The 106,320-nt window shown below is 63.6% G+C and carries 116 protein-coding genes, 1 tRNA gene, 2 pseudogenes and 1 riboswitch; of the genes and pseudogenes, 61 read left to right on the top strand and 58 right to left on the bottom strand.

The annotated features are described in order from the left end of the window. Positions 1–32: 32 nt before the first annotated feature. The 3 genes from QQK95_RS30875 to QQK95_RS30865 all read right to left on the bottom strand — a co-directional run bounded on the left by QQK95_RS30875 (position 33) and on the right by QQK95_RS30865 (position 1,562). The gene (locus QQK95_RS30875) at positions 33–323 is read right to left on the bottom strand and encodes a hypothetical protein (protein WP_284278261.1); all 291 of its coding nucleotides are present in this window, start codon (positions 321–323) and stop codon (positions 33–35) included. A 171-nt stretch (positions 324–494) separates the two neighbouring features. Continuing rightward, a complete protein-coding gene (locus QQK95_RS30870) occupies positions 495–866 on the bottom strand; it encodes a hypothetical protein (RefSeq protein WP_284278260.1) in 372 nt (123 codons plus the stop codon). A gap of 489 nt (positions 867–1,355) precedes the next feature. Next, the gene (locus QQK95_RS30865) at positions 1,356–1,562 is read right to left on the bottom strand and encodes a hypothetical protein (RefSeq protein ID WP_284278259.1); all 207 of its coding nucleotides are present in this window, start codon (positions 1,560–1,562) and stop codon (positions 1,356–1,358) included. Positions 1,563–1,903: 341 nt separating this feature from the next. Between QQK95_RS30865 and QQK95_RS30860 the strand changes: the two genes are divergently transcribed. Next, positions 1,904–3,004, top strand: a complete 1,101-nt coding sequence (locus tag QQK95_RS30860; RefSeq protein WP_284278257.1) for a tyrosine-type recombinase/integrase — start codon at positions 1,904–1,906, stop codon at positions 3,002–3,004. Between the two features lie 3 nt (positions 3,005–3,007). Here the strand turns inward: QQK95_RS30860 and QQK95_RS30855 are convergent, their stop codons facing one another. From QQK95_RS30855 to QQK95_RS30820, 8 genes are all read right to left on the bottom strand, one after another. Then, positions 3,008–3,325 (bottom strand): hypothetical protein, encoded by a 318-nt coding sequence (locus QQK95_RS30855; RefSeq protein ID WP_284278255.1) that lies wholly within the window; start codon positions 3,323–3,325, stop codon positions 3,008–3,010. After that, positions 3,322–3,888, bottom strand: coding sequence for a hypothetical protein (locus tag QQK95_RS30850; protein ID WP_284278253.1), 567 nt, complete (start codon positions 3,886–3,888; stop codon positions 3,322–3,324). The genes QQK95_RS30855 and QQK95_RS30850 overlap by 4 nt, the downstream gene beginning before the upstream one ends. A 258-nt stretch (positions 3,889–4,146) precedes the next feature. Beyond that, on the bottom strand, positions 4,147–6,813 hold the full coding sequence (locus QQK95_RS30845; RefSeq protein ID WP_284278252.1) for an AAA family ATPase: 2,667 nt from the start codon (positions 6,811–6,813) through the stop codon (positions 4,147–4,149). Between the two features lie 73 nt (positions 6,814–6,886). Next, the gene (locus QQK95_RS30840) at positions 6,887–7,252 is read right to left on the bottom strand and encodes a hypothetical protein (RefSeq protein ID WP_284278250.1); all 366 of its coding nucleotides are present in this window, start codon (positions 7,250–7,252) and stop codon (positions 6,887–6,889) included. Between the two features lie 11 nt (positions 7,253–7,263). After that, positions 7,264–7,467, bottom strand: coding sequence for a helix-turn-helix domain-containing protein (locus QQK95_RS30835; protein ID WP_284278249.1), 204 nt, complete (start codon positions 7,465–7,467; stop codon positions 7,264–7,266). 314 nt (positions 7,468–7,781) lie between these two features. Then, positions 7,782–7,856 (bottom strand) — tRNA-Glu (locus tag QQK95_RS30830). A 90-nt stretch (positions 7,857–7,946) separates the two neighbouring features. Then, complete coding sequence (locus QQK95_RS30825; RefSeq protein ID WP_284278248.1) at positions 7,947–8,354, bottom strand: VOC family protein; 408 nt, start codon at positions 8,352–8,354, stop codon at positions 7,947–7,949. A gap of 52 nt (positions 8,355–8,406) precedes the next feature. Continuing rightward, positions 8,407–8,790 (bottom strand): fimbrial protein, encoded by a 384-nt coding sequence (locus QQK95_RS30820; protein ID WP_284278247.1) that lies wholly within the window; start codon positions 8,788–8,790, stop codon positions 8,407–8,409. 25 nt (positions 8,791–8,815) lie between these two features. Between QQK95_RS30820 and QQK95_RS30815 the strand changes: the two genes are divergently transcribed. Continuing rightward, positions 8,816–9,871 carry an RluA family pseudouridine synthase gene (locus QQK95_RS30815; protein WP_284278246.1) on the top strand — a complete coding sequence of 352 codons (1,056 nt, stop codon included), beginning with the start codon at positions 8,816–8,818 and terminating at the stop codon, positions 9,869–9,871. A 212-nt stretch (positions 9,872–10,083) separates the two neighbouring features. Next, complete coding sequence (rpoH, locus tag QQK95_RS30810) at positions 10,084–10,995, top strand: RNA polymerase sigma factor RpoH (RefSeq protein WP_010911914.1); 912 nt, start codon at positions 10,084–10,086, stop codon at positions 10,993–10,995. Between the two features lie 88 nt (positions 10,996–11,083). Here the strand turns inward: rpoH and QQK95_RS30805 are convergent, their stop codons facing one another. From QQK95_RS30805 to QQK95_RS30790, 4 genes are all read right to left on the bottom strand, one after another. Continuing rightward, positions 11,084–11,944, bottom strand: coding sequence for an MBL fold metallo-hydrolase (locus tag QQK95_RS30805; RefSeq protein ID WP_409371720.1), 861 nt, complete (start codon positions 11,942–11,944; stop codon positions 11,084–11,086). A 153-nt stretch (positions 11,945–12,097) separates the two neighbouring features. Then, on the bottom strand, positions 12,098–12,757 hold the full coding sequence (locus QQK95_RS30800; protein WP_019861622.1) for a peroxiredoxin: 660 nt from the start codon (positions 12,755–12,757) through the stop codon (positions 12,098–12,100). 163 nt (positions 12,758–12,920) lie between these two features. Continuing rightward, positions 12,921–13,283 (bottom strand): cell division protein ZapA, encoded by a 363-nt coding sequence (locus QQK95_RS30795; protein WP_010911917.1) that lies wholly within the window; start codon positions 13,281–13,283, stop codon positions 12,921–12,923. Positions 13,284–13,293: 10 nt separating this feature from the next. Continuing rightward, positions 13,294–13,566, bottom strand: coding sequence for a DUF4164 domain-containing protein (locus QQK95_RS30790; protein WP_006200774.1), 273 nt, complete (start codon positions 13,564–13,566; stop codon positions 13,294–13,296). Between the two features lie 262 nt (positions 13,567–13,828). Between QQK95_RS30790 and tkt the strand changes: the two genes are divergently transcribed. The 7 genes from tkt (at position 13,829) to QQK95_RS30755 (ending at position 23,445) form a co-directional block, all read left to right on the top strand. Then, positions 13,829–15,820, top strand: coding sequence for a transketolase (gene tkt / locus QQK95_RS30785; protein WP_284278234.1), 1,992 nt, complete (start codon positions 13,829–13,831; stop codon positions 15,818–15,820). Positions 15,821–16,031: 211 nt separating this feature from the next. Then, positions 16,032–17,042 (top strand): type I glyceraldehyde-3-phosphate dehydrogenase, encoded by a 1,011-nt coding sequence (gene gap, locus QQK95_RS30780; RefSeq protein WP_284278232.1) that lies wholly within the window; start codon positions 16,032–16,034, stop codon positions 17,040–17,042. Between the two features lie 196 nt (positions 17,043–17,238). Further along, on the top strand, positions 17,239–19,122 hold the full coding sequence (locus tag QQK95_RS30775) for a potassium/proton antiporter (protein WP_284278231.1): 1,884 nt from the start codon (positions 17,239–17,241) through the stop codon (positions 19,120–19,122). A gap of 158 nt (positions 19,123–19,280) precedes the next feature. Then, on the top strand, positions 19,281–20,477 hold the full coding sequence (locus QQK95_RS30770; RefSeq protein WP_284278229.1) for a phosphoglycerate kinase: 1,197 nt from the start codon (positions 19,281–19,283) through the stop codon (positions 20,475–20,477). Between the two features lie 243 nt (positions 20,478–20,720). After that, positions 20,721–21,746, top strand: a complete 1,026-nt coding sequence (locus QQK95_RS30765; protein ID WP_284278228.1) for a class I fructose-bisphosphate aldolase — start codon at positions 20,721–20,723, stop codon at positions 21,744–21,746. A gap of 164 nt (positions 21,747–21,910) precedes the next feature. After that, on the top strand, positions 21,911–22,648 hold the full coding sequence (locus QQK95_RS30760; RefSeq protein ID WP_284278227.1) for a DUF899 domain-containing protein: 738 nt from the start codon (positions 21,911–21,913) through the stop codon (positions 22,646–22,648). 83 nt (positions 22,649–22,731) lie between these two features. Then, complete coding sequence (locus tag QQK95_RS30755; protein WP_284278226.1) at positions 22,732–23,445, top strand: SGNH/GDSL hydrolase family protein; 714 nt, start codon at positions 22,732–22,734, stop codon at positions 23,443–23,445. A 21-nt stretch (positions 23,446–23,466) separates the two neighbouring features. Here the strand turns inward: QQK95_RS30755 and QQK95_RS30750 are convergent, their stop codons facing one another. Next, positions 23,467–23,628, bottom strand: a complete 162-nt coding sequence (locus QQK95_RS30750) for a hypothetical protein (RefSeq protein WP_080643995.1) — start codon at positions 23,626–23,628, stop codon at positions 23,467–23,469. Between the two features lie 102 nt (positions 23,629–23,730). After that, on the bottom strand, positions 23,731–24,684 hold the full coding sequence (locus tag QQK95_RS30745; RefSeq protein WP_284278223.1) for a ring-cleaving dioxygenase: 954 nt from the start codon (positions 24,682–24,684) through the stop codon (positions 23,731–23,733). A 287-nt stretch (positions 24,685–24,971) separates the two neighbouring features. On the opposite strand from QQK95_RS30745, the gene QQK95_RS30740 reads away from it, so the two are divergent. From QQK95_RS30740 to QQK95_RS30725, 4 genes are all read left to right on the top strand, one after another. After that, entirely contained in the window at positions 24,972–25,139 is a 168-nt protein-coding gene (locus QQK95_RS30740) for a hypothetical protein (RefSeq protein WP_284278222.1), read from the top strand. A gap of 84 nt (positions 25,140–25,223) precedes the next feature. Beyond that, a complete protein-coding gene (locus QQK95_RS30735) occupies positions 25,224–25,814 on the top strand; it encodes a DJ-1/PfpI family protein (RefSeq protein ID WP_284278221.1) in 591 nt (196 codons plus the stop codon). 66 nt (positions 25,815–25,880) lie between these two features. Next, positions 25,881–26,288 (top strand): hypothetical protein, encoded by a 408-nt coding sequence (locus QQK95_RS30730; protein WP_284278219.1) that lies wholly within the window; start codon positions 25,881–25,883, stop codon positions 26,286–26,288. A gap of 175 nt (positions 26,289–26,463) precedes the next feature. Then, positions 26,464–27,183 carry a helix-turn-helix transcriptional regulator gene (locus QQK95_RS30725; protein ID WP_095201249.1) on the top strand — a complete coding sequence of 240 codons (720 nt, stop codon included), beginning with the start codon at positions 26,464–26,466 and terminating at the stop codon, positions 27,181–27,183. Between the two features lie 62 nt (positions 27,184–27,245). On the opposite strand, the gene QQK95_RS30720 is transcribed toward QQK95_RS30725, so the two are convergent. The 3 genes from QQK95_RS30720 to QQK95_RS30710 form a co-directional block, all read right to left on the bottom strand. Next, the gene (locus QQK95_RS30720; protein ID WP_044548374.1) at positions 27,246–27,938 is read right to left on the bottom strand and encodes a DUF1013 domain-containing protein; all 693 of its coding nucleotides are present in this window, start codon (positions 27,936–27,938) and stop codon (positions 27,246–27,248) included. Positions 27,939–28,312: 374 nt separating this feature from the next. Then, positions 28,313–28,453 carry a DUF1127 domain-containing protein gene (locus tag QQK95_RS30715; protein ID WP_064987068.1) on the bottom strand — a complete coding sequence of 47 codons (141 nt, stop codon included), beginning with the start codon at positions 28,451–28,453 and terminating at the stop codon, positions 28,313–28,315. 345 nt (positions 28,454–28,798) lie between these two features. Beyond that, complete coding sequence (locus QQK95_RS30710; RefSeq protein WP_284278215.1) at positions 28,799–29,809, bottom strand: NAD(P)H-quinone oxidoreductase; 1,011 nt, start codon at positions 29,807–29,809, stop codon at positions 28,799–28,801. 122 nt (positions 29,810–29,931) lie between these two features. On the opposite strand from QQK95_RS30710, the gene QQK95_RS30705 reads away from it, so the two are divergent. The 3 genes and pseudogenes from QQK95_RS30705 (at position 29,932) to QQK95_RS30695 (ending at position 31,758) form a co-directional block, all read left to right on the top strand. Further along, on the top strand, positions 29,932–30,126 hold the full coding sequence (locus QQK95_RS30705) for a DUF1192 domain-containing protein (RefSeq protein WP_027047479.1): 195 nt from the start codon (positions 29,932–29,934) through the stop codon (positions 30,124–30,126). A 77-nt stretch (positions 30,127–30,203) separates the two neighbouring features. Next, positions 30,204–31,463: pseudogene (locus QQK95_RS30700) on the top strand (MFS transporter); the annotation flags it as partial. Between the two features lie 31 nt (positions 31,464–31,494). Beyond that, positions 31,495–31,758: an ArsR/SmtB family transcription factor gene (locus tag QQK95_RS30695; protein ID WP_010911936.1), complete on the top strand. Its 264-nt coding sequence runs from the start codon at positions 31,495–31,497 to the stop codon at positions 31,756–31,758. 30 nt (positions 31,759–31,788) lie between these two features. Here the strand turns inward: QQK95_RS30695 and QQK95_RS30690 are convergent, their stop codons facing one another. The 4 genes from QQK95_RS30690 to QQK95_RS30675 form a co-directional block, all read right to left on the bottom strand. Next, on the bottom strand, positions 31,789–32,253 hold the full coding sequence (locus tag QQK95_RS30690) for an SRPBCC family protein (RefSeq protein ID WP_284278212.1): 465 nt from the start codon (positions 32,251–32,253) through the stop codon (positions 31,789–31,791). A gap of 11 nt (positions 32,254–32,264) precedes the next feature. Then, the gene (locus QQK95_RS30685; protein ID WP_284278211.1) at positions 32,265–32,600 is read right to left on the bottom strand and encodes an ArsR/SmtB family transcription factor; all 336 of its coding nucleotides are present in this window, start codon (positions 32,598–32,600) and stop codon (positions 32,265–32,267) included. A 5-nt stretch (positions 32,601–32,605) separates the two neighbouring features. Further along, the gene (locus QQK95_RS30680) at positions 32,606–33,262 is read right to left on the bottom strand and encodes a glutathione S-transferase family protein (RefSeq protein ID WP_284278210.1); all 657 of its coding nucleotides are present in this window, start codon (positions 33,260–33,262) and stop codon (positions 32,606–32,608) included. Positions 33,263–33,368: 106 nt separating this feature from the next. Beyond that, on the bottom strand, positions 33,369–34,205 hold the full coding sequence (locus QQK95_RS30675; RefSeq protein ID WP_284278209.1) for an alpha/beta fold hydrolase: 837 nt from the start codon (positions 34,203–34,205) through the stop codon (positions 33,369–33,371). A gap of 94 nt (positions 34,206–34,299) precedes the next feature. On the opposite strand from QQK95_RS30675, the gene QQK95_RS30670 reads away from it, so the two are divergent. From QQK95_RS30670 to QQK95_RS30660, 3 genes are all read left to right on the top strand, one after another. Continuing rightward, positions 34,300–34,821, top strand: a complete 522-nt coding sequence (locus QQK95_RS30670) for a winged helix-turn-helix transcriptional regulator (RefSeq protein ID WP_284278208.1) — start codon at positions 34,300–34,302, stop codon at positions 34,819–34,821. Between the two features lie 77 nt (positions 34,822–34,898). Continuing rightward, positions 34,899–35,132: a hypothetical protein gene (locus tag QQK95_RS30665; protein ID WP_020629062.1), complete on the top strand. Its 234-nt coding sequence runs from the start codon at positions 34,899–34,901 to the stop codon at positions 35,130–35,132. 188 nt (positions 35,133–35,320) lie between these two features. Continuing rightward, positions 35,321–35,752, top strand: coding sequence for a GlcG/HbpS family heme-binding protein (locus QQK95_RS30660; RefSeq protein ID WP_284278205.1), 432 nt, complete (start codon positions 35,321–35,323; stop codon positions 35,750–35,752). A gap of 4 nt (positions 35,753–35,756) precedes the next feature. Here the strand turns inward: QQK95_RS30660 and QQK95_RS30655 are convergent, their stop codons facing one another. The 3 genes from QQK95_RS30655 to QQK95_RS30645 all read right to left on the bottom strand — a co-directional run bounded on the left by QQK95_RS30655 (position 35,757) and on the right by QQK95_RS30645 (position 37,673). Continuing rightward, positions 35,757–36,158 carry a hypothetical protein gene (locus tag QQK95_RS30655; protein ID WP_064981146.1) on the bottom strand — a complete coding sequence of 134 codons (402 nt, stop codon included), beginning with the start codon at positions 36,156–36,158 and terminating at the stop codon, positions 35,757–35,759. Between the two features lie 281 nt (positions 36,159–36,439). Beyond that, a complete protein-coding gene (gene rpmF, locus QQK95_RS30650) occupies positions 36,440–36,622 on the bottom strand; it encodes a 50S ribosomal protein L32 (RefSeq protein WP_008834724.1) in 183 nt (60 codons plus the stop codon). 289 nt (positions 36,623–36,911) lie between these two features. Further along, complete coding sequence (locus tag QQK95_RS30645) at positions 36,912–37,673, bottom strand: biosynthetic peptidoglycan transglycosylase (protein WP_284278197.1); 762 nt, start codon at positions 37,671–37,673, stop codon at positions 36,912–36,914. Between the two features lie 78 nt (positions 37,674–37,751). Here QQK95_RS30645 and QQK95_RS30640 point away from each other — a divergent pair, with 78 nt between their 5' ends. From QQK95_RS30640 to QQK95_RS30630, 3 genes are all read left to right on the top strand, one after another. Next, complete coding sequence (locus QQK95_RS30640) at positions 37,752–38,669, top strand: polyprenyl synthetase family protein (RefSeq protein WP_284278196.1); 918 nt, start codon at positions 37,752–37,754, stop codon at positions 38,667–38,669. Between the two features lie 53 nt (positions 38,670–38,722). Beyond that, the gene (locus QQK95_RS30635) at positions 38,723–39,478 is read left to right on the top strand and encodes an SDR family oxidoreductase (protein ID WP_284278195.1); all 756 of its coding nucleotides are present in this window, start codon (positions 38,723–38,725) and stop codon (positions 39,476–39,478) included. 113 nt (positions 39,479–39,591) lie between these two features. Then, the gene (locus tag QQK95_RS30630; protein WP_284278193.1) at positions 39,592–41,937 is read left to right on the top strand and encodes a response regulator; all 2,346 of its coding nucleotides are present in this window, start codon (positions 39,592–39,594) and stop codon (positions 41,935–41,937) included. Positions 41,938–41,962: 25 nt separating this feature from the next. Here QQK95_RS30630 and QQK95_RS30625 read toward each other — a convergent pair whose 3' ends face one another. The 6 genes from QQK95_RS30625 to QQK95_RS30600 all read right to left on the bottom strand — a co-directional run bounded on the left by QQK95_RS30625 (position 41,963) and on the right by QQK95_RS30600 (position 46,954). Further along, positions 41,963–42,703, bottom strand: coding sequence for a class I SAM-dependent methyltransferase (locus QQK95_RS30625; RefSeq protein ID WP_284278192.1), 741 nt, complete (start codon positions 42,701–42,703; stop codon positions 41,963–41,965). Positions 42,704–42,790: 87 nt separating this feature from the next. Next, positions 42,791–43,543: a Stf0 family sulfotransferase gene (locus QQK95_RS30620; RefSeq protein WP_284278191.1), complete on the bottom strand. Its 753-nt coding sequence runs from the start codon at positions 43,541–43,543 to the stop codon at positions 42,791–42,793. Positions 43,544–43,599: 56 nt separating this feature from the next. Then, on the bottom strand, positions 43,600–44,151 hold the full coding sequence (locus tag QQK95_RS30615; RefSeq protein ID WP_284278190.1) for a phosphotransferase-like protein: 552 nt from the start codon (positions 44,149–44,151) through the stop codon (positions 43,600–43,602). A gap of 45 nt (positions 44,152–44,196) precedes the next feature. Then, positions 44,197–45,051 carry a lytic transglycosylase domain-containing protein gene (locus QQK95_RS30610; RefSeq protein WP_284278263.1) on the bottom strand — a complete coding sequence of 285 codons (855 nt, stop codon included), beginning with the start codon at positions 45,049–45,051 and terminating at the stop codon, positions 44,197–44,199. A 148-nt stretch (positions 45,052–45,199) separates the two neighbouring features. Beyond that, on the bottom strand, positions 45,200–46,453 hold the full coding sequence (gene ispG / locus QQK95_RS30605) for a flavodoxin-dependent (E)-4-hydroxy-3-methylbut-2-enyl-diphosphate synthase (protein ID WP_284278189.1): 1,254 nt from the start codon (positions 46,451–46,453) through the stop codon (positions 45,200–45,202). Positions 46,454–46,774: 321 nt separating this feature from the next. Beyond that, complete coding sequence (locus tag QQK95_RS30600) at positions 46,775–46,954, bottom strand: YdcH family protein (RefSeq protein WP_010911953.1); 180 nt, start codon at positions 46,952–46,954, stop codon at positions 46,775–46,777. A gap of 238 nt (positions 46,955–47,192) precedes the next feature. Here QQK95_RS30600 and QQK95_RS30595 point away from each other — a divergent pair, with 238 nt between their 5' ends. Further along, complete coding sequence (locus tag QQK95_RS30595) at positions 47,193–47,396, top strand: YdcH family protein (protein WP_010911954.1); 204 nt, start codon at positions 47,193–47,195, stop codon at positions 47,394–47,396. Positions 47,397–47,406: 10 nt separating this feature from the next. Here the strand turns inward: QQK95_RS30595 and QQK95_RS30590 are convergent, their stop codons facing one another. Continuing rightward, positions 47,407–48,195 (bottom strand): IclR family transcriptional regulator, encoded by a 789-nt coding sequence (locus QQK95_RS30590; RefSeq protein WP_284278187.1) that lies wholly within the window; start codon positions 48,193–48,195, stop codon positions 47,407–47,409. A 170-nt stretch (positions 48,196–48,365) separates the two neighbouring features. On the opposite strand from QQK95_RS30590, the gene QQK95_RS30585 reads away from it, so the two are divergent. The 6 genes from QQK95_RS30585 (at position 48,366) to QQK95_RS30560 (ending at position 53,107) form a co-directional block, all read left to right on the top strand. Continuing rightward, positions 48,366–49,196, top strand: coding sequence for a transporter substrate-binding domain-containing protein (locus tag QQK95_RS30585; protein ID WP_284278262.1), 831 nt, complete (start codon positions 48,366–48,368; stop codon positions 49,194–49,196). 70 nt (positions 49,197–49,266) lie between these two features. Beyond that, positions 49,267–49,932: an amino acid ABC transporter permease gene (locus QQK95_RS30580; RefSeq protein ID WP_010911957.1), complete on the top strand. Its 666-nt coding sequence runs from the start codon at positions 49,267–49,269 to the stop codon at positions 49,930–49,932. Position 49,933: 1 nt separating this feature from the next. Continuing rightward, a complete protein-coding gene (locus QQK95_RS30575; protein WP_284278184.1) occupies positions 49,934–50,584 on the top strand; it encodes an amino acid ABC transporter permease in 651 nt (216 codons plus the stop codon). A 4-nt stretch (positions 50,585–50,588) separates the two neighbouring features. Next, positions 50,589–51,383, top strand: coding sequence for an amino acid ABC transporter ATP-binding protein (locus QQK95_RS30570; RefSeq protein ID WP_284278182.1), 795 nt, complete (start codon positions 50,589–50,591; stop codon positions 51,381–51,383). Positions 51,384–51,414: 31 nt separating this feature from the next. Next, complete coding sequence (locus QQK95_RS30565; RefSeq protein WP_284278181.1) at positions 51,415–51,876, top strand: RidA family protein; 462 nt, start codon at positions 51,415–51,417, stop codon at positions 51,874–51,876. 25 nt (positions 51,877–51,901) lie between these two features. Next, a complete protein-coding gene (locus tag QQK95_RS30560; protein ID WP_284278171.1) occupies positions 51,902–53,107 on the top strand; it encodes an aminotransferase class V-fold PLP-dependent enzyme in 1,206 nt (401 codons plus the stop codon). A 39-nt stretch (positions 53,108–53,146) separates the two neighbouring features. On the opposite strand, the gene QQK95_RS30555 is transcribed toward QQK95_RS30560, so the two are convergent. Then, on the bottom strand, positions 53,147–53,758 hold the full coding sequence (locus QQK95_RS30555; protein WP_284278170.1) for a DUF6680 family protein: 612 nt from the start codon (positions 53,756–53,758) through the stop codon (positions 53,147–53,149). A 103-nt stretch (positions 53,759–53,861) separates the two neighbouring features. Between QQK95_RS30555 and QQK95_RS30550 the strand changes: the two genes are divergently transcribed. The 5 genes from QQK95_RS30550 to QQK95_RS30530 all read left to right on the top strand — a co-directional run bounded on the left by QQK95_RS30550 (position 53,862) and on the right by QQK95_RS30530 (position 57,298). Next, a complete protein-coding gene (locus QQK95_RS30550; RefSeq protein WP_284278169.1) occupies positions 53,862–54,143 on the top strand; it encodes a hypothetical protein in 282 nt (93 codons plus the stop codon). A 37-nt stretch (positions 54,144–54,180) separates the two neighbouring features. After that, positions 54,181–54,720, top strand: a complete 540-nt coding sequence (locus tag QQK95_RS30545; protein ID WP_284278168.1) for a sigma-70 family RNA polymerase sigma factor — start codon at positions 54,181–54,183, stop codon at positions 54,718–54,720. Beyond that, on the top strand, positions 54,717–55,628 hold the full coding sequence (locus tag QQK95_RS30540) for an anti-sigma factor family protein (RefSeq protein WP_284278167.1): 912 nt from the start codon (positions 54,717–54,719) through the stop codon (positions 55,626–55,628). The genes QQK95_RS30545 and QQK95_RS30540 overlap by 4 nt, the downstream gene beginning before the upstream one ends. Positions 55,629–55,727: 99 nt before the next feature. After that, positions 55,728–56,225, top strand: a complete 498-nt coding sequence (purE, locus tag QQK95_RS30535) for a 5-(carboxyamino)imidazole ribonucleotide mutase (protein ID WP_284278166.1) — start codon at positions 55,728–55,730, stop codon at positions 56,223–56,225. Next, positions 56,222–57,298, top strand: coding sequence for a 5-(carboxyamino)imidazole ribonucleotide synthase (locus QQK95_RS30530; protein WP_284278164.1), 1,077 nt, complete (start codon positions 56,222–56,224; stop codon positions 57,296–57,298). The genes purE and QQK95_RS30530 overlap by 4 nt, the downstream gene beginning before the upstream one ends. 11 nt (positions 57,299–57,309) lie before the next feature. Here QQK95_RS30530 and QQK95_RS30525 read toward each other — a convergent pair whose 3' ends face one another. Continuing rightward, positions 57,310–57,729: a lysozyme inhibitor LprI family protein gene (locus QQK95_RS30525; RefSeq protein ID WP_284278163.1), complete on the bottom strand. Its 420-nt coding sequence runs from the start codon at positions 57,727–57,729 to the stop codon at positions 57,310–57,312. A 231-nt stretch (positions 57,730–57,960) separates the two neighbouring features. Here QQK95_RS30525 and ykgO point away from each other — a divergent pair, with 231 nt between their 5' ends. The 6 genes from ykgO (at position 57,961) to QQK95_RS30495 (ending at position 62,186) form a co-directional block, all read left to right on the top strand. Beyond that, positions 57,961–58,086 (top strand): type B 50S ribosomal protein L36, encoded by a 126-nt coding sequence (gene ykgO, locus QQK95_RS30520; RefSeq protein ID WP_006327841.1) that lies wholly within the window; start codon positions 57,961–57,963, stop codon positions 58,084–58,086. Between the two features lie 108 nt (positions 58,087–58,194). Then, positions 58,195–58,803, top strand: coding sequence for a tetratricopeptide repeat protein (locus tag QQK95_RS30515; RefSeq protein WP_284278156.1), 609 nt, complete (start codon positions 58,195–58,197; stop codon positions 58,801–58,803). 123 nt (positions 58,804–58,926) lie between these two features. Next, positions 58,927–59,994 (top strand): alpha/beta fold hydrolase, encoded by a 1,068-nt coding sequence (locus QQK95_RS30510; protein WP_284278155.1) that lies wholly within the window; start codon positions 58,927–58,929, stop codon positions 59,992–59,994. A gap of 1 nt (position 59,995) precedes the next feature. Then, on the top strand, positions 59,996–60,505 hold the full coding sequence (locus tag QQK95_RS30505; protein ID WP_284278154.1) for a hypothetical protein: 510 nt from the start codon (positions 59,996–59,998) through the stop codon (positions 60,503–60,505). 426 nt (positions 60,506–60,931) lie between these two features. After that, on the top strand, positions 60,932–61,882 hold the full coding sequence (locus tag QQK95_RS30500; RefSeq protein ID WP_284278153.1) for a M4 family metallopeptidase: 951 nt from the start codon (positions 60,932–60,934) through the stop codon (positions 61,880–61,882). 22 nt (positions 61,883–61,904) lie between these two features. Then, on the top strand, positions 61,905–62,186 hold the full coding sequence (locus QQK95_RS30495; protein WP_284278152.1) for a protealysin inhibitor emfourin: 282 nt from the start codon (positions 61,905–61,907) through the stop codon (positions 62,184–62,186). Between the two features lie 120 nt (positions 62,187–62,306). Here the strand turns inward: QQK95_RS30495 and QQK95_RS30490 are convergent, their stop codons facing one another. From QQK95_RS30490 to QQK95_RS30480, 3 genes are all read right to left on the bottom strand, one after another. After that, the gene (locus QQK95_RS30490) at positions 62,307–63,035 is read right to left on the bottom strand and encodes a L,D-transpeptidase (protein WP_284278151.1); all 729 of its coding nucleotides are present in this window, start codon (positions 63,033–63,035) and stop codon (positions 62,307–62,309) included. Positions 63,036–63,233: 198 nt separating this feature from the next. Beyond that, positions 63,234–64,670, bottom strand: a complete 1,437-nt coding sequence (gene pyk, locus QQK95_RS30485) for a pyruvate kinase (RefSeq protein ID WP_284278150.1) — start codon at positions 64,668–64,670, stop codon at positions 63,234–63,236. Then, positions 64,667–65,155: a DUF1036 domain-containing protein gene (locus QQK95_RS30480; protein ID WP_032920777.1), complete on the bottom strand. Its 489-nt coding sequence runs from the start codon at positions 65,153–65,155 to the stop codon at positions 64,667–64,669. The genes pyk and QQK95_RS30480 overlap by 4 nt, the downstream gene beginning before the upstream one ends. A 246-nt stretch (positions 65,156–65,401) precedes the next feature. Between QQK95_RS30480 and QQK95_RS30475 the strand changes: the two genes are divergently transcribed. The 3 genes from QQK95_RS30475 (at position 65,402) to QQK95_RS30465 (ending at position 68,096) form a co-directional block, all read left to right on the top strand. After that, on the top strand, positions 65,402–66,199 hold the full coding sequence (locus QQK95_RS30475) for an N-formylglutamate amidohydrolase (protein ID WP_284278149.1): 798 nt from the start codon (positions 65,402–65,404) through the stop codon (positions 66,197–66,199). Positions 66,200–66,210: 11 nt separating this feature from the next. Then, the gene (locus QQK95_RS30470) at positions 66,211–66,519 is read left to right on the top strand and encodes a DUF1244 domain-containing protein (protein ID WP_284278147.1); all 309 of its coding nucleotides are present in this window, start codon (positions 66,211–66,213) and stop codon (positions 66,517–66,519) included. Between the two features lie 401 nt (positions 66,520–66,920). Next, on the top strand, positions 66,921–68,096 hold the full coding sequence (locus tag QQK95_RS30465) for an MFS transporter (protein WP_284278146.1): 1,176 nt from the start codon (positions 66,921–66,923) through the stop codon (positions 68,094–68,096). Here QQK95_RS30465 and QQK95_RS30460 read toward each other — a convergent pair. Continuing rightward, a complete protein-coding gene (locus tag QQK95_RS30460; RefSeq protein WP_284278145.1) occupies positions 68,060–68,968 on the bottom strand; it encodes a LysR family transcriptional regulator in 909 nt (302 codons plus the stop codon). The two genes, QQK95_RS30465 and QQK95_RS30460, sit on opposite strands and share 37 nt — an antisense overlap. A gap of 116 nt (positions 68,969–69,084) precedes the next feature. On the opposite strand from QQK95_RS30460, the gene QQK95_RS30455 reads away from it, so the two are divergent. Continuing rightward, on the top strand, positions 69,085–69,288 hold the full coding sequence (locus tag QQK95_RS30455) for a DUF680 domain-containing protein (RefSeq protein WP_284278144.1): 204 nt from the start codon (positions 69,085–69,087) through the stop codon (positions 69,286–69,288). Positions 69,289–69,377: 89 nt separating this feature from the next. After that, a complete protein-coding gene (locus QQK95_RS30450; protein ID WP_284278143.1) occupies positions 69,378–70,334 on the top strand; it encodes an SDR family oxidoreductase in 957 nt (318 codons plus the stop codon). A gap of 43 nt (positions 70,335–70,377) precedes the next feature. On the opposite strand, the gene QQK95_RS30445 is transcribed toward QQK95_RS30450, so the two are convergent. The 6 genes from QQK95_RS30445 to QQK95_RS30420 all read right to left on the bottom strand — a co-directional run bounded on the left by QQK95_RS30445 (position 70,378) and on the right by QQK95_RS30420 (position 78,584). Beyond that, positions 70,378–70,536 (bottom strand): DUF3309 family protein, encoded by a 159-nt coding sequence (locus QQK95_RS30445; protein ID WP_284278142.1) that lies wholly within the window; start codon positions 70,534–70,536, stop codon positions 70,378–70,380. A gap of 120 nt (positions 70,537–70,656) precedes the next feature. Beyond that, entirely contained in the window at positions 70,657–73,833 is a 3,177-nt protein-coding gene (locus tag QQK95_RS30440; RefSeq protein WP_284278141.1) for an efflux RND transporter permease subunit, read from the bottom strand. Positions 73,834–73,908: 75 nt separating this feature from the next. Then, positions 73,909–75,084: an efflux RND transporter periplasmic adaptor subunit gene (locus QQK95_RS30435; protein WP_284278140.1), complete on the bottom strand. Its 1,176-nt coding sequence runs from the start codon at positions 75,082–75,084 to the stop codon at positions 73,909–73,911. Between the two features lie 160 nt (positions 75,085–75,244). Then, complete coding sequence (locus QQK95_RS30430) at positions 75,245–75,850, bottom strand: hypothetical protein (RefSeq protein ID WP_284278139.1); 606 nt, start codon at positions 75,848–75,850, stop codon at positions 75,245–75,247. After that, positions 75,847–78,120 (bottom strand): xanthine dehydrogenase family protein molybdopterin-binding subunit, encoded by a 2,274-nt coding sequence (locus QQK95_RS30425; RefSeq protein WP_284278138.1) that lies wholly within the window; start codon positions 78,118–78,120, stop codon positions 75,847–75,849. Before QQK95_RS30425 ends, QQK95_RS30430 begins: the two co-directional genes overlap by 4 nt. 2 nt (positions 78,121–78,122) lie before the next feature. After that, complete coding sequence (locus QQK95_RS30420; protein ID WP_284278137.1) at positions 78,123–78,584, bottom strand: (2Fe-2S)-binding protein; 462 nt, start codon at positions 78,582–78,584, stop codon at positions 78,123–78,125. 124 nt (positions 78,585–78,708) lie between these two features. Here QQK95_RS30420 and QQK95_RS30415 point away from each other — a divergent pair, with 124 nt between their 5' ends. Next, complete coding sequence (locus tag QQK95_RS30415; protein ID WP_284278136.1) at positions 78,709–79,308, top strand: TetR/AcrR family transcriptional regulator; 600 nt, start codon at positions 78,709–78,711, stop codon at positions 79,306–79,308. Between the two features lie 24 nt (positions 79,309–79,332). Here QQK95_RS30415 and QQK95_RS30410 read toward each other — a convergent pair whose 3' ends face one another. Then, positions 79,333–80,463 (bottom strand): patatin-like phospholipase family protein, encoded by a 1,131-nt coding sequence (locus tag QQK95_RS30410; protein ID WP_284278135.1) that lies wholly within the window; start codon positions 80,461–80,463, stop codon positions 79,333–79,335. Between the two features lie 204 nt (positions 80,464–80,667). Next, on the bottom strand, positions 80,668–81,756 hold the full coding sequence (locus QQK95_RS30405) for a citrate synthase/methylcitrate synthase (protein WP_284278133.1): 1,089 nt from the start codon (positions 81,754–81,756) through the stop codon (positions 80,668–80,670). A gap of 93 nt (positions 81,757–81,849) precedes the next feature. Here QQK95_RS30405 and QQK95_RS30400 point away from each other — a divergent pair, with 93 nt between their 5' ends. Further along, positions 81,850–82,992, top strand: a complete 1,143-nt coding sequence (locus tag QQK95_RS30400) for a citrate synthase (RefSeq protein WP_284278132.1) — start codon at positions 81,850–81,852, stop codon at positions 82,990–82,992. Between the two features lie 15 nt (positions 82,993–83,007). On the opposite strand, the gene ftrA is transcribed toward QQK95_RS30400, so the two are convergent. Beyond that, positions 83,008–83,991, bottom strand: coding sequence for a transcriptional regulator FtrA (gene ftrA, locus QQK95_RS30395; RefSeq protein WP_284278131.1), 984 nt, complete (start codon positions 83,989–83,991; stop codon positions 83,008–83,010). A 134-nt stretch (positions 83,992–84,125) separates the two neighbouring features. Here ftrA and QQK95_RS30390 point away from each other — a divergent pair, with 134 nt between their 5' ends. Beyond that, on the top strand, positions 84,126–84,545 hold the full coding sequence (locus QQK95_RS30390) for a rhodanese-like domain-containing protein (protein ID WP_284278130.1): 420 nt from the start codon (positions 84,126–84,128) through the stop codon (positions 84,543–84,545). Positions 84,546–84,568: 23 nt separating this feature from the next. On the opposite strand, the gene phaR is transcribed toward QQK95_RS30390, so the two are convergent. Then, positions 84,569–85,180: a polyhydroxyalkanoate synthesis repressor PhaR gene (phaR, locus tag QQK95_RS30385; protein WP_284278129.1), complete on the bottom strand. Its 612-nt coding sequence runs from the start codon at positions 85,178–85,180 to the stop codon at positions 84,569–84,571. A 141-nt stretch (positions 85,181–85,321) separates the two neighbouring features. Here phaR and QQK95_RS30380 point away from each other — a divergent pair, with 141 nt between their 5' ends. The 7 genes from QQK95_RS30380 (at position 85,322) to QQK95_RS30350 (ending at position 93,542) form a co-directional block, all read left to right on the top strand. After that, positions 85,322–85,459, top strand: a complete 138-nt coding sequence (locus QQK95_RS30380) for a hypothetical protein (RefSeq protein WP_284278128.1) — start codon at positions 85,322–85,324, stop codon at positions 85,457–85,459. Positions 85,460–85,482: 23 nt separating this feature from the next. Next, positions 85,483–86,667 carry an acetyl-CoA C-acetyltransferase gene (locus QQK95_RS30375; RefSeq protein WP_284278127.1) on the top strand — a complete coding sequence of 395 codons (1,185 nt, stop codon included), beginning with the start codon at positions 85,483–85,485 and terminating at the stop codon, positions 86,665–86,667. Positions 86,668–86,791: 124 nt separating this feature from the next. Next, the gene (gene phbB / locus QQK95_RS30370; RefSeq protein ID WP_284278126.1) at positions 86,792–87,517 is read left to right on the top strand and encodes an acetoacetyl-CoA reductase; all 726 of its coding nucleotides are present in this window, start codon (positions 86,792–86,794) and stop codon (positions 87,515–87,517) included. Positions 87,518–88,229: 712 nt separating this feature from the next. Next, the gene (locus QQK95_RS30365; protein ID WP_284278125.1) at positions 88,230–91,601 is read left to right on the top strand and encodes a helicase-related protein; all 3,372 of its coding nucleotides are present in this window, start codon (positions 88,230–88,232) and stop codon (positions 91,599–91,601) included. Positions 91,602–91,616: 15 nt separating this feature from the next. Beyond that, positions 91,617–92,003, top strand: a complete 387-nt coding sequence (locus QQK95_RS30360; RefSeq protein ID WP_202359277.1) for an RNA-binding S4 domain-containing protein — start codon at positions 91,617–91,619, stop codon at positions 92,001–92,003. Between the two features lie 249 nt (positions 92,004–92,252). After that, positions 92,253–92,591 (top strand): ferredoxin FdxA, encoded by a 339-nt coding sequence (gene fdxA, locus QQK95_RS30355; protein WP_008873823.1) that lies wholly within the window; start codon positions 92,253–92,255, stop codon positions 92,589–92,591. Positions 92,592–92,960: 369 nt separating this feature from the next. Next, positions 92,961–93,542 (top strand): CarD family transcriptional regulator, encoded by a 582-nt coding sequence (locus QQK95_RS30350; RefSeq protein ID WP_010911999.1) that lies wholly within the window; start codon positions 92,961–92,963, stop codon positions 93,540–93,542. 85 nt (positions 93,543–93,627) lie between these two features. Here QQK95_RS30350 and QQK95_RS30345 read toward each other — a convergent pair whose 3' ends face one another. From QQK95_RS30345 to QQK95_RS30335, 3 genes are all read right to left on the bottom strand, one after another. Continuing rightward, positions 93,628–94,401 (bottom strand): amino acid ABC transporter ATP-binding protein, encoded by a 774-nt coding sequence (locus QQK95_RS30345; protein ID WP_284278121.1) that lies wholly within the window; start codon positions 94,399–94,401, stop codon positions 93,628–93,630. Continuing rightward, positions 94,398–95,078, bottom strand: coding sequence for an amino acid ABC transporter permease (locus tag QQK95_RS30340; protein ID WP_284278119.1), 681 nt, complete (start codon positions 95,076–95,078; stop codon positions 94,398–94,400). The genes QQK95_RS30345 and QQK95_RS30340 overlap by 4 nt, the downstream gene beginning before the upstream one ends. A 138-nt stretch (positions 95,079–95,216) precedes the next feature. Further along, positions 95,217–95,990, bottom strand: coding sequence for an amino acid ABC transporter substrate-binding protein (locus tag QQK95_RS30335; protein WP_284278118.1), 774 nt, complete (start codon positions 95,988–95,990; stop codon positions 95,217–95,219). A gap of 327 nt (positions 95,991–96,317) precedes the next feature. Between QQK95_RS30335 and QQK95_RS30330 the strand changes: the two genes are divergently transcribed. Continuing rightward, positions 96,318–97,181 (top strand): RNA polymerase factor sigma-32, encoded by an 864-nt coding sequence (locus QQK95_RS30330; RefSeq protein ID WP_284278117.1) that lies wholly within the window; start codon positions 96,318–96,320, stop codon positions 97,179–97,181. 18 nt (positions 97,182–97,199) lie between these two features. Here the strand turns inward: QQK95_RS30330 and QQK95_RS30325 are convergent, their stop codons facing one another. The 4 genes from QQK95_RS30325 to thiB form a co-directional block, all read right to left on the bottom strand. After that, complete coding sequence (locus tag QQK95_RS30325) at positions 97,200–98,669, bottom strand: M48 family metalloprotease (RefSeq protein ID WP_284278116.1); 1,470 nt, start codon at positions 98,667–98,669, stop codon at positions 97,200–97,202. A gap of 259 nt (positions 98,670–98,928) precedes the next feature. Continuing rightward, positions 98,929–99,690: a thiamine ABC transporter ATP-binding protein gene (gene thiQ, locus QQK95_RS30320; RefSeq protein ID WP_284278115.1), complete on the bottom strand. Its 762-nt coding sequence runs from the start codon at positions 99,688–99,690 to the stop codon at positions 98,929–98,931. A gap of 7 nt (positions 99,691–99,697) precedes the next feature. Then, a complete protein-coding gene (thiP, locus tag QQK95_RS30315) occupies positions 99,698–101,305 on the bottom strand; it encodes a thiamine/thiamine pyrophosphate ABC transporter permease (RefSeq protein ID WP_284278114.1) in 1,608 nt (535 codons plus the stop codon). 26 nt (positions 101,306–101,331) lie between these two features. Continuing rightward, a complete protein-coding gene (gene thiB, locus QQK95_RS30310) occupies positions 101,332–102,330 on the bottom strand; it encodes a thiamine ABC transporter substrate binding subunit (RefSeq protein ID WP_284278113.1) in 999 nt (332 codons plus the stop codon). 43 nt (positions 102,331–102,373) lie between these two features. Continuing rightward, a riboswitch (TPP riboswitch) is annotated at positions 102,374–102,488 on the bottom strand. 88 nt (positions 102,489–102,576) lie between these two features. On the opposite strand from thiB, the gene QQK95_RS30305 reads away from it, so the two are divergent. Genes QQK95_RS30305 through QQK95_RS30290 form a run of 4 tightly spaced genes read left to right on the top strand, consistent with a single transcriptional unit; the run spans position 102,577 to position 105,658 of the window. Continuing rightward, positions 102,577–103,236 (top strand): thiamine diphosphokinase, encoded by a 660-nt coding sequence (locus QQK95_RS30305; protein WP_284278112.1) that lies wholly within the window; start codon positions 102,577–102,579, stop codon positions 103,234–103,236. 1 nt (position 103,237) lies between these two features. Next, positions 103,238–105,058, top strand: a complete 1,821-nt coding sequence (locus tag QQK95_RS30300; RefSeq protein ID WP_284278110.1) for an ABC-F family ATP-binding cassette domain-containing protein — start codon at positions 103,238–103,240, stop codon at positions 105,056–105,058. Between the two features lie 58 nt (positions 105,059–105,116). Continuing rightward, on the top strand, positions 105,117–105,359 hold the full coding sequence (locus QQK95_RS30295) for a type II toxin-antitoxin system CcdA family antitoxin (protein ID WP_284278109.1): 243 nt from the start codon (positions 105,117–105,119) through the stop codon (positions 105,357–105,359). Beyond that, the gene (locus tag QQK95_RS30290; protein WP_284278108.1) at positions 105,359–105,658 is read left to right on the top strand and encodes a CcdB family protein; all 300 of its coding nucleotides are present in this window, start codon (positions 105,359–105,361) and stop codon (positions 105,656–105,658) included. Before QQK95_RS30295 ends, QQK95_RS30290 begins: the two co-directional genes overlap by 1 nt. 31 nt (positions 105,659–105,689) lie before the next feature. Here the strand turns inward: QQK95_RS30290 and QQK95_RS30285 are convergent. Further along, positions 105,690–106,320 (bottom strand): annotated as a pseudogene (locus tag QQK95_RS30285) (hypothetical protein); the annotation flags it as partial.

The following is a 106,320-nucleotide window of genomic DNA, read 5'->3' as shown; positions in this document are numbered from 1 at the left end:
CGCGCCTAACATGCTGACTTAATGACATATTCTCACAGGCGGTGTTTAAGTCGGGTCATAGTCGGCGCGGCAGCCGGCGATGCGTCGGGAAAAGCTGACCACTTGTCGGCCGGCAATGCAGCGGGGGCGTCAGGAAATCCGGCCCATGGGTCTTTGCCGGCGGCGGCCGGCGGTGTGGGCACCGTCGCGGGCGGATCGAACTGATCGAAAACGTTCGCCACCGGCTGCTGTGCGACCCGAAAGCCGGGCGGAATGTCGGTCGACTGATACTTCGTCCAGGGTCCGGCAGCGGGCAGGCGATCTTGTTTCGCGTCGGCTGGCATGGGGGCGCTCCAGGCTTCAAGAACCACAGCGCCATGCAGGCGCGAAACAGAGGTTCGTTGAGAGGGGCCAAGCTAAGACTCGGCAGTGGAGCGGCTACCCGAGTTCCGCGATTTTTCCGGTGAATGTACTTTAGCGAAAAAGGCTGCGCGGAGCTAGGAAAAGATCATTGCTCAATTCGGATCTGGTGGCCAAGGCCGCACCGGCAGTTTGTCGATAAACTCGTTCACGGCGTGCACGATAGGAGACGATGGACCCTGCGTGCAATTATATAACACCGTTCCATAAATGACGTCTGCGTTTAGGTTGGCAACATCAATAAACTTCTTTTCACGAGTAATGAGCGAATTATTGATTCCTGATACATAGCCACCAACCCAAGCAATAATACTCTCTTTATACGTAATATCGTCCGGCTTAGCTACTAACTCAGAACACTGAACTATACCAACGCCGAGGATGTTGCCGGCGTGAGCGTTTCCGACGCCGATCACGACGCAAACGGTCAAAGCGAGAGGTTCCCATACATGCGGCCAACGCACCATCGCTTTGTCTTCCCCGGCCTATAGCACCCCGGCAAGATGGCTGGGTTGCGCTCAAACAATGTCATAGATACCTGCGAAACGGAACGACTGTGCCCAATCGAGCATGACTTGCCTTGTTTTGCTAAAAGTTCCACGCTCCGGCAAATTCCTAGCGACGTCCGCCGAGATCCCGGCCAAGCGAATTGAAGTGTCGGCAGGGGTGGGCCGGCCCAAGTTTGGCGGGGGCTGCGACCGATCTGGACGCGACCACCTAACCTGATGCTTCCAACCACGCTCCGGTCTAAGGGGCGCGCGTCCGCGGTGCCGGCGTGACCCAAAACCGGCGCCAACTGTGTTACTTACACTGTGCGCTCAGCAATAATTTCAGCCTCTTAGGCTTGGTCCTTGGTAGCGGTTGGGTAGCATAGCGCCAAAATCGGCCAAAAAAGGCCGTCCAGACGCGAAAAAGGGGCGCTCGGAGCGCCCCTTGGTCTTCTCCTGTTTTGCGCTTTAGCCGACTTGGCTACGCAATCTTCTTTCACCAAGAAGCGCCTTGGCCCGTGCCTTGACTGCCGGCTGCATTCCGTACCTGGCATGGTTCTCAATCGTCTGAGTCAGCGCCTCGATGCCCGCACTCCCCTCCCTTATTGCCTGGCGAAGTTTCGAGCTGGCGATCCAGAAGGCCTTAGCCTCCAGCAACCTAAATTCTTGAGTCATGTGCTGTCCTTCTGCCAGGTTTCAACTGGCGTCTGCGTCCGGGGGTGAAACGACCGACAGCTCGGCCTTCACGCACCTTTGGGCTCGCGCCTTGGACATGCGCGCGTGACCCCCGGACTATGACTATCTTTTGGAGATAGCTGTAAAGCGGTGTTTCAAACCGTCAGAACACATTACAGGCTTTGCGCAAGAAATCAAGCGTGTAAGTAGAAATTATTCGCCATCATAGGTCAGTAGACGTCGTTTGTCATTCTTTACTAGTACTCGGATATTTGAGTTAACATTGATAGAAATCCGCCGTTGTAGCAAGCTAAGCTACGCTATTAAACGCGATATCACTTATGGCCAAGTCAACACCCTACCTTAAGCGCGCCGACAACGGGATTTGGTACGTGCATTGGACCGAAGACCGGATTGGCAAACGCGTGACCACGCGCGAATACGACATAGCAAACGCGCGGAAGATTTTGGGCGCTTACCTCCTTGAAGGCGGACCGATAGCATCTCCCAGGCTGTCGAAGATTTGGGCGATCTACTGCGAAAAGCACGTCGACGTTAAAATGGCCACGCCGCAGTCCGCGCATCTCTCCTGGAAACAGCTCAGGCCTTATTTCGCCTCGCTGCGGGTGTCCGATCTGAACCAAGATGCCGTTGACGAATACGTCACAAAGCGGACCAGCGGGCGGCTAGGCCGGAAAGTTGCACCGCCAACTGTCTTACGCGAGCTGGTCTATTTACGCGCCGCGTTGCGGTTCTGCGCCGATCGGGGTTTCGTCTCGGCAAAATATGTACGCAAATTGCAATTGCCCGAACCCGGAGAACCTCGCCAACGCTGGTTACGGGACGACGAAATTGCCCGACTCAAAGAGGCCGCCAGGGCGCGCCGAAAACAGAAAGGCGGGCACCGCGCGCACCGGCTTTCTCGCGTTGAACGCTTTATCGCTCTCGCCCTAGAGACCGGAGCGCGACAGCAAGCGCTCCTTGACCTCACGTGGGAGCGGGTCGACTTCGAAATCGGGACGATCGAGCTTGACGTGCCCGGGCGGCGCAAAACCAAGAAAGGGCGTGCAACCGTGCCGATCTCGGACGCGCTGTTACCGGTTTTGGAGAGGGCGTATGCAGAGCGTATCTGCGACCTTGTACTCGACAACAATGGCGCCATCTGGCCGGGCCTCCAGCGCGTTGCTATCGACGCCGCACTGGTGGATGAGAGCAACAGATCAAAGAAGCGTCGGAACCCAAAGGCCACCGGCGTATCCGCGAATGTTTTTCGACACACCGCGGCGACCATCATGGCACGGCACGGCGCACCTATATTCAAGATCGCAAAGATACTCGGCAATTCGCCGCGGATGATTGAGCGCGTGTACGCAAAGCACCAGCCCGAAGACCTGCGGGAAGCGGTGAATTTGATATCGAACGACCCCAAAAAGCCGAAGTGATGTTTACTCGAAAACACCGTCGGCTTCGTCGCCGGCCCGACGGCCCGCGAGATCCCGACGAAGTCCCTCGAGTGCTTCTGTCAGCTCTTCCGGCGACATCTCAGCCGGCGACTTTTCGGCTCGAGCGGCATCCTTGCTGCTCGTCGAGATCATGCCGGCGGCACGTAGCAACGAGGTCCCCGCCGTCGCCCTGGCAGGGGGCGGCGCCTTCGCATCGGCCGCCACAGAGATCAATGAATCGACTGCGACCTCGATACCGATCGTCTTCAGCTTGTGGCTTACCCGCGCGAAGGCTTCGCGCTCCTCATCTTTTTTGCTCATGCGAAAACACCTCTCCTGAATTCCAGCTCGAACAGCTCGGCTTTCAATTCGTCGATTTCCGCCTGAAGGGCCTGGGCTTCTGGTGAAGCTGGCGGCGGCTCGGTCGACAGCAGCAAGCGTGTGGCCCTGCCCTGCCGGCGGTATTCGCGCTGGCGCTCGCGTTCAACAGCGCTGCCTGGCTTGTGGTCGCGTTGCCACTGCTCGTGTGCGGCGCGCTCTTCTGGGGTCATGCGTTTGAGCCGCTTCTCCCGCTTGGCCGCGGTTCGTTGCAGATCGTTCAGTTTTCGATTGAGCTTTACGTTGGCGCCCGGTGCGTCGCGATGAGGCCATGAGGGCTTGTGCCACCCGTCGCCCTTCGGCGTTTTGCCGCCGTGCTTGTGGCAGCGACCGTTGGCCATCGCGAGGTTTTGGCAGGGCTCATAGTCGCTTTTGCGAGCCGCGCCGCATTTCGGCTGAAGGTGGCGGGTGCGGTTCCATTTGATTATCGCGGCGCGGCCGATGGCAATCTGCGCCGCGCTACCGCGCCAACCACCGGGCACCTTGTGCGAGCCGGCGCCTCTCACGGCCGTTTCCCGAATAGGCGTTCGTGAGGTATCGATCTAACCCGGCCGTCTACGTTGGGGGTCGGGCTTGTCGGTCCGACAGCCCCTACGTAGTAGCGACAAGACCGACAAGCCGACAAGCATTGAAAACATTGAGTTTTTTTCGAGCTTGTCGCTTGTTTCCGACCGACAAGCCGACAAGCTCGGCCGACATACGATGCAAGTCGTTGATATTGTATCGTTTTATGCTTGTCGCCGACAAGCTGACCGACAAGACCGTCAAGCATTTTCGCCCCCACCGACCGACAAGTCGAATTCTCGCCTCAACATCCACGGAGCTGTTGCGTAGTCGCCTTTTTTGAACGCCCTTACGCGGACAGTTTGTCCGCCGCGCTCAAACGCAACACCGGCGCCAAGCAGGGCTGCCGACACCAAGCCGGTGATAGCCGGGCGGTGTTTGGCGGTTGTCAGATTGTCCTGCCGGAGCTTCTCTCCGACCGGATCCAGCAGGCCGGGCAGTTCGCACTCGTCAAAATCGCCCATCGCGATATCAACAATCCTGGCGATGTGGGCGGCCTTCGCTGTGTCCACCTCTCGTGCCGTTGCAGTCTTCATCCTGCTCTGAATGTCGACAAGCTCGAGCACAGGCGCGAAGTCCCCTTCAGCTTTCAGCCGTTCTGCCGGATCCTTATCGAACAGAGCGCTGGCAACGCCACGCGGGAGCCCGCTGCCGTTGTTCACCGGCACGGCGATGCGCTGCATGACGATCGGCGTCGTCGGCTTGCGGCTATGGCTGACCTTCGCATAGTCGAGCCGCAGCATATGGTCGGCCGGCGAGACGCCCCAATCCTTTTCATCGTCGGTTCCGGTGACGTTGCAGAGCGTGAACGCGCTGCGGACCTTGCCCACGGTTGCGAACGCGCCGCGGCCGGCGCCCATGTCGCCGCGCTGATCTCGGCTGGCCTTCGACGTGTGGTGGATGATCTCGATTGCCACCTTGTTGCGCGCAGCGATGTTGGCGATCTCCTGGAGAAGAGCGTTCATGTCGTCGTTGCTGTTTTCGACGCCGCCGGCCATCAGACTGATTTGCGGGTCCAGGACGACCAAAACCGGCCGGTATTGTTGAATGCGGCTTTCCAGAAGTTTTGCGCCCGGGGCGCGAACCAGCGGCTTCCGCGAGTCCGGCCGATGCATGATCGTGAGCGTTTCGTCATCGACCCCGGACCACAGGATGATTGCGTGCTTCATGTCCTGCGGTTCAAGCCGAAGATATTGCTGGTACGCGGCGAGGCGCCGCTGCATTTCGTCAAGCTTGTCCTCGGCATTGTAGATGATGACGGGTCCGGTCCGGTGAAGCTCTTCGAAACCGTGCCCGTTGGCGCCGCGCAGCAACTCGCGCCGGCCGGTCGCGATGATCAGAGCATCGCGGATTGCGAAAGTCGACTTGCTGATGCCGGGTTCACCCACGCATTGAGTGACGTCACCGATCGGCAATCGGGGCTCAATGAGCATTTCGCGGACGGGAAGAGACTTCGGATTTATAAGGCCGGTGACGATCTGTAGCCCGGTCGACACGATCGGCTCGTGATACTTCGCGGCAAAGTCTTCGATCAGTCGATAGTCCGCGCCGCCGTGTGCCTGGCTGGCGATGTGGGGGTACGCACCGTCGGTGTAGATGATCGCTTTGTTTCGGCCGCCGCCGTATTCGGGTTCGATCGGGTCAGCGCACGTCTTGCGATGAAACGCCGCCTTGTCTGCCAGGATCTCGTCAACAGTAACCCAGCGGCCATCGTCGAGCCGGATTTCAAACCCGCCTTTCAATTCGCCCCGCTCGACTGCAGCCGCCACGATGTCTTCGGCGTCGGCGTGGCTCCGTCCCTTCGCGGTATGCTTCGCAACCTCTGTATGCCGATATGCAGCGGAGATCGCGGCGGCCCTGTCGGCGCATGAAAGCTTGATAGCTTCGATACGGCCCGCCAACTGCTCGCGCTCGAGGTCGGAGAGCGGCGCGAGTTCGCGAGTATCGCAGAAGCCCCCGGTGGGGTTGATGATCCGCGGTTCTCGCGCACCCGACGAGTACGCTAGCCGCGCATCATCCAGGATGGCGTCGGCTTCATACCACAGCCGTTCCGGGCCTTTGGTAGCGATCTTGTCGATGAGCGTCCGCACTGACACCGCACCGCTCTTGGTGATGAAAGGAAAGCCATACCCAGCCAAGATAAGGCGATCGAAGAGCCTATCGGCAAAGGCCGCAATGTCGGAACCATCCAACACAAACGCATAGCGGTGCTGCCCTGAATTGGCACCCGTGGACTGGCCGCTGACGGTGTTGCGAACACCGGTAGAGGACGACGGCCGCAACACCATGCAGGCATTGGCGAAAGCAGGAAACACGCTGGCTAGAACGCCACTTATTTCGCCTGGCGCGCCGCGCACGCGTTGTTCGATATCGTCCGGCCAGTCTTTTACGTCGAAGTCGAGCCCGAGCACCGACGGCGCCGCCTGATGTGCGAAGAACGCCTTCCCGCGGCTGATCGCATCTGGAGCACCCTGCAGCATTGCTTCGGTGACGATGGTCGCCGATTCTTTGCCTTCGGGAGGCGGGACCAGAACGAGGGCCTCGCTTGATTTCAGCGACGTCAGGGCCTTTGAAAGAGCTGCGGCCATCTCCGGTGCGGTGCCGGCCAGACGAACGCGGCGCGCCGTTCCGGCTGCCATACCAGGGCTGCGGGAGCTTGCCGGTTTGCCCATGGCGTCGATGGTGAAGGATTTGGTGAGCGCCCCCGCGCTTTCCAAAACTGAGAAAGATATTTCACGCGTTTCGGGCGCGGTCGCCGTCCCAGGAAAAAGCTCCACAACCTTCGCCGTTTCGACGGATCTTGCGGTCGCCAAATACTGGTGGAACTTGTCAACATCGTCATGTGGTATTATGTTACCAGTACCCATATCTGACCTTCTCGCCGGTTCGCCCTTGCAGGGGCAGCCGGCGTTTCATTTTTCGTTGGAGGTCGATTGGTCGTCAGATGGACTGCGTGGCTACCCCGAACGCCGGTTCGCCTGCAGTCGGCAAGTACCAATAGTATTTGGCCATCAGATTTCGGAACTCCGACGCCTGCCGTAGCTTTTCAATCACTCGGCGGACGTTCGGCCCGGTGTTGGCGCGCTCGTGCGCAGGGAGCGCGAGCGCCAGTTCGAAGAACATCTCCCCGGGCAAGCCATCCTCACCAGAGCCCCGCGCCGTGAACATCACCATGCCGGGGGTCATCGTCTCGCCTGGGAGTAATTCGGCCACACTGAGTGGCCGCAGATCGCAGAAAACTGGTGGCCGGTCCAGCACGGTCATATGGCCGGTACGCATTGCCCGGCGACGTTCGGCACGCGACATTGAAGCGCCCATCACGCAACGAGACACTTTTCAAGAAAGGTTTCGGCATCGACCCGGCGGATAACGGTTCGGCCTGCGACTTTTGCGTGTTTGAGATCGCCGCTGCGCAATAGCTTGTAAAGCGTGCTTCGACACACCCGAAGATAATCCGCTGTTTCGTCGATTGTAAGCGCTCCAGACACAACGCTAGTCGTATTCGCTTTTGAGGACGCCATCTATGTCTCCTTTATTGTTTACTTACAATATAAGATGGACACGGGCGAGGCAAGATACGCGCAAAATCGGGTATTTCGACATACAACATTGAAAATGTATGTCGTTTCAACTCGACATACGATTCCGTTGCTTCTCCTTGCCGTGCGCGGCTTAGCGGTTCAGTGGCTTGACGGGGCGCGGCGTGCCGCAGCAACGGTTTCTCTCAACCGGCAAGGATTTCGATCACGGAAACGTGATCGATAAGTCCGACGCATCGAAGGTCAACGATTCCAGCAACGAAACCGGCGGACTTCTGCTAAGTGCTTGATTTCGTTGGTACGCCCAAGGGGAATCGAACCCCTGTTCCCGCCGTGAGAGGGCGGTGTCCTGACCGCTAGACGATGGGCGCGCTCAAGAACCGGCGATATAGGCTGACGGCTGGGAAAAAGCAACTGGGGTTCGGCGGCTTTACCGCATTGAACAAAAAGCCGCCCGGACGTTACCGCCTGGGTTCGATCAGGTCCCAGAGATTGCCGTGCAGATCGGCGAAAACCGCGACCGTGCCATAAGGCTCGAAACGCGGCGCCTCGCGGAATTCGACACCCTTTTCCAGCATCGCCGCATGGTCGCGGACAAAGTCGTCGGTTTCGAGGAACAGGAAGACCCGGCCGCCCGTCTGGTTGCCGATGCTTTGCCTCTGCGCCTCGTCGGACGCCTCAGCCAGCAGCAGCCTGGCACCCTGCCCGTTGGCCGGCGCGACCGTAACCCAGCGCTTGCCGCCGCCGAGATCGACGTCCTCGAGGAGCAGGAAACCCAGCCGTCCGACATACCAGGCGATCGCCTCGTCATAGTCCGCGACGACCAGCGCTACGGTCGCGACACGACGATGTCCGGCGAAGCCTGTCATGCCTGAAGCCTGTTCATTTCTGCGACAAACTTGTTTGTTGCATTGCTGCCGGTCATTTGTTGCGGATTGCGAACTGACCGATCAGGCGGCGCTCGGCGATATCATAGACGAATATCGCACGGCTGCCGTCGGCAAGCTCGGCATCGATCGAGATGCGATTGCCGGACAGCGACTGGTTGACCACTTTCGCCCCGACCGGAAGGACGATGTCGCCGCTCAGCGGCTCGCCGGCCGGCACCTGGATGTCGCCGGCCAGCGGCGGGGTTGCCGGCGGCGCCTTGCGGGCTTTGTAGACAATCGCCGCGATCACCACCATAAGAGCCAGCAACAGCAGGCCGAGATTGATGGCCATGAAGCGGACGAGCTTGCCACGCATCTTTTCGACCTCGGGGTCGAGCGGCTTTTCCTGATCTTCGTCGGCATCGGGCCGGGCCATGGCAAATATTCCGGAACGGTTTTCGATGAGCGCTCATAACGAAGAGGCCCCCGAATTGATAGAGGACCGATTCATGGCGGCCGAGCCGACGGTGCTGGTGGTGGGCGCGGATGCGGCCGGCCAGCGCCTCGACCAGTGGCTGGCGGCCAGCCTCGGCCCCGAGATGTCGCGCAGCCGCGTGCAGATGCTGATCAGGCAAGGCGCCGTGAGCATCGACGGCAAGCCGGCCGACGAGACCAAGCGCAAGATGATCGCAGGTGAAAGCGTCTCGGTCGCCATGCCGGAACCGGAGCCGGCCGCGCCGCAGGGCGAGGCCATCGCGCTCGATGTGCTCTATGAGGACGACGCGCTGATCGTGATCAACAAGCCGGCGGGACTTGTCGTGCATCCTGGTGCCGGCAACTGGACCGGCACGCTGGTCAACGCGTTGATCCATCATTGCGGCGACAGCCTGTCGGGCATTGGCGGGGTACGCCGGCCGGGCATTGTCCACCGCCTCGACAAGGAGACCAGCGGCGTCATGGTGGTGGCCAAGACCGACCGCGCCCATAAGGCACTGTCGGAAGCCTTCGCCGATCACGGCCGGACCGGCGATCTCGAACGCGCCTATCTGGCGTTGGTCTGGGGCATACCGCAGAGGCCGACCGGGACGGTCGATGCACCGCTTGGCCGCGCCGCCGACCGGGTGCGCCGCGCCGTGGTGCCGGAAGGCCGCGACGATGCCCGCCATGCCGTCACCCACTTTGCCGTTCAGGAGCGTTTTGGCGAAAAACAGCAGGAATTCGCCACCGCCAGCCTGGTCGAATGCCGGCTGGAAACCGGGCGCACCCACCAGATCCGTGTCCACATGGCGCATATCGGCCACCCGGTCATCGGCGACCCCGACTACGGCCAGGCGTTCCGCACCAAGGCAAACCGGCTGCCGGAGCCCCTGAAAAGTCAGGTCAAGGCATTTTCCCGGCAAGCTTTGCACGCCTGGCTCCTTGCATTTCGCCATCCCGATACCCATCTAACGATGAGGTTCGAGGCGCCGATACCGAGGGATATGGAGGAACTCGTCGGCGGCTTTCGCAATTTCTGAACCTGCCATCAACAAGCTCGAAACCGACCATCAAAAAACCTGACTGGCGTTGTTCACTTCAGCGTGACACACTGTTTCGTGTTGAACAAATGCCTGTCTTTTCTGGTTTTGTTCCTATATAAGACCTTATGTCGCGAGCGAGCCTTTTGGTGTTCGCGTCACATGCCCGCCGCGTTTCGGGGGCATCACTCCAATAGAGAGGGGGCGCTATCATGGCCCAGTCACTACCTAGTATTGTTTCCGGCGAAGGCGGCCTCAGCCGCTACCTGGAAGAAATCCGCCGCTTTCCCATGCTTCAGCCGCAGGAAGAGTACATGCTCGCAAAGCGTTATGCCGAGCATGAAGACACGTCCGCCGCGCACAAGCTCGTCACCAGCCATTTGCGGCTCGTCGCCAAGATCGCCATGGGCTATCGCGGCTACGGCCTGCCGATCGGCGAGGTGATCTCGGAAGGCAATGTCGGCCTGATGCAGGCCGTCAAGAAATTCGAACCAGAGCGCGGCTTCCGCCTCGCGACCTACGCCATGTGGTGGATCAAGGCCTCGATCCAGGAATACATCCTGCGCTCGTGGAGCCTGGTCAAGATGGGCACGACCGCCAACCAGAAGCGTCTGTTCTTCAACCTGCGCAAGGTGAAGGGCAAGATCCAGGCGCTGGACGACGGCGACCTCAAGCCCGACCAGATCGCCGAGATCGCCACGCGGCTGAACGTTACCGAGGCAGAGGTGGTGTCGATGAACCGCCGCCTGTCCGGCGATGCTTCGCTCAACGCGCCGATCCGGGCGACGGAAGGTGAGTCCGGCGAATGGCAGGACTGGCTGGTCGACGACCACGAAAGCCAGGAAGAGATGCTGATCGAGCAGGACGAGCTGGAGAACCGGCGCGGCATGCTGTCAGGCGCTCTTGCCGTGCTCAACGAGCGCGAGCGGCGCATCTTCGAGGCCCGTCGCCTCGCCGAGGAGCCGCTGACGCTGGAAGAGCTGTCGGCCGAGTTCGACATCAGCCGCGAGCGCGTGCGCCAGATCGAGGTGCGCGCCTTCGAGAAGGTGCAGGACGCGGTCAAGGCCGCCGCAAAGCGCCAGACCCAGGCGCTGCGCACCATCGAGGCACAGCCGGCGGCTTAACCCGGCTTCGGCGACAAAACATCAAGGCGGCGTCAGGAAACTGGCGCCGCCTTTTTCGTACGCGCGGCCGGGCGTCGCAGCTATCGGCTCAAAGCGCATCCAGCGGAAATTTCAGGTACCGCCTTCCATTGGCTTCCGGTTCCGGTAGCCGGCCGCCATTCATGTTGACCTGCAGCGCATGCAGGATGAGCCGCGGCATTGGCAATGTCTTGTCGCGAGCCTCGCGCAGCGCCACGAATTCGGCCTCGCTGCGCGCGGCAACGAGATGGATATTTTTGGCCTTCTGGAGGCCAACCGTGCTTTCCCACAAGGGCTCGCGGCCGCCGGCCTGATAGTCATGGCCGACGAAGACGCGCGTCTCATCGGGCAGTGCCAGTATCTCCTGGATCGAGCGCCACAGCCGCGCGGCGCTGCCGCCGGGGAAATCCGCCCGTGCCGTGCCGCTGTCGGGCATGAACAGCGTGTCGTGCACGAAGGCGGCGTCGCCGATCACATAGGTGATCGAGGCCAGCGTATGTCCCGGCGAGAACAGCACCTTGACCGGAAGGCTGCCGATCGCAAACATCTCGCCTTCCCTGAACAGCCTGTCCCACTGCGAGCCGTCGGCGGGAAAATACGGCCAGTTGTAGATCGTCTTCCACAGGGCCTGGACGTCGACGACCCTGGCGCCGATCGCCGTCTGCGCCCTGGTCTTCTGTTTCAAATAGTGCGCGGCCGAGAAATGGTCGGCATGCGGGTGGGTGTCGAGGATCCACTCGATCTCCAGCCCGTTGTCTCCGACGAAATCGAGCAGGGCGTCAGCGCTCTTCGTTCCCGTTGCACCGGATTTCTCATCGAAGTCGAGGATCGGATCGATGATGGCGCATCGCTTTGTCGCCGGATCGGCGACGACATACTGAATGGCTCCGGTCGGCTTGTCGTAAAAGCCCCTGACCTCAGGTCTTGCCAAGGCCAAGTCCAAACCGAACTCCCCAACCCAGCCGGCAGGAACGATTTTCTCCGCCAAGCTCCAACAAGAGCATGGTTGTCCACCCAGGCAGGCCAGTCAAGCATGACTTGGCCCGCTTGGGTGGAAAAGACAAAAACCGTTCCGATGCCCGTTTCAGGCGGACGGCTGTTTGGTCTTCCTGAGATAAGGCAGGATGGTCTCAAAGGCGCCAAAACGCTTGATCGCATCTTCGTTGGAAACGGCGGCGGTGATGATGACGTCCTCACCCTGCTTCCAGTTTGCCGGCGTCGCCACCTGATGCTTGGCGGTGAGCTGCATGGAATCGACCGCGCGCAGGATCTCGTCGAAGTTGCGGCCCGTGGTCATCGGATAGGTCAGCACCAGCTTGATCTTCTTGTCCGGCCCGATGACATAGACCGAGCGCACGGTGGCGTTGTCGGCCGGCGTGCGGCCTTCCGAGGTCTCGCCGGCGCCGGCGGGCAGCATGTCGTAGAGCTTGGCGACCTTGAGGTCCTTGTCGCCGATCAGCGGATAGTGCACCGTCTGGCCGGTCGCCGTCTTGATGTCGGCCTGCCATTTGTCATGGCTCGCAACCGGATCGACGGAGATGCCGATGATCTTGACGTTGCGTTTCTTGAACTCGCCTTCCAGACCGGCCATCGTGCCGAGTTCGGTCGTGCAGACAGGTGTGAAATTCTTCGGGTGGCTGAAGAGGATCGCCCAGCCGTCGCCGATCCAGTCGTGAAAGCTGATCGTCCCCTGCGTGGTCTCGGCGGTGAAATCCGGCGCGATGTCGTTGATACGAAGGCTCATGGTTCCTACCCCTGTGAATGCCGCCCGTTGGCGGTCTGCCACCCTTTTATCACTCCATCGGCGACGTTCAAAACGGTGAGGTCGCCGGCAGTGATGCAGGCCGCGAAAAATTTTCGCCATTTCTTGAGGAATATAGGAATTTCGCTGTCGGCGTCGCTAAAGTCTAGGATTTCACGGCCAGCGACGTGGCGAGATCTTCCATCCGCTGCGCCAGCGCGCCAAGCGCGTTGGTCAGCACGCTGTCGCTCTTGTCGGCCTTGGTCAGCGCCTCGTCGCGCGTCTTGCGCAAGGTCAGCACTTCGCTTTCCATGCCCTTGACGCGCTTCTGCAGTTCCGAGAGTTCGTCCATCACCATGATGCCGGCCATCACGGTCAGCCGCTGGTCGCCGATCTCGCCGAAAGAATCCTTCAGATGCGAGACGTAACGGTCGAAGCGTTCGGCGAGGTCGATCAGATGCTCTTCCTGGCCTTCGTCGCAGGCCATCCGATACTGTTTGCCGTCGATTGAAACCGTGACCTGTGCCATGGGCCAGCTCCTATCTGTCCAACACGGCGCGGATGGTTTCCATGGCGGTCACCAGCCGTCGTGATACTTCCTTGTTGGCGTCCTCCAGCCGTTCGGCGCGCGCTTCGGAATTGTCGAGTTCCTGCGCCAGCCGGGAGCGGTCGGCATTCATCCGCTGCACCTCGGCCTCGGCTTCCGAGTAGTCGCGTTCATGCTCGAGCTTGGCCGCGACGGCATTTTCCAGCCCCTCGATGGCCTTACCCAGCCTGGCGATGACTTCCTTGAGCGTGGTTTCCCCGGTCATGGCCTTCGTCCTGTGCCCTGCCCATCACCGAATCGTTCGCGTTCAGAACGCGTTATCCCTGAAACATTAGGCACCGGGTGAAGGCAACGTCAACAAAGCTCTCGCGACTGTCCCCCGCTAACGCTAATGTAGGCCCGCCGCCAGCATCACAAGGCCGGCAAATCTGCGCCCGATTTGTTGACTAAAAGCCCGCGCCTGCTATGTGTCGCGCACCTTTTCAAGGGCGCTCCCAAGCCCCCAAACCCCCACCTTTGGAGGAACCATGACGTCGCGTGAACAACATGACCGGATGGCCAATGCGATCCGCTTTCTCTCCATGGATGCCGTCGAGAAGGCCAATTCCGGCCATCCCGGCCTGCCCATGGGCTGCGCCGACATTGCAACGGTGCTGTTCACCCGCTTCCTGAAATTTGACGCCAAGGCGCCGCACTGGGCCGACCGTGACCGCTTCATCCTGTCGGCCGGCCATGGTTCGATGCTGCTCTACTCGCTGCTCTATCTGACCGGCTACGAGGACATGACCCTCGACCAGATCAAGAATTTCCGCCAGCTCGGCTCCAAGACGGCCGGCCATCCCGAATACGGCCATGCGGACGGCATCGAGACGACGACCGGCCCGCTCGGCCAGGGCCTCGCCAATTCGGTCGGCTTCGCGCTCGGCGAGCGCATCATGAACGCCGCCTTCGGCAACGACCTCGTCAGCCACTATACCTATGTGCTGGCCGGTGACGGCTGCTTGATGGAAGGTGTTTCCCAGGAAGCCATCGCGCTGGCCGGGCATCTCAAGCTCAACAAGCTGATCGTCTTCTGGGACAACAACAACATCTCGATCGACGGCCCGGTCTCGCTCGCCGACAACACCGACCAGGTTGCCCGCTTCCAGGCCTCAGGCTGGAATGCCAGCCATATCGACGGCACCGATCCGGAAGCCATCGCCTATGCCATCGAGGCCGCCCGCCATTCCGACAAGCCGACGATGATCGCCTGCAAGACGACCATCGGCTTCGGCGCTCCGACCAAGGCCGGCACCAACAAGGCGCACGGCTCGCCGCTCGGCGCCGAGGAAATCGCCGGTGCGCGCAAGTTCTTCAACTGGGAGTCGCCGCCCTTCGAGATCCCGGCCGACATCCTCGATGCCTGGCGCGCCGCCGGCAAGGCCGGCGCCAAGCCGCGCGCCGACTGGGAAGGCCGTCTCGCCAAGGCCGAGCCGAAGCTGAAGGCCGAGTTCGAGCGCCGCCTGGCCGGCAAGCTGCCGTCCAATTTCGACGCCGTCATCGCCGATTACAAGAAGAAGCTCTCGGCCGACAAGCCGAAGGTCGCCACCCGCAAGTCGTCGGAAATGGCGCTTGAGGTCATCAACGGCGCCGTGCCCGAAACCATCGGCGGCTCGGCCGACCTCACCGGCTCCAACAACACCAAGACCAGCCAGACCAAGAACATCACGCCGGACGATTACGGCCAGCGCTATGTCCACTATGGCATCCGCGAGCACGGCATGGCCGCGGCCATCAACGGCCTGACGCTGCATGGCGGCCTCATCGCCTATGGCGGCACCTTCATGTGCTTCTCCGACTATGCCCGCCCGTCGATGCGGCTTTCCTCGCTGATGGGCATCCGCTCGATCTTCGTCATGACCCATGATTCCATCGGTCTGGGCGAAGACGGCCCGACCCACCAGCCGGTCGAGCACCTGGCGGCCCTGCGCGCCATTCCCAACCACAATGTCTTCCGCCCGGCCGACGCTGTGGAAACCGCGGAATGCTGGCAGATCGCGCTCGAATCCGAAAAGACACCGTCGACGCTGGCGCTGACCCGCCAGAACCTGCCGACGGTACGCACCGAGCACTCGGCCAGGAACCTGAGCAGCCAGGGCGCCTACGAACTGGCCGCGGCCAGCGGCGAGGCGGCGGTGACGATCTTCGCCACCGGCTCCGAGGTCGAGATCGCGCTCGGCGCCCGCGACCTGCTCGAGAAGCACGGCCACCCGACCCGCGTCGTGTCGGTGCCTTGCTTCGAGCTTTTCGACAAGCAGAGCGACGACTATCGCAAGAAGACGATCGGCAACGCGCCGATCAAGATGGCGATCGAGGCAGGCATCCGTCAGGGCTGGGATCACCTCATCGGCTCGGACGGCATCTTCGTCGGCATGACCGGCTTCGGCGCCTCGGGCACGATCGAACAGCTCTACCCGCATTTCGGCATCACCGCCGAGGCAGCGGCCAAGGCGGCGGAAGCCCGCCTGCACGCCAAGTAAGGCTATGCATGCCGCCCAAAAGCGTGTCGCGTTTTGGGATAACGGGATGCACAAAACAATGATGCCCCGGCGGAACCGCGCAAAGCGATTTCGCCGGACTGGCCCAAGCTAATCGATTTAAATCTGTATCGCTTTGGCTGGATTCTTTGTCCGTCCGCCGCTATGAAGCTGCGGACCCATCGTCAGCCTTCCAGCTCCCAGGGAGAGAAAAATGACCGTCAGAGTTGCCATCAACGGATTCGGCCGCATCGGCCGCAACATCCTGCGCGCCATCCATGAATCCGGCCGCAACGACATCGACGTCGTCGCCGTCAACGATCTCGGCCCGGTCGAGACCAACGCCCACCTGCTGCGCTACGACAGCGTGCATGGCCGCTTCCCGCATGAAGTGTCGGTGTCCGGCGACCAGATCACCGTCGGCAAGGAAAAGTTCAAGGTCACCGCCATCAAGGACCCGACGCAGCTGCCATGGAAGGAGCTCGGCGTCGACATCGCGCTCGAATGCACCGGCATCTTCACCGCCCGCGACAAGGCCGCCGCGCACCTGACCGCCGGCGCCAAGCGCGTGCTGGTCTCGGCACCCGCCGACGGCGCCGACCTGACCGTTGTCTACGGCATCAACCACGACAAGCTGACCAAGGACCATATCGTCATCTCGAACGCGTCGTGCACCACCAACTGCCTGGCGCCGCTGGCCGCCGTGCTGCATGAGACGGTCGGCATCGAAAAGGGCATGATGACGACGATCCACTCCTACACCGGCGACCAGCCGACGCTGGACACCATGCACAAGGATCTCTACCGCGCCCGTGCAGCGGCCCTGTCGCAGATCCCGACCTCGACCGGTGCCGCAAAGGCGATCGGCCTCGTTCTCCCCGACCTCAAGGGCAAGCTCGACGGCATCTCGATCCGCGTGCCGACCCCGAACGTCTCGGTCGTCGACTTCAAGTTCATCGCCAAGCGCGCCACCACCGTGCAGGAAATCAACGAAGCGGTCATCGCCGCTTCCAACGGCAAGCTGAAGGGCATTCTCGGCGTCACCCATCACCCGAATGTCTCGATCGACTTCAACCATGATCCGCGCTCCTCGATCATGGCGCTCGACCAGACCAAGGTTATGGACGGCAACTTCGTTTCGGTGCTGTCCTGGTACGACAATGAGTGGGGTTTCTCGAACCGCATGGGCGACACCGCTGTCGCCTTCGGCAAGACCATCGCCTGATCGCGGACCCGTCTTCTCGACACCTGAAACGCCCGGCTTCGTCCGGGCGTTTTTCATTTGCCGGAGCAGCAACGCCGAACCATCGGAAAATCAACGGCTCGCCCCAAAAAACCACCCCCGCGCCTTGCACTGGCCATGCCTTCGCCCCACTCTCCCGTAAATCGATAGAAAGAGGAATTCGAGGGGCAAATCACGGATGGAGCATGCGATCTATCTCGTCACGCTGGTCGGCACGGCGCTCGTTGTCGCCGCCGCGTTTTCGAGCCTGATCGCCTTCCGCTTCGGCGCCCCTCTCCTGCTGCTCTTTCTCTGCATCGGGCTCGCCACGGGAACCGACGGCCTCGGCATCGAATTCGACAATGCCCGCATCGCCTATTTTGCCGGCTCACTGGCGTTGGCGGTCATCCTGTTCGATTCCGGCTTCGGCACACCGCTCAACGCCTTGCGGCAGGCGGCGGGCCCGGCGCTCTCGCTGGCGACCTTCGGCGTGCTTCTCACCACGGGCCTGTTCGGAGCGGCAGCCTACTATCTGCTTGATCTCAGCTGGCTGGAATCCTTCCTGCTTGGCGCCGCCGTCGCTTCGACCGACGCCGCGGCGGTGTTCTTCCTGCTGCGCGCCGGCGAGATCAATCTGCGTGAGCGCGTGCGCTCGACGCTCGAAGTGGAATCCGGCACCAATGACCCGATCGCCATCTTCCTGACCATCACCCTGGTCGAGGTCATCGCCGCCCACGCCAACCCCGAAACCAACGTCCTGGTCACCAACCTGATCCTTGGCTTTCTCGTCAATATGGGCCTTGGCGCCGTCGTCGGCGCACTCGGCGGCCTCGCCATCGTGCGCCTCGTCGACCGGCTCAATCTCGACCACGGACTGCTGCCGATCTTCGTGCTGACCCTGTCGCTGATGGTCTTCGCCGCCGCCGGCGCCATCGGCGGCTCCGGTTTCTTGGCGGTCTATATCGCCGGCCTCATTGCCGGCAATTCCGACATCCGCGCCGTCACCATCCTCAAGCGTTTCCAGGACGGCATGTCGTGGCTGGCGCAGATCATCATGTTCCTGATCCTCGGCCTGTTCGCCACCCCCTCGCAATTTCCCGCGATCATGGTGCCGGCGATAGCGCTTGGCCTTTTTCTGATGTTCGTCGCCCGCCCGATCGCTGTCTGGCTCTGCCTGATCCCGTTCCGCCTGCCGCGCCCCGAAGTCGCGTTCGTCTCCTGGGTCGGCCTGCGCGGCGCCGTCTCGATCCTGCTCGCCATCACCCCGTTGCTCGGCGGGCTGGAGAACGGCCGCACCATCTTCAACGCCGCCTTCATCATCGTGCTGGTGTCGCTGGTCATCCAGGGTTGGACGGTCGGTCCGCTGGCGCGTCGCCTCGGCCTCATCGTGCCGGCACGCCTTGGGCCGCTGGACAAGGTCGAGTTGGAATTGCCGGGCTCCGCCCATCACGAGCTCCTCGCCTATCGCGTGGCGCATGGCAGTCCGGTGGCGCGCGGCGAGCGCATTCCGCGCTGGGCGCGGCCCTCACTGGTGCTGCGTGACGGACGATCCATGCGCTTCCAGGACATGGGGCGGCTCGCCGCCGGCGACCAGGTCTACATCTTCGTGCCGGACCGCTATCCGCGCCTGCTCGACAAGCTGTTCGCCAGCCGCGCGGTGGTCGACCCGGAAGATGCCGATTTCTTCGGTGCCTTCGCGGTCGACCCGGCACGCTCCGGCGCCGAACTGGAAGCCGCTTATGCGCCCGGTCTGACCGAGGCGGAGCAGAAGCTCACCGTCGGCGCTCTGGTCACGGCGCGGCTTGGCGGCCATGCCGAATATGCCGATCGCGTACTGATCGGCTCGATCGAGCTGATCGTCAGGGATGTCGACGACAAGGGCAGGATCATGGGTCTCGGTCTTTCCTTCGAGCCGACCGCGCCGGTGGCGCGGGTGCCGGTGTTCCTGAGTGCCGGCGAGATGGGCGACCGCCTCGGCGCCTTCATCCGCAATTGGCGCAAGCCCACCGAGACGCAGGAAGCGGCAGCACAGGCCGAAGACGCCCCCAAGCCGCCGGTTGAAAAAGCCACGACCGGGAGCTGAAACAAGCTATCGCTGGCCCTGCCCCGTCATCACCGGGCGATCTTCACGGACTATGTTCCCGCCCGCCTCAAAATTTCGCGCCACAGCGCGGTCAAAGCCTTGCATCGGCACCGATGCGGGGTATGGTCCCGGCGATTTTCCCGAGGAAAGGAACCCGCATGGCCGCCTTCAAGACCCTGGACGATATCGGCAACATCAGCGGCAAGCGCGTGCTGGTGCGCGTCGACCTCAACGTTCCCGTCGCCGACGGCAAGGTCACCGACGCCACCCGCATCGAACGCATCGCGCCGACCATCGCCGAACTGTCCGGCAAGGGCGCCAAGGTCATCCTGCTCGCTCATTTCGGCCGCCCCAAGGATGGACCCTCGCCGGAATTCTCGCTGGAGCCGATCGCCAGGGCGACGGCGCAGGTGCTCGGCCGTCCCGTCGGCTTTGCCTCGGATTGCGTCGGCGACACAGCGGGAAGTGCCGTCGCGGCCATGAACAAGGGCGACGTGCTGCTCTTCGAGAACACCCGTTTCTACAAGGCCGAGGAAAAGAACGACCCGGCCTTCAGCGAAAAGCTCGCCGCCAATGGCGACATTTTCGTCAACGACGCCTTTTCCGCCGCGCATCGCGCCCACTCTTCCACAGAAGGGCTGGCGCACCTGTTGCCTTCCTTTGCCGGCCGCACCATGCAGGCCGAGCTCGAAGCGCTGGAGAAGGGCCTGGGCAATCCGGTCCGCCCGGTCGTCGCCATCGTCGGCGGCGCCAAGGTCTCGACCAAGATCGACCTTTTGATGAACCTGGTGAAGAAGGTCGACGCGCTGGTGATCGGCGGCGGCATGGCCAACACCTTCCTCGCCGCGCGCGGCACCGATGTCGGCAAGTCGCTGTGCGAGCATGACCTTGCCCCCACCGCCAAGCAGATCATGATCGAGGCGGCCGAGGCAGGCTGCGCCATCATCCTGCCGGTCGACGGCGTCGTCGCCAGGGAATTCAAGGCAGGCGCCGCCTGCGAGACCGTCGCCATCTCCGACGTGCCGCCCGACGGCATGATCCTCGATGTCGGCGAAAAGACCGTGAAGACGATCGGCGAATGGATCGACCGCGCCGCGACGCTGGTGTGGAACGGCCCGCTCGGCGCCTTCGAGATCGAGCCGTTCGATCACGCCACGGTGGCAGCGGCAAAACACGCGGCCGCGCGCACCAAGGCCGGCAAGCTGGTCTCCGTCGCCGGTGGCGGCGATACGGTGGCGGCGCTCAACCACGCCGGCGTCGCCGACGACTTCACCTATGTCTCGACCGCCGGCGGTGCCTTCCTGGAATGGATGGAAGGCAAGCCGCTGCCCGGCGTGGACGTGCTGAAGCGGTAAGCAGTTCCGGGAAAAGCCCGCAACGCTTTTCCCTTGGGAATTGCCTCGAGACTCACGCGCATCTCGCAGCCAGGCGGAACCGCCTGACGTCGCATAAATGCAGCTGGAACAGGCAAGGCAATCAACCCAAAGAGAGTGCTCAGCGGCACTCTCGACTTTCAATCGATTCGAGCTTTCCGATGCCATTCCTTTGGCGGTAGACTTCCGTTAAGCGCGGAACGGACCCCTTTCAGGAGAAGCACAATGAGCGAACGTCTCGAAGACATAGCCGCCGCGATCGTGGCCAACGGCAAGGGCCTGCTGGCCGCCGACGAAAGTTCCGGCACCATCAAGAAGCGTTTCGATGTCATCGGCGTCGAATCGACCGCCGACAGCCGTCGCGACTATCGCGAGATGATGTTCCGCGCCAAGGACGCGATGACCAAGTACATTTCCGGCGTCATCCTCTATGACGAGACGATCCGCCAGAAGGCCGCCGACGGCACGCCGCTGGTCGACATCATCAAGGCATCGGGCGCCATCCCCGGCATCAAGGTCGATGCCGGCGCCAAGCCGCTGGCCGGCTTTCCCGGCGACACCGTCACCGAAGGCCTCGACGGCCTGCGCGAGCGCCTTGCCGACTATTACAAGCTCGGCGCCCGCTTCGCCAAATGGCGCGCGGTGATCGACATCGATACCGGCAAGGGGGTGCCTTCTGCCAATTCGATCAGCGCGAACACCCATGCGCTCGCCCGCTATGCCGCCCTTTGCCAGGAGGCCGGCATCGTGCCGATCGTCGAGCCGGAAGTGCTGATGGACGGCGCCCACGACATCGGCACCTGCTACGAGGTCTCGAAGGCGACGCTGATCAAGCTTTACGATGAACTCCATGCGGCGCGCGTCGTGCTGGAAGGCACGATCCTGAAGCCCAACATGGTCCTGTCGGGCAAGAAGTCGGGCACGGTGGACAGTCCTGAAAAGGTCGCCGAGATGACCATAAAACTGTTCCGTGAGACGGTGCCGGCGGCCGTCCCGGGGATCGCCTTCCTCTCCGGCGGTCAGGAGGACGAGGAGGCGACCGCCAACCTCAACGCCATCAACGCCATCGGGCCGCATCCGTGGAAACTGACCTTCTCCTATGGCCGCGCGCTGCAGGCCGCCCCGCAGAAGGCATGGAGCGGCAAGGCGTCGAACGTCGCCGCCGGCCAGGCCGCCTTCACCCATCGCGCCCACATGAACTATCTGGCCGCGCTCGGAAAATGGAAGGCCAGCCTCGAACAGGCCGCCTGAGCCAGCTTTTCCGTCTCCGTTCAAACCCGGGCCAATGCGCCCGGGTTTTTGTTGCCCGCGATTTGGGGGAAGACCTCCTCATCCCTATTTCCTCTGGGCGCTGCCGGCAATGTCGGTTTGCGCTCGTCCCGAACGTCCTGGGGATGAGAGACAGGGAGAAGTTCATGCATCGCAACAAGGTCGTTTCACGCGAAGACTGGTTCCAGGCGCACAAGGCGCATCTGGCGCGTGAGAAGGAACTGACGCGATTGCGCGAGCGTGTTGCGGCCGAGCGGCGGGAACTGCCCTGGCTGAAAGTAAGGAAGGACTACGTCTTTGAGACGGAGCAAGGGCCGAAGAAACTGGCCGAGCTTTTCGCCAACCGCAGCCAGCTGATCGTCTATCACTTCGTGTTCGCGCCAGGTTCCACCCATCACTGCGAAAGCTGTGCCTTCGTCGCTGACCATATGGACGGCGCCAACCGCCATCTCAGGCATCATGACGTGTCGCTTGTCACAATATCACGGGCGCCGCTCGCCGAGCTGCTGCCCTACAAGCATCGCATGGGCTGGACGTTCGACTGGGTGTCTTCCTACGCGTCGGACTTCAACTTCGATATGCAGGTGTCGTTCACCGACAAGCAGATCGCATCCGGCGACGCGGTCTACAATTTCGAAACACCGGTGCTGACATCGAAGGACCTGCCCGGCACCACTGTCTTCTACAGGGGCGAGACCGGTGACATCTTCCTGACCTTCATGTCACGCGCCCGCGGCAGCGAGCAGTTTATCGGCGCCTATCAGTATCTCGACATCGCTCCGAAAGGCCGCGACGAGACCGGTCCCTACGGCACCTTCATGGACTGGGTGCGGCTGCACGATGAATATGGAAACCGATCGCGACAGGACGACGTATACCCTTAGGGCACCGGCCGGCGATGCAAGGATCCGTTCACCTCGGCCCAAACATGCGCTAAGCCTGCCGCAGATCATTCCACGGTTCTGCCATGCGCTTCCCGGCCTTTCTCACCTGGCTCGCCTTCCCCGTCTATGTCTGGCAGGGGCTCGGCGTGCGCCGCCGCACCACGCGCATGCTGCCGGCGCAGGGACCGGTCATGCACGAGATACCAGGCGAGGCGCCTGATATCGCGTTGCTGGTGCTGGGCGATTCCTCGGCCGCCTCGGTCGGCATCGGCAATTCCGAGGACGGGCTTGCCGCGCAGCTCGCCGTGCTGATTGCGCAGCGCACCGGCCGCGCCGTGCGCTGGCGCGCCGCCGGCTTCAATTCGGCGACGTCGGGCCAGATCCGCGACCATGTCCTGCCCAATCTGTCGGCTGACCCGTGGACGCACATCGTGCTTGCCATCGGCACCAACGACACCAAGAATTTTCATTCGGTGCCGCGCTTCAAGAAGGAGTTCGGCGGCCTGCTCTACGGCCTGCGCGCCAAATGGCCGGAGGCACGCGTGGTTTGGTCGCCAGTGCTGGAATTCACGCGGGCGCCGGCCATGCCGCCGCTGCTCGGCAAGATCCTCGAGATCCGCGCCACCGCAATGAACCGGATGGGCGAACGGCTCTGCCTGGAGCGCGGCGCGGTGCCGGCCCCGCGCCTGCCGATCACCAATCCCGAACAGGGTTTCGCCTCGGACGGCTTCCACGCCTCGGAAGCGGGCTACCGCGCCTGGGCCGAGCATCTCGTCGGTCTGGTGCTCGCCAGCTGAACACCGACGGCCGACGCAGGCCTATGTCAAATGCCCGAGCACGGCCGCCAGCGAGATCGCGGCCATGGCCAGCAGCGCCAGCTTCCAGAAATCGCCGCGGCGCTTGAGCCCTGGCCAGCCGATCGGTTTGATCAACTGGATGACCATGAAGCCGATGATGACAAGGGCGAGGAGTTTCGTCATGCCGCCTTTGACCAGCAACGCGGCCCGCTGTCAAAGCCGAGAAAGAACGGGCGCCACGTTCCCGAACTGGACCGCGGTGCCCGCCGGTTTTGCGGGGGCGACCTACTTCAGCGGCTTGAGGCCGGCCTCGATCGAGGCGCGTTTCGGTTCCAGGAACGGCGGCAGGGCCAGGCTTTCGCCCAGCGTCTCCAGCGGCTCGTCGGCGGTGAAGCCCGGCCCGTCCGTGGCGATCTCGAACAGGATGCCGTTGGGCTCACGGAAATAGAGCGAGCGGAAGTAGTAGCGCTCGACCTCGCCGCTCGACGGCAGGCGGAATTCGGCCAGACGGGCGGTCCATTGATGCAGCGTCTCCTGGTCCGGCACCCGGAAGGCAACATGGTGAACCGCACCGGCGCCTTGCCTTGCGGGAGCCAGCCCGGGCTGCACGGCGACATGAAGCTCCGCCGCCGGCCCGCCAGCGCCCATTTCGAAGACATGGACCTGGCCTTCGCCATCCGGCGAAGCATAGTCGCGGCCCTTGCGCATGTTCATCACCCTGGTCAGCACCGCCTCGGTATTGGTGATGTCGGGAACACTGATGACGATCGGCCCGAGCCCGCGGATCTGATGCTCGGCCGGCACCGGGCTTTGCGCCCAGGGATGGCTGCCGCCCTTGCCGCCATCGCTGACGAGCCGCAGGCGCTGGCCTTCAGGATCCTCGAAATCGAACGACGGGTAGCCGCCGATGTCGGTGATCTCGCCTGTCACGATGTTTTCGCCGGCCAGGTGCTGTTTCCACCAGGTCAGGCTTTCCGGGCTGCCGACCCTGAGGCTGGTTCGCGCGATGCTGTGGGTGCCGCGCCGTTCGCGGCCAACGGGCCAGTCGAAGAAGGTGAGGTCGGTGCCCGGCGTCGCTTCGCCGTCGGCATAGAAAAGGTGATAGGCCGACGTGTCGTCCTGGTTCACCGTCTTCTTGACCAGCCGCAAGCCCAGCACCTTCGTATAGAAATGAAGATTGCCCGGTGCGTTGGCGGTGATGGCGGTCAGATGGTGGATTCCCGTCAGTTGCAGGCTCATGGTCGTCTCCCTGGTTTTGGGGAAGAATTTTCTCCTTCCATATCAGAACTGTGGTCACTCCGCTGAAGGCCGCCTATCCCGACAGTTCGTCGCCTCCAATTGAACAATGAAGCCCACATAGGCAGCCTTAAGGTGAACAATCCTCGATCCGCAAGCTGGTCGACGATCGCGGCCGAGGGCAATTTCCACCAACGGGAACGATCGTCGCGCGCCCTGCCACCCTCCTGACAGACTGCTGTCAGGAGGGGTGTGCGATACTGCCTCCAGTTAGAGAGAGGAGAATAGCCATGAACGGTTCCACCATCCTGCGCGGCATGCGCCACTATGTCGGCAAGGTTCGCACCATGCGCAACGAAATTCGCACGCAGCGTTTCATGAACGCTCTGCCAGCGGACATCCGAAAGGATATCGGCTGGCCCGATATGTACGCGGAACGTCGCTCCCGCAGCAATTGAGGCGAATTTTTCGACATTGATATTGGACATGGGCGCGCCAATGCCCAGATATAGCTGCGGCGCGCTGGGGGACGGAGCGAGCTTATGGCTGATCAGAAGACAATCGGCTTCGTCTTCATCGAAGGTTTTGCCGACTGGGAATATGGCTTGCTGGCCGCCTCGGCGGTTGAGTGGTTCGGCGCCCGCGCGGTGTCATTGAGCCCTGGAGGCAAGCCGGTGACCGGGATCAGCGGCTTTCGGCTGACGCCCGACCGATCGGCCGGCGTCGACGAGAACGCCGACCTCGACGCAGTCGCCGTCATCGGTTCCGACCAGTGGGCGGGCAAGGCGCCGCCGGATGTCGCCGAACTGCTCGATGCCGTTGCAGCGCGCGGCGGTGTCGTCGGCGGCATCTGCGCCGGCACGCTGGCGCTGGCCCGGGCCGGCATGTTCGAACAAGCCAAACATACCAGCAATGGCCGCGACTGGATCAATGGGCACGAAGCCGGCTATGCCGGCGACGGCAACTATCAGGACGTGCCGCATGCCGTCGCCGACGGAAAGATCGTGTCCGCGCCCGGTTCGGCGCCCGGGACCTTTGCCCTTGCCTTTCTGAAGACGCTCTATCCCGAAAGAAGCGGCGATCTCGCGCAGATGCGGACGCTGTTTGCCAGGGAATATGCTGAAGCCTCCTGACAGTATGCTGTCAGGAGTGACGTGCGATGATGAGATAATGCGCATGGCCGGCCGAGAGAACGACCGATGAAAAGCTGGAACGACAGGCTGAACACGCCTGGCATCAACGGCGTGAAACCGACGCCGCGCACGGTCGGTGATGTGGTCGAGGGCCAGCCGATGCTGGTGCCGACGGCTCGCCAGGTCGACGATTTCATCCGCTCGATTCCCAAGGGCGTCGAGATGGATATCCGCGCGCTGCGCACGGCCCTTGCCATCGAACACGGTGCCGAAGTGACATGTCCGGTGACCATCGGCTATCATCTGCGCACGGTTGCCGAAGCCGCCAGGGAAGACCTTGAGCGCGGCATGACACTGAACGACGTCGCGCCCTTCTGGCGCGTGCTCGATGCGAAGGCGCCGACAACGAAGAGACTGTCCTTTGGCGCGGAGTTCGTCGCCGCCCAGCGCAAGCGCGAAGGACTGAAACCGTAATGCATGTCGTCTTGAAAGCAGGCCCGGTTCCGGGACCACGGCATGCATGGAGCAATTCCGGGAAAAGTGCGCAGCGGTTTTCCGTCCGGAATTGCGCCAAAGCAACGAGACAGGGTGGTTCACCGTTTCCATGAGACGATGAACCGCCCCAGCAACAACACTGGGGAAGCAAACGATGCGCCGCGCCGACAGGCTCTTTCAGATCGTGCAGCATTTGCGGGGTGGCCGTCTGGTCACCGCCCAGAAGCTCGGCACGTGGCTCGAGGTTTCCGAGCGAACGATCTATCGCGACATAGCCGACCTGCAGTCGACCGGCGTGCCGATCGACGGCGAGGCTGGCGTCGGCTACATGATGAGGGAGGGCTTCGACCTTCCGCCGCTGATGTTCACGCGTGACGAGATCGTTGCGCTGGTGGCCGGCGCGCGCATGGTGCGCGCCTTTGGCGGCGCCGCCATGGCACGCGCCGCCGACGAGGCGTTGGTCAAGATCGGCGCGGTGCTGCCCGATGCCGAGAAGGACCGCATCGCCCGCACCGAGATCCACACGCCGATGTGGGTGGTCAGCGATGCCGCCCGCGAGGCGATCGATCTGATCGAGCGTGCGGTCGAAAAGCGCCAGGTGCTGACCATCGACTATTGCGACGAGGCCGGGCGCGGCACCGCGCGCGACATCAGGCCGCTCGGCCTATGGTTCTGGGGCAAGGTGTGGACGCTGGTTGCCTGGTGCGAGATGCGCGACGACTTCCGCGCCTTCCGCATCGACCGCATCGCCTCGGTGGTGATCGCCGGCCGCATCTTCAAGCCGGAGCGCGGCAAGCAGCTTGCCGACTTCTACCGGGCCGTGGAGCGCAGCGAGGATTACGGCATGGCGCCGGACCGGGTGGCGCGAAGCTGAGATTGCATATGGAATAAAAAAGCCCGCTCGAAGCGGGCTTTTTTCATGGACTGTCGCAGACCTTACTCGTCGTCAGCGTCTTCGTTCTTCGACTTCAGCGCCGAGAGCTTGGCGAACACGGCGTTCGCGTCGAGTTCGGCATCCTCGTCCTTCGGCTTTTCTGGAGCCGGCACCAGCCGCTCGGTCAGGGCCGCCGGCAGCAGCGTGTCACCGACCGGCTGCGCCTGTTCGCGGCCGCGCGAGGCGCGGTTGACTTCCATGTCGAGGTCGATCTGCGAGGCGAGACCCAGCGTCACCGGATCCATCGGCTGCAGATTGGCCGAATTCCAGTGCTTGCGTTCACGGATCTGCTCGATCGTCGACTTGGTGGTGCCGACGAGACGCGAAATCTGCGCGTCCTTGAGTTCGGGATGGTTGCGCACCAGCCACAGGATCGCGTTCGGCCGGTCCTGGCGCTTCGACAGCGGCGTGTAGCGCGGGCCCTTGCGCTTGGATTCCGGCACCCGCACCTTGGGGTCGGAAAGCTTCAGGCGCTGGTTCGGGTCCTTCTCGGCGCGCGCGATCTCGTCGCGGGTCAGCTGCCCGGTCATGATCGGGTCCATGCCCTTGATGCCTTGCGCCGATTCGCCGTCGGCGATCGCCTTGACCTCGAGCGGATGCAGCCCGCAGAACTGCGCGATCTGCTCAAAGGAGAGCGCGGTGTTGTCGACCAGCCAGACGGCGGTCGCCTTGGGCATCAACAGCGTATTGGCCATTAGAAAAATCCTTCTCGTTCGCCCGCGTTCCCGCGCGGGCGGTGGTTTAGAGCCACCAAAATGGGAAATTCGCGGCCTGTATAACCGTTCCCTTGCCGTTTCGCAATGTTTTTGGAAGCGCGGCCGCCCCGATGGGTCCGGGAACCGGCAAGCACGTTCGCATGACTGGGCCGCAGTCAAAGGGACGGGTACTTTCGAGCAGGACGCAGAGGCGAAGCGTGCGCTCCTGGACGAAGCATGGCAGTTGCCTGAATGCCAAAAAGACAAAACCCGCTGGACAAGGTCCAGCGGGCTCGGAACCGGAAACGGGGAACGTCTGCGACGGCTCTACTTCTCAACATGAGCCCGGCCATGCGGCCGGGTCATGCTCGCGATTAGATCGCCTGGCGGGCGATCCGTTCGATGTCGGCGCGGTTGATGCCGAGATCGCTGAGCTGACGTGCGTTGAGACGGTTCAGTTCGCGCACGGTCTCGTTGTACATGCGCCAGTTACGGAAAGCGCGGATCGGGTTCATGATAGTCCTCCTGAATGGGGTGTTCGTTTCGATGCTGCACAGATAGTGATCATCGATGAGGACTTGAACGGCCGATTTTGCATAGCAATGATGCAAATGCTGCATTGCACCATTAAGCCTCTGTTCATCTTGTAGGCAGGGGCGAAGGGCGCTGTCCCAGGTCGTGTCGAGATTCCGGTCAGGCCGAGTCGGAGTCGAAGACGGGCGCGAAGCGACCAAAATGGTTGATACCGAGAACCGGAGCGGAGCGTACTTTTCGTACGCGAGCTCAGTTCTACTGCGGCGCAGTATAACGGGGAAGCGCAGGCCATTTGCAGGCCGGCCTCACCAGAATATCGATACGTCCTAGCCGACGTCGAGCACGATCTTGCCGATATGCTCGCCCTCCTCCATCCGCTCATGCGCACGCCAGGCATCGGTGAGCGGGTAGATCATGTCCATCACGGGTGCGACCTTGCGCGTGCCGAGCAGCGGCCACACCTGTGCCTCCAGAGCCGCCGCGATCGCCGCCTTGAACTCGACGGTGCGCGGCCGGAGCGTCGACCCCGTATGGGTCAGCCGCTTGACCATGATCTTGGAAAAATCGGCGCTGGCGACAGCGCCGGCCTGCACGGCGATCTGGACGATGCGGCCCTCGACGGCGGCCGCCTCGTAGTTTCGCTGGACATAGTCGCCGCCGACCATGTCGAGGATGACATTGGCGCCCTTGCCTTCCGTAGCCTCCTTGACCGCCGTGACGAAATCCTCCTCGCGATAGTTGATCGCGCGGTCGGCACCGAGCTTCAGGCAGGCGTCGCATTTTTCCCTGGATCCGGCGGTGGTGATGACATAGGCGCCGAAGGCCGAAGCCAGCTGGATCGCCGTCGTGCCGATGCCGGACGAGCCGCCATGCACCAGCAGTGTCTCGCCCTTCTTTAGGGCGCCGCGTTCGAACACATTGTGCCAGACGGTGAAATAGTTTTCCGGCACCGCCGCTGCTTCCGTGTGGGTGAAACCGGCGGGCAGCGGCAGCACGCTGCCGGAGTGAACCTTGGCATATTCGGCATAGCCGCCGCCGGGGGTGAGCGCGCACACCCGGTCGCCGATGCGCCAGCGCGATATCTCGTCGCCAAGGGCAGCCACCTCGCCCGACACTTCGAGGCCCGGCAGGTCCGACGCACCGGGCGGCGGCGGATAGGCGCCCTTGCGCTGCTGCACGTCGGGCCGGTTGACGCCGGCGGCATGAACCTTGATCAGGATCTCGCCTGGGCCGGGCAAGGGGACGTCGCGTGTCTCCGGTTTCAGCACCCGTGGGCCACCCGGTTCCGAGATCGCGATTGCCGTCATCCTCGCCGGAATTTTCTGTCCGCTCGCCATGAAGTTTCCCGTCTTTCCTCGCCGCATTCTTACCGGCTGTTTGCATCGACGCCCTTGCCCTATGTATGCTGATTGCCAAATCAGGCAAATGGCCAATCTGGTGTGGCGGAGGAGGAGCAGCGATGGCGATCTTCGACGACGAACCCAAGAAGAAGGCACGCCCGCACGAGATCGGGCAGGATCTGTCGCTGCTTTCCGTCGGTGAACTGTCGGAGCGCATCGGCATCCTCCGCGACGAAATCGCCAGGCTGGAAGCGGAGCTCAAGGCCAAGGACAACACCAAATCGGCCGCCGAGGCACTGTTCCGCCGCGGATAGGCAGACGCGCGGAACAGCCTGCCGCCGAAAAGCCCGAATGCGACTGTCTTCAGACCTGCGCCCCTCCCAGAGTTCAGCCGGATCAAAAAATGCTCGCATCCTACCGACCGATCCTCTCCCTGCTTCGCGGCACTGCCTTTCTGCTGGCGGCATCGGGTCTGCATGGGCTGCTGCTGCCCCTGCGCGGCCAGGTGGAAGGGTTCTCGACGGCATCGCTTGGCTTGATGGGCACGGCCTGGGCCGGCGGCTTCGTCACCGGCTGCTTCTTTGCCCCGCGAATCGTGCGCCGCGCCGGGCATGTGCGCGCCTTCGGCGCCTTTGCCGCGTCCGGCGCCATCGTGGCCCTGCTCACTGGCCTGGTCATCGACGAATATGTCTGGATCCTGCTGCGCGCCTTCACCGGCTTCACCATGGCCGGCGCCTTCATGGTCATCGAAAGCTGGCTGAACGAGAAGGCCACCAACGAGAATCGCGGCACCGTCTTCGGCCTCTATATGATGGTCACCTATGCCTCGATCATGGGCGGCCAGATGATCGTCGCCGGCGGCGACGTGAAATCGGCGTCGCTGTTCATGATCACCGGCATCCTGTTCTGCCTGTCGCTGATCCCGACCGCGGTTTCGACGGCGTCGCACCCCAAGCCGCTGCAGGACGTCAAGCTCGACGTCAAGGGGCTCTACGCCAACTCTCCTGTATCGGCGATCGCCTGCGTCTTGATCGGCATCGCCAACGGCGCCTGGGGCACGCTTGGTGCCGTCTACGGCGCCCGCATCGGCATTTCCACCGCAGAGATCGCCTTGATGATGAGCCTTGTCGTCGTCGCGGGTGCTGCCATGCAGTTGCCGGCCGGGCGTCTCTCCGACAAGACCGACCGGCGTTTCGTGCTGGCCGGCGCCGCTTTCGGCGCGGCGCTGTTCGCGCTCCTGATCTTCCTGTTCGAGCCGCGGTCTGGCATCTTTGTCATCGTCTTCACCGCTGCCTACGGCGCTTTCGCCTACACGCTCTATTCGATCGCCGTGGCGCATGCCAACGACCACGCCCGGGCCGAGGACTTCGTCAAGGTGTCGGGCGGACTGCTGCTGCTTTACGGCTTCGGCACCATGATCGGGCCCTTGCTGGCGGCAGCGCTGATGGGCTGGATGCGCCCGGAGGGCCTGTTCCTGGCGACCGCCTTCGCGCATCTGTCGCTGGCAGGCTACACGCTGCTGCGCATCAGCCGCCGCGCTCCGGTCCCGATCGGCGATCGCGACGCCTTCAAGACGCAGCCGGCCGACCGCTCGGTGACGCCGGAAGCATTGCGGCTTGATCCAAGAAGAAAAGCAGAAGCAGACAGTTGAGATTCGAAAAACTTTGCCTCACAAATGAGGCATGATGTTTTCCGACGCCTTCATGGCGATCGCCGACCCCAATCGGCGCCACCTTCTGGAAGAACTTCGACGCGGTCCGAAGACCGTCAACGAGTTGGCGGCTGGGTTGCCAGTCTCACGCCCGGCCGTATCACAGCATCTGAAAGTCTTGCTCGATGCCGGGCTGGTCAACGCCAAGGCTGAAGGCACGCGGCGCGTGTACACGGTAAGCAATGCCGGCTTCCTGAGACTCAACATCTGGCTCGATCAATTCTGGGAAGCCTGACCGGTTCTGGTCGCCGCTGAGCAATTCCTTTCAGGTCCTTTTGTCCAGAAAGGCGCCGAGCAAATCGAGCAATACCCCCGTCCCGTGCTCGCGCGTCGACGGCGTGTCATGGCCGTCGAGGAAAGCGCCCTGCTCGGTCAGCACCAGCCGCGTGCCCTTGCCCTCGGCAAAAAGCTCGATCGTGGCCAGCGACACGGAGAGGCGGGTTTCACCGAACAGCATGTCATAGCTGTAGACGATACGCTGGTCCGGCACGATGTCCTGATAGGTGGCGGTATAGACATGGATCGGACCGTCTTTCGGCCCGCCGGCATTGATCTCCTTGCCGCCGACGCGAAAGTCCATTTCAAAACGGCCGGGCATCGGATTGTCGGGATCGGTGAACCAGCGCCGCTTGGCGTCCGCGTTGCCGAGCGCGAAGAAGACTTTCGATGGCGGCGCCGGATAGAGACGCTCGATGATGAAGGTGGAATGGACGACGGATCGTTCGGTCATAGGTGTCTCCTTCAGTTTTCGTCTTTGGTTTGCGCCAGAAAATCGCCGAGCCGATCCAGCCGGCGTTCCCAGGAGAGGCGCCGCTCGTTGATCCAGTGTTCCGCCGCCCTCAGCGCCTTGGGCTCGATCTGGCAGGTACGCACCCGCCCAATCTTTTGCGTGCGCACCAGGCCGCTCGCCTCCAGGAGGTTCAGATGCTGGACAACAGCCGACAGCGACATCGCCAGCGGCTCGGCCAACTGGCTGACCGAGGCCGGTCCGCGCGACAGCCGGTCGACCATCTGCCGCCGCGCCGGATCGGCAAGCGCCTGGAACATCAGGTCGAGCTGGGCGGGATCGTGCAGCATCGCGGTCAGCCGTTATTGTAGGGGAAGAACTTGAAGTAGGGCTGCGCCTCCTCGATCACCCTGGCAAAGGCGGGGCGCTGCAGCAGGCGGTCGTGGTAGCGCTTCACGGCGGGATATTTGTCGCCGAACGGCTCGACCTTGTTGGCATAGAAGAGCGCCGGAGACGCCGCGCAATCAGCCAGGGTGAAAGTCTCGCCCACCGCCCAGGTCCTCGATTGCATCTCCTGCTCGACGATGGCGTAGGAATTGCGCAACTGGCCGCGTGCCTGCTCGACGCCGAACGGATCGGTTTTGTCCTGCGGCCGCAACCGGTCGCCGACGATCTTCTGCATCGGCTCCTGCACATAGAAATCATAGAAGCGGTCGGCCTGGCGGACCGCCAGCGCCAGGTCGATGTCGGCGGGAACGAGGTCGACCGGCCCCGGATAATGCGCGGCCAGATATTCCACGACGATGGTCGATTCCAGCACCGTGCGGTCGCGCGCATCGTCGCGCAGCGCCGGCATCTTGCCGTTCGGCGAGATCTTCAGGAAGGCCGCTCGCGAGTGCTCGTCGCCGAGATCGACGATGGCCGGGTTGAAGGCGGTGGCGTTCTCGTAGAGCGCGATCAGCGGCTTCCAGCAGAAAGAGGCCAGCGGGTGGAAATGCAGCGTCAGGGACATTCTTTGCTCTTCCGTTTCGGGGTTCGTCGATCGGCGGGAGATCAACACTGAAGCATTTGCTTAACTATTGTGACATGCCTCGTTCGTCAAGACCGCCCGCGAGGTCTCAATTGGACTGGATATGCGCGACGATGGCGGCTTCCATCTCGGGCCAGTCTTGCGGATGCAGTTCATGACCACCGCCCGCGACGCGAAGGAGTTTCGCGCCGGCGACCGTTTTGGCCAGCGCCTCGCCATGTTCGACCGGAAAGATCGGATCCGATGTGCCATGGATGACCAGCAGTGGCGCCGCCATCTCCGGCAGCCGGCCCTTCCATGCATCGCCACCCTTGAGTGAAAAATGATTGGTCGCGCTGAGGAACCCGCGGGACCGGTCGTAATCCTGCTCGATGAAGGCTCTCATCCGGACCTCGTCGAACGGATGTGTCGTGCTGGCGATCGCCTGCGCATCCTTGACCACGAAATCGACCACCTGGCGGCGGTCCGACCAGTCGACATCGGCGCCCGCGGCCGAATGCTCGATATAGGCGTCGGTTGTCTGCGGCAGATGCGAGGTGTCCATTCCCACCGGCGAACTGCTGATCACCGTCAACGACGCGACGCGGGAGGGATGCTTGAGCGCCACGAGTTGCGCGATCATGCCGCCCATCGACATACCGGCGACATGGGCCTTGCCGATGCCATGGCTGTCGAGCACACCAATCGCATCGTCCGCCATGTCGTCGAATGTGTAAGGCGGCTTGCCCGGTGGATATTTGGTCGAACGGCCGGTATCGCGATTGTCGTAGCGGATGACATACAGGCCGGTATCAGCCAGCTCCCGGCAAAACGCCTCTGGCCACCACAGCATCGAAGCCATCGCGCCCATGATCAAAAGCAGCGGGGGATTTTCAGGATCGCCGAAGGCTTCGGATTTGATCACGGGGCGATTGATCGTCGTCATCACTCATTCTCCTAATCTGATTGCATTTTGCAATCGGTTGCACCATAATAAAACTGATACGATAATGCAACTGGTTTTGCGTGGAGAGAATCGAATGAGCCTCGATCGCCGGTCCGGCTGCCCGATCAACCTGTCGCTGGAAGTGTTCGGCGACCGCTGGAGCCTGATCATCCTTCGCGACATGATTTTTGGCGGCCGGCGGCATTTCCGCGAACTGCTCAACGGATCGATTGAAGGCATTGCCTCCAACATCCTTGCCGACCGGCTGAAGCGGCTGATGGAATTGGGAATGCTGACCAAGGCCGACGATCCCAGTCACAAGCAGAAGGCGATCTACAGCCTGACCGAGATGGCCATCACGCTGGTGCCGATCCTGGCTCATCTCGGCGCCTGGGGCCGCGTCTGGCTGCCGACCAGCGAGGAACTCTCGATCCGCGCCGAGTTGCTGGAAAAGGGCGGACCGCCAATGTGGGAGAAATTCATGGACGAGTTGCGCCATGAGCATCTGGGCATGCCGCTCGACACGGCATCCGGTCCTTCTGTCCGCGCGACCCTGCAGGCCGCCTATCAAGCCGTGGTGGCCGGCAAGGCTCCCGGCGCCAGCCCGGCCGCGTAACCAACTATTTTCCCCCGTTGAGAGGCCGGCTCTGCTAGAAGAAGCGGAAACCACAATTCACGGGATTGGATAAGGTCTTGGTTGAGAACTCTCGGGATGCCGCCCGCGCGCGCGCCGATCTGCGCTTCAAGAAGCAGGAAGAGGCGGCGACGGTTCGCCAAAAAGCAATGGCCGAATATGCGGCGGAAAGCGACGCCCGCAAGGCCAAGACCGACAAGTTGCGGGCTCTGCGGCTGGCTAAGGAGGCCGAAGACCTCGCCAACGCACCGGCGGCGCCCGCCAAGAAGCCTGCCCGCGCCAAGAAGAAATAGCCGCACGGCCCTTCGGCAACCCGACCTGGCCGGCCGGCACTGTTCGCCTGTCGATCCAGCCGCTCGCCGGCGTCGTCCTGGGCAGCGGCCCTTCATCCCGCCGCTTCACAAGAAGCAATTTCAACCGAAACCGGGATTGCTTCGGCCGGCTGGCCGCCGATGATATCCCTTACCAACAGGAGATTGCCATGACCGCGCTGCCGCTCGAAAAAGCCAGGCAAATCATCGATGCCGCCTTCGCCAAGGGCGCCGATCTCAAGCTCAAGCCGCTCGGCGTTTCCGTGCTTGACGCCGGCGGCCATCTGGTCGCCTTCGAGCGCCAGGACGGCGCCTCGTTCCTGCGCCCGCAAATGTCGGCGGGCAAGGCCTATGGCGCGCTGGCCATCGGCATGGGTTCGCGCAAGGTCGAGGCCTTCGCCAAGGAGCGCCCGCATCTGGTCGCCGGCATCTCCGACGTGTCGGGCGGACGCGTGCTGCCGGTCGTCGGCGGCGTGTTGATCCGCGACAAGGCCGGCACCATTGTCGGCGCCGTCGGCATTTCAGGCGACACGTCGGACAATGACGAAGCCGCGGCCATCGCCGGCATCGAGGCTGCCGGCTTCACCGCCGATCCGGGCTGAGTATTTAGTTGAGGTTGATGTCCCGGCTCGCCGACCGCATCGACACCGCGAAACCGGCCATCACATCGAACAGCGCGATGATCATCAGCGTGAAGAAGATCGAATGCGCCGCGCCCTTGACCAGCAGGAATTCGACCAGGAAGGCGACGAAGACCAGCGTCGACAGCAGATGGTCCATGATCGAGGCGCTGGTCGTGCGCGCCGACTTCACCATTTCGAGGAACAGGAAGATCAGCCCGATCAGTATCATCAGGTCGCCGAGCGTCATCGAGAACACCCCGCCCGACATCATGCGGAACGAAAAGATCTCGCTCGCCCACGGGTCGTCACCGCCGCCGAAAATTCCGAGCAGGCCGAGATTGTAGAGAATGAAAGGCACGATCAAAAGCGGGACGGCACCGAACATCTGGCGTCTCCATATGGGGCACCTTCTGTAGAATGCGCCACAGCCACGCCGTCAAGATTTTTCGTAAAAAGCCGCAAACACGGTCGAAGACCGGATGCAACAACCGTGTCAGCCGACATGGAGCAAGCCTGAGACAGAGGTCAGCGCTTGAAGGAGCCGGCGCGCGCTGCACGCCAGTGAGATGGCAGGCTGAGCCTGGGCCGCGGCCATTGGGTTCGCCAAACGCAAAGGACCGGCCAGAGGCCGGTCCTTTGTAACTCAACCCTTCAAGAAAGCTGGTCTCAGCTTTCCTTGGGGGTCAGCACCTGGCGACCGCGATACATGCCGGTCTTCAGGTCGATGTGGTGCGGGCGGCGCATTTCGCCGGAATTCTTGTCCTCGACATAGGTCGGGGCCTTGAGGGCGTCGGCCGAGCGGCGCATGCCGCGCTTGGACGGAGAGGTTTTGCGTTTCGGAACGGCCATGGATATGCTCCATTACATGGTCAAACGCCCCGCCCGCCCTCGTGAAAGGGCCATGTCGGGGCCTAAATCTGAGAAAGTCGGGTGCCTATACACGCCTGACACCGTTTTGGCCAGCACTGCGGTGAATTTTTTTGAGTCGGCTAGGTTGGGGCGTGTTGAGGTTCAGGTCGGGCCGAGCCGAAAACGACGGATACCGAGAACCGGAGCGGAGCGCACTTGAAGTACGTGAGCACCGGAGGCGCAGGTATTCGCCGTTTGCAGGCCGGCATCACCTGAACGTCGACATGCCCTACTCGAGACAGCCGACATAGGCGCCTGACCGGCCGGCACGCCGCTCGATCAGATTGGCCAGCCTTCTCAAGCCCGGCCCGGGTTTTGCCGGATTTCGGGCGATCGGGTTGGGCAAGGTGACGGCGAGAAGTGCGGCCTGCCTTCGCGACAGCTGTTTCGCCGAAATGCCGAAATGGTGCTGCGCCGCCGCCTCGATACCGTAGATGCCCGGGCCCCATTCGGCGATGTTGAGATAGATTTCCATGATGCGGCGTTTCGACATCACCGCGTCGAAATAGATGGCCAGCGGCAGTTCGACGACCTTGCGCACCGAGCCCAGCGGGCGCGACCAGAGAAAGAGGTTCTTCACCGTCTGCATGGTGATGGTCGAGGCGCCGCGTGTCGCCTCGCCGGCCAGCGCATCGTCGACGACACCGCGCAATTCGCCAAGATCGACGCCGCGGTGGAAGCAGAACTGCCCGTCCTCCGACATGATGACGGAATGGGCCAACACCGGCGCGACATCGTCGATCGACACCCAGCGCCGGTCATAGCCGGAGAAGGTCGCCAGGTCCTTCAGCATCAGCGTCGACACCGGATGCACGAAGAACGGCAGGTAGAGGAAGGTCAGCACTGTCGGGATGAGCGCCAGTACGGCGGCCACGACAAGGCCGCGCCGGACCCAGCGCCTGAGACCGCGGCGGTTCACGCCGCGCGGTCTCGTCGCCATGTCCAGCTTTTCGGTTTCATGATCGACGATCGGTTCCGCCAAGCCGCCCAACCCGTGCTTCTCCTTGCTCCGGCATAATGGCGCTTGCCTTCTTGCGCAACGTCTGAGTGTCGGCTACCGGTCCCGATCATGACGAATGACGACGAAATGGCGTTCGAAATGGCGCTCATCAGGCGGGCGGCGGCCGTCGAGGTGCTGCTGCGGCGCTTGCTCGACGATCGCCCGCTTTCGGGCGAGATCGCGCGGCCCGATCGCCTGATGGCGGCGATGCGCCATGGCGTGCTGAACGGTGGCAAGCGCCTGCGCCCATTCCTGGTCATGGAAAGTGCGGCGCTGTTTTCCGTCGATGGCGAAGCAGCACTGCGTGTCGCGGCGGCACTCGAATGCGTGCATTGCTATTCGCTGATTCATGATGATTTGCCGGCGATGGACGACGATGATCTGCGCCGCGGCCAGCCAACCGTGCACAAGGCCTTCGACGAGGCGACCGCGATCCTGGCCGGCGACGCCTTGCTGACGCTGGCCTTCGACATCGTTGCCTGCGAGGCGACTGTCCTGCCGGCGGAGCGGCGAGCGGCCTTGGTGCTGGCGCTTGCCCGTGCGGCCGGTGCCGGCGGCATGGTCGGCGGCCAAAAGCTCGACCTCGAAGCCGAGCAGACACCGCCCGACGAGGCCGGCATCATAACGCTACAGGCGATGAAGACCGGCGCCCTGATCCGCTTCGCCTGCGAGGCCGGCGCAATCATCGCCGGTGCTGCGGCCGAGGACCGCGAAAGACTGGCTGAGTTCGGCTCGGCGATCGGCCTTGCCTTCCAGCTTGCCGACGACCTGCTCGACCTGACCGCCGATGCCAGCCAGATGGGCAAGGCGACCGGCAAGGACGCTGCCGCCGGCAAGGGGACGCTGGTGGCGCTGCATGGCGCGAATTGGGCACGCAGCCAGCTGCACGGCCTTGTCGGGCAGGCCCACGCGCTGCTCGACCCCTATGGCGACCAGGCGGCGCTGCTGAAGGAGGCTGCGACCTTCATCGCGACGCGCAACAGTTGAGTGCGGCCCCCCCAATGTCGGTGCGGGTTGACACAAATGGGAGATCCACCTCGATGTCGGCCAATCTGTTCGATCTCACTGGGCGCCGGGCACTGGTAACCGGCTCGTCGCAAGGCATCGGGCTCGCTCTGGCCAAGGGCCTGGCACAAGCTGGCGCAAGCGTGGTCCTCAACGGTCGCGACGCGGCAAAGCTTGGCGTCGCGGCGGCGCAGATCCCCGAAGCGCAAACGCTTGCCTTCGACGCGACCGATCATGACGCGGTCCGCGCCGCGATCGACAATTTCGAGCTGTCCGGCGGGCCGATCGACATATTGGTCAACAATGCCGGCATGCAATTCCGCACGCCGCTAGAGGATTTTCCCGCCGAAGCGTTCGAGCGCCTGCTGCAGACCAATGTCGCCAGCGTCTTCCATGTCGGCCAGGCGGTCGCGCGCCACATGATCAAGCGCGGCCGCGGCAAGATCATCAACATCGCCTCCGTGCAGACCGCACTTGCCCGCCCCGGCATCGCCCCCTACACGGCGACGAAAGGCGCGGTCGGCAACCTGACCAAGGGCATGGCGACGGACTGGGCCAAACACGGCCTGCAATGCAACGCCATCGCCCCCGGCTACTTCGACACGCCGCTCAATGCAGCCCTCGTCGCCGACCCGGCTTTCACCGGCTGGCTCGAAAAGCGCACCCCGGCCGGCCGCTGGGGCAAGGTGGAGGAACTGGTCGGGGCCTGCGTATTCCTGGCCTCCGACGCCTCGTCCTTCGTCAACGGCCATATCCTCTATGTCGACGGCGGCATCACCGCATCGATCTGATCTTCCGCGCCGCCGTACGGACGAGCAATGGCGCTGGTCGCGCGAACGAAATCTTAATGTAAATGAAGCGTAATCCCGGTCGTTAAAATAATGCGTATGTGTCGGGGTTGCGCATGCCGGAATATTCTTCCTTCATCCGGTTTGTCCGGATTCGCTATCTTTCAGGATTGCTGATTTTCGCGCTGGCTTCCACGGCCATCATGGTTGCGCTCAACCGTGTCAATTCCTTCCGTCATGAGGTCGACGCGCTGAGCAGCAACCTCGTCGTCTTCACCCGCGACCTGCGCAATGCGACCAGCTTCGCCGAGACCACCGGTTCCGCCTGGCGCAACGAAACGCGCGATGCACTCACTGCCTCGGCCCGCGACCATTCCGCACGCCTGACCAGCGAGATCGACACGCTGACCGCCCAGTTCGCCGCGCTGCGCTCGCGTCTGTCGGCCAAGACCATCAATGAGCTCGAAACCGCCTCGGTCAACGGCGACCTGTTCTGGTCGGCGCACGACATGGTGCGCAACTTCAACCTGATGTCGATGGCGCAGAAGGCCGATGAATGGAGCTATCGCGAAATCCGCAACCAGAACGACCTGTTCGTTCAGCCGATGCTGGTCCGCGTCCGCACCGCGATGGATGAAGAGCGCCATCTGGCCGACGCGTCCAGCGACCGGTTGCTGTTGTGGGCGAGCGGCCTGTTGTTCGGCGTCCTGGCCATCGTCGCCTTCTGGATCTTCCGGCCGATGGAGCAGGCGATCCGCCGCGCCTTTGCCCAATCGGCCGAATCCCTGTTCAAGGCCGAGGCCGCCGATCGCGCCAAATCGGAATTCCTGGCCAATATGAGCCACGAGATCCGCACGCCGATGAACGGCGTGCTCGGCATGGCCGAACTCCTTGCCAAGACCGAACTGACACCGCGCCAGAAGACGTTCACCGACGTCATCGTCAAATCCGGCAATGCGCTGCTCACCATCATCAACGACATCCTCGATTTCTCCAAGATCAATGCCGGACAGCTCACCCTGGACCCTGCCCCTTTCCGTCTTACCGAAGCGGTCGAGGATGTGGCGACACTGGTCTCGGCACGCGTTGCCGAAAAGAACCTCGAACTGATCGTGCGTGTCGATCCGCGCCTGCCGGCCCATGTCGTCGGCGACGCCGGCCGCTTCCGGCAGATCGTCACCAACCTGGTCGGCAATGCGGTGAAGTTCACCGAGAAGGGCCATGTGCTGATCGATGTCGGCGGCGAAACCGTCAACGATGTCGTGCAGCTCAGGCTGCGCGTCGAGGACACCGGTATCGGCATCCCGGCCGAGAAACTGCAGAACGTCTTCGAGAAATTCGCCCAGGTCGACGGCTCCTCGACCCGCCGTCACGAAGGCACCGGCCTTGGCCTTGCCATCGCCGCCCGCCTCATCGACCTGATGGCCGGCAAGATCGGCGTCGAGAGCGAGATCGGGCGCGGCTCCGTCTTCTGGTTCGCGGTGCCGCTGCCCGTGCATCATGCCGAGGCTCGCGACGCGATCGTGCCGGTCGACGTCACCGGCGCGCGCGTGCTGGTGATCGACGACAATCCGGTCAACCGCGAAATCCTGCTCGAGCAGCTCAGAAGCTGGAGCTTCGACTGCGCCGCCGCCGAAAGCGGCGCGGTGGGGCTGGCCTTCCTCGATCGCGCCTGCCAGCTGGGCGCCAGCGTGGACTGCATCATCCTCGACTACCAGATGCCCGGCATGAACGGCGCCGATGTCGCCCGGGCCATCGCCGCCGACAGCCGGCTGTCGGCCATCCCGATCGTCATCCTGACCTCGGTCGACCAGGTCGATTTCGGCAAGATGATCATCGATTTCGGCATATCGGCGCATCTGACCAAGCCGGCGCGTTCGGCGGTCCTGCTCGGCACGGTCATCTCGGTCATCCAGAAGGCCCGCTCGCAGGTCGGCAAGGCACAGTTCATCCGCGAACCGGTCCAGCCGAAGCCGGTGCCGCAGGCGGCACCACCCGCCTTCACGGTCATCCGTGGCCCCGCCATGCCGGTCATGGCAGCGCCGGAATCGACCGCCACGCCGAACGGCCCGATCGACATCCTCATCGCCGAGGACAATGAGGTGAACCAGCTGGTGTTCGGCCAGATCCTCAACGGGCTCGGTCTGAGTTACCGCATCGCCGGCAACGGCCGCACGGCGGTCGAGATGTACCGGTCGCTGCATCCGAAACTGATCCTGATGGATGTCTCGATGCCCGAGATGAACGGCTACGAGGCGACCCGCGCCATCCGGGCGATCGAAACCTCGTCGGGCGGTCACATCCCGATCGTCGGCGTCACCGCGCACGCGCTGAAGGGCGATCGCGACAAGTGCATCGAGGCCGGCATGGACGACTATCTGCCGAAGCCGGTTTCGCCCGACCGCCTGGGGACGAAAATCGGCACCTGGCTCAGCGAAACGGTGGTGGCCAAGACGGCGTGAGTTATAGTCCCGTCAGGCTGCCAGATCAGCGCAGCCGACCGATCGGGATGATTTCCGCAGAGGTGTCAGCGTAGGATTCGCCCTGCCAGTCGCCGAACCATTGCTCCACCAGCAGGCCGGCGTCATCCAGCATCCCGGCGATATCTTCCCTTTTCGGAAACCCGATTTTCGATTCAGCGCCCAGAACCGGTCCGCCGCCGGGAATCTCATAGAATGTCGAATAGGTGACCACCGCACTGACGGCATCCCAGTCGGCCTCATACCAGGCCCTGACGATACCAAGGCTGGGATGCTCCACCATCCTTTCGGAGCGTTGCGGCGTCCATTCCTGCCATGCCTCCGCGACGGGATTTCGCGTGTCGAAGATGAAGCGCCCACCGGGCCTGAGATGTTCGGCGATGGTACGCAGCACCGCCCGCTGATCCTCTTCGGTCAGGAAAACCTGGAACGCGTGACCGGTCAGCAGCACCAGATCGAACCGTTTTTCGAGCCGCACCGTTCGCGCGTCGGCAACAACCCAGTCGACCTTGTCACCGCCGCTCCTGCGTCGCGCGACGTCGAGCATGGCCGATGCGGGATCGACACCGGTGACGTTGCACCTCTGGGCCATTTCGGCAGCCAGTTGACCAGTGCCGCAACCAAGATCGAGGACCGAGCCGCCATCCCGGGCAAGACGGATGCAATAGTCGAAATCGGCGCGGCCATCCTGATTCTCGATGTCGTAGAACTGAACGAAGTCGGGATCATTGTAGATCAAATCGGTCATGTCGCCGCCTATAGCCCAAATGCTTGCCACGCCCGACAGGCATAATCCACGCCGCCGATGACGTTGCGGCCTTGCTCTGCCCCATACTCAGCCGGACGCCTCCAGACGATAGCGGCGCATCCAGTCGAGGCTCGTCTCGTCGGCGAGCTTTGCGACGCCCGGCCGGATGTCGCCGGCATTCGGCGGCGGAGCGCCGAGAGCCTCGCAGATGCCCAGCAATGCCGCCACCGGATCGGCGGAGAGACGATCGTAGCCAACCCGCAGCGGCGTTATGCCTTGCGCCGCGAACCAGATGTTCCACGCCGTGTCATAGGCTTCGAGTTTGGCAAGCTCGCCTTTGATCCGCTCGAAATCATATTGGGGTTCTTGCGCCGGTGCGACCCTTTCGATCTCGGTGCCGTCCGGCGCGATGTGCCAAAGACCGGTCTGCTGTGCCTTGATCAGCGAGATCGCCTGCGCGAGCTTGTTCTCGCGCGACAGGTGGATGTAGAGGGTGCGGCCAAAGGCCTTTCCGAAACGCGCTGCGTCCGACGCCAGCCCCGGGAAAATCCGGTCGAGGATGACCGAAAGTTCATCCAGGTTTTCGCGCATCAGGCGCAGGCCGAAGATGCCTGTCCCGCCCTTGCCGGCGGTGATTGCCGCATCGAGATAGGCAACGTCGAATTCAAGCTCGCCCATCGTGTCGCGGGCTGGCAGTTTCCACTCGTCGGCCCACTCCGACACGTCCTGCCGCCGATAGAAGGAGTGAGGATCGCCTGACGTCCCGGTGGATGCCAGAAGCTTGCACAGCAAAGTGCTCCCGGTTCTCGGCGTGCCGCAGATAATGTAGGCGTCGAACATCACGTTGCCCCGTCGTCCATCGCAGGCAGGGGCAACCCCAGCCAATCCAATGCCGCCTATAATTGAAATCGTTGCTGAATGCGACGGGCGCACTCCAACGGCGTGAGCAGGCTGGTGTCGACTTCGAGGTCGTAGCTCATCCCAGCGTGCACGCGTCCACATTGCCAGCGCGCCAGCCCCGGCAACCTGTCCGCGCGCCGGGCCTCGCGGGCTTCCAGAACCTCCAGCGGCGCCATGACGCCGACCAGATGGAGATCGAAGGCCGACAGCAGCGCGACATAGTCCGACAGTTCGCCATTGCACAGCACATCGTCGACGATCAGGTCGTTGCCTTGCCCGGCCATGGCGGCGATGGCGTGGCGCATCCCGCGCAGGCTTCTTTCGCCCACGGGTCCGGCCCGGATCATGACCGCGGGCTTGCCGTCCTGTCGGACGGTTTCGTAGGAGAAGCCGTCGGCATGGTTCTGCAGGGCATCGGGCAGCATCTCGAGGAAACTGTCCATCTGGACATGCAGGAAAGGCGCAGCGGTTATCGTCTGCAACGCCCTGGCGATCGAGCTTTTGCCGGCACTGCCGACGCCATTGAGCAGAACGATCCTGGCTGTCATCGTCAAACGCCTCTCTCGGACCGGAACACCAAGCCGGCTTCAGGCCTATCGGTTGCGCACCACCACGCACGCCCCGCCGACGCTTTGCAATTTCTGGCAGATGACATTGGCGGCGGCACGATCGTCGATCCCGATCCTGACCGCGTAGATGCCGCGCCGGCCGATCGGCGTGCGCACCCGGCTCACCACCGGATCATGGCCGGCAAGCAGCGCCGGAAACCGGCTCCTGACCCGCAGCCACTGGCTGACAGCGGCACTGCGGCGGAAATTGCCCGCCACCTGGACGCCCCATGGTTTGACGTTGATCGAGGCCATCGCAACGGTCTGCGACATGATGACAGGCAGTTTTCGGCAGGCGACGGCAAAATCCGTCTTGGCATCGAGCGGCTCGATTTTTCCGGCATAGGCGGGGTCGGTGAACTTGTCGACCGGCTCGCCCATGACGTCGAAGACATAGCTCTCGGTTTCCATCGGCAGGAAGCCGCCCGAGCCCAGCCAGCGCGATACCCGGCTTTCGCCGGCATTGTAGGCGGCCGCCGCCAGGCCGAGATTGCCGTAGCTGGTTTTCATTTCGGCGAGATATTTCGCTGAGGCCGGGATCGCCTGGTTGATGTCGAAGGAGTTTTCGAGCCCGCGCATCTTGGCGGTGCCCGGCATGAACTGGGCGATGCCCTCGGCGCCGACGGGGCTGACGGCATTGGGATCGAAACGGCTTTCCTTCCAGATCAGCCTGGCGAAGAAATCGCGTGGCAGGCCGTTCTGGTCGGCATGGGCCTGGATCAGGTTGCAGACCTTGTCGATCAGCCGCTGCTTGGCCGATTGCGGCGGATCGGCCTGGGCAAGCGTCGACCAGGCCATGCCGAACAGGAAAACCAGCGCCGCCCGGAGGAAGCGCCGTATTGACCGCTGAGCCCGTGTCGAAAGTCGCGCCGGCGCGCCAGCTGATGGTGGCTTCGAGAACCGGAGCGCAGCGGACATTTGGTCCGTGAGCACCGGAAGCGCAGAAGGCGCCTTCAGGTGGCCGCCGGAGTAGAGTTTCGGCATGGGCTCATTCTGCCGCGGCTTTGCCGCCACGCCCAAACCTCTGCTCGATATAGTCGGTGACCATTTTCTCGAAATCCGCCGCGATCGACGGCCCGCGCAACGTCGCCGCCTTCTTGCCGTCGACGAAGACGGGCGCCGTTGGCGTCTCGCCGGTGCCGGGCAGCGAAATGCCGATATCGGCATGCTTGGATTCGCCGGGGCCGTTGACGATGCAGCCCATCACCGCGACCTTGAGGTTCTCGACGCCGGGATATTTTTCGCGCCACACCGGCATGTTCTTGCGCAGGTCGGCCTGGATGTTCTGGGCAAGTTCCTGGAACACGGTGGAGGTGGTGCGGCCGCAGCCTGGGCAGGCGGCGACGATCGGCACGAACTGCCTGAAACCCATGGTCTGCAGCAGTTCCTGCGCCACCTGCACCTCGCGCGTGCGGTCGCCGTTCGGCTCCGGCGTCAGCGAGATGCGGATGGTGTCGCCGATGCCTTGCTGCAAGAGGATGCCCATGGCTGCGGACGAGGCGACGATGCCTTTCGAGCCCATGCCGGCCTCGGTGAGGCCGAGATGCAGCGCATGGTCGGAGCGCGTGGCAAGTTCGGTGTAGACGGCAATCAGGTCCTGCACGCCGCTGACCTTGGCCGACAGGATGATCTTGTCGCGGCCAAGGCCGATCTCTTCGGCCATCTCGGCCGACAGGATCGCCGACTGCACGATCGCCTCGCGCATCACTTCCTGCGCCGTCAGCGGAAAACCCTTGTCCTGGTTGTCGTCCATCAGCCGGGTCAGAAGCTCCTGGTCGAGCGAACCCCAGTTGACCCCGATGCGCACCGGCTTGTCGTGCTTGATCGCCATTTCGACGATATCGGTGAACTGCCGGTCCTTCTTGTCCTTGAAGCCGACATTGCCCGGATTGATGCGGTATTTGGCCAGTGCCTCGGCGCAGGCCGGATGATCAGCCAGAAGCTTGTGGCCGATATAGTGGAAGTCGCCGACCAGCGGCACATTGATCCCGAGGCGCAGCAAGCGCTCGTGAATGCGTGGCACGGCTGCGGCGCTCTCGTCACGGTCGACGGTGATGCGCACGATCTCGGAGCCGGCGCGGTGCAGTGCGGCAACCTGCGCGACGGTCTGGTCGATGTCGGCCGTGTCGGTGTTGGTCATCGATTGCACCACGACAGGCGCACGGCCGCCGACGACCACGCCGCCGACATCGACGCCAACCGAAGTGCGGCGGGGGAAGGGAAAGGAAAAATATCCGGTCATGCCGGCAGCCTTTTGTCTCTGGGGCCTGGCGCGTCCACTTGGACGCGCAAGCACTCCCCGGGGCCGATGCGCTGAAGTCCGGGCATGAGGTGGAGGAGCAAAGATGGCTTGTCAATGGCGACAGGTCGCCACTGGCAGCAATTGATCCCAGCCGGCGGCCTGAAACAGGACACGACGCGGCTATGCCGAGGCGCAAAAAGGGGGATCGGAAAGGATATTAGCTAAGGCTTATGACATGGGGCTGAAAATCAAACCACCTGCACCGGCGGCGGCTGCCGCCGGCAACGAGGACCGCATAGTGGCGGCTATGTCAGTCGGGCATCAATGCGTGGTCGGTTGCGCTTTCAGTTTCTCAATCGCATCCTTGAGTGCCAGCTTGCGTCGCTTGAGATTCACGATTTCGAGGTCGTCCACCGACGGGTGGTTCATCGCGTCATCGATTTCGCGTTCGATGTCGCCGTGTTTCCGCTGCAACTCATCAAGATGGGATGCAAGAGACATGATTGGTTCTCCCTTTCATGGTTTCCTCGATTGCAGCCGTCACCGCGCGTCCACCGCAGGTCGTTCTGTGACGGCACAATGACACTTTGCCACCTTCCGACTGTGATGTCGAATGCTGCGTGGTAGCATTCCACGACAATGTGAAATGTGATATGGGCTGCGCGCCGGTGGCAGAAATTGCCACCCCCGCCCAATCAGGCCCAGTCTTTGGGCCACTCAGACGTGCAGACGGTAGAGAATGTCCGATCAGGAACAGGCCGATATTCGCCTCGAATTTTCCCGGCTGAAGCAGGAACACGCCGATTTCGATGCGGCGATCAACGCGATGATCGCCACCAATTGCGACCCGCTGCAGATCCAGCGCATGAAAAAGAAAAAGCTGGCGCTCAAGGACCGGCTGATGAAGCTGGAAGACAAGATCATTCCAGACATCATCGCCTGAACGCTTCCCCCTATCCGCCGATCGAAAGCCTGCCGGCGCGATCACGCAGCAGGCCGATGAGACTGCCGGTCCGCTCCTCGGACGTGTCGATGGGAACCACCAGGCACATCGTCGCCTCGACCTTGCCCGGCGCTGAAAAGACCGGCACGGCAAGACACTTCGTATAGGCATCGACCAGCCCCGAGGTGACGCAGTAACCAGTCACCCTAGCCTTGGCGATGTCGTCGATGAAATCGTCGAGCCGCAGCTTGCGGCCGTCGGGCAGCACGAGATCGTCTTCCGACACCATGGCTTCGACCTCGGCCCGCTCCAGCCCCGCCAGAAGCAGCCGGCCGGACGCGGTCCAGGGCAGCGGTATCTGCAGGCCGGTGGCGGAGCTGATGCGGAACGGCCGGGTGCCCGGGCTGGAGTGGACGATCGTATATCGACCGCTCTGCAGCATGCACAGTTCCGAGGTCTCGCCGGTCTCGCGCGACAGATGGTCGACCTCCTGGCGCCCGCGCCGCAGCAGGTCGTTGCCGCGCACATAATCCATTCCATAGAGATAGAGTTTCTTGCCGAAATAGACGCGATTGCCGTCGCCCGCCATTTCCAGCAAGCCGGCGTCGACCAGCGACCGTACCAGCGTGTAGGTCGTCGAGCGGGGTGCGTTCACCCCCTTGGCAAGATCGCCAATGCCGATCGCCCGTTGCGTCTGGTGCAGAAAATCCAGGATCTCGAGCACCCGGTTGAGGCCTTTCTCGCGGGAGGCTGTCGTCTTTTCGTCGGCCGAAACGGCCAAGGCATTGCCATCTTGCATTGTCGATTCCTGGTGTTAGTATCTGTCTTGTACAGGATACATGCGTCTCTTGTAAGAGACAATCGCTTTGAAATCACCGACGTATGTCTTTCCTGTGCATGGGGAACACAACACGAAAGGAGGTCGCCGTGAACGACACATCCGGAAGACGTGATTTTCTGAAATTGGGAATGGCGGGACTGGCGACGGCCGGCGTGCTGGCGTCAGTCGATGCGCAGAAGGCGGCCGCCCAGGCCGCATCCGACAGCCTGCTGCGCACCGTGCTCGACCGCGGCAAGCTGATCGTCGGCACCGGCAGCACCAACGCGCCCTGGCATTTCGAGAACGATGCCGGCGAACTGGTCGGCATGGACATCACCATGGGGCGCATCCTGGCCAAGGGACTTTTCGACGATCCGACCAAGGTCGAGTTCGTCATGCAGGATCCGGCGCAGCGCATTCCCAACGTCACCACCAACAAGGTCGACATCACCATCCAGTTCATGACGATGACGGCGCAGCGCTCGCAGTTGATCAACTTCAGCCGGCCGTACTATGTCGAGGGCGTTGCGCTGCTGACGCTGCCCACCGCCGAGAACAAGACCTTCGACAAGCTGCTTGCCGGCGGTTCGGCGACGCGCATCTCCATCCTGCAGAATGTCGATGCCGAAAGCTCCGTCCATTATGCGTTGCCGCAGGCGCAGGTGCTGCAGATCGACACCCAGGCCAACGTGCTGCAGGCGCTGGAATCAAAGCGCGCCGACGCTGCCGCGGTCGATCTGTCCACCGTGCGCTGGCTCGCCTCGCGCAATCCGGACAAATATTTCGACGCCGGCAAGAGCTGGTATTCGATGCTCTACGGCGCGGCACTACGGCAAGGCGATCTCGACTGGCTGACCTTCGTCAACCAGACCTTCACCATCGCCATGTTCGGCCATGAATCGGCGCTCTACGACGCCGCCTTCAAGGATTATTTCGGCCAGGAGCCGCCGGCACGCCACCCCGGCTTCCCGGTCATCTGATCCCGGATCGCGGAAGGGCATTCCAGCCCTTCCGCGATCCATTCGACGGCCCTCACACCGAGGCGGACGCATGGGCTATGCCCTCAATTTCAACCTGATCTGGCGGCATTTCGACAAGCTGTGGGGCGGTCTGCTGCTCAGCCTCGAGCTTGCGGTGATCTCGATCGCCATCGGCACGGTCATCGGCCTGGTGCTCGCGGTCTGGTACGTCTCGGCCGGACGCGTCGTGCGCGCGATCATCGCCGCCTATGTCGAATTCATCCGCAACGTGCCGCTGATCCTGCTCGTCTATCTCGTCTTCTACGGCGTGCCGACCGTGGTCGACCTGGCCTACAGCGCGCCGACCTCGTTCGTCCTGACGCTGTCGGTCTATAGCGGCGCCTATCTGGTCGAGGTGTTTCGCTCGGGCCTCGAGGCCGTCCCGCGCGGCCAGCTCGATGCCGGCAAGGCGATCGGCCTGACGCCGTGGCAAAGGCTGATCCATGTGCGCCTGCCGACCATGCTGCGCATCACGCTGCCGGCGCTGTCCAACACCTTCATCTCGCTGTTCAAGGACACCTCGATCGCCTCGGTCATCTCGGTGCCGGAACTCACCTTCGGCGCCCAGTGGATCAACTTCAACACCTTCCGCATCGTCGAGGTCTATCTGGTGACGACGGCGATGTATCTGTTGACCGGCTACATCCTGCTTTTCGGGCTCAGGCTCGTCGAGCGTCGGTTCAGGGCGGCGCGCTGACATGGCGAGCCAGATCCTCTACGCCCTGCCCTTCCTCGCCAAAGGCTTCGCCGTGACCCTTTGGGTGTCGCTCCTGGTCGTCACCCTGTCGCTCGTCGCCGGCGTCCTGCTTGGCGTCGGCCTGATCTATGGCCCCGCCCCATTGCGCTGGGCGGTGCGCATCTTCTCCGACACCATCCGCGGCATTCCGATCCTGGTGCTGATGTTCTTCGTCTATTACGGCCTGCCCGCGATCGGGCTGCATCTGCCGTCCTTCTGGGCCGCCGTGCTGGCGCTCACCCTGTTCAAGACGGCGCAGGTCATCGAGTATCTCAGGGGCGCGGTCGCCTCGATCCCGAAAGGCCAGTCCGAGGCGGCGATGGCGATCGGGCTGACCTTCCGCCAGCGGCTCACCTCCGTCATCTTTCCGCAGGCCTTCAGGCGCTTCCTGCCGCCCTGGATCAACGGCGTCACCGACGCGGTCAAGGGCAGCGCACTGGTCTCGCTGCTCGGCATCACCGATCTGATGCAGGCCATAAACCAGGTCATCGGCCGCACCTATGAGGCGATGCCGCTCTATATCCTCGGCGCGCTCATCTATTTCGCTGTCAACTATGCGCTCTCGCTCGCCAGCCGGCGGCTCGAGCGACGCTTTGCCTTCATTCGGGAATAGCACGATGTCTGAAGCCTCAAATGCCGGTCCGGCTCTGCTCGACGTGCGCGATGTCTCCAAGGCCTTCGGCGCCGTGGAGGTGCTGCGGTCCGTCAGCCTTCAGGTGAAGCGCGGCGAGGTGGTCACCGTCATCGGCCCTTCCGGCAGCGGCAAGACCACGCTGCTGCGCTGCGTCAACTTCCTCGAAAGCTACGACTCAGGCTCGATCCGCATCGACGGCAAGGAGGTCGGTTATCGCGAGGCTGGAACGCGCCAGCGCCGCAGCGAACGCGACTTGGCCGCGATGCGCGCCGAGACCGGCATGGTGTTCCAAAGCTTCAACCTGTTTCCGCACCTCACCGCCGCCGGCAACATCATGCTTGGGCTCACCAAGGTGCGGGGAAAGAGCCAGGCGGAGGCGCGACAGATCGCCGAACACTGGCTCGGCCGCGTCGGCCTCGCCCACAAGGCCGACAGCCTGCCGGCCGAGCTTTCCGGCGGCCAGCAGCAGCGCGTCGGCATTGCGCGCGCCGTGGCGATGGAGCCGAAAATCCTTCTGCTCGACGAGATCACCTCGGCGCTCGACCCCGAACTGGTGGGCGAGGTGCTGGCCGTGGTGCGCAGCCTCGCCGAGGACGGCATGACCATGCTGATGGTGACGCATGAAATGGCCTTCGCCCGCGACGCCTCGAGCCGCATCGTCTTCATGGCCGATGGCGGCGTCAGCGCTGTCGGCCCGCCCAAGGAGATCCTGGCGGAGGAAACCACCAATGAGCGCCTCCGCACTTTCCTGGCGCGCTTCCGCGCCTCGCATTTCTGACGGCCAACACCGTCCCAAGGAGCCTGCTTCCATGACGCCTTACATCCGGCTCGCCGAACTCGGCCTGACGCTGCCCGAGCCGCCGACGCCCATCGCCAACTTCGTCACCCATGCCGAGAGCGGGCGGCTGATCTTCCTGTCAGGCCAGGGGCCGCTGCGCGCCGACGGCACGCTGTGCACCGGCAAGGTTGGCGAGGACGTGACGGTTGAGCAGGCCTATGAGCATGCGCGCCTGACTGGGCTCAATCTGCTGGCCGTCATGCATGCGGCGGCCGGCGATCTCGGCCGCATTGTGCGCGTCGTCAAGCTGCTCGGCTTCGTCAACGCGACGCCGACCTTCAGCGACCACCCGAAAGTGGTCAATGGCTGTTCGGACCTGTTCGCCAATGTCTTCGACAAGATCGGCGGCCATGCCCGTTCGGCGATCGGTGTCGGCTCGCTGCCTGGAAACATCACCGTCGAAATCGAAGCGGTCGTCGAGATCGCCGCCTGACCTGCCACTCACGGGATCCACTCACATGAAAACCACTTCCGCCGCCGGCTCCAACACCACCATCCGCGAACGGCTCGGCCTTCGCCCGATCATCAATGTCTCCGGCACCATGACCGCGCTCGGCGCCTCGATCATCGTCCCGGAAGCGATCAGCGCCATGGCCGAAATGGCCTCGCAATGGGTGGAGATGGATGATCTGCAGCGTGCCGCGAGCACGGTGGTGGCGCGCCTGACCGGCGGAGAGGCCGGCTTCATCACCGCTTGCTGCGCCAGCGGCATCACCATGGCGATCGCCGGCGCGATGACGGGAACCAGCCTGCTCGCCATCGAGCGCCTGCCCGACGACACAGGTGACCTCAAATCGGAGGTCGTCATCCAGCTTGGCCACATCGTCAACTACGGCGCCCCGATCGACCAGTCGATCCGCGTCGCCGGCGCCAAAGTGGTGCCCGCCGGCACGGTCAGCGTCACCCAGGACTACCATGTGCGCGAAGCGATAAATGAGCGCACCGCGGCAGGCCTCTTTGTCGTCGCCCACCACACGGTGCAGTACGGCATGCTGTCGCTGGAGGAATTCTGCGAGATCTGCCACGCCAAAGGCGTGCCGGTGATCGTCGATGCGGCGTCCGAATATGATCTGCGCGGTTTTCTCGCGCGCGGCGCCGACGTCGTCATCTACAGCGGCCACAAATTCCTGAGCGGGCCGACCAGCGGCATCGTCACCGGCCGCAAGGATCTGGTGCGGTCAGCCTATCTGCAGAACCGCGGCGTGGCGCGGGCCATGAAGGTCGGCAAGGAAAGCATCGCCGGCACCATGGCCGCACTGGAAGCCTGGGAGAAGCGCGATCACGCCGGCATTCGCCAGCGCGAGGAGGCGGCGCTCAACCTTTGGAAGGACACCTTGCAGGGCCTGCCGGGTATTTTGGCCAAAATCATTCCCGACCCGACAGCCAATCCGCTCGACCGGCTGCAGGTCTTCGTATCGCCCGAGAGCCGCTTCAGCGCCGCCGGCCTCGCCTCGACGCTGGCGGCCGGCTCGCCGCCCATCATCGTGCGCAACCACGAAGTCGAGCGCGGCCATTTCTTCCTCGACCCCTGCAATCTGCATCCCGGCGAGGCCGAAATCGTCGCCGAACGGTTGCGTGCGATATTGACCGCGAAAGACCGCCCGGCCGACGCGATGAAAGCCCCGCGCAAAGATTCGTCAGGCGTCTTGCGCTGGCCGGATTAAACGCCTGCCGATAGAGAGGGGATTGCGGTGACGCTGTATTTACTCGTTGACCCGCGGTTGAAGCTCAACTTTGACGCTGCGATCCCCCGAGAGAATGCCTGAGAGTTGCTCTTGCAATTCGCGTTGCCTCTTGGCCAGCTCTGAGTCGACCGGGAACGACTTGATATCCAAAGGCAGCGCGGTTTCACCGCTAAAGAGGCGAAACAGCCCCTGTCGGATAACGTTTTGCTCGGCTTCGTAGGTCGCGTGCGCTTTCGGTGAGTAAACATCCCGCTGCAATTCCACCTTCGTAAACTTGTAACCAAGAGAAATTCCAAGATGCCATAATAGGTCGATAAACAAATCGAATCTCTTTTGAGCCCAAACTGCGGGTTCGATTCCATCTTGCGATGGATAGTTAAGATATGCCTTCCAAGCGTCAACTACATCGCGCTGTCCATAAAACTCAATCGGAATAGCATTAAGCGCTTCCACGTGAGATGATGATAGCGACGTTGCACGGGTCGCCATCAACGTCCGAAATATTGAGACCTTTCGAGCTGCATGCTCTCGCGAGCCTTCAACCCATTTTTGAGCCTGAACAGCTAAAACCGGACCGAGTAGCGTCGCAAAGACGATCGCAAGATCAGCAAGCCTAAGAGTCGTATCCAATTGCCCCTCCTACTTTCAAGAATGTGTACCACAGACATTGACGCTAAGATCTCAGCTCGGACGCCACGCCCAAGACACGATCACGCGACTGTGATCAGCCTGATTGGCATCCGGTGGGAATAAACCGGCACCCGACCAGGTCTTCTCGGCATACGCCACCATTGGCGTTGAGGAGATCGGCATGTGCCATCATTGCAAGGACAGCGACATTGGTCGCGGCACTGACCGTGACCATGCGCTGCCGCGCATAACCGTCATCAGTCTCTTCTCCATGGCGCTTGACACCGGTGACGCAGATGAATTCAGTTTCGGCAAGGCAGGCGGCTCTGCCTGCTTCCGGGGGCTTTGCCCCTGCGAGCAGGGCAAAGTCGCCGTCGCATCTTGAGGCGGCACGGCCTGGAGTATCGGATCATGGTGCCGCTTTGAACGAGAGGGCCCTGGCGCAACGCTTCAACGAAGTGGTGCTACCGCATCTCGGCGACGCCCTGGCGCTGGCTCGCTGGCTGACCGGCAATGCCGCTGATGCCGAGGATGTGGTGCAGGACGCCTGCATCAAGGCGCATGCCGGCATGTCAAACTATGCCGGCGGCAACGCCCGTGCATGGGTCCTGACCATCGTGCGCAACACCTCCTACACCTGGATGGCGCGAAATCGGCCGCGCGCCATGATGGCCGTCGGCGACCTCGGCGATCTCGACGACATGGCGGCGGCACACGGCACCAGCATGCCGGACGAGGACGGCCCGGAGGCGAGCCTGATCGCCAAAGCCGATACGGCCGCACTCGATGCGGCGATCGCTGCCTTGCCGCAGCCATTTCGCGAGACGCTGGTGCTGCGTGATATCAACGGCCTCAGCTATCGCGAGATATCGGCCATGCTTGCCGTGCCGATCGGCACGGTGATGTCCAGGCTGGCCCGCGCCCGCGGCCTGCTGGCGTCTGAATTGGGGAGAGCGCCATGAGCAACCATGACGACGGACTGCCCAATGATCCTGAAGGGTTCAGACTGATGATCCATGCACTTGTCGATGGTGAACTTGATGCGGCGGCCGCTCTTGCCGTGGAGCGTCGCATCGCCGCCGACCCCAGGCTTGCCGCCGAGCATGCCCGCATTGTCGCCTTGCAAGGCGCGGTCAGCCGCTTGCCGCGGCCGGATGTCAGCGATGCCTTTCGGGCGCGCATCGCGGCGATCGGCATGGCAGGCGCCGAACAGCAGGCGCCAGCCGAGGCCGCCGAGCCGCAGGGGGGCTCGACCTTGGCGCTGCCGGGATTGGTTGCGGGCGCTGGCGGCGGCCAGAGACGGGAAGCCGGGACACGTCCTTCCCAGGCGCGGCCATCGCCGAGAGCGGGCCGCTTCGGCTCGTTCGACTGGCGCGCCATGGCCGCGTCGATCATGATCAGCGCGGTGCTGGCCAGCGGGGCGACGCAATGGGTGATGCAGAGCGGCGTGGATGACGGCTTTGCCGCCGCGGTCGCCAGCGGCCATCGCCGCAGCCTGCTTGCCGCGAGCCCGATCGACATCGTCTCGTCCGACCGCCACACCGTCAAGCCCTGGCTCGACGCTCGCATCGGCGTCTCGCCGCCGGCGCCCGACCTTGCCCAGGACGGCTACGCGCTGATCGGCGGCCGGGTCGAGGTGATATCCGGCCGGCCGGTGCCCGCCCTGGTCTACCGCCACCGCGAGCACCTGATCACGCTGGTCGCCGAACCGCAGCAGGGCGGCAAGACCGCCCAGCCCGACGACCTTTCGTCCGGCGGCTTCTCGATGGTGCACTGGAGCGACGGCGCCTTCTCCTACTGGGCGATCTCCGACATGGAACGCCCCGAGCTCGACGACTTCGTCGCCCGCTTCCGCAAGGCGGCGGTTTAGGCTGGATTGTGGCCGTCGGCTCCCGCCGATGGCCTGATATCCTTGCGGCCCCGCGCGAATTCCGCTAAGGCGCGCCTTTGTCGCCGGGGAGCAACAGGCTTGAACGATCAACGCGCCGACGTCGCCATCATCATGGGCAGCCAGTCCGACTGGGCGACGATGCGCCAGGCGGCCGAAACGCTGGAGGCGCTTGGCGTCCCGCACAAGCGCCTGATCATCTCCGCGCATCGCACGCCCGACCGGCTCTATGAATTCGCCAAGGGCGCCAAGGCCGCCGGCTACAAGGTCATCATCGCCGGCGCCGGCGGTGCCGCGCACCTGCCCGGCATGACGGCGGCGATGACACCGCTGCCGGTGTTCGGCGTGCCGGTGGAATCGAAGGCGCTGTCGGGGCAGGATTCTTTGCTCTCCATAGTCCAGATGCCGGCCGGCATTCCGGTGGGCACACTGGCCATCGGCAAGGCCGGTGCGGCCAATGCGGCCCTGTTGGCAGCCGCCGTGCTGGCGCTCTACGACGACAAGCTTGCCCAGCGCCTCGATGCCTGGCGCGCCTCGCAGACCGCCAAGGTCGCCGACGAACCGACGGACACGCCGTGAGCCTGCCCGCCGGATCGACCATCGGCATCATCGGCGGCGGCCAGCTCGGCCGCATGCTGGCGATGGCCGCCGCCCGCCTCGGCTACCGCACCATCGTCCTGGAACCGCAGCCGGATTGCCCGGCGGCACAAGTTGCCAACCGGCAGATTACATCAGCCTATGACGACCCTGCCGCCCTTGCCGTGTTGGCGGCTGCAAGTGCCGTCGTGACCTACGAATTCGAGAACGTCCCCGTGGCTGCAGCGGAAGCGCTTGCCGCCAAGGTGCCGGTTTACCCACCGGCGCGTGCGCTCGACGTGGCGCAGGACCGGGTGAGCGAAAAGACATTCCTGAACGGCATCGGCATCGCCACCGCCGATTTTCGTCCGGTCGACACCGACGAGGAACTGACGGCGGCGCTGAAGGCGTTCAGCGGCAGCGGCATATTGAAGACGCGGCGCATGGGCTATGACGGCAAGGGCCAGCGCGTCTTCCGCAACATGGAAGCGGGCGGCTTCGCCGGCACCTGCGAGGCGATGGGCAGTGTGCCGCTGATCCTGGAAAGCTTCGTGCCTTTCGAGCGCGAGATTTCGGTGATCGCGGCGCGTGGCCTGGACGGCGCCGTGGCTGCCTACGACCCCGCCGAGAATGTCCACCGCCACGGCATTCTCCACACCTCGACCCTGCCAGCCAGCCTCAAACTTGAAACGGCTGAAGCGGCGCGAGCGGCTGCGGCAAAAATCCTGTCGGCGCTCGACTATGTCGGCGTCATCGGTGTCGAGTTCTTCGTGCTGGCCGACGGTTCGCTGCTGGCCAACGAGATCGCGCCGCGCGTCCACAATTCAGGCCATTGGACCGAGGCCGCTTGCGTCGTTTCGCAGTTCGAGCAGCATATCCGCGCCGTTGCCGGCCTGCCGCTCGGCAGCCCGGAGCGTCACTCCGACTGCGTGATGGAAAATTTGATCGGCGACGACGTGCTGCGCGTCCCCGCCCTGCTCGCCGAGCCCGATCTGATGCTGCACCTCTATGGCAAGGCCGAGGCGCGGCCCGGCCGCAAGATGGGCCATTTCACCCGCATCAGCCGCCGTACTTAGCTCAAGACGAGCTATTGAACCTCGTCGCTGTTCTGGTCGGGACTGGCGCAGCTCGCATCGCCTTCCGCGCAATTGGCCGAGGCGGCGAGCTGGTTGATGCGGTCATTGGTCAGCCTGGTCAGGCATTGCGAAACCTCCATCGCGTGGATGGAGCCGCCTGCGCTGGCGGCTGTACTATGCGCGCATTCGGCATCACGGAAGGTGATCCAGGCGCGCTGCGCCGCCTGCAGCAATCTCTTGCTGTCGGCATCATCGGAACTGATCAGGTCCTGATAGGCCTGGTTGAGCCTGGCGTCGGCGGCCTGGTAGTCCTCGCCGGCACAGATGTTCATCATTTGCTGGCTGTCGTCGGAGCGGTCGCATTCCTGTGCACGCACGATGGACGTTCCCGCCAGGACGAGAAGGCAGGCGGACAGCAATATTCGGCGCATGATCGTCCCCAAATCACTTGAAATACACCGCATCATCCCAGCCGGCCCATGGTCGCGCAATGCCGCAAGGCCGACATGGCGGATATTTGATGATATGCGGGTGCGGAGCATGCTTGCGGTTGACATGGGCAAGGCTCCTCGTTTATGAGCCACCCACCGTTCAAAAGGCGCGTCTTCTGGCGCGCCTTAAAATTTCGACCCGGAACCGGGTCCACACCGACAGGCAAGACCATGAAGATCAAGAATTCGCTCAAGGCGCTGAAGGCGCGTCACCGCGACAACCAGCTGGTTCGCCGCAAGGGCCGCGTTTACATCATCAACAAGACCGCCCCGCGCTACAAGGCGCGCCAGGGCTGAGCTTTCGGCCGGAGGCTTTTCGCCTCCGCCCTTGATGTTTGTCGGCCTGCCGACCTTCTCACGCTAAAATCACTTTGCTGTCCCGCCGCCCGGGACTAGGATCGGGCGATGCGGATTCTTTTTGCATTTTTGACAGCTCTGCTTGTTTCCGGCGCCACAAGCATGCCGGCCAGGGCCGCGGACGATCAGCCGGCAGCGCCGGCTACCCCTGAGGCTCCGGCCGCGCCGATGACGAAACAGGCCCGGCTCGACAAGCTGTTTTCCGATCTCAAGCGCGAACGCAACGAAAAGGCGGCCGAACGCATCGCCGGCAACATCTGGAGCGAATGGTTCCAGTCCGGCAGCGCTTCGATCGACCTGATGATGCTGTGGTCGCAAAAGGCGATGGACAACCAGAAATTCGACGTCGCGCTCGATTTCCTCGACCAGGTGGTGACCTTGCAGCCGACCTATGCCGAAGGCTGGAACCGGCGTGCCACGGTGCATTTCATGATGAAGAACTACGGCAAGTCGATGTCCGACATCGACCACACGCTGCAGCTCGAGCCGCGCCATTTCGGCGCACTGTCGGGCCTGGCGCAGATCATGGCTCTGACCGGCCACAAGCAGTCGGCGCTCGAGGCCTGGCAGAAGGTGCTCGCTATCTATCCGATGATGCGCAGCGCCCAGGACCAGGTCGCCACGCTTTCGGAAGAGCTTGCCGGCGAAGGAATTTAGTACAGGCAGTAGGGAATAGGGCGTAGGCAGTAGGGTGGAGATTACAAACCTACTGCCTACTGCCTACTGCCTACTGCCTATTCCCCACCAAACTTATCCCGTCCCACCCCCGTATATCCCCGCATGAACCTGATCTCCGCCGCGTTCGCCTTTCTCCTCGCACTCGTCTTTGCCCTGGTCGGCGTCACCCGCGTCGGCTCGTGGCTGATCGAGCGCCGCAATCCGCCCATTGGCGAATTCGCCGATATCGGCGGCGCCCGCATCCACTATGTCCACATTCCCGCCCCCACCAATGCGGACCTGCCGCCGATCGTCTTCATCCATGGCGCCAGCGCCAATCTCGGGGATCAGATGCTGCCGCTCAGGCCGCTGCTCGAAGGTCGCGCCGAATTGCTGTTCTTCGACCGGCCGGGGCACGGCTGGTCAGGGCGCGGGCCTGGCAACAATGAGGATCCGTCGGCGCAGGCCAATACTCTCGCGGCCCTGATGGACCGCCTCGGCATCAGGAAGGCAATCATCGTCGGCCATTCCTTCGGCGGCGTGGTGACGGCGGCTTTCGGCCGCGAGCATGCCGACAGGACCCTTGGTCTCGTCTTCCTGGCCCCGGCGACCCATCCCTGGCCGGGCGGCGCGACGTCCTGGTACTACGATCTGACCACCGTTCCGGTGATCGGCCGGCTCTTCTCGGAAACACTCACCTATCCTGCCGGCACGTTTCAAATGGCCGATGCAACGACCTGCGTGTTCTCGCCCAACAAGGTGCCGGACGACTATCTCGGCGCGGCCGCGATCCCGCTGGTGTTGCGGCCGTCGGCCTTTCGCGCCAACGCCACCGACGTCGCCGGGCTCTACCGCTACGCGCTTGGCGCCGCCCCGCGCTACAAAGAGATTACCGCGCCGACCGTGGCCATTTCGGGCGACCGCGACAAAGTCGTCTACGCCCATATCCACTCCGTCGGCCTGGCGCGCGACATCCCGGGCGCCGAGCTCGTCTGGGTGCACAATCTCGGCCACAAGCCGGACTGGATCGCCCCGGACCTCGTCGTCGGCGCCATCGGGAAGGTAGCCGGCAAGAATATCGATCTGGAAGCGATGGCCAGAACGGTGGAAGCGCGGATTGCCGGCGATGCCTATGGGGCCGACAAATGCGCTGACATCAAGGAGGCCCAGGCCGAACTCGCGCCGACCTGACATGTATGTCCTCAAGCACGGCATCAAGAAAAATCCGGAAAAGCGATGGGCGCTGCCGGATCGCATCTTCTTTGGCTACGGCGCATGCGCCATTCTCGCCGGCACCTTCCTCGAGCATCCCCCGCTTGGAGGATTTCATGCGGAGCGGATCATCCCGGCCGAGGGTTTTTCGGGAAACCATATCTATGTGACGAACGGCGTGATCGCTTTCGACTACCATGGCTATTCCGTCCGTGAGCGGTTGCTCGAACACCATGAAAGAGGCTGGGCTTCGCGCAACGCCGGGTGGCACTGCACGATCGTGAAAGTCGACTTCGATCTGCTCGATACGACCGAACTCAACCAGCGAAAGATGCTTGGTCCGGACCAGTACCTATACGACCCCGTTCCGCGTGCGCGCCGGTTTCTTCAGCGCATAGACCACGCGGAGGCCGCGGCAAGATCGCTGACCCGTGTCGCCCAAAGGCACGCAACGGTTTTGGAGAACGAAGACTTGAAGCGCTTCAAGTGAACCCGTTTCAACGCGATGCGCCTTAGGACCAGCTATCGACTGGCAGCACTTGCGGATCACCGGCAACAGCCCGTCTCGGGCAGGTCGAACGCCAAAGGCGGGTGCGATCTCGAACCCCAAGTGCCGCCTCGTCGGCTTCGCATGCAGCATTTCTTCAGTGAATGCGATTCCGGAAACTCCGGGAGGAAGTTATATCTACTTGATAAGTCTCTGTAACCTAACACGTTTTCCTTACAATAGGGCTATTTTCCGCCAGAATATCAGGTATCTAAAATTTAGCTGGAGTAAATATAATTGGTATGCTAGATATTAGATCGGCAACTTGGGAGGGTTACTTAAATGTGTAAGTATTGCACGATCGTGCCTCACGACGTATTGGTCCGCCTGTCCAAGGATCATAGCTTTAGTGCCGGCGTTCGCCAGGGCTTGGAAAAGACCGCCGCTCTCGACTCGGAGATCCGAAAGCTTCGCGAACAGGCCCGCAAGGTGACACGTGTTGGGCTGAGCAACGCTCCAATTGGCCTAGCCGCCCAGTTGCCCGGCCCGCCGAACGTCGTCGTCTATGACTGCCATCACACCCAGACGCTGCCTGGTGCTCCCGTCGTGAATCCCGGGAGTTCTGGCGATCCCACGGCCAAAGCCGCGTTTACGGTGACGACTGATCTGGTGCGTTTCTATTCTCAGATATTCAATCGTAATTCCATTGACGGCGCCGGGATGACGTTGATCTCGTCAATCCACTACGGCTCCAAGTACAACAACGCCTTCTGGAACGGCACGCAGATGACCTACGGGGATGGCGACGGACAGATTTTCGTCGACTTCACCAGGGGTAACGATGTGGTTGGGCATGAGAACACGCACGGCGTGACCCAGTATACCTTGCAACTGGTATACGCCAACGAACCCGGCGGCCTCAACGAAAGCCTTTCGGACGTATTCGGCTCGATGTTCCGGCAGTGGCAGGCGTCGCAGGCGGTCAATCAGGCGGACTGGCTCATCGGTAAGGACATTATGGGCCCGGCCGCCACCGCGAAGGGGTATATCTGTCTTCGTGACATGGCAAACCCGGCGGCACCGCACTGCCTGGCACCCCAACCCACACATTACACGCAGTATCAACCCGGCATGGATCCCCACTATAGCAGCGGCATTCCGAACTTGGCATTCTATAGCGCCGCGATGGCGATTGGCGGTAATAGTTGGGCAAAGGCCGGCCAGATATGGTATAAGGCGATGACCGGATACGGGCCGTCCCCAAATCTCAAGATGGGGGCCTTCGCCGACCGTACGCGCAAGGTGGCTGGGCAGCTCTATGCCGGGAATGCGGCCGTGATCAACGCCGTGGACCAAGCCTGGAAGAAGGTTGGCCTCTGATCAGGGCTTCCCTGGGTGAAAAATGGACAAACTGGACGTTGAGCGGCTGGGAGGTTTTGCGGGATTCGGCGGACCGAGCGCACGCATCCGCAGTCGGGGTGTGTGCGCGATGTCCGACCTGAGCGCGAAGGACCGGTCCTCGGTCGAGGATCTTCTTGCACAAAAAGTCAAATCTGCTCCGAACCCGGACGAATTTGTCTATCGCATCACCAAGCGAACCGCCAACGCGACGAGCACCGTCGAGGTGCCCGAATCGATGGTACCGCAAGCGCTCAAGAACTGCGTAAAGGACGAATTGCTTTAGAGCAATTCCGGAAAAAGTGTGAGCGGTTTTCCCGGGAAAGCGCGTAGCGCTTTCCCTTGGAAATTGCGTTAAAACAAAGAGTTGGAGCGGTTCGCCGTTTCCATGAAACGGCGAACCGCTCTAGATAACCAGAAGCGGCGTCTTGCCGGGAACGCGATTGTAGAGATCCATGACGTCCTGGTTGAACATGCGCACGCAGCCCGATGACGCGGATTTGCCGATGGACTTCCAGTCCGGCGATCCGTGAATCCGGTAAAGCGTGTCGACGCCGTCCTTGAAGATGTACAGGGCGCGCGACCCGAGCGGATTGCTGATGCCTGGCTGCATGCCCTGTCGCCATTTCTCCAGCTTCGGGTCCCTGCGGATCATTGCCGAAGGCGGCGTCCAGGTCGGCCATTTGCGTTTCCACTGGACGATCGCTCGGCCCTTCCAGGAATAGCCCTGGCGGCCGAGACCAACGCCATAGCGCATGGCCTTGCCGCCCTCGAGCACCCAGTAAAGGTGTTTGTCGGTCGTGTTGACCACGATCGTGCCGGGTTTTTCGCCTGTCGGATCGTCGACGATCTGCCGCAGGAACCGCTCGTCGACCTTGCTGAAGGGGATCGCTGGCAGCGCATGGCCGCCGTCTTCGACCGCGCTGTACATGCTGGCGTAGTCGGGCGACGCCGGGGCTGCAGGCGCGGCATCTTCGACCGGAGCCTTTTCCGGTGCCGGTTCAAGCGGCGGCGGAGCAAGAGAAGCGGCCAGGCCGATCGATTGTCTGGGCATCTGGGCACAGGCCGAGATCACCGAGACCCCAGCAAGCGACAGTCCGGTCAAAAGCGACCGCCGCGACACAAGAAATGACATTCAATACTGCTTTCAAATGATGGGAATTGCCGACGGGGACAGGCGACCATCGGTGCCGCCTCTCTTCCTATTAGAGGCGATCAGGGCGACCCCGTGTCGACACAAAGGCCGGGATCATTGTCCGGGCCTTTGTTGCAATACGGCCACAGCGAGCCGCACGAAACCGCGCGACACGCTTCCGCCAAGAAGAAGAAATCCCTACCGGCTGCCCTGCGTTTCCGACCCGACATAGGCGATGCGCAGCATGTTGGTCGAGCCGGGCGTCCTCAGCGGCACGCCGGCCGTGATGATGACGCGGTCGCCCGGCTTGCCGAACTCTTCTTCCAGCGCAATGCGGCAGGCGCGGTTGACCATGTCGTCGAGATCGGTGGCGTCGGGCGAGACGACGCAATGCGTGCCCCACAAGAGCGACAGCCGCCGGGCGGTGTTCAGGATCGGCGACAGCGCGATGATCGGCACCTGCGGCCGTTCGCGCGCCGCGCGCAGGCCGGTGGTGCCGGATGCGGTGTAGGTGATGATCGCCGACAGTTTCAGCGTCTCGGCGATCTCGCGGGCAGCCAGTGAAATAGCGTCGGCACCGGTCGCTTCCGGCTCGGAGCGCTGGGCGTTGATGATGCCGGCATAGGTCGGGTCGGTTTCGACCTTGGTGGCGATGCGGTTCATCATTGCCACGGCTTCGACCGGATAGGCACCCGCCGCCGATTCCGCCGACAGCATGATGGCGTCGGCGCCCTCGAAGACGGCGATCGAAACGTCGGAGACTTCGGCGCGGGTCGGCACCGGTGCCGTGATCATCGATTCCAGCATCTGCGTGGCGACCACCACCGGCTTGCCGGCACGGCGCGCGGCGCGCGTGATCTGTTTCTGGATGCCGGGCACGGCTTCCAGCGGCATCTCGACGCCGAGATCGCCGCGGGCGACCATCAGCGCGTCGGAGAGTTCGATGATCTCGGCCAGCCGGGCGACGGCCTGCGGCTTTTCGATCTTGGCCATGATCAGCGCGCGGCCACGCGCGATCTTGCGCGCTTCGGCCAGATCCTCGGGGCGCTGCACGAAGGACAGCGCGATCCAGTCGACGCCCGTGGCGAGCACCGCGTCGAGGTCCTTGCGGTCCTTCTCGGTCAGCGCGCCGACCGGCAGGTCGGTATCGGGCAGACTGACGCCCTTCTTGTCGGAAATCGTGGTGCCGGCTACGACCGTGCAGACGATCGACTTGCCGTCGCTCTTCACCGCCTTCAGCTCGAGCTTGCCGTCGTCGATCAAAAGACGGTGACCGGGCTCGACCGAGCTCAGGATCTCCGGATGCGGCAGATAGACCCTGGTCGACGTGCCGGGCTCGGGATTGTCGTCAAGCGTGAAGGTCTGGCCTGGCGTCAGCACTTCCTTGCCATTGGCGAACTTGCCGACGCGCAGCTTGGGGCCTTGCAGGTCGGCGAGGATGCCGATCGGCCGGCCAACCTTTTCCTCGACGGCACGGATGCGGCCAACCAGCGTGCGCATCAGTTCGTGATCGGTATGGCTCATGTTGATGCGGAACACATCGGCGCCCGCTTCGAACAATTTCTGCAGCATCTCCTCGGAGGAGGAGGCCGGACCGATTGTGGCTAGGATCTTGACCTTGCGGCTGCGTCTCATTGACTGTTTGTTCCCGGGGCGGCTGGTGCGCCTCCCGTTGCGGGCTCATCGGTCAGCTGGACCATCCAGCTTGCCTGTTCGCCCGTGTCATATTCCTGGAATCCGGCGCGCTGGAAGCCCCGGGCGACGCAGTCGTTTACGCCGGCGATCTTGAACTCTTTTTCAGCCACGCACATGTTGATCGGGCCGTCCCAGCGTCCACCGCGCTCGGCGTCTTCTGCATAAAGATAGTAAAACCTTGATGACAGCGGCCCTTCGATCAACGTCTTGCAGCTCGATCCTTCGATGTGCCACCAGCCCTCGGTGATCCAGCCGGCCTTGGCACGATAGCCGATGCCGACGCCGACCAGGTTCTGCGTGGCGTTGCAGACGCGGAAATCGGCGCGCGCCGGCGAGGCCATGACCATCGCCGACAGGCCAACGGCCACGGTCAGGAACGGCATGGCAAAGGCAGAGCGCATGCGCTGCCTGCCAGCGGAACCCATCCGAAAACCCCTCAAGAACCACATCTGCATCTCTCTGCGCCCCTTTTCGGAAAAGTCCGGGCGCATGTCAACGCGCCGTTTTGATCAATTCCAATCGATTTAGGAAGGCTCCCGGCGCACTATCCGTCGCCCTCCGCCAGATTTCCCGATAAACCTTGGCCAAACAACGGCATTGCGCACGCGTCGTCTTCGTGGAATGACGATAGCATCCTCCCCGGAAGCCAGCGAACAGACCATTTCCCGCCAATGACCCGATCCACAGTTTTCGCGCCTTTCGACATTGTCGAGGGCGACCGCAAGCGGGGCATCGTGCTTCTGGCCGATCACGCCCGCCGCGACCTGCCCGACGACTATGGCAGCCTCGGCCTGCCGGCGGCGGAATTCGACCGGCACATCGCCTATGACATCGGCGTCGAGGCGGTGACGCGCGAACTCGCCGGCTTGCTCGACGTGCCGGCGGTGATCGCCAATTTTTCGCGGCTGTTGATCGATCCCAATCGCGGCGAGGACGATCCGACGCTCATCCGCCAGCTCTATGACGGTACCGTCGTGCCGGGAAACTATCCCATCGCGCCGGAAGAGCGCGAAAGGCGGCTCGACCGCTTCTACCGGCCCTACCACGACGCCGTCGGCGCCATGATCGCCTCGGTCGCGCAGGCTTCCGGCCGGGCGCCCTTCATCTTCTCCGTGCATTCCTTCACGCCGGTCATGCAAGGCAGGCAGCGCCCGTGGCATGTCGGCATCCTGTGGGATCTGGACGACCGGGTGGCGCGGCCGCTGATCGATATGTTGGCGCAGGACGAGAACCTCATCGTCGGCGACAACGAGCCCTATGACGGCGCGCTGCGCGGCGACACCATGTTCAGGCATGCCATCGTCAACGGCTATGCCCACGCGCTGATCGAGATCCGCCAGGACCTGATATCCGACCAGAAAGGCGCGCTTGCCTGGGCCGAGCGCCTGGCGCCGATCGTTGACGCGATAGACCGCCGTCCCGATATACATGCGGTAAAAAAATTCGGCTCGCGCACCGGGCCGCTATGACGGAGGTTTCGATGACCGAACTCAGCGACGAGCAGAAGCGTGATTTCGAAGCCGCCGCCTTTCGCCGGCTGGTCGATCACCTCAGGGAACGCAGCGACGTCCAGAACATCGACCTGATGAACCTCGCCGGCTTCTGCCGCAACTGCCTGTCGAACTGGTATCGCGAGGCGGCCAATGCCGAGGGCGTCGAACTCTCAAAGGATCAGTCGCGCGAGATCGTCTACGGCATGCCCTATGCCGAGTGGCAGGCCCTCAACCAGACCGAAGCGTCGGACGCCAAGAAGGCGGAGTTCGAGGCGAGGCGGCCGAGGGATCTTTAGGCGGGGTGCCTCACACGGCCACCCGATGACTTCGTCATTCTAGGGCGAAGCAGTCGCGAAGCGACGTCGCGGAGACCCTAGAATCCATTCCGTGACGCTCGCGAGGGCCGCAGCGGTTCGGAATGAAGGTCGCGCTCACCGGAGCCAGTTCTGCGCCGTAGCATCGCACAGACGGCACGGAATGGATCCTCGGGTCTGCGCCGCGTCGCTTCGCTCCTTGCTTCGCCCGTGGATGACGACGGGAGGGCGTTCCGGCCAATCTCCGAGGTAGGCAGCTCGCCATCAGCGATGCCGGCTCCGTTTCGCCCTTTGGTCCAAGCAATTCCCCATCCACAGCGCTTGACTGCAAATTGAATCGATCTAATTTGCCGCGCAACGCCATTTTCTGACCGGATTCGCCTATGATCGTGTCTAACGCCATGCAGACTGCCATTCGCGGGCGATGGGCCGTGGCGGCCATTTTCCTTGCCAATGGCTTCCTGACCGGCAGTTGGGCGCCGCAGATTCCGGTGTTCCTGACCCGGCTCGACATTTCGAAATTCACCCTCGGTCTGCTGATCCTTTTGTTCGGCGCCGGCGCGGTCACCGCCATGACCTGGTGCGGCCACCTGATCTCGAAACATGGCTCGCGCACCGTGCTGCGCTGGTTCGGCCTGTGCGGCAGCCTCGGCCTGCTGGTCGTGGCGCTGGCGCCCAACGTGCCGCTGGCGGCCGTCGCCATGTTCATTTTCGGCGGCTCCATCGGCGGCATGGATGTTGCCATGAACGCCAATGCGGTGGTGGTGGAGCGAAAGATGTCCCGCGCCATCATGTCGTCCTCGCACGGCTTCTGGAGTCTCGGCGGTTTCGCCGGCGGCGGCCTCGGCGGCTTTGCCATCCAGCACTATGGCCACCTCGCCCATGCCGCGGTCGTGACCGTGCTCGCCTTCGCAGCGATCGCGACGGCGGTCGGTTATCTCGTCGCCGAGGACAGGCCACAGGCGGTCGAGCATCATAAATTCACCCTGCCGGCAAACCCGCTGGTCTATCTGATCGGCCTGATGGCCCTGCTGACGATGATCTCCGAGGGCGCGGTGCTCGATTGGGCGGCGCTGTATCTGCGGCAGGAACTCGGCGCCGACCTTGCCGTCGCCGGTCTTGCCTATGCCGCCTTTTCCGGCGTCATGGCGATCATGCGTTTCTTCGGCGATGGCGTGCGCAACCGCTTCGGCGCGGTGACGACGCTGCGCGGCTCGGCTGTCGTCGCCGCCGCCGGCATGCTGGTCGCCGGCCTGTCGCCCTCGCCCTGGCTCGCCATCGCGGCCTTTGCGCTGTGCGGCTTCGGCATCGCCAATATGGTGCCGATCATCTTTTCGGCCGGCGGCAACCAGGAAGGCATGTCATCGGGCACCGGCATGAGCGTCGTCACCACCATGGGTTATTCCGGTATTCTGGTGGCGCCGTCGGCGATCGGCTTCGTTGCCGAGCATTCCAGCTTCGGGCCGATCTTCATTGCCATGTCGATGCTGCTGATCGTCGTCTTGCTGATGGCGGGCCTGGCTCACCGCGCCGAATTCGCCCCCCTGGCCGCCGAATAGCGCTTCAACTCCTCGTGTAGAAAATCCGCCACGCGGCGGATGCGCACGCTGCTGCGCACGTCGCGATGCATCGCCAGCCATATCGGCAGGCTTGGCAGCGGCAGGCCGGGCAGCACCTTCTCCACCAGCGGGTCACGATCGGCCAGCGGCTCCTGGCCAAGCCCGATGCCGTTTCCGGCCCGCACCGCCTCCCACAGGACCATCTGGTTGTCGGCCCTGAAGCGGAAACTGCTTCGGGTCACCGGAATCCCGAATTGCGTAAAGCCCCGGATCATCTCGTCGCTGCGATCGAAGCCGATCAAGGGATGGTCGGCGAGGTCGGCCGGCCCGAGCGGGCGGCCGCGCCGGTCGAGATAGGAAATGGCCGCGCAGGCGCAGAGCGGGATGTCGCAGACCTTGCGCGCCACCAGTTCGTTCTGCGCCGGATTGACCATGCGGATGGCGATGTCGGCATCCCGGCGCAGCAGGTTCTCGACCTGGTTCGAGGCAACGATCTCGACCTCGATGCCGGGTTCCTCGATGCCGAGCCGCGCCGTCATGTCGGGCAGCACATAGGCCGCCACCACTTCGCTGGCGGCGATGCGCACCGTGCCCTCGATTGCCTCGACCGAACCCAGCGCCAGGCGTGAAAACGCACTCGCCTGCTCGCTGACCGCCCTGCCGCGTTCGAACAGTGTGGCGCCGGCTTCCGTCAGCGCATAGCCGCTCCGTCCCCGCCTGAACAGCGTGACGCCGAGCACCTGCTCCAGTTCGCTGATGTGACGGCCAAGCGTCGGCTGGCTGGCCGACAGTTTTCGCGCGGCGGCCGACAAACTGCCGGTTTCCGCGACCGTGACGAAGCTCTTGATCAGGTTCCAGTCGATGTCAGCCATTCAAGAATGAATAGCAGAACTGCATTCATGGTCAATTTCAATTCATCTTTGAGGCAATCATATTCGCCCTGCAAACACCGATACGGACTGCAACCACCAACCAAGGAGAATTCAAAATGACCAAGATCGCTCTCACCGCCGCCGCTCTCCTCATCGCCGCTAGCACCGCTTTCGCCGGCAGCGACAAGTTCGGCTCGAACGGCGCCAGCCAGCCGGCCGTCGCCACCACCGACAGCACGACCACCACGTCGATCGAGAAATCCGAGATCACCGATCAGAAGCCCCAGGGCAGCAACCGCGACCTCTTCGGCAGCCGCTGAACGGCGGCCCCCAGGAAAATCCCGGAAGCGGCGGGCTCGTCCCGCCGCCTCAAACCCCAGTCGCTTCAAATTGAACAAGGAGACGAACAATGACCAAGATCGCAATTCTCGGCGCCAATGGCCGGCTCGGCCGCGTGGTTGGCAAGGCCTTCATCGACGCCGGCTTCGACGTTCGCGCCGTCACCCGCACCGGCAAGGTGCCGGCCGAACTCGAAGGCGCCACGGCGGTTGCCGGCGATGCGCTGGACCGTCAATCGCTGGTCCGTGCCACCGAGGGCGTCGATATCATCTTCAACGGCCTCAACCCGATCTACACCGACTGGGGCAAATGCCTGCCGATGGCTGAAAACGTCATGGCCGCCTGCCATGCCAACAACGCGCTGCATCTGTTCCCCGGTACCGTCTACAATTACGGCTCGCCGATGCCGGCGGTGATCACGGAAGACACGCCGTTCCATCCGACCACCGAAAAGGGCCGCATCCGCTGCGCCATGGAGGAGCTGTTCCACCGCGAGGCCGATGCTGGCCGCGTCCGCACCATTCTGCTGCGCGCCGGCGACTTCTTCGGCGGCACCGGCAGCGGCTCGTGGTTCGACCTGGTCGTCGCCGCCAAGATCGGCAAGGGCGTCTACACCGCGCCAGGTCCGGCCGACCTCGTGCATGAATGGGCCTATCTGCCGGACTTCGCCGTGGGCTTCGTCGCACTGGCCAGGAATCTCGACAAGCTCGGCTCCTATGAGGCGCTGAACTTTCCAGGCCATGCCGTCACCGACCTTGAGATCAAGGCCGCTGCCGAGAAGGCGCTTGGCCGGCCGCTCAAGATGACCTCGATGCCCTGGTGGGTGCTGCGCGCCGGCGGCCCGTTCGTGGCGATGTGGCGCGAGATCGTATCGATGTCCTACCTGCGCTTTGAGCCGCACCGGCTGGCCTCGACGCGGCTGGAGGGCATCATCGGTGAAATCCCGCACACGCCGCTCGATCAGGCGGTCGCCCAATCCCTCGCGGACATCGGCATCGCCCCTGTGAAGGCCACGAAAGCCGCCTGAGTTGAGCAGGCGGGACATGCCCGCCACGAGCCGAAAAGGCGGCTCAGAGCCGCCCCATCAGCAGCAGCACCAGAACCACCACCAGCACCACACCGACAATGCCCGAGGGTCCATAACCCCAGGAGCGCGAATGCGGCCAGGCCGGCACCGCGCCAATCAGGACAAGGATCAGGACGACGATGACAAGGGTGGTGATCGGCATGAGAATTTCCCCGCATTGAGTCTGTTCAAGGACGATGCTTCGCATCCCCCACAGGGGCACAATGCAAAAGGCCGCCCGGTTGTTCCGGGCGGCCTTTGCCGTTCAGATGGGAGAGCCTGCCTACTCGGCGGCTTTTGGAAAGGCGATCGCGGGTTCCGCGCCGGCATCCGTCGTCGGCGCGTCCGACGAGATCTCGCCCTTGCCGCGCCGGAACAGCCGGCTGATCAAGCCGCGCCGTGCGCCGGGCTTGACCTTGGCGCGGGTGAACACCATCAGCATCGATGGCGTCACCACCAGCGTCAGCACCGTGGCGAAGGACAGGCCGAAGACGATCGCCGAGGACAGCGAAATCCACCATTGCGTCGACGGCGCGTTGATCGTCGTCTCGTGATGGAAGATTTCCAGCCCGAGGCCGAAGGCGATCGGCAGCACGCCGAGGATGGCAGACACCGCCGTCAGCACCACCGGTCGCGCACGCTCGCGGCAGGTCTGCAGCACCGCATCCATCTTGTCCCAGCCCTCTTCGCGCAGCCGGTCATAGGTGTCGATCAGCACGATGTTGTTGTTCACCACTACGCCGGCCAGCGCGATGACGCCGATGCCCGACATGACGATGCCGAACGTCTCGCCTGTTATCAGCAGCCCGAGGAACACGCCGATCGTCGCCATGACCACGCAGGAAAGCACCAGCCAGACGCTGGTGAACTTGTTGAACTGCGCCAAAAGCACCAGGAAGATCAGGAAGATCGCCGCACCGAAAGCCTTGCTGAGGAAGGCGCTGGCTTCGGCGCTGTCCTCGTTCGAGCCGGCCAGCTTCCAGCGGATGCCGCTGCCGAGATTCATGTCGGCGACGGCCTGGGTGACCTCCTGCTGAACGGCGGCGACCTGCGTGCCGGCGGTGACATTGGCCTGCACCACAACGGTGCGGGCGCCATCGATGCGGTTGAGGATGCCGACGCTTGGCTTGGCCTTGCGGACGACGAAGTTCGAAATCGGCACCGAACCCTGCGAGGTCTGCACCCTGAGCTCGTCGAGCGTCGACAGCGTACGCCGGTCCTCCGGCAGGCGCAGCCGGATGTCGACCGCCTTGTCGGCGCCGGCGGGCCGGTATTCCGACAGCTTCAGGCCGTTGGTGACGAGCTGCACCACTGTCCCGACCGAAGTCGGGCTGATGCCGTATTGCGCTGCCTTGGCGCGATCGACCTCGAGCGCCCAGTCGACGCCGGGCGGCGGCAAGCCGTCGGAAATGTCGATGACGCCGGGCACCTTGGCGATGCGCGCCGCGACCGCACGCGCCTTCTCGTCCAATCCCTTGGGGTCAACGGCCGAAAGCCTGATCTGGATCGGCTTGCCGGTCGGCGGGCCGGCTTCCGGCACGCGCACCTCGACGTCGACGCCGGGAATACCAGCCATGACGCCGCGCAGATCGTTCAGGATCTGGTTCGCCGATTTGCGCTCGCGCCAGTCGATGAATTCGTACTGAATGACGCCGACGACATCCTCGGGCACGTCCTGGCCGCCGCCCTGGGACTTGCCGACGCGGGTGTAGACCGACTTGAGGCCCGGCCAGCCGAGCAGCCGGTTTTCGGCGATCTTTGTCGCCGTGTCCATTTCCGCCAGCGAAAGATTGCCGCGGGCATGCACATAGAGCAGGCCGTAGTCGGGCTCCACGCTCGGGAAGAACTCGACGCCGGCGCCATACTTCGAATAACCAACGAAGATGCCCACCAGCAACATGACGGTCAGCACCATCACGGTGATGGGGAAGCGCACCGCCTGCTTGACGACAGCCATGTACCAGCCGTCGCGATTGCCATCCTCATGATGCTGAGGCGCCTTGGCGAAGATCGCGCCAAGCGTCGGTGCGAAGACCAGCGCATAGAGCATCGACGCCGAGAGCGTGACGATCAACGTGATCGGCATGTACTTCATGAAGTCGCCGATGATGCCCGGCCAGAACAGCAGCGGCGAGAAGGCGGCGATACGCGTCATCGTCGCCGCGATGACCGGGCCTGCCATGCGCTTGGCGGCAAGCGCGAAGGCTTCCTGCTTCGGCATGCCCTCGCTCATGCGCCGTTCGGCGAACTCGGTGACGATGATGGCGTCGTCGACCAGCATGCCGACCGCCAGTATGAGGCTGAACAGCACGATCATGTTGATCGTGTAGCCCATCATCGCCAGGAGCAGGATGCCGATCAGGAAGGATGACGGAATGGCCAGGCCGATGAGCAGCGAGGCACGGCCGGACAGCGCGTAGAGGATGACGATGAAGACCAGGATGACGGCGATCATCACGTGGTTCTGCAGGTCACCCAGCAGCTGGTTGACGAAGACCGACTTGTCCTGCGTGTAGGTGACGTGCATCCCCTCGGGCATGGTCTTGACGAAGGCATCGGACACTGCCCGCACCTTGGTGAGCGTGTCGATCAGATTGGCGCCGATGCGCTTCTTGACCTCGATGGCGATGGCCGGCTTGCCGTTGAGGCGCGTGATCGTCGTGGCGTCCGCGAAGGTCGAGCGGATCGTCGCGATGTCCTTGGCCTGCACCACGGCATTGGGGCCGGCAACCACTGGCAGCGCCGCCACATCCTCGGGCGTCTCGATCAGCGACGGCACCTTGACGGCGTATTTGCCTTGCGAGCCCTCGATATTGCCGGCGGCGACCAGGCTGTTGGAAGCGCCGACGGCGCCGATCAGCTGGTCGAGCTGCAATCCGTAGGAAGACAGTTTCATCGGATCGATGACGACTTCGACGAGATCGTCGCGGGAGCCCTGTAGCGAGCCTTCGAGAACGCCGGGCACCTCCTCGATGCGGTCACGCAGTTCGCGCGCGGCGGCGGCCAGCACGCGTTCGGGCAATTCGCCCGACAGTGTGACGACGAGCACCGGGAATTCAGAAATGTTGACCTCGGTGACGACAGGCTCCTCTGCCGCCTGCGGCAGGTCGGCCTTGCCGTCCTGCACCTTGGAGCGCGTATCCTGCAGCGCCGTCGCCAGATTGGTCTGCGGCTGGAACTCGACCAGCACATAGCCGCCGCCCTGGAAGGCGGCCGAGCGCATTTCCTTGAGGCCCTTCAGGCTCTTCAGCTTGCTTTCCATCGGCCGCAGCAGAAGGCGCTCGGAATCCTCCGGCGAGATGCCTTGATAGATCAGGCTGACATACATCATCGGAATCGGAACGTCGGGTTCCGCTTCCTTCGGCGTCGACTGATAGGCGACCCAGCCTGCAATAAGCAGGAAGACCAGGACCGAGATGGTCAGGCGGGCATTGTTGATTGCGAGTCTGACGATATCCATGACTGTGCCTGTTGCTTTCGGGAGTGGCGAACGGACGGACGTCGCCGGGCAAGGCCCGGCGCCGGCGTCGCTGCGCTACTGCGTCCCGGCGGTGGCTTCGCCGATCAGCTTGTTGATGGTCGCCTGGTCGGCCTCGACCGGCTTGACCTCATCGCCTTCCTTCACCAGCTCCTGGCCGGCGACGATGATGCGGGCATCGGCCGGGATGCCGCCAAGCACGAGGCCAGTCGGCGTGTCGTCGACCAGATCGATCGGGAAGAACGCCACTCTGTTGTCCTTGCCGACGGCGCGGATGCCGAGATCGCCCTTGTCGCCCAGCGTCACCACGGAGCGCGGCAGCAGGACCGCGTCGGTCGGCAGCGCGCTGAGCCGGATTTCCGCCGTCATGCCGGCCGGCACCGAGCCGTCGGCATTGGGAATGGCGACCTCGACGCGGAAGGTGCGGGTCGCCGACGACGCGTCGCGGCTGATATAGCGTACCGTGCCTTCGACGGTCTGGCCGCTGACCAGCCGGACGCTGGCCTTGTCGCCGATCTTGAGATAGCCGAGGTCGCGCTCGCTGATCTCGCCGCGGGCGATCACCGGATCGAGCTTGAGGATGGTGGCCACCTCGCCGCCCTGCATGACGGAGCTGCCGAGTTCCACCGGCACGCGGTCGATCACGCCGTCGAACGGCGCCTTGACTTCGTTGCGGTCGAGCTCGGCCTGCGCTGTATCCAGCAGGGATTGCGCCTGGGTCAGGTTGGAGCGTGCGGTGTCGAGCTGCAGCTTGGGCAGGTTGCCGGTCCTGGCGAGCCGTTCGGCGGCATCGAGCTCGGCCTTGCGCTGCACCAGCAACTGCTTGGCATTGTCGACATTCGAGATCTTTTCTTCCGCCGCCAGCATCAGCACCAGGTCACCGGTCTTGACGTGATCGCCTTGCTTGACCGGCAGCTTGTCGATGACGCCGGCAACGCGGGTTGCAAGAACCGCGCGCTTGTCGGCCTCGGTCAGGCCGGAAATGCGGATGGCGCGCGCATAGGTCTTGCGCGGCGGTGTCACCACGGCAACGGTGCGCAACGGAGCCTTCGGTTCGGCTTCTGCCGGCTTCGGTTTGCTCGCGTCCGGCGCCTTGCCTTGCTCGACTTCGGCTGCCTTGGCCTTGTTGGCCGCTACGCTGCCGACCGATGAGAATTCGCCTGTCGCCATCCACGCCGTGAAACCGATGAGCACAACAATGGCTGCAAGCTTGTGAAACCTGATTTTAGGCATCGTCATTTTTCCACTGCGGGTTCGGCCAGCACCGCGCCTTCATGACGCGGGCGCGTCGCCGATATGGGTGCGCGCCTGACCGTGTTCAAATTGCCGTGATAGGCGAGCGCGCTTCTACATCAAAGTTGCACTGCAATATAGCCTTAAAGTTGCAAGACCATTACGGCATCGGGCAAGGTGAGCCCGCCGACATCCAGTTTTCGATCGCTTGATAGGTCGCTTCGGCCGAGCCCGGAGCCGGCTCACGATCCGAGCCCGGCGCCCAGCCCCAGGCGACAAGTTTATCGTCGCGGACATGCAGCGCGACATCAGCCAATTTGCGGTCGCCATTGCGCGCCGGATCCTTGATCTGGGCGCAGATTTCGGCCGAGGATTTGCCGAACCAGGCCATCTCGGCCGGCGCCAGATGCCAGCCCTCGGTGCCGGGCGGTCCATGCAATGCATTGGAATTGCTGGAGAAATGGCATGTCGTGCAGCGCAGGCCCGGATTGCCGAAGCCCGATCCGTCGGTGCCGCGCTGGACGTTGAAGGCGTGCACACGCGTACCGCCATAATGCGCACCCGACCAGCGCGGCCAGTCGTCCGCGACATGACAATCGGCGCAGCGCGGATGTGAGAACACCGCATAGATCTTGTCCCATTCGGACAGGCCCTTGGCCATGTCGACCGTCGGGCTTGGCGATGTCTTGCTCTCCTGTGCGATTGCGGAAGGCGCCGCCGAAAACATGATGGCAGCAGGCGTCAGCATGATGAGGAGCTTCTTCATGCGAAGGCCACCGTCGTCGACAGCGGCAGCGTGCGGATGCGCTTGCCGGTAAGCGCGAAGATGGCATTGGCCAGCGCCGGTGCCGCCGGCGGAGTGCCAACCTCGCCGACGCCGCCCATCTTGTGGAAATTCTCCAGGATGGCGACTTCGAAGACCGGGCACTGAAAGATCCGCATGGCGTCGAAATCGTGGAAGTTCGACTGCTCGACCATGCCGTCGGCGAAGGTGATCTGCTGTCCCATTGCCGCCGACAGGCCATAGATGGCGCCGGAAATCAGCTGTGCCTCGATGATGCCCGGATCGAGCGCTGTGCCGACATCGGCGGCGATCCACACCTTCTCGACGCGGATGCCGGCCGGCGTGTCCGCCACCTGGACGATCTCGCCGACCCAACTGCCGAAAGACAGCGTGAAGGCCATGCCCTTGGCCTTGCCGGCGGGCAGTGCCTCGCCCCATTTCGCCATCGCGGCGACCTTCTCGACGACTTTCACCGCCGGGGGATAGGCGGCCATCAATTTCTTGCGCATCTCGATCGGATCGACTTTCCCGGCGGCGGCAATCTCGTCCATGAAGCCCTCGTGGAAGAAGCCGTTGATCGAACTGCCGACCGAGCGCCAGGCGCCGGCGGGAATCGAGACAGGGGCGGCGACACCGCTCACCCGATAGTCAGGGATGGTGTAGGGCTGGTCATAGGCGCCGTCGACGATGCTTTTGTCGGGTCCAATCGGCGATATCGAGGGGAACAGCCGGCGCAAGGTGCTGGCTATCATCGATGGCGAGGCGATCCTCATGTCGACGGCGACCGGCATGCCGTCGTCGCCGAGCCGCGCCTGGAACTTGCCGACCGCGGCCGGCCGGTAGGCATCGTGGCGCATGTCTTCCTCGCGCGTCCAGGTCACCTTGACCGGACGCCCACCTGTCTCCTTCGCCATCAGCGCGGCGAACAGCGCGTAGTCCATCTCGACGCGGCGACCGAAACCGCCGCCCATGAAGGTGGTGTGCACGGTGACCTTGTCGTGCCCGATGCCGACCGCGTTGGCGCAAAGCTGCCGCACCAGGGTCGGCGCCTGGTTGCCGCACCAGATGTCGAGCGCGCCATCGCTGAACCGCGCCGTGGCGTTCATCGGCTCCATCGTTGCATGCGCCAGATAGGGCACCGCATAGTCCGCCTCGATCACCCTTTCGCGCGGCGCGTCGGCGAAGGCGGTATCGACATCGCCATTGTTGCGCATCACCGAGCCCTTTGTGCCGAGCGCCTGCTTCAGCACCTCCGATATGGCGGCGCTGCCGAGCGGATATTCGGGATCCGCCCACTGGACGTCGATGGCATCGGCCGCCTTGAAGGCCGCCCAGGTGTTTTGCGCGATGATGCCGAAGCCGTGGCCGTAATTCGTCTCGAGCGGCACGATCTTGACCACGCCGGGCATTTTCTCGGCTTTGGCGAGATCCGCCTTGACTGGCCTGGCCCAGAAGCGCGGGCTCATCTTCACCGTGCCGTAGAGCATGTCCGGCAGCCTGACATCGATGCCGAAGATCGGCGCCCCGGTGACCTTGGCCAGCATGTCGATGCGCTTCTGCGGCTTTCCCAGCAGTTTCCAGTCGGCTCGGTCCCTGAGCCTGACTTCGGCCGGCGGCGCGATTGCCGCGGCAGCCGCCGCAACCGCCCCATAGGTCAGCGACTTGCCCGACGCTTTGTGGACAATCGAGCCATTGGCCGTTTCCAGATCGGCGGCGGCAACGCCGAGTTTCTGCGCCGCCGCCGCGATCAGCAGATGCCGTGCTGCGGCGCCCGCCTGGCGCATCTTGTCGAAACCGTCGCGCGCCGAAGCCGAGCCGCCGGTGACCTGGAGAGCAAGGAACTTGCCGACCACACCGAGACCCGAGCGCACCGCCTGCGCGGTCATGCTCTCGTCGAAGAAGGCGAATGGACCGCCTTCTTCGAGGATCGCCGCGTTGTAATAGGCATAGGAGGCCGGGCCATGCTCGACCTTGACCTGTTCTAGGCCGACATCGAGTTCTTCGGCGACCATGACGGCGAGCGTCGTCGAGATGCCTTGCCCCATCTCGGCGCGCGGCGCGACGATGGTGATGGTGTTGTCGGCGCCGATCTTCACATAGGGGTTGAAGGTCGCCTCGCCCTTGCCGAGATCGGTCTCGAGCGGGTTCGGAAACGGTTTGCGATAAGAGTAGTAGCCGACGGCAACGCCGCCCGCGACGGCGGCCGCGCCGATCAGGAACGTGCGGCGGGCGATCTTTCCGACACTGGCCATGTTCAGAGCCCCGCCGTCTTGAGCGCCGCGGCCTTCCTGATGGCCGCGCGGATCTTCGGGTAGGTGCCGCAGCGGCAGAGATTGCCGCCCATGGCGTTGTCGATATCGGCGTCGCTCGGGTCGGCGACCTCGTCGAGCAGCGCCACCGCGCTCATGATCTGGCCGGCCTGGCAGTAGCCGCATTGCGCGACCTGTTCCTCCAGCCATGCCTGCTGCACAGGATGCAGCCTGTCCGCCGTGCCGATGCCCTCGATGGTGGTGACAGCGCCACTGACCTGGCCGACCGGAAGCGAGCAGGAGCGTACCGGCTGACCATCGACATGCACGGTGCAAGCGCCGCATGCGGCGATGCCGCAGCCGAACTTCGGTCCGGTCTTGCCGATCAGATCGCGCAGCGCCCACAGCAACGGCATGTCCGGATCGGCGTCGATGTCGAATGACTGCCCGTCGACGGTGAGGCGCATGGGATACCCTTTGTTGTCGTCCACAGCCCGAGGGCGAAACGTCCCCTTGGGTCGCTTCACCTTCAAACAGATTGACAAATTCCGTCATTTTGTCAATTGAGATTTTGCAGGATAATGTCACTCCATGAATCAGAACGAAGACATCGCCTCCATCGACCCCAAACGCGTCCGTATCCTGGATGGCGCGATGAAGGTGTTTTTGGCCTATGGCTTTTCGCGCACCACCATGGACGACATCGCCCGCGCCGCCGACATGTCGCGTCCGGCGCTTTATCTTCAGTTCAAGAACAAGACCGACATTTTCCGCGCCATCGCCATGATGGTGCTGTCGCGCTCGGTCGCGGCGGCAAAAATGGCCCTGGCCGGCGAAGGGGCTTTCACCGAGCGCATGACGCTAGCCATCGACGAGGCCTTCATCTCGATGATGCGCGCCGTCGTTGCCTCGCCTCATGGCGCCGAATTGCTGGACATGAAATCGAGCCTCGGCGATCTGGTCGGATGCTGGCGCGGCGCCCTTGTCGCACATATCGCCGCCGCGATCCATGGCGAAGCGGCGAGGAACGGCGTCGATCTGGCTGCCAGGGGCCTGTCGACGCAGTTGCTTGCCGACATGCTGCTCGATGGGCTGGAAGGCATGAAGGCGCGGATCAGCGATCCCGAGGCGCAGCGGCAGGCGGCCGCCGCGCTGATCAAGGTGATCGACCTGGCGCTGAAAGCCGGATGAAGCCGGGCTGTGTCGGGGTTCCGCTCAGGCCCGGCGGCGCTCGGCTTCCGGGTTCTTGCGTACCGCGAGGAATTCCTTGACCCGCCGGCCGGGCGCGGGGCCGTGCACAGGCTTGAAACCGTCATCGAGTTCGCCGGAGAGATCGAGCGTCGGCCGCAGGCCGACGGCGTCGTAGTTTTCTTCCAGCCAGTCGCTGGCGGCTGTGCGGCCAAGATCTCTGAGATAGCTCAGGAAGGCCCATTCGGCATTGACCTTGGATGAGGCCGACAGGTCCTTGAACGCCTCGTCGGCATCGATGCGGTGCATGCGGATGTCGCGGTACTCGCCATGCGGCAGCCGGCCGGCGGCGATCAGTTCCTTGACGAAGGCGATCGAGCGGAATTCGCGCAGCAGCCCGGCATTGAAAGTGATCTCGTCGATCCGGTTCTGGATCTCGTTTGCACTCCTGGGCGTCCCCTCGCGCACCACCGGATTGATCTGCACCAGCAGCACATCCTCGGTCGCCGCCGTCTTGAAGAACGGATAGAGCGCCGGGTTGCCGCCATAGCCGCCATCCCAATAGGGCACGCCCTTGATCTCGACGGCGCGGAACAGCTGCGGCAGGCAGGCCGAGGCCATCACCGTGTCGAGGTCGATCTCGCCATCGGAAAACACCCGCAACTGCCCGGTCTCGACATTGGTGGCGGAAATGAACAGCTCCATCGACTTGCAGGCGCGTACATTGCTGAAATCGATCTCCTGCGCCACGACGTCGCGCAGCGGATTGAGGCCGAGAGGGTTGGCGACATAGGGCGAGAACACCCGCGACATGGTGTCGAAGAACACATAGCCAGGCGTGTTCTCGATCGACCAGTTGCCCCAGGCGACGTCCCACGGCATGCGCTGCACCGGGCTGAATCGGCCTTTTGCCGCCACCGCGCGCCAGAAATCGTCGAGTTTTTGCCGCGCGCCGTCGACCCCGCCACGCACAAATCCATCGGCCAGCGCCACGGCGTTCATGGCGCCGGCGCTGGTGCCGGAAACCGCCGATATCTCCAGCCTGCCGTCCTCCAGCAGCCTGTCGAGCACGCCCCAGGAAAAGGCGCCATGCGAGCCGCCGCCCTGAAGCGCGATGTTGATCTTCTTGCTTTCCTCCGCCTTGCCGTTCTTCGTCATGGCGTTCCTGTCGTCCTGATGCGCCGACCTGCCCCAACGTCATTGAAGGAAGCAGTTATCGACGGCCTATGTTGCAGTGCAGCATATAAGGACGGACCAAGGCAAGAACACGAACACGGTCGCGTGATCACATGAAATTTCGGCCATGAAGAAAGCCCCTCCGCTTGAAGCGGAGAGGCTGTCTCCTTTGGAACAGATGGGAGGCTAGGCAACCAGATCGGGCACCGGGCCGACATAGCGCGATTGCGGACGGATCAGCCGCCCGGTCGTCTGCTGCTCGCGCGCATGCGCGATCCAGCCGGCAACGCGTCCGGCGGCAAAGACATTGCTGAAGGCCTGTGGCGGGAAGCCCGCCGCCTCCAGCACCAGCGCGGTGTAGAATTCGACATTGGTCTGCAGCGAGCGCTGCGGCTTGGCGATCCGCAGCACCTCGAGCGCCGTCTTTTCGACCTCCTCGGCGAAAACCAGCCGGCGGCCGGTCTCGCCCTCGCCGCCAAGCTGCCGCACGACTGCTTTCAGCACATCGGCGCGCGGATCGCGCACGCGGTAGATGCGGTGGCCGAACCCCATGATCCGCCTGCCTTGCGCGATCTCGTTGCGCAGCCACCCGGCCGCATCGCCATGCGCCTCGATCGCGTCAAGCATCTCGATCACCGGGCCGGGCGCGCCGCCATGCAGCGGCCCCTTGAGCGCGCCCAGCCCGGCCAGCACCGACGAGGTCAGGCCGGCCAATGTCGAAGCGACGACGCGCGTGGCGAAGGTCGAGGCGTTGAGGCCGTGGTCACAGACGGTCACCAGATAGGTGTCGAGCGCTTTTGCCAATGCCGGCGACGGAACGGAGCCCCGGAGCATGCGCAACATGTCGGTGGCATGGTCGGCCTTGCCATCCGGCGCGACTGGCTGCTCGCCGCGCCGCAGGCGCAGCAAGGCAGGCGTCAGCACGGCGGGCGCCGCGATCAGCCGCAGCGCGTCCGCCAGCGTTTCGCCGTCTGGCAGCAGAGCCATGCCGGCGCGCATGGCGCTGTAGATTTCGTGTGGCGCCAGCAGCGACAGCGAAGGCAGGGTCCGCTCGAACACCTCGACACGCGCCTCACCCAGTTGCGCCGCCAGTTCGGTATCGCCAGGCAGATCCTCGAAGAAACCGTCGAGCAACAGCCGGACGACCTGCGGAAAGCTCCATCGTCCGGCCAGTTCCGCCAGCGAATGACCACGGATCGTCAGGCGGCCGCCCAGACCGTCCACGTCGGACAGAACGGTTTCGGCCGCCACCACTTCATCGAGTCCATTCGCCATAGCCTTGTCTCCTTGAAGCTTTTCCGGATCGGAGATAAGGCTGGACAACGCTGCCATCAATCTTGATCAATACAATCAATATCAGAGTCGAAGATGTCGGAATGGCTGTCGCGGGAAGAGGCATTGGAAAGGCTCAACGTGCGGCCGCAGACGCTCTACGCCTATGTCAGCCGCGGGCGCATCGGCATGCGCCCCGACCGCGCCGATCCACGCCGAAGCCAGTATCGCGCCGACGACATCGCGGCGCTGGCAACACGCCGGGCGCGCGGACGCAGCCCCTCGGCCATCGCCGAAAGCGCGATTGCCTGGGGCGAGCCGTCGATCGCAACGGCGATTTCGACCGTCTGGCACGGTCACCTCATCTATCGGGGCCGGGACGCCGCCGTGCTGTCCGACAATGCCACGCTTGAAGAGACTGCCGCCGTGCTTTGGGGCGTGTCTGAACCTGTCCGTTTCGAAACGCCGCTGCCGGATGCGCCGCGCCAGTCCGGCCGAGCCCCGGCCTTCGCGCAGCTTGCCTTGCTTGCCGGCCAGGCTCGGCCTTCGCTTGGCCGCAGCGCCGCCTCGCTATGTGCCGACGCCGCGCGCGCGATCGGCGTGCTGGCCGGCGCCCTCGGTGCCGAGGCAGGGCCGGATCCGGTGCATCGGCGATTGGCGCGGGGCTGGTCGGTCGATGAGGGCGGCGCCGATGCGATCCGGCGCGCTCTGGTGCTGCTCGCCGATCACGAGCTGAATGCATCGACCTTCGCGGCCCGCGTCGCGGCTTCCACCGGCGCCTCACCCGCTGCTTGCCTGCTGGCCGGCCTGGCGACACTGTCCGGTCCGCGCCATGGCGGTGCCGGGGAAGCGGTGATGCAGCTTGCTGAAGATGCGGCGCGGCATGGCGCCGAGGCCGCGATCCGGCGCTGGCTCGGCCATGACCGGCCGCTGCCGGGGTTCGGCCACCAACTCTATCCCGAGGGAGATCCCCGGGCCACGGCGCTTCTGTCGGCCATCGGCAATACCGACGAGACCTTGCGGTCGTTGGAAACCGCCGCCATTGCCGCGACCGGGGCCCAACCGAATATCGATTTTGCCCTGGCCGTGCTGACGCGCAGCCTCGGCTTGCCGCGCGACGCGCCGTTCCAGCTGTTCGCGCTTGGACGCAGCATCGGCTGGGCCGCGCATATGGTCGAACAGATCGTCAGCGGCAGCATCATCCGGCCGCGCGGCCGCTATGAGGGACTGTTGCCCTGACGGCGTGCGAAGTCGTCAGCCGGAATTGGCATTGGTCCCGAACCGCGCCCGGTAGGCGGCGGGCGTCGTGACGAATTGCTTGCGGAAGTGATGCCGCAGCGTCGCCGCCGTGCCAAAGCCGGCGGTCTCGGCAATCCGCTCGATCGGCATGCTCGTGTCTTCCAGCAGAGTGCGCGCCCGCGAAAGCCGCTCCGAAAGCAGCCATCGCGCCGGCGTGACCCCGGTTGCCGCCGCGAACCGGCGCAGAAATGTCCGCTCGCTCATTCCGGCCAGATCGGCAAGGGCGGCAACGGGATAGTCGGCGGCAATATCCGCGCGCATTCTGTCGATCAACGGCCCCAGCCGGCTGCGTTCGTGCGGTTCGGGAACGGAACTTTCGACATACTGCGCCTGGCCGCCGTCTCGGTGAGGCGGCACGACCAGCCGGCGCGCCACCATATTGGCCGCCTTGGTGCCGAAGTCGCGCCGCACCAGATGCAGGCACAGGTCTATGCCCGCCGCGCTGCCGGCCGATGTCAGCACATTCCCCTCATCGATGTACAAAACGTCAGGGACCACGGTGATGTCGGGATACATCTCCCTCAGCCTATTGCTGTAGCGCCAATGCGTGGTTGCCTTCTTGCCTGACAGCAGGCCGGCCGCGGCAAGCACGAAGACGCCAGAGCAGATGGACAGGATGCGTGCGCCCCGCTCATTGGCCATCTGAAGCGCCTCGATCAGCAATGGCGGCACCGGACAGTCCACACCGCGCCATCCCGGCACGATCACCGTGCCGGCCTCGCCGATCAGATCGGGTCCGCCATCGACGACGATGCGCACGCCGCCCATCGCACGCATTTCGCCGGCATCGATGCCGGCGACGGCAAAACGGTACCAATCCGCACCCATCTCAGGTCTGGGCAAGGCGAACATCTCGGCCGCCACGCCAAACTCGAACGTGCACAGCCCGTCATAGGCGACTGCAACGACCAATGGGTTGGCAAGAGGCATATTTGGCATGATCTTGACGATATATGGCAAAGCTGCCAGCTGCAATCGGCCGGCGCGGTGCGCTACCTCAACTCCATCAGCGATGGAGACCAGCTCCATCCGAAAATGATGGAGGCCAGCTCCATCAGTGATGGAGACCCTTGATGAGCTATGTGACAGACATTCCAGCGGCAGCGCCGGAGATTGCCCGCGACCATTTCCTGCGCCGGCTTTCCGTCGAGACCGACTGTTCGGACGTTGCAGCAGCACTGCGCGGCGGAGAGCCGGACTTCGTGCTTCTGCATGTGGTCGGTTCGCCTGATGCCTATGAGCGCCGCCATGTGCCGGGCGCGTTGCACCTGCCGCACCGCGAGATATCGGCCGAGCGGATGGCGCAATGGCCGGCAGGCACGCTGTTCGTTGTCTATTGCGCCGGGCCGCATTGCAATGGCGCCGACCGTGCGGCCTTCAAACTGGCCGGCTTCGGCCTGCCGGTCAAGATCATGATCGGCGGCATTTCAGGCTGGCAGGACGAAGAGCTTCCTTTCGCCTCGGGCAAGGAGCCTGGTGTTCTACAAGCATGATTTGGCCTTGCCGGCTGGCCGGCTCACGACATCGTGTCGAGCTTGCGCTGCATGGCCGCGATCTGGTCCTTCAGCTGCTGCAGATCGTCGGACTTCTCCGGCGGCGCGTCCTTCCTGGCCGGTTCAGCGGGGGCAGCGGCCGGCGCCGAGCCCGCGGGCGGGAAAGGCGTGAACAGCCGCATCGCGTTCTGGAACATTTCCATGTTGCGGCGGGTCTGCTCTTCCAGCGCCTTGATCGGCGTCGCCATCTTCATCACATCGAGCGGCGACTTGCCGATGGCGCCCTTCATCTGCTCGCGAAAGCGCTCCTGCTCCTTGGAGAAGGCGATCATCGACTGTTCGAGGAAGCTCGGCACGATCATCTGCATCTGGTCGCCGTAAAAGGCGATCAACTGGCGCAGGAACGGGATCGGCAGCATGTTCTGCCCATCCTTGTTCTCCAGTTCGAAAATGATCTGGGTCAGCACCGGATGCGTGATGTCGTCGCCGGTCTTGGCGTCCTGGACGGTGAACTCCTCGCCCTTCTTGACCATCTCGGCCAGGTCCTCGAGCGTCACATAGGTGCTCGTCCCCGTATTATAGAGGCGGCGATTGGCGTATTTCTTGATAATGATCGGGTCGTCTTTTGCGGCCATCTGCATCCTCCCCGGACACCGGCGCGCCTGAGTAAGCAGCCGGTAACGATTGCGCCCTTTTTGAGGATATGCGCAAAAGCCTCATAATTCCAAGCAGTTTGTGCAGTGCGGGATCATATAATGCTGCATAGCAGGCGAAATATGCTGCGCAGCAGCGGCCGGCCCGTCGGCACGGCGGCGCGCGACCTGCTTGGCGTGCATGGGCGCCATGCCGATTTCCGGTTTGACTTGGGTCATGGAAAGGGCAAGAAAAGTCGCCAACAATGCCTAAAAACATGACAGCTCGAAGTCTGGAGAAGAAAATGTCCTCTGCCAATTCCATCGTTGTCGCCAGTGCCGCGCGCACGGCCGTCGGCTCCTTCAACGGCGCCTTCGCGGCCACGCCGGCGCATGAGCTCGGTGCTGTCGTCATCAGGGAACTCTTGTCGCGCACGGGTGTCGAGGCAGCCGAGGTCGACGAGGTCATCCTCGGCCAGGTGCTGACCGCGGCCCAGGGACAGAACCCGGCCCGCCAGGCCTCGATCATCGCCGGCCTGCCCAAGGAGACCACCGCCTGGGGCCTCAACCAGGTTTGCGGCTCGGGCCTGCGCGCCATCGCGCTCGGCATGCAGCAGATCGCCACCGGCGACGCCAAGGTGATCATTGCCGGGGGACAGGAATCGATGTCGCTGTCGCCACACGCCGAGCACCTGCGCGCCGGCGTCAGGATGGGCGACTACAAGATGATCGACACCATGATCAAGGACGGCCTGTGGGACGCCTTCAACGGCTACCACATGGGCAACACCGCCGAAAACGTCGCCCGCCAGTTCCAGATCACCCGTGACGACCAGGACCAGTTCGCGCTGGCCTCGCAGAACAAGGCCGAGGCCGCGCAGAAGGCCGGCAAGTTCAAGGACGAAATCGTCGCCTTCACCATCAAGGGCAAGAAGGGCGACACGGTCGTCGACCAGGACGAATACATCCGTCATGGCGCCACGCTCGACGCCATGACCAAGCTGAAGCCGGCCTTCGACAAGGACGGCACTGTGACCGCCGCCAACGCCTCCGGCATCAACGACGGTGCGGCCGGCGCACTGCTGATGAGCGAAGCGGAGGCCGCAAGGCGTGGCATCACCCCGCTGGCGCGCATCGCGTCCTGGGCAACCGCCGGCGTCGACCCGGCGATCATGGGCACCGGCCCGATCCCGGCCTCGAAGCGAGCGCTGGAAAGGGCCGGCTGGTCGGTCGGCGATCTCGATCTTGTCGAGGCCAACGAGGCTTTCGCCGCGCAGGCCTGCGCCGTCAACAAGGGCATGGGCTGGGATCCCTCGATCGTCAACGTCAATGGCGGCGCCATCGCCATCGGCCATCCGATCGGCGCCTCGGGCGCCCGTGTCTTCAACACGCTGGTCTTCGAGATGCGCCGTCGCGGCGCCAAGAAGGGCCTCGCCACGCTGTGCATCGGCGGCGGCATGGGCGTCGCCATGTGCGTGGAAGCGCTCTGAAAAAGAAGTGAATAGTGAATAGGGAGTAGCGAATAGGGAAGAATGGCTTCAGCGTGGCGGGAGATCAAATCCCTACTCACTATTGGCTACTCCCTACTCGCTCTTCCGACCAAAGGGAGGACACATGACCAAGGTTGCAATCGTCACGGGCGGATCGCGCGGCATCGGCGCGGCGATCTCGATCGCTTTGAAGACCGCCGGCTATTCGGTTGCCGCGAACTACGCCGGCAACGACGAGGCGGCGGCGAAGTTCAAGGCCGAGACCGGCATTCCGGTCTACAAATGGTCGGTCGCCGACTATGACGCTTGCGCCGCCGGCATCAGACAGGTCGAGGCAGACCTCGGCCCGGTCTCGGTGCTGGTCAACAATGCCGGCATCACCCGCGATGCTATGTTCCACAAGATCACCCGTGACCAGTGGAAAGAGGTCATCGACACCAATCTGTCCGGGGTCTTCAACATGACGCATCCGCTGTGGAACGGCATGCGTGACCGCAAGTTCGGCCGCGTCATCACCATCTCCTCGATCAACGGCCAGAAGGGCCAGGCCGGCCAGGTCAATTATTCCGCCGCCAAGGCCGGCGACATCGGCTTCTCGAAGGCGCTCGCTCAAGAGGGGGCTCGCGCGGGCATCACCGTCAACGTCATCTGCCCCGGCTACATCGCCACCGAGATGGTCAAGGCCATCGACGAGAAGGTGCTCAACGAGCGCATCCTGCCGCAGATCCCGGTCGGCCGCCTCGGCGAGCCGGAAGAGATCGCGCGCTGCGTCGTCTTCCTCGCTTCCGACGATGCCGGCTTCATCACCGGCTCGACCATCACGGCCAATGGCGGCCAGTACTTCGTCTGAGACGTCTGACGGCGGCTCATATCCCGCGACGAACGGACCGGGAAACCGGTCCGTTTTCAGTTGAGGCCTGGAGCCCAGGACGCCCCGCCGCGGCGCAATGCCCCAATCCGGCACGCAAAGGTTAACGGCGGCGCCGCCGCCTGTGCGAACCCTGTGGGCAAGCCTGTGAATCCTCGGTGGATAAGCTGTTCACAACACAAGATATTGAGGGAACAAAACGGGAAAACACCGTCGGCGCTGATTTGTCGCCGATTCGTTCCGGCTTTGAGCGGAAGTTAACGTTAATAGCCTGGATTCACCTGCAGCGCCTTAACGGAAAAATCAGAAAGATTAACAATTTCATAATCTTGAGCGATAGCCGTCGAGCTGCCTCTTTCATTTGCCGGCAAAAGTTAAGGACAAGGCTCACCCAGCATAAAACGGGCCAGTTCGACGATTCAGCATGTGGTGAGACTCACGGTCACAAAATCCATATGTAGCCGTGAACAAAAGCTGAATCTGAGCGAGTCGCCGATTCGTCGCTGATTCGTTCCAGACTCGTTCCATCAGTTAAGCAGCAGCCAATTTAGCGCCAGACAGAGTTGCCTTCGAGCCGCCGGTGGAACATTCCGCTTTCGCTTCGCGCCCGAAATCCCTATGTGTCGGCTGTCATACGCGCCAGTTGAGGCACGCTCCCGACAACCAGAGGCCAGAAAGCCTTATTTCCAGGTCGATGAACATCCAGCCGAAACACACTGAGCCGCTGATCCTGTCGGGCCGCGACGTGACCGCCGTGCTTGGGCCGACCAACACCGGCAAGACCCACCTCGCCATCGAGCGCATGGTGGCGCACGAAACCGGCGTCATCGGCCTGCCGCTCAGGCTGCTGGCCCGGGAAGTCTATACGCGCGTCTGCGAAAAGGTCGGCGCCCACAAGGTGGCGCTGATCACTGGCGAGGAGAAGATCCAGCCACCCGGCGCCAAATATTCGGTCTGCACCGTCGAAGCCATGCCGCGCGAGACGGACGCCGCCTTCGTCGCCATCGACGAGGTGCAGCTCGCCGGCGACCTCGAGCGCGGCCACATCTTCACCGACCGCATCCTGCATCTGCGCGGCCGCCAGGAAACGCTGCTGCTGGGCGCCGCTACTATGCACGGCATCCTGCAGCGCCTGCTGAAGGGCGTCTCGGTGGTGACGCGGCCGCGGCTGTCGCATCTGGCCTATGCCGGTTCGAAGAAACTGACCCGCTTGCCGCGCCGCACCGCGATCGTGGCCTTCTCCGCCGACGAGGTCTACGCCATCGCCGAGCTGATCCGCCGCCAGCAGGGCGGTGCCGCCGTCGTGCTCGGCGCGCTCTCGCCGCGTACCCGCAACGCCCAGGTGGCTCTGTTCCAGTCGGGCGATGTCGACTATCTCGTCGCCACCGACGCCATCGGCATGGGTCTCAACCTCGATCTCGACCATGTCGCCTTCGCCCAGAACCGCAAATTCGACGGCTACCAGTACCGCAACCTGACGGCGGCCGAGCTTGGCCAGATCGCCGGCCGCGCCGGCCGGCATCTGCGCGACGGCACCTTCGGCGTCACCGGCCAGGTCGACCCGCTCGACGAAGACCTCGTCAAGAAGATCGAGGGCCACGACTTCGATCCGGTGAAGGTGCTGCAGTGGCGCACCGCGCATTTCGATTTCGCCAGCCTCGATGCGCTCAAGCGCTCGATCGAGACCAACGCCCCGGTCGAGGGCCTGACGCGCGCATTGCCAGCCGTCGACGCACAGGCGCTCGAATATCTCTCCCGCGACGAGGACATCCGCGCGCTCGCCACCGATGCCAGGCGCGTGGCGCTGCTGTGGGAAGCCTGCGCGCTGCCCGACTACAGGAAGATCGCGCCTGCCCAGCACGCCGACCTGATCGCCTCCATCTACATGGACCTCGCCCGTCACGGCCATGTCGACGAGAACTACATGGCCGAGCAGGTGCGCCGCGCCGACACCACAGAGGGCGATATCGACACGCTGTCGCACCGTATTGCCCAGATCCGCACCTGGACATTCGTGTCGAACCGGCCCGGCTGGCTGGCCGATCAGGCACACTGGCAGGAAAAGACGCGCGAAATCGAAGACAGATTGTCCGATGCGCTGCATGAGCGGTTGACGAAACGCTTCGTAGACCGCAGGACTTCCGTCCTCATGCGGCGCCTTAGAGAAAATACCATGCCTGAAGCCGAAATTAGTCCTACCGGAACCGTCCTTGTCGAAGGCCACCATGTCGGCGAGTTGCAAGGGTTCCGCTTCACCGCCGACCAGACCGCCGGCGGCGAAGACGCCAAGGCCGTGCGCACGGCCGCGCAAAAGGCGCTGGCCGCCGAATTCGAGGCGCGCGCCGAACGCTTCGGCGCCTGCGCCAATGGCGACCTGGCGCTTGGCTCGGACGGCACATTGCGCTGGATCGGTGCGCCGATCGGCACGCTGGTTTCCGGCGAAGACGCGCTGAAGCCGCGCCTAGTGCTTCTGGCCGACGAACAGCTGACCGGCCCGGCGCGCGACAAAGTCGCCGCGCGCGCCGAACGCTTCGTCAATTTCCAGATCGAAACGCTGCTGAAGCCGCTGGTCGATTTGAAGAACGCCGAGCAGATTTCCGGCATCGGCCGCGGCATCGCCTTCCAGCTGGTCGAGAATTTCGGCCTCATCAACCGCCGCGATATCGCAGAGGAGATGAAGTCGCTCGACCAGGAGGGCCGCGCCGCCCTGCGCCGACTCGGTGTGCGCTTCGGTGCCTACCATGTCTTCGTGCCGGCACTGATCAAGCCGGCCCCCGCCGGACTGGTGACCTTGCTGTGGGCGCTGGGGAACGACGGCAAGGACAAGCCGGGTTTCGGCGACGTCGTCCATGCACTGGCGTCGGGCCGCACCTCCGTGGTCATCGATCCGGCCTTCGACAAGGCCTTTTACAAGCTTGCCGGCTACCGCAATCTCGGTCGCCGCGCCGTGCGCATCGACATTCTGGAACGGCTGGCGGACCTCATCCGTCCGGCGACCAATTGGAAGCCCGGCCTTGGCCAGCGTCCGGACGGCGCCTATGACGGCCATTCCTTCATGGTGACCCCGCCGATGATGTCGATCCTCGGCGCCACCGCCGACGACATGGAAGAGATCCTCAAGGGTCTGGGCTACCGCGCCGAGCCGAAGCCGGCGGCGGAGGTCAAGGCACGGCTGGAGGCGCAGGACACCGCCGCGAGTGAAGCCGCCGCGGCCAAGCTTGCGGCGGAAGAAGCCGCGCGCGCCGAGCAGGCCAAGGCAGCCGAAGCCGCCGCTGCAGATGCGGCCGCGGAGGCAGCGGTCGAGGGTTCGGAGCCGGCTGCTGAGGCCGCGCTCGAAACTCCTGCCGAGGTCATAGCGGAAACGACAGCAGAGCCGATCGCGGAAGCGCAACCGGAAGCTCCAGCCGAAGCGGTGGAAGAACCTGCTGCGGAGGCTGTTGTCGAAGCGGCAGCGGAAACTGCTGCCGAAGCCGAAGCGGTCGAAGCCACGCCAGCGGAGCCAGTTTCGGAAGCTGCGCCGGCGACGGAAGCGGTTTCGGACGAGCCTGCCATGGAGGCCGAAGCGGCGGCCGGCGAGCCCGCCGCCGAAGCCGAAGCGCCCAAGCCGATCCTGCTGTGGCGCCAGGGCCGTTTCGAACAGCGCCCCCGTCATCACGAAGGCCGCAACAACCGCCAGCGCAACGGGCAAGCGCGCGGCCGAAACAATGCGCCCGCCGATGCCGGCGGCGCACCGACCTCGGCCGCGCCCGGAGAACGTCCCGCCCATGAGGGGCGGCGCGAGGGCGCCGGCAAGCCGCGGTTCGACCGTTCGAAGTTCAAGCCCAAGCCGCAGGGCGAAGGCGAACAGCGCCGTGACGGCCGCCCGCAGGGCGAGCGTCCCGAGCGCCGCGAAGGCCGGCCCGACTGGAAGGGTGGCCGGCCCGAGGCCAAGGGTGGTCCCGATCGCGGCAAGGGCGGCGCAAAGCCCGCCTTCCAATCGAAGCCGCGCGAGGAACGTCCGGTGCGCTTCGATCCGGATTCGCCCTTCGCCAAGCTCGCCGCCTTGCGCGACCAGCTGAAGAAGTAGGCCGGATTCGGTTCGATGGTTGCCGAAGGCCGCCAGCGCATCGACAAATGGCTGTTCTTCTCGCGCGCGGTAAAATCGCGCTCGCTGGCGGCGAAGCTCGTCGTCGCCGGGCGCGTGCGCATCAATCGCGACAAAGCAGCGCAGGCCTCCGATCTGGTCAAGCCGGGCGACGTGCTGACCATTACGCTCGACCGGCGCATCTTCGTCTGGAAGGTGCTTGGCGCGGGTGTCCGGCGCGGCCCGGCGGAGGAAGCCCGCACCCTCTATGAGGACATGTCGCCGCCGCCCACCCCGAAGGGCGAGGCGCTTCCCGACGCCATTCCGGCGCTGCGCGAGGCCGGCAGCGGCCGCCCGACCAAAAGAGAACGCCGCCAGACCGACCGCTTGCTTGGCGAAGATTGAGGTTTGCCGGCCAGGTCGCGGGGCACGATCCCAGGGCAATGGCGGGCGCAGGACAGAACAGAACCCGGCAAACAAGACGCTCCCCGGGACATCAGCCGCCCTCGTCGCGCCTGCCGCCTGGAATTCCATTCCGCCAACGCCGAAGCGGCCGCGCATGGCAACCCTTGCAAGCGAGGGACAAAGGCGTTACCTCACGGAAAAAGCCCAAGAAAACTGGCCCATTAAGCTGGGACGTCCCGGAGCCGACCGATGACCTATGTCGTGACCGACAATTGCATCAAATGCAAATATATGGACTGCATCGAGGTCTGTCCGGTCGACTGTTTCTATGAAGGCGAGAACATGCTCGTCATCCATCCCGACGAGTGCATCGACTGCGGCGTCTGCGAACCTGAATGCCCGGCCGACGCGATCAAGCCCGACACCGAGCCCGGCCTCGACAAATGGCTGCAGATCAACACCGAATATGCCGAGAAATGGCCCAACATCACCGCCAAGAAGGAGCCACCGGCAGACGCCAAGACCTTCGACGGCGAGGCCGGCAAGTTCGAGAAATACTTCTCCGCCGAGCCCGGCGAAGGTGATTGACAATACGGCCGTAAAGGCTTGTATGACGCAGCGTAACAGGCACATCGGATTAACCGCCTTGACAGGCGGCGATTGGTTGTGGCCTTCGCTTACGCAGCAAAACCTTGATTCTTCCGACTTTTTGTGCTACATCAGCGAAACATGCCGGTGACACAACGTCGATTTATGGCGCAGACGCCCCAAATCACTGAAAGGTGAAAATCCCATTCCGGACCAGAGCGATCTGGGTCAGGCGGTCGCAGTTCGTGCGGTTTGCCGGTCCCGACCTTTCCGGTGGGTTCATCTGTTGTGCGGCTAACGATCGGTTTCCCCGGTCGCACGAGTTCAGCCGGCACCGCCGCCGGCCCACAACAAGGAGTTCAGGGCGTAATGGCAACGATCACCCCGCAGAAGAAGTCCACTGGTGCGCGTCACGGTTTCAAGACCGGCGAATACATCGTCTATCCGGCGCATGGCGTCGGCCAGATCGTGTCGATCGACGAGCAGGAAGTGGCCGGCCATAAGCTGGAACTGTTCGTCATCGACTTCCAGAAGGACAAGATGCGCCTGAAGGTGCCGGTCGCCAAGGCGACCTCCATCGGCATGCGCAAGCTGTCGGAAGAGGATTATGTCGAGCGCGCGTTGAAGGTCGTGCAGGGCCGCGCCCGCGTCAAGCGCACCATGTGGTCGCGCCGCGCCCAGGAATATGATGCCAAGATCAATTCCGGCGACCTGATCTCGATCTCGGAAGTCGTGCGCGACCTCTACCGCGCCGACAACCAGCCGGAGCAGTCCTATTCCGAGCGCCAGCTTTACGAGGCGGCACTCGACCGCATGGCCCGCGAGATCGCGGCCGTCAACCGCATGTCGGAAACCGAAGCCGTGCGCCTGATCGAGGTCAACCTCAACAAGGGCCCTAAGCGCGGCGCCAAGGCCGACAATGAGGAAGCCGAGCAGGAAGAAGCTGCCTGAGCGCTTGAGCCTTTAAGTTCCACGAAAAACCCGGCCTCGCGCCGGGTTTTTTGTTTTTTGGGGAGATCGGCCGCGGATGTCGCGTTCATGCCTGACCGCCGCCTTCCTTCTCCGCTTCCTGCTTCAGCGTCGCGATGAAGCGCTTGGTCCGTTCGCGCTCGGGATTGCCGAACAAACTGGCCGACGGCCCCTGCTCGACGATGACGCCGGCATCGAGGAACACCGCTTCCTGGGCGATCTTGGAGGCAAGCCGCAGATCATGCGTCGCCATCACCATGGTCGTGCCTTCGCTGGCGAGCTTGCCGAGCACGTCGACCACCTCTTGTGCCAGTTCCGGATCGAGCGCCGAAGTCGGCTCGTCGCACAGCAGCACCTTCGGCGACGGCGCGAGCGCCCGGGCGATCGCCACGCGCTGCTGCTGGCCGCCTGACAGCGTCGCCGGCCAGGCATCGGCCTTGTGCACCATCCCGACCTTTTCCAGCAGGGCGAGCGCCCGCTCGCGGGCCCTTTCAGGCGACCATTTCAGCACGGTCACCAGCCCTTCCATCACGTTCTCGATGGCGGTGCGATGCGGGAACAGCTGGAAGTTCTGGAACACCATGCCGGTCTGCAGGCGCAGCCGCCTGATGTCTGCGGCCGGCACCTTGATGCCCGGGCGAAACGCCAGCGTCTCGTCGCCGATGCGCACCGTGCCGGAGGTCGGAATCTCCAGGAGGTTGATGCAGCGCAGGAGCGTGCTTTTTCCCCCGCCCGAAGGACCGACAAGGGCCGTGACACTGCCTTCGGCGATCGCGACCGTCACGCCCTCGAGCACGAGATTGTCGCCGAAGCGCTTTTCGATATTGGTGAGGCCGATCATGAGCGTGCCTCCAGGAAGCCGCCATAGCGGTTGAGCCGCTCCTCCAGCCGCGTCTGCAGGGCCGACAGCACCGAACTCATCGCCAGGTAGAGGATCGCCGCCTCGACATAGAGGATCAGCGGCTCATAGGTGGTGGCGACGATGCGCTGCGCCGCCTGGAACATTTCCGGCACGGTGATGGCGGCGGCCAGCGAGGTGTCCTTGACCAGCGAGATGAAGGTGTTGGAGAGCGGCGGCACCGCGACCCGGCCGGCCTGCGGCAGGATGGTGCGCCGCATCGCCTGGCCCCAGGTCATGCCGATCGAATAGGCGGCTTCCCACTGGCCCTTGGGCACCGAGCCGATGGCCGCGCGGATGATTTCCGACGTGTAGGCGCCGATGTTCAGCGTGAAGCCGATCAGCGCAGCGGTAAAAGCGTCAAGCAGGATGCCGACGGACGGCAGGCCGTAGAAGATCAGGAACAGCTGCACCAGCAACGGCGTGCCGCGGAAGATCCAGACATAGAAGCGCACGAGCATGACCAGCGGCTTCGGTCCGAACAGCCGGCCGAGTGCTGCGCCCAGGCCAACGGTCAGGCCCAGCACGAAGGACAACAGCGTCAACGGCACGGTAAAGATCAGGGCGGCCCAGAGCAGCGAAGGCAGCGACTCCAGCATCAGTTGCAGCCAGTGCGGCACGAAAGACCCTCCAGAATGGTCGAGATGGCTTCATCGAAACGCGAATGCGCCAGCCATATCACGACAAAAGCGGCGAGCCGTCAAAGACGGCCCGCCGCTGGATGCATCGCAGGGGCGACAACTTGCCCCCAGTCAAAGTTACTTCGAAACGTCCTGGCCGAAATAGGTGTCGGCGATCTTCTTGTAGGTGCCGTCGGCCTTGATGTCGGCCAGCGCCTTGTTGATGGCGGCAACCAGTTCCGGATCGCCCTTGCGCACGATGACGCCGGAATAGTCGGCGTTTTCCTCTTGCGCGGCGATCTTCACATTGGCGTCGGGCTTGTGCTTCTTGAAGTCGAGGAAGGACAGGCTGTCATTGATGGTGGCGTCGGCGCGGCCGGTCAAAAGCAGCTGGATCGACTGGTCGAAGCCGTCGGTGCCGACCAGTTCGGCGCCGTTCGCCTCGGCCAGCTTGCCGAAGTTCGAGGTCAGCGACTGCGCCGACTTCTTGCCCTTGAGATCGGCGAAGGTCTTGATGTCGGTGTTGTCGCCGCGCACGATCAGCACCGCCTTGGAGGCGATGTAGGGATCGGAGAAATCATACTTGGCCTTGCGCGCGTCGGTGATGCCGACCTCGTTGATGACGGCGTCGTAGCGCTTGACGTCGAGGCCGGCGATCAGCCCGTCCCACTTGCCCTCGAGGAACTCGACCTTGACGCCGAGCTTGTCGGCGATCGCCTTGGCGATCTCGACGTCGAAGCCGACCAGCGCGCCGGACGCGTCATGGTAGGTGAAGGGCGCGTAGGTGCCTTCCGTGCCGACCTTAATGACGCCGGCCTGCTTGATCTGATCGAGATTGGCGCCGGCGTGACCAGCGGTGACCGCCAGGGCCTGCAGCGTTCCGGCGACGATAAGCGACTTGAGCCATTTCATATTTTTGTGATCCCGTCCTTGGCCTGATATCTGGCCTGTTGTGAGGGCTGGAAAATGACAGATGCGGGTCGAAAGAATAAGGAACCAGATTTCAAAAACGAAGAAATTCTGAAACCAAATTCTCTAAATGCGCGTCCTTGCAGGGTCTGAACGCGCCCGGCAACCACGTCGAAATCGCCCGGACAGCATCCCCCGCCCGCCCGCGCCAGCGGAACCTTTCTCGCGCGTGGCAGTTTTGGCTGTTCTAGGGCGCGACGCCGCGATTTCAACCGGTGCCCTGCCAAAGTTCGTAACGTCGGTTATATCGGCTCAGCCAGGGAGCGCCTCATGATGGAAGACACGGCAGGACGGATCATGGTCCGTGCGGCAATGAAGGCTCCCTATCTCGAACGCGACGAGGAGCATCGGCTGGCCTTGCTCTGGAAGGAGGACAACGACCAGAACGCCCTGCACAGCATCACCGTCGCCCATATGCGGCTGGTCATTTCCATGGCCTCGAAATTCCGCCATTACGGCCTGCCGCTCGGCGACCTGATCCAGGAAGGCCATGTCGGCCTGCTCGAGGCCGCCGCCCGCTTCGAGCCCGAACGCGAAGTGCGGTTTTCGACCTATGCGACGTGGTGGATCCGCGCCTCGATGCAGGACTACATCCTGCGCAACTGGTCGATCGTGCGCGGCGGCACCAGCTCTGCGCAAAAAGCCCTGTTCTTCAACCTGCGCCGCCTGCGCGCCCGGCTGGCGAATGGCGCGGAGCCGCTTTCCAACGCGACCCTCTACCGCGAAGTGTCGGTGGCGCTTGGCGTCTCCGAGGCCGACGTGGCGATGATGGATTCACGGCTGTCGGCGCCCGACTCCTCGCTCAACATGCCGCTGGCCGACGATGCGGGGGCGACCGAGCGGATGGACTTCCTGGTTTCAGACGATCCGCTGCCCGACGAGATTGTCGGCGACAAGATCGATATCGCGCGCCGTTCGCTTTGGCTGCGGGAGGCGCTTCATGCGCTGAACGCCCGCGAACTCAGGATCATCGAGGAACGCCGGCTGAACGACGAGGGCGCCACGCTCGAGGCGCTCGGCGAGACGCTCGGCATTTCCAAGGAACGTGTCCGCCAGATCGAGGCCCGCGCCATGGAAAAGCTGAAGTTGGCGCTGGTGAAGCAGAACCCGGAATTTCTGGCGACAGCCGCCTGAATTCGCGCAAACCGAGTCTTATTTGTCGGTGACGATCTTGACCTTGTCGCCGGCCGAAACCGCGGCACCCGGCGACAGCGCGTTGAGCACCCGGAACAGGTCGAGCTTACGATCGACGCCGACCATCTGCGCGGCGAGCGAGCCCATGGTCTGGCCCGGCTGCACGGTGAGCACCCGGATATGCAGCGGCTTCAGGGCCGCCTTTTCAGCAGCACTCAGGATGCGGAACGACCCGCTGACCGAGCGCGCCACTGTTTCCAGCGAGGTGCTGGCCGAGGGCGCGGCGGTCAGCAGCCGGTAGACCTGGCCGCCGGCACGGATTACCGCAATGTCGAACTGCCAGCCTTCGGCGCCGGCATGCGCGGTCGCCGCCTCGTTGCCGTTGATGGTTTCCTGCTTGACGCTGCTATCGTCGAGACCAGCCACCCAGCCGCTTCTGATGTAGTCGGTCAGGGCGCGGTTCTTGTCGATCGAAACGCCGTCGAAGCGGATCGCTATGTCGCCCGGCCCGGTCGCCGTCACCGCCGCCGCCGAATTGTCGATGATGAAGCCGTCCGGCACCGTGAACGACACGCCGAGGCCCGGATGCAGGAACGTCTCGCCGCGCACATAGCCTTCCTCCGGCGTGTCGCCATAGAGCAGGCCGTCTACACCGGCGAGGAAGGAATCGCGGTCGCGCGTGCCGACGCCGGGCGCGCCGAACTGGCGGGCATGACGCTGCGCCAGATCGATGCGCTGCGGCGTGTTGGGGTGCGTCGCCAGGAAGTCGAGACTGGCGTCGGTGGCGCCGCTGATCGAACGGAAATCGGTATAGGCCGACATCGACTGCAGGAAGCGGCCGGCGGCATAAGGATCGTAGCCGGCTTCGCCGATCGACTTGATGCCGATGGCGTCGGCCTCGAGCTCCTGATTGCGCGAGAACTGCGCCAGCCGAAGCTTGCCGCGGATCAAAGCCGCCTTGGCGGTCGGGCTGTCGCCGAGCACGTCCGAAACCACCTTGGTCGCCAAGCCTTCCTCGGCCTCCAGCTGCTGGCGCTGCAGACCATGGTTGGCGGTGACGTGGCCCATCTCATGCGCAATGACGGCGGCGAGCTCGGACGAATCATTGGCCAGCGCCAGCAGGCCGCGCGTGATGTAGAGATAGCCACCCGGCAGCGCGAATGCGTTGACGTTGGGCGAATTGAGGATGGTGATGCGGTAGGTCTGGGTAGGATTCGCCGACACGACGGTCAGATTGCCGACCACCTTGGCGACCATGCGCTCGAGCTTGGGATCGGAATATTCGCCGCCATAGGTCGCCAGGATGCGCGGATGCTGCGCCTTGGCGAGTTCGGCGAGCTTGTTGTTGGCGCCGACATTGTCGACCGTGATCGGCCTGTCGGAGGGCTGGAAACCGGATTCCTGGACCTCCGGAGGCGTGAACATCTGGCAGCTTGCGAGCGCCACGGCAAAGCCGGCCAGCGCCAGAAAGCGCGCCAGCGGATTCATTCGTAGCTTGTCGACGCCGATCGCCAGGACGGCTTCCTTTCAGGTCCCGGCGCATGACCACGAAGATCGGGGGCGATCTCCGGAACCTGTCATGCGCAAAAAACAAATTTCTACGGTACCCGTCACACGTCCCTCGGGGCGTGTGACGGGTACCGTAGGCAAATCACGGCTTGTGCCGGACCAATAGGGCGGACCTAGCCACACTACTTCTGCCATGGCAAGCAAGCGCCCCGTTGCCTGATGCCGGTTTGACCGTAAATTATGTCCGCTTCCGGGCAATATCTCGTGATACGGCATTGCCGGCACTTGCACCGATATAGCGCCGGAAAGCTTCGGGACCAGCCCCGGCGAAGAAATCGTCCGCGCTGCCGGTGGCCGCCACGGTGCCATTGTTCAGAAACACCAGATTCTGGCCGATACGGCGGGCATCCTCCGGCTGGTGCGTGACGAACAGCACCGTCATGCCGCGCTCCGCATGCACACCGGCAACCAGGTCGAGCATATCATCGCGCAAGGCGGGCCCGAGCGAAGCGAAGGGCTCGTCGAGCAGCAGCACCGGGCGATCGCGCACCAGCACGCGCGCCAACGCGACACGCTGCCGTTCGCCGCCGGAGAGCTCGCGCGGCAAGCGTCTTTCCTTGCCGCTGAGCCCTGTGCGTTCCAACGCCTCGGCGATGGCGATTCGATCGGCTTCGGTCAGCCGCAGCGACGCTGAGCGGCCGAGACCGACATTCTGCTCGACGGAGAGATGGCCAAAAAGGTTGTTTTCCTGAAACACCATCGACACCGGCCGCGCGGACGGAGGATCGGCGCCGACATCGGCCCCGCCGATCAGCACGCGGCCCGACTGCGGTGTCTCGAAGCCGGCGACAAGGTTGAGCAGCGTCGACTTGCCCGAACCGCTCGGCCCCATGATGGCGGTGATTTCCGCCGCCGCGAAGGCGACATCGAAGGTGAGCGGCGCCTCGCCATAGCTGAACGAGACCTTTTCCAGCCGCACCGGAACGCCCTTCCCTCTCATCGCCCATTCAGACATTTCGGACCTTGTGTCTTCCCAGCCAGTCCGCCGCCAGCACCAGGGCGAGGCAGACGAGGCCGAGCAACAGCGCCAGGCCGGCGGCGTCCTGCGTGCGGTAGCTGCCCATGCGCGCCAGGAGAAGGTAGGGCAAGGTCTGCACGGAATCACTGCCGAACAATGCGATGACGCCGAGATCGCCGAGCGACAGCGCCATGGCGAAGGCGAAGGCTGTAGCGAGCGGGCGCCGCAATGACGGCCAGTCGACCAGCCGCAGCCTCGCCCAGCCGGAAATGCCAAGCTGCGCGCAGAGCCGTTCGTGGCGCTCGCTCGCCGCGTCATAAGCGGGACGGATGGCGCGCAGCGCGAAAGGCATCGCCATGACGGAATTGACGGTGACGACCATGACCGGGGCGATGGCGAAGACATCGCCGGCATGGCGCAGCAGCAGGAACCAGCCGGCGCCGATCACGATCGGCGGCACGACCAGCACAAAACCGGCGCCGGTATCCGTGGCATGTTCGAGCAGTGTTCTCGGACCGGCGCGGCGGTTCAGCGCGAGTGCCCGTCGCGCCATGGTCAGCGCCAGCGACAGCATCACCGAAAGCAGCGCCGACAGGAACGCGAGCACAGCACTGGTCAGCGTCGCCTGCCGGACAGTGGCCTCGCCGGCGAGCCGGCCGAGATCGGCGCCCAACCCGGCGAGCACCGTGGCCGCCATCGGTCCGACAACGAACAGCAGCGCCAGCACGATGAGCGCGGCGTTCAGTGTGGTTTCGGTCCCGTTGACGGAGAGATAGCGGCGCGGCGCGACCGGCAGGTTGGTGTCGCCGACGACATTGGCACCAAGCCGGGTCAGCGCCAGCACCACGATGAAGGTCAAGCCGATCTGCAGCAACGTCAGCGCGACCGCCCGCGCCGGATCGAAATCGAAGCGCAGTGCCTGGTAGATCCCGACCTCCAGCGTTGTCGCCGCCGGGCCGCCGCCAAGCGTCAAGACGATTGTGAAGGAGGTGATGCAGAGCATGAAGACCAGCCCGGCAACGCCGGGCAGAGCGGCGCGTAGCGTCGGCCATTCGATCAGCCGGAAAGCCGGCCGCGCCGCCATGCCGAGCTGGCTTGCCAGCCGCCACTGGTCGGCGGGAATGGTCTGCAGCGCCTCGAGGAATAGCCGCGTCGCCAGTGGCAGGTTGAAGAAGACATGGGCGACGAGAATGCCGGACAGGCCATAGATGCCTGGCCAATCCTGGCCGCCGACGGCGCTGAACAGCCCGGCGAAATAACCGGCGCGACCATAGAGCGCCAATATGCCGAGCGCCGCGACGATCGCCGGCAGCGCCAGCGGCACCGCGAACAGCTGCAGGATGAAAGCGCGGCCGAAAAAACGTGGATGCCGCGACAGGGCACGTGCCACGAACAGCGCCGGCACAACAGAAAGCAGGGTCGAGAGGATGGCCTGCCAGAGTGTGAAGCGCACGACGCGCAGCAGGTAGGGATCAAAGGCCCCCCAGGCGCCGGAGAAATCATGGGCGCCTTCGACAAGCAGACCCGCAAACGCGCCGCCGATCAGCAACGTGATCGCGGCGAGCGCAATGATGCCGGCGCTAACGCGTGAATCCATGGTTTGCGCCGGCGTCACCACCCTGCCTATTTGCTCATCACCGCCAGCCATTCATCCACCCAGGCCTTGCGGTTTGCCGCGACCTCTTCGGGGCTGAACAGCAGGGTCTTGGTCGGCTTGACCAGTTTGTCGAAGGCCGGATTGAGCGGCTTGTCGGTCTTCCCTGCCGGGAACATCCAGTTGGTCTCGGGGATCGCGTCCTGGAATTTCGGCCCGGTCATGAAGGCGATGAACTTTGCCGCCAGCGGATTCTTGGCGCCGGTCGTGGTGATGCCGGCGACCTCGATCTGCAGATACTCGCCCTCCTCGAAGGAAGCGGCCTGGTAGCGCTGCGTGTTCTCGGCGACCATGTGGTAGGCCGGCGAGGTCGTATAGGACAGCACCATCGGCGCCTCGCCCTTGGTGAACAGGCCATAGGCCTCGCTCCAGCCCGGCGTCACGGTCAGCACCTTGGCCTTGAGCTTGGCCCAGGCTTCCGGCGCCTTGTCGCCATAGACCGACTTCACCCACAACAGCAGGCCGAGACCCGGCGTCGAGGTGCGTGGATCCTGGATGACGATCTTGTCGTTGGCACTGCCTTCGACCAGTTCCTTCAGGCTCTTGGGCGGGCTCTTCAGCTTTTCAGTGTCGTAGACGACGGCGAAGTAGCCGTAGTCGAAGGGAACAAAAGTGTCGTCGCTCCAGCCACCGGGCACGTTGACATCGGAGACCGCGCCATGCGGGGCGAACAACCCGCTGGCCTTGGCATCGGCGGTAAGATTGGTGTCGAGGCCGAGCACGATATCGGCCTTGGTCGACGCGCCTTCGAGCTTGACGCGGTTGAGCAGGGCGACGCCATCGGCGACCGAGACGAACTCGACATCGCAGCCGCATTCGGCTTCGAATTCCTTCTTCACCACCGGGCCCGGACCCCAGTCGGCGGTGAAGCTCTCATAGGTGTAGACAGTGAGCTTGTCCTTGGCCAAGGCCGGCCCGGACAGTGCCACGACCATGGTCGAGACAAGAGCGTATAAAAGCGTGCGCATCGGCGCCTCCTTCGTTCGAATTGAAAGGAATTGAGGCGTCGGACTGTCCGAAACGTCTAATCCCTCCGCCGGTACAAACCGGATCAGGTTCAGCGGGTTGGCGAGACTGCCTCTCAGCCGGTCCGCGAAGATCGCGTCCGGCACCCCGTTAGAGCGCTTCGACACATAGGCCGGGCCGAGGAACGGCGCAAGTGGCAGTTTGCCGGCCTTCCGTTTCCGCTGCCGGGCTGGTACAGGCCACCGGATATGAGCACATTCACCATCCTGCTTGGCGGCGATCTCGTCCGCACGCCCCGGCTTGACCGTCAGGTCGAAGGCTCGCGCGTCATCGCCGCCGACGCCGGCATCGGCCACGCCCGGCTGCTGGGCCTTGTGCCGGAACTGTGGGTAGGCGATTTCGATTCCGTGCCGGCCGATCTGCCCGCCGACCTTGCCGCGGTGCCCCGCCGGACTTTCCCGGCGGAAAAGGACAAGACCGACGGCGAACTCGCGATCGCCGCGGCCCTCGAGCGCGGCGCGACCCGCCTGGTGCTGGCAGGCGCGTTCGGCGGCAAGCGCGCCGACCACGCTTTCCTGCATCTGGCGCTCGCCCTGCGGCTGGCCGAGGCCGGGACGGAGGTGCTGCTGACCAGCGGCGCCCAGGAAGGTGTCCCGCTGCCGTTGGGAACGGCCGGTTTCGACTATGCCGACGGCACGCTGTTTTCGATCCTCGGCTTTTCCGAACTTGCGGGCCTGACCGTCACCGGTGCCAAATGGCCGCTGAACCAGGTCGAGGTGGCCTTCGGCTCGTCATTGACCATTTCCAACGAGGTCAAGTTCGACAAGAACGGGGGTCGCCTCGAGATCGCGCTCGGCCACGGCCGCGCGCTGCTGCTCGCGCATCCTTATCCACTACCTGAAAGCTGACATGGCCCCGCCCCTTCTCAACCTCGACGGGATAAAACTGACCTTCGGCGGCACGCCGCTGCTCGACGGCGCCGCCTTGACCGCGTCGGCCGGCGACAAGATCGCGCTGGTCGGCCGCAACGGGTCCGGCAAGTCGACGCTGCTCAAGATAGCCGCCGGCCTGATCGAGCCGCAGGATGGCGAGGTCTTCCGCCAGCCTTCGGCAACCGTCCGCTATCTGCCGCAGATGCCCGACATGGACGGTTTCGCCACTGTGCGTGCCTATGTCGAGGCAGGGCTCGGGCCAGCCGACGATCCCTACCGCGCCTCCTATCTGATGGAGCATCTTGGTCTCACGGGCGAGGAGCGGCCGGGCGATCTCTCGGGCGGCGAGGCCAGGCGGGCAGCCCTGGCCCGCGTCATGGCGCCGGAGCCTGACATTCTGTTGCTTGATGAGCCGACCAACCATCTTGACCTGTCCGTCATCGAATGGCTGGAGGAAGAGCTCGTGCGCACCTCCTCGGCGCTCATCGTCATCTCGCACGACCGCCGCTTCCTCGAGCGCGTGTCGCGCGCGACCGTCTGGCTCGACCGTGGCCAGACCCGCAGGCTGGACAAGGGTTTCGGCCATTTCGAGGAATGGCGCGACCTGGTGCTGGAAGAGGAAGAGCGCGAGCAGCACAAGCTCGGCCGCCAGATCGTGCGCGAGGAGCATTGGCTGCGCTATGGCGTGACGGCGCGGCGCAAGCGCAACATGCGCCGGTTGGGCGAGTTGCAGACCATGCGCCAGCGCTTTCGCGGTCATAGGGGAGCCGAAGGCACCGCGACCATGGTGGCGAGCGACGCCGCCGAGTCCGGCAAGCTGGTGATCGAAGCCAAGAACATCGAGAAGAGCTTTGGCGACCTCACCGTGGTCAAGGGCTTCTCGACGCGCATCCAACGCGGTGACCGCGTCGGCCTCGTCGGACCGAACGGCGCCGGCAAGACGACGCTTCTGAAGATGCTGACCGGCGAACTGGCACCGGATGCCGGCTCGGTGCGGCTCGGCACCAATCTGGAAATCGCCACGCTCGACCAGAAGCGCGAGGCGGTCGACCCGCAGGAGACGCTGGCGCAATACCTTACCGATGGGCGCGGCGAGAACCTCGTCATCAATGGCGAGCAGCGCCATGTCGTCTCCTACATGAAGGATTTCCTGTTCAAGCCGGAGCAAGCGCGCACGCCGGTGCGCGAACTGTCCGGCGGCGAGCGGGCGCGGCTGATCCTGGCGCGCGTGCTGGCGCGGCCGGCGAACCTCCTGGTGCTCGATGAGCCGACCAACGATCTCGACATGGAGACGCTGGAACTGCTGCAGGAACTGGTCGCCGGCTTCGCCGGCACCGTCATCCTGGTCAGCCACGACCGCGATTTCCTCGACCGCACAGTCACCAGCCTGATCGCGCCGGATGGCGATGGGCGCTGGATCGAATATGCCGGTGGCTATTCCGACATGCTGGCGCAGCGCGGCGGCACCAGGCTCGACGACCGCAAGGCGCGCGCCAAGGCCGAAGCCGCCGATGCCCAGTCGCCAGGCAAGAGCGAGCCGGCGGCCCCGAAAGGCCCGGCGAAGAAACTGTCGTTCAAGCAGAAATTCGCCCTGGAATCGCTCCCCAAGAAAATCGAGGCGGTGACCGCGTCGATCTCGCGGCTGGAGAACAACATCGCCGACCCGGCCTATTACGAGCGCGATCCGGCCTCGTTCCAGAAGACCATCGCCGCCCTCGACAAGGAGCGCGCAACGCTGGCCGCGCTCGAGGAGGAGTGGCTGGAACTGGAGATGCTGCGCGAGGAGATGGAAGGGTGAACGATTGCATGCGGTCTTTCATGCGCGTATATTATGCGCATGAAAGAAGGGCATTTCTATGCTTGAATCGACGCCAAAACCTCTGAGGACATCCGTCAACACGTCCATTGACTCCCAATTGATCAAAGACGCCAAGGCGTTGGGCATCAACATCTCCCGCGCTGCCGAGGCAGGTATCGCGAAAGCCATAGCGGCGGAAAAAACGCGTCGATGGCAGGAAGAAAACAAGGAAGCCATCGAAAGCTCCAATGAATATGTCAGGCGCAACGGACTGCCATTGGCCAAACACCGGCCATTCTGATGGCGCGTTACGACTTCTATCGGAATGGTGAGGGCGATGGTTATCTGCTGGATGTGCAGTCAGACCTTCTTGAAGGGCTGAGCACGAGGGTCGTCATTCCTTTGATGCCGCCCAACATAGCGCCGGTTCCCGGCCGGCGGCTGAACCCGACTTTCGCTATAAACGGCAAAGATCATGTAATGGTCACACAGTTTTTGTCTGCCTTCAGTGCCTCTGAATTGCAGAACCCAGAAGGCAACCTTTCCAGGCACCATGACGACATCGTCGCCGCGCTGGACATGCTGTTCCGGGGCTTCTGAACACGGCGACAGCCGAGCGCAACGCCCGTCGTCAGCCCGCCGTCTTCGCCTGCCAAGCCTTGATCGCCTCGTCGAACACCTTCTCGCCGGGGATGCCTTTTTCCATCGTCAGCAGCGCCCGCCGTCCGGTCTTGTAGACGACCGGCACGTCGATCCAGTCCTGGCCGCGCAGCAAGGTCATGTTGGCGTCCTCGTCGGCCTTGGTGTCGTTGAGCGCGACGAGGAAGAACCCGTCGGCGATCTTGGCCGGAATGCCGATCAGCGGGCTGCCGGCGTCCTGCTCCGAGCTTTTCATGGCCACGCGCAGGATGTTGTCGACACCACCACCCTCGAAACCGTCGGGCGTCAGGAAGATCATCTCGATGATATGGCTGGCCGGCAGCGTCTGGTCGGTGTTGCGGCGGATGGTCATGCGCAACTGGATATCCTTGCCTGGGATGGTCGCCTCGGCGCGGATCGCCGGCTCGGGCGGCAGGTCGCCGCCGGGCGATTCCTGCACCAGCGACCAGACGATGCTGCCGGGCTCGGCCGAGCCCTGCGCGGTGCTGGTGCGTTCCTCATAGAAGATCGCCTTCTGGCCGACCGGTACCGACGTCTGCGTCGCCGGGGCAGCCGCCGGTGCCGCGGGCGTGGCGCCCGCCGGAGCGGGCGGCGGCGTGGCG

It is taken from the genome of Mesorhizobium huakuii, assembly GCF_030160235.1.
Taxonomy (GTDB): domain Bacteria; phylum Pseudomonadota; class Alphaproteobacteria; order Rhizobiales; family Rhizobiaceae; genus Mesorhizobium; species Mesorhizobium huakuii.
The sequence above is the reverse complement of the archived record's forward strand: the minus strand, read 5'-3'. Positions and strand labels throughout refer to the sequence as shown.

What these genes read in the sequence shown, in the direction of transcription:
- QQK95_RS30300 (WP_284278110.1), top strand. Translation starts at nt 103,238, where the DNA reads ATGGCCCCGCCCCTTCTCAACCTCGACGGGATAAAACTGACCTTCGGC.
- QQK95_RS30510 (WP_284278155.1), top strand. Translation starts at nt 58,927, where the DNA reads ATGAACCTGATCTCCGCCGCGTTCGCCTTTCTCCTCGCACTCGTCTTT.
- QQK95_RS30770 (WP_284278229.1), top strand. Translation starts at nt 19,281, where the DNA reads ATGGCCGCCTTCAAGACCCTGGACGATATCGGCAACATCAGCGGCAAG.
- QQK95_RS30660 (WP_284278205.1), top strand. Translation starts at nt 35,321, where the DNA reads ATGACCGCGCTGCCGCTCGAAAAAGCCAGGCAAATCATCGATGCCGCC.
- QQK95_RS30380 (WP_284278128.1), top strand. Translation starts at nt 85,322, where the DNA reads ATGCTGCGCAGCAGCGGCCGGCCCGTCGGCACGGCGGCGCGCGACCTG.
- QQK95_RS30305 (WP_284278112.1), top strand. Translation starts at nt 102,577, where the DNA reads ATGAGCACATTCACCATCCTGCTTGGCGGCGATCTCGTCCGCACGCCC.
- QQK95_RS30735 (WP_284278221.1), top strand. Translation starts at nt 25,224, where the DNA reads ATGGCTGATCAGAAGACAATCGGCTTCGTCTTCATCGAAGGTTTTGCC.
- QQK95_RS30440 (WP_284278141.1), bottom strand. Translation starts at nt 73,833, where the DNA reads ATGGATATCGTCAGACTCGCAATCAACAATGCCCGCCTGACCATCTCG.
- QQK95_RS30675 (WP_284278209.1), bottom strand. Translation starts at nt 34,205, where the DNA reads ATGACGACGATCAATCGCCCCGTGATCAAATCCGAAGCCTTCGGCGAT.
- QQK95_RS30330 (WP_284278117.1), top strand. Translation starts at nt 96,318, where the DNA reads ATGATGGAAGACACGGCAGGACGGATCATGGTCCGTGCGGCAATGAAG.
- QQK95_RS30505 (WP_284278154.1), top strand. Translation starts at nt 59,996, where the DNA reads ATGTATGTCCTCAAGCACGGCATCAAGAAAAATCCGGAAAAGCGATGG.
- QQK95_RS30855 (WP_284278255.1), bottom strand. Translation starts at nt 3,325, where the DNA reads ATGAGCAAAAAAGATGAGGAGCGCGAAGCCTTCGCGCGGGTAAGCCAC.
- QQK95_RS30415 (WP_284278136.1), top strand. Translation starts at nt 78,709, where the DNA reads ATGAATCAGAACGAAGACATCGCCTCCATCGACCCCAAACGCGTCCGT.
- QQK95_RS30350 (WP_010911999.1), top strand. Translation starts at nt 92,961, where the DNA reads ATGGCAACGATCACCCCGCAGAAGAAGTCCACTGGTGCGCGTCACGGT.
- QQK95_RS30740 (WP_284278222.1), top strand. Translation starts at nt 24,972, where the DNA reads ATGAACGGTTCCACCATCCTGCGCGGCATGCGCCACTATGTCGGCAAG.
- QQK95_RS30295 (WP_284278109.1), top strand. Translation starts at nt 105,117, where the DNA reads ATGCTTGAATCGACGCCAAAACCTCTGAGGACATCCGTCAACACGTCC.
- QQK95_RS30655 (WP_064981146.1), bottom strand. Translation starts at nt 36,158, where the DNA reads ATGTTCGGTGCCGTCCCGCTTTTGATCGTGCCTTTCATTCTCTACAAT.
- QQK95_RS30790 (WP_006200774.1), bottom strand. Translation starts at nt 13,566, where the DNA reads ATGACCGGGGAAACCACGCTCAAGGAAGTCATCGCCAGGCTGGGTAAG.
- QQK95_RS30405 (WP_284278133.1), bottom strand. Translation starts at nt 81,756, where the DNA reads ATGGCGAATGGACTCGATGAAGTGGTGGCGGCCGAAACCGTTCTGTCC.
- QQK95_RS30455 (WP_284278144.1), top strand. Translation starts at nt 69,085, where the DNA reads ATGACCAAGATCGCTCTCACCGCCGCCGCTCTCCTCATCGCCGCTAGC.
- QQK95_RS30730 (WP_284278219.1), top strand. Translation starts at nt 25,881, where the DNA reads ATGAAAAGCTGGAACGACAGGCTGAACACGCCTGGCATCAACGGCGTG.
- fdxA (WP_008873823.1), top strand. Translation starts at nt 92,253, where the DNA reads ATGACCTATGTCGTGACCGACAATTGCATCAAATGCAAATATATGGAC.
- QQK95_RS30755 (WP_284278226.1), top strand. Translation starts at nt 22,732, where the DNA reads ATGCGCTTCCCGGCCTTTCTCACCTGGCTCGCCTTCCCCGTCTATGTC.
- tkt (WP_284278234.1), top strand. Translation starts at nt 13,829, where the DNA reads ATGACGTCGCGTGAACAACATGACCGGATGGCCAATGCGATCCGCTTT.
- QQK95_RS30690 (WP_284278212.1), bottom strand. Translation starts at nt 32,253, where the DNA reads ATGACCGAACGATCCGTCGTCCATTCCACCTTCATCATCGAGCGTCTC.
- thiQ (WP_284278115.1), bottom strand. Translation starts at nt 99,690, where the DNA reads ATGAGAGGGAAGGGCGTTCCGGTGCGGCTGGAAAAGGTCTCGTTCAGC.
- QQK95_RS30705 (WP_027047479.1), top strand. Translation starts at nt 29,932, where the DNA reads ATGGCGATCTTCGACGACGAACCCAAGAAGAAGGCACGCCCGCACGAG.
- QQK95_RS30475 (WP_284278149.1), top strand. Translation starts at nt 65,402, where the DNA reads ATGACCCGATCCACAGTTTTCGCGCCTTTCGACATTGTCGAGGGCGAC.
- QQK95_RS30815 (WP_284278246.1), top strand. Translation starts at nt 8,816, where the DNA reads ATGAGCGCTCATAACGAAGAGGCCCCCGAATTGATAGAGGACCGATTC.
- thiP (WP_284278114.1), bottom strand. Translation starts at nt 101,305, where the DNA reads ATGGATTCACGCGTTAGCGCCGGCATCATTGCGCTCGCCGCGATCACG.
- thiB (WP_284278113.1), bottom strand. Translation starts at nt 102,330, where the DNA reads ATGCGCACGCTTTTATACGCTCTTGTCTCGACCATGGTCGTGGCACTG.
- QQK95_RS30695 (WP_010911936.1), top strand. Translation starts at nt 31,495, where the DNA reads ATGATGTTTTCCGACGCCTTCATGGCGATCGCCGACCCCAATCGGCGC.
- QQK95_RS30795 (WP_010911917.1), bottom strand. Translation starts at nt 13,283, where the DNA reads ATGGCACAGGTCACGGTTTCAATCGACGGCAAACAGTATCGGATGGCC.
- QQK95_RS30490 (WP_284278151.1), bottom strand. Translation starts at nt 63,035, where the DNA reads ATGTCATTTCTTGTGTCGCGGCGGTCGCTTTTGACCGGACTGTCGCTT.
- QQK95_RS30410 (WP_284278135.1), bottom strand. Translation starts at nt 80,463, where the DNA reads ATGACGAAGAACGGCAAGGCGGAGGAAAGCAAGAAGATCAACATCGCG.
- QQK95_RS30750 (WP_080643995.1), bottom strand. Translation starts at nt 23,628, where the DNA reads ATGACGAAACTCCTCGCCCTTGTCATCATCGGCTTCATGGTCATCCAG.
- QQK95_RS30825 (WP_284278248.1), bottom strand. Translation starts at nt 8,354, where the DNA reads ATGACAGGCTTCGCCGGACATCGTCGTGTCGCGACCGTAGCGCTGGTC.
- QQK95_RS30865 (WP_284278259.1), bottom strand. Translation starts at nt 1,562, where the DNA reads ATGACTCAAGAATTTAGGTTGCTGGAGGCTAAGGCCTTCTGGATCGCC.
- QQK95_RS30430 (WP_284278139.1), bottom strand. Translation starts at nt 75,850, where the DNA reads ATGAAGAAGCTCCTCATCATGCTGACGCCTGCTGCCATCATGTTTTCG.
- QQK95_RS30365 (WP_284278125.1), top strand. Translation starts at nt 88,230, where the DNA reads ATGAACATCCAGCCGAAACACACTGAGCCGCTGATCCTGTCGGGCCGC.
- rpoH (WP_010911914.1), top strand. Translation starts at nt 10,084, where the DNA reads ATGGCCCAGTCACTACCTAGTATTGTTTCCGGCGAAGGCGGCCTCAGC.
- QQK95_RS30400 (WP_284278132.1), top strand. Translation starts at nt 81,850, where the DNA reads ATGTCGGAATGGCTGTCGCGGGAAGAGGCATTGGAAAGGCTCAACGTG.
- QQK95_RS30470 (WP_284278147.1), top strand. Translation starts at nt 66,211, where the DNA reads ATGACCGAACTCAGCGACGAGCAGAAGCGTGATTTCGAAGCCGCCGCC.
- QQK95_RS30820 (WP_284278247.1), bottom strand. Translation starts at nt 8,790, where the DNA reads ATGGCCCGGCCCGATGCCGACGAAGATCAGGAAAAGCCGCTCGACCCC.
- QQK95_RS30390 (WP_284278130.1), top strand. Translation starts at nt 84,126, where the DNA reads ATGAGCTATGTGACAGACATTCCAGCGGCAGCGCCGGAGATTGCCCGC.
- ftrA (WP_284278131.1), bottom strand. Translation starts at nt 83,991, where the DNA reads ATGCCAAATATGCCTCTTGCCAACCCATTGGTCGTTGCAGTCGCCTAT.
- QQK95_RS30630 (WP_284278193.1), top strand. Translation starts at nt 39,592, where the DNA reads ATGCCGGAATATTCTTCCTTCATCCGGTTTGTCCGGATTCGCTATCTT.
- QQK95_RS30465 (WP_284278146.1), top strand. Translation starts at nt 66,921, where the DNA reads ATGATCGTGTCTAACGCCATGCAGACTGCCATTCGCGGGCGATGGGCC.
- QQK95_RS30745 (WP_284278223.1), bottom strand. Translation starts at nt 24,684, where the DNA reads ATGAGCCTGCAACTGACGGGAATCCACCATCTGACCGCCATCACCGCC.
- QQK95_RS30425 (WP_284278138.1), bottom strand. Translation starts at nt 78,120, where the DNA reads ATGGCCAGTGTCGGAAAGATCGCCCGCCGCACGTTCCTGATCGGCGCG.
- ykgO (WP_006327841.1), top strand. Translation starts at nt 57,961, where the DNA reads ATGAAGATCAAGAATTCGCTCAAGGCGCTGAAGGCGCGTCACCGCGAC.
- QQK95_RS30540 (WP_284278167.1), top strand. Translation starts at nt 54,717, where the DNA reads ATGAGCAACCATGACGACGGACTGCCCAATGATCCTGAAGGGTTCAGA.
- QQK95_RS30420 (WP_284278137.1), bottom strand. Translation starts at nt 78,584, where the DNA reads ATGCGCCTCACCGTCGACGGGCAGTCATTCGACATCGACGCCGATCCG.
- QQK95_RS30615 (WP_284278190.1), bottom strand. Translation starts at nt 44,151, where the DNA reads ATGACAGCCAGGATCGTTCTGCTCAATGGCGTCGGCAGTGCCGGCAAA.
- QQK95_RS30595 (WP_010911954.1), top strand. Translation starts at nt 47,193, where the DNA reads ATGTCCGATCAGGAACAGGCCGATATTCGCCTCGAATTTTCCCGGCTG.
- QQK95_RS30335 (WP_284278118.1), bottom strand. Translation starts at nt 95,990, where the DNA reads ATGAAATGGCTCAAGTCGCTTATCGTCGCCGGAACGCTGCAGGCCCTG.
- QQK95_RS30870 (WP_284278260.1), bottom strand. Translation starts at nt 866, where the DNA reads ATGGTGCGTTGGCCGCATGTATGGGAACCTCTCGCTTTGACCGTTTGC.
- QQK95_RS30875 (WP_284278261.1), bottom strand. Translation starts at nt 323, where the DNA reads ATGCCAGCCGACGCGAAACAAGATCGCCTGCCCGCTGCCGGACCCTGG.
- QQK95_RS30845 (WP_284278252.1), bottom strand. Translation starts at nt 6,813, where the DNA reads ATGGGTACTGGTAACATAATACCACATGACGATGTTGACAAGTTCCAC.
- QQK95_RS30685 (WP_284278211.1), bottom strand. Translation starts at nt 32,600, where the DNA reads ATGCTGCACGATCCCGCCCAGCTCGACCTGATGTTCCAGGCGCTTGCC.
- phbB (WP_284278126.1), top strand. Translation starts at nt 86,792, where the DNA reads ATGACCAAGGTTGCAATCGTCACGGGCGGATCGCGCGGCATCGGCGCG.
- QQK95_RS30635 (WP_284278195.1), top strand. Translation starts at nt 38,723, where the DNA reads ATGTCGGCCAATCTGTTCGATCTCACTGGGCGCCGGGCACTGGTAACC.
- QQK95_RS30560 (WP_284278171.1), top strand. Translation starts at nt 51,902, where the DNA reads ATGAAAACCACTTCCGCCGCCGGCTCCAACACCACCATCCGCGAACGG.
- QQK95_RS30480 (WP_032920777.1), bottom strand. Translation starts at nt 65,155, where the DNA reads ATGGGTTCCGCTGGCAGGCAGCGCATGCGCTCTGCCTTTGCCATGCCG.
- QQK95_RS30670 (WP_284278208.1), top strand. Translation starts at nt 34,300, where the DNA reads ATGAGCCTCGATCGCCGGTCCGGCTGCCCGATCAACCTGTCGCTGGAA.
- QQK95_RS30450 (WP_284278143.1), top strand. Translation starts at nt 69,378, where the DNA reads ATGACCAAGATCGCAATTCTCGGCGCCAATGGCCGGCTCGGCCGCGTG.
- QQK95_RS30800 (WP_019861622.1), bottom strand. Translation starts at nt 12,757, where the DNA reads ATGAGCCTTCGTATCAACGACATCGCGCCGGATTTCACCGCCGAGACC.
- QQK95_RS30375 (WP_284278127.1), top strand. Translation starts at nt 85,483, where the DNA reads ATGTCCTCTGCCAATTCCATCGTTGTCGCCAGTGCCGCGCGCACGGCC.
- QQK95_RS30565 (WP_284278181.1), top strand. Translation starts at nt 51,415, where the DNA reads ATGACGCCTTACATCCGGCTCGCCGAACTCGGCCTGACGCTGCCCGAG.
- pyk (WP_284278150.1), bottom strand. Translation starts at nt 64,670, where the DNA reads ATGAGACGCAGCCGCAAGGTCAAGATCCTAGCCACAATCGGTCCGGCC.
- QQK95_RS30585 (WP_284278262.1), top strand. Translation starts at nt 48,366, where the DNA reads ATGGCGGGACTGGCGACGGCCGGCGTGCTGGCGTCAGTCGATGCGCAG.
- QQK95_RS30720 (WP_044548374.1), bottom strand. Translation starts at nt 27,938, where the DNA reads ATGGCCAATACGCTGTTGATGCCCAAGGCGACCGCCGTCTGGCTGGTC.
- gap (WP_284278232.1), top strand. Translation starts at nt 16,032, where the DNA reads ATGACCGTCAGAGTTGCCATCAACGGATTCGGCCGCATCGGCCGCAAC.
- QQK95_RS30710 (WP_284278215.1), bottom strand. Translation starts at nt 29,809, where the DNA reads ATGGCGAGCGGACAGAAAATTCCGGCGAGGATGACGGCAATCGCGATC.
- QQK95_RS30525 (WP_284278163.1), bottom strand. Translation starts at nt 57,729, where the DNA reads ATGCGCCGAATATTGCTGTCCGCCTGCCTTCTCGTCCTGGCGGGAACG.
- QQK95_RS30680 (WP_284278210.1), bottom strand. Translation starts at nt 33,262, where the DNA reads ATGTCCCTGACGCTGCATTTCCACCCGCTGGCCTCTTTCTGCTGGAAG.
- QQK95_RS30570 (WP_284278182.1), top strand. Translation starts at nt 50,589, where the DNA reads ATGTCTGAAGCCTCAAATGCCGGTCCGGCTCTGCTCGACGTGCGCGAT.
- QQK95_RS30345 (WP_284278121.1), bottom strand. Translation starts at nt 94,401, where the DNA reads ATGATCGGCCTCACCAATATCGAAAAGCGCTTCGGCGACAATCTCGTG.
- QQK95_RS30495 (WP_284278152.1), top strand. Translation starts at nt 61,905, where the DNA reads ATGGACAAACTGGACGTTGAGCGGCTGGGAGGTTTTGCGGGATTCGGC.
- QQK95_RS30860 (WP_284278257.1), top strand. Translation starts at nt 1,904, where the DNA reads ATGGCCAAGTCAACACCCTACCTTAAGCGCGCCGACAACGGGATTTGG.
- QQK95_RS30575 (WP_284278184.1), top strand. Translation starts at nt 49,934, where the DNA reads ATGGCGAGCCAGATCCTCTACGCCCTGCCCTTCCTCGCCAAAGGCTTC.
- QQK95_RS30835 (WP_284278249.1), bottom strand. Translation starts at nt 7,467, where the DNA reads ATGGCGTCCTCAAAAGCGAATACGACTAGCGTTGTGTCTGGAGCGCTT.
- QQK95_RS30515 (WP_284278156.1), top strand. Translation starts at nt 58,195, where the DNA reads ATGCGGATTCTTTTTGCATTTTTGACAGCTCTGCTTGTTTCCGGCGCC.
- QQK95_RS30360 (WP_202359277.1), top strand. Translation starts at nt 91,617, where the DNA reads ATGGTTGCCGAAGGCCGCCAGCGCATCGACAAATGGCTGTTCTTCTCG.
- QQK95_RS30725 (WP_095201249.1), top strand. Translation starts at nt 26,464, where the DNA reads ATGCGCCGCGCCGACAGGCTCTTTCAGATCGTGCAGCATTTGCGGGGT.
- QQK95_RS30580 (WP_010911957.1), top strand. Translation starts at nt 49,267, where the DNA reads ATGGGCTATGCCCTCAATTTCAACCTGATCTGGCGGCATTTCGACAAG.
- QQK95_RS30765 (WP_284278228.1), top strand. Translation starts at nt 20,721, where the DNA reads ATGAGCGAACGTCTCGAAGACATAGCCGCCGCGATCGTGGCCAACGGC.
- QQK95_RS30625 (WP_284278192.1), bottom strand. Translation starts at nt 42,703, where the DNA reads ATGACCGATTTGATCTACAATGATCCCGACTTCGTTCAGTTCTACGAC.
- QQK95_RS30640 (WP_284278196.1), top strand. Translation starts at nt 37,752, where the DNA reads ATGACGAATGACGACGAAATGGCGTTCGAAATGGCGCTCATCAGGCGG.
- QQK95_RS30445 (WP_284278142.1), bottom strand. Translation starts at nt 70,536, where the DNA reads ATGCCGATCACCACCCTTGTCATCGTCGTCCTGATCCTTGTCCTGATT.
- QQK95_RS30325 (WP_284278116.1), bottom strand. Translation starts at nt 98,669, where the DNA reads ATGAATCCGCTGGCGCGCTTTCTGGCGCTGGCCGGCTTTGCCGTGGCG.
- ispG (WP_284278189.1), bottom strand. Translation starts at nt 46,453, where the DNA reads ATGACCGGATATTTTTCCTTTCCCTTCCCCCGCCGCACTTCGGTTGGC.
- QQK95_RS30620 (WP_284278191.1), bottom strand. Translation starts at nt 43,543, where the DNA reads ATGTTCGACGCCTACATTATCTGCGGCACGCCGAGAACCGGGAGCACT.
- QQK95_RS30760 (WP_284278227.1), top strand. Translation starts at nt 21,911, where the DNA reads ATGCATCGCAACAAGGTCGTTTCACGCGAAGACTGGTTCCAGGCGCAC.
- QQK95_RS30435 (WP_284278140.1), bottom strand. Translation starts at nt 75,084, where the DNA reads ATGCCTAAAATCAGGTTTCACAAGCTTGCAGCCATTGTTGTGCTCATC.
- QQK95_RS30460 (WP_284278145.1), bottom strand. Translation starts at nt 68,968, where the DNA reads ATGGCTGACATCGACTGGAACCTGATCAAGAGCTTCGTCACGGTCGCG.
- QQK95_RS30775 (WP_284278231.1), top strand. Translation starts at nt 17,239, where the DNA reads ATGGAGCATGCGATCTATCTCGTCACGCTGGTCGGCACGGCGCTCGTT.
- QQK95_RS30840 (WP_284278250.1), bottom strand. Translation starts at nt 7,252, where the DNA reads ATGTCGCGTGCCGAACGTCGCCGGGCAATGCGTACCGGCCATATGACC.
- rpmF (WP_008834724.1), bottom strand. Translation starts at nt 36,622, where the DNA reads ATGGCCGTTCCGAAACGCAAAACCTCTCCGTCCAAGCGCGGCATGCGC.
- QQK95_RS30590 (WP_284278187.1), bottom strand. Translation starts at nt 48,195, where the DNA reads ATGCAAGATGGCAATGCCTTGGCCGTTTCGGCCGACGAAAAGACGACA.
- QQK95_RS30290 (WP_284278108.1), top strand. Translation starts at nt 105,359, where the DNA reads ATGGCGCGTTACGACTTCTATCGGAATGGTGAGGGCGATGGTTATCTG.
- phaR (WP_284278129.1), bottom strand. Translation starts at nt 85,180, where the DNA reads ATGGCCGCAAAAGACGACCCGATCATTATCAAGAAATACGCCAATCGC.
- QQK95_RS30715 (WP_064987068.1), bottom strand. Translation starts at nt 28,453, where the DNA reads ATGAACCCGATCCGCGCTTTCCGTAACTGGCGCATGTACAACGAGACC.
- QQK95_RS30600 (WP_010911953.1), bottom strand. Translation starts at nt 46,954, where the DNA reads ATGTCTCTTGCATCCCATCTTGATGAGTTGCAGCGGAAACACGGCGAC.